This is a genomic window from Microbacterium sp. MEC084 (genome assembly GCF_004514465.2).
Lineage (GTDB): Bacteria > Actinomycetota > Actinomycetes > Actinomycetales > Microbacteriaceae > Microbacterium.
In genome coordinates this window covers 56,500-171,842 of the sequence record NZ_MYFP02000005.1, presented here as the reverse complement: position 1 = coordinate 171,842, position 115,343 = coordinate 56,500, and the positions used below count along the sequence as shown (strand labels likewise).

The 115,343-nt window shown below is 71.7% G+C and carries 94 protein-coding genes, 1 tRNA gene and 2 pseudogenes (2 of these 97 only partly in view); 71 read left to right on the top strand and 26 right to left on the bottom strand.

What is annotated here, in order from left to right:
• Positions 1–1,104: the 3' portion of an MFS transporter gene (locus B5M43_RS07455; protein WP_134746098.1), read on the top strand. Its footprint begins 207 nt before the window's first position; 1,104 of the gene's 1,311 nt are visible here — the last part of the coding sequence; the start codon falls outside the window, past its left edge; the stop codon is at positions 1,102–1,104.
• A 3-nt stretch (positions 1,105–1,107) separates the two neighbouring features.
• Here the strand turns inward: B5M43_RS07455 and B5M43_RS07450 are convergent, their stop codons facing one another.
• Positions 1,108–1,323, bottom strand: a complete 216-nt coding sequence (locus B5M43_RS07450; RefSeq protein ID WP_055991590.1) for a KTSC domain-containing protein — start codon at positions 1,321–1,323, stop codon at positions 1,108–1,110.
• 146 nt (positions 1,324–1,469) lie between these two features.
• Here B5M43_RS07450 and B5M43_RS07445 point away from each other — a divergent pair, with 146 nt between their 5' ends.
• From B5M43_RS07445 to mmsB, 13 genes are all read left to right on the top strand, one after another.
• On the top strand, positions 1,470–2,063 hold the full coding sequence (locus B5M43_RS07445; RefSeq protein ID WP_055991594.1) for a YdeI family protein: 594 nt from the start codon (positions 1,470–1,472) through the stop codon (positions 2,061–2,063).
• 77 nt (positions 2,064–2,140) lie between these two features.
• Positions 2,141–3,181, top strand: coding sequence for a LacI family DNA-binding transcriptional regulator (locus tag B5M43_RS07440; RefSeq protein WP_055991597.1), 1,041 nt, complete (start codon positions 2,141–2,143; stop codon positions 3,179–3,181).
• 142 nt (positions 3,182–3,323) lie between these two features.
• Entirely contained in the window at positions 3,324–4,955 is a 1,632-nt protein-coding gene (locus B5M43_RS07435; protein WP_055991600.1) for an FGGY-family carbohydrate kinase, read from the top strand.
• A 33-nt stretch (positions 4,956–4,988) separates the two neighbouring features.
• Positions 4,989–5,684, top strand: a complete 696-nt coding sequence (locus tag B5M43_RS07430) for an L-ribulose-5-phosphate 4-epimerase (protein WP_055991603.1) — start codon at positions 4,989–4,991, stop codon at positions 5,682–5,684.
• A 32-nt stretch (positions 5,685–5,716) separates the two neighbouring features.
• Entirely contained in the window at positions 5,717–7,228 is a 1,512-nt protein-coding gene (araA, locus tag B5M43_RS07425) for an L-arabinose isomerase (protein ID WP_134746099.1), read from the top strand.
• Positions 7,229–7,346: 118 nt separating this feature from the next.
• Positions 7,347–8,354: a LacI family DNA-binding transcriptional regulator gene (locus B5M43_RS07420; RefSeq protein ID WP_134746100.1), complete on the top strand. Its 1,008-nt coding sequence runs from the start codon at positions 7,347–7,349 to the stop codon at positions 8,352–8,354.
• Positions 8,355–8,460: 106 nt separating this feature from the next.
• Positions 8,461–9,360 (top strand): carbohydrate ABC transporter permease, encoded by a 900-nt coding sequence (locus tag B5M43_RS07415; protein WP_055991982.1) that lies wholly within the window; start codon positions 8,461–8,463, stop codon positions 9,358–9,360.
• Positions 9,357–10,244, top strand: a complete 888-nt coding sequence (locus B5M43_RS07410) for a carbohydrate ABC transporter permease (RefSeq protein ID WP_134746101.1) — start codon at positions 9,357–9,359, stop codon at positions 10,242–10,244. Before B5M43_RS07415 ends, B5M43_RS07410 begins: the two co-directional genes overlap by 4 nt.
• Positions 10,245–10,296: 52 nt before the next feature.
• Positions 10,297–11,619 carry an ABC transporter substrate-binding protein gene (locus tag B5M43_RS07405; protein ID WP_134746102.1) on the top strand — a complete coding sequence of 441 codons (1,323 nt, stop codon included), beginning with the start codon at positions 10,297–10,299 and terminating at the stop codon, positions 11,617–11,619.
• A gap of 114 nt (positions 11,620–11,733) precedes the next feature.
• On the top strand, positions 11,734–13,245 hold the full coding sequence (locus B5M43_RS07400; RefSeq protein ID WP_055991618.1) for an alpha-N-arabinofuranosidase: 1,512 nt from the start codon (positions 11,734–11,736) through the stop codon (positions 13,243–13,245).
• Positions 13,246–13,373: 128 nt separating this feature from the next.
• Positions 13,374–14,534: a multiple monosaccharide ABC transporter substrate-binding protein gene (gene chvE, locus B5M43_RS07395; protein WP_055991621.1), complete on the top strand. Its 1,161-nt coding sequence runs from the start codon at positions 13,374–13,376 to the stop codon at positions 14,532–14,534.
• An 86-nt stretch (positions 14,535–14,620) separates the two neighbouring features.
• Positions 14,621–16,171 (top strand): multiple monosaccharide ABC transporter ATP-binding protein, encoded by a 1,551-nt coding sequence (gene mmsA / locus B5M43_RS07390; protein WP_055991985.1) that lies wholly within the window; start codon positions 14,621–14,623, stop codon positions 16,169–16,171.
• Entirely contained in the window at positions 16,168–17,352 is a 1,185-nt protein-coding gene (mmsB, locus tag B5M43_RS07385; RefSeq protein WP_055991624.1) for a multiple monosaccharide ABC transporter permease, read from the top strand. The genes mmsA and mmsB overlap by 4 nt, the downstream gene beginning before the upstream one ends.
• 61 nt (positions 17,353–17,413) lie before the next feature.
• On the opposite strand, the pseudogene B5M43_RS07380 reads toward mmsB, so the two are convergent.
• Positions 17,414–19,043 (bottom strand): annotated as a pseudogene (locus B5M43_RS07380) (ABC-F family ATP-binding cassette domain-containing protein).
• Between the two features lie 357 nt (positions 19,044–19,400).
• Between B5M43_RS07380 and B5M43_RS07375 the strand changes: the two are divergent.
• Positions 19,401–20,741, top strand: a complete 1,341-nt coding sequence (locus B5M43_RS07375) for an MFS transporter (RefSeq protein ID WP_055991627.1) — start codon at positions 19,401–19,403, stop codon at positions 20,739–20,741.
• Positions 20,742–20,805: 64 nt separating this feature from the next.
• Positions 20,806–20,878: transfer RNA gene (locus B5M43_RS07370), tRNA-Met, on the top strand.
• Between the two features lie 47 nt (positions 20,879–20,925).
• Here B5M43_RS07370 and B5M43_RS07365 read toward each other — a convergent pair.
• Genes B5M43_RS07365 through B5M43_RS07350 form a run of 4 tightly spaced genes read right to left on the bottom strand, consistent with a single transcriptional unit; the run spans position 20,926 to position 24,438 of the window.
• Complete coding sequence (locus B5M43_RS07365) at positions 20,926–22,044, bottom strand: NAD(P)-binding domain-containing protein (protein ID WP_134745673.1); 1,119 nt, start codon at positions 22,042–22,044, stop codon at positions 20,926–20,928.
• Between the two features lie 54 nt (positions 22,045–22,098).
• Positions 22,099–22,959 (bottom strand): DUF72 domain-containing protein, encoded by an 861-nt coding sequence (locus tag B5M43_RS07360; RefSeq protein ID WP_134745648.1) that lies wholly within the window; start codon positions 22,957–22,959, stop codon positions 22,099–22,101.
• A complete protein-coding gene (locus B5M43_RS07355; RefSeq protein ID WP_134745649.1) occupies positions 22,956–24,098 on the bottom strand; it encodes a Vms1/Ankzf1 family peptidyl-tRNA hydrolase in 1,143 nt (380 codons plus the stop codon). The genes B5M43_RS07360 and B5M43_RS07355 overlap by 4 nt, the downstream gene beginning before the upstream one ends.
• Positions 24,091–24,438 carry a hypothetical protein gene (locus tag B5M43_RS07350; protein WP_205829482.1) on the bottom strand — a complete coding sequence of 116 codons (348 nt, stop codon included), beginning with the start codon at positions 24,436–24,438 and terminating at the stop codon, positions 24,091–24,093. The genes B5M43_RS07355 and B5M43_RS07350 overlap by 8 nt, the downstream gene beginning before the upstream one ends.
• 157 nt (positions 24,439–24,595) lie before the next feature.
• On the opposite strand from B5M43_RS07350, the gene pepN reads away from it, so the two are divergent.
• Entirely contained in the window at positions 24,596–27,097 is a 2,502-nt protein-coding gene (gene pepN / locus B5M43_RS07345) for an aminopeptidase N (RefSeq protein ID WP_134745650.1), read from the top strand.
• A 212-nt stretch (positions 27,098–27,309) separates the two neighbouring features.
• Positions 27,310–33,111: a pullulanase-type alpha-1,6-glucosidase gene (gene pulA / locus B5M43_RS07340; RefSeq protein ID WP_134745651.1), complete on the top strand. Its 5,802-nt coding sequence runs from the start codon at positions 27,310–27,312 to the stop codon at positions 33,109–33,111.
• A gap of 28 nt (positions 33,112–33,139) precedes the next feature.
• Here pulA and B5M43_RS07335 read toward each other — a convergent pair whose 3' ends face one another.
• The 5 genes from B5M43_RS07335 to B5M43_RS07315 all read right to left on the bottom strand — a co-directional run bounded on the left by B5M43_RS07335 (position 33,140) and on the right by B5M43_RS07315 (position 37,579).
• Positions 33,140–33,445, bottom strand: coding sequence for a protealysin inhibitor emfourin (locus tag B5M43_RS07335; RefSeq protein ID WP_055991640.1), 306 nt, complete (start codon positions 33,443–33,445; stop codon positions 33,140–33,142).
• 10 nt (positions 33,446–33,455) lie between these two features.
• Positions 33,456–34,646, bottom strand: coding sequence for a M4 family metallopeptidase (locus B5M43_RS07330; RefSeq protein ID WP_082543116.1), 1,191 nt, complete (start codon positions 34,644–34,646; stop codon positions 33,456–33,458).
• The gene (locus tag B5M43_RS07325; RefSeq protein WP_134745652.1) at positions 34,643–35,104 is read right to left on the bottom strand and encodes a low temperature requirement protein A; all 462 of its coding nucleotides are present in this window, start codon (positions 35,102–35,104) and stop codon (positions 34,643–34,645) included. The genes B5M43_RS07330 and B5M43_RS07325 overlap by 4 nt, the downstream gene beginning before the upstream one ends.
• 79 nt (positions 35,105–35,183) lie before the next feature.
• On the bottom strand, positions 35,184–36,485 hold the full coding sequence (locus tag B5M43_RS07320) for a nitrate/nitrite transporter (RefSeq protein WP_134745653.1): 1,302 nt from the start codon (positions 36,483–36,485) through the stop codon (positions 35,184–35,186).
• Positions 36,482–37,579 (bottom strand): LOG family protein, encoded by a 1,098-nt coding sequence (locus tag B5M43_RS07315; RefSeq protein ID WP_134745654.1) that lies wholly within the window; start codon positions 37,577–37,579, stop codon positions 36,482–36,484. Before B5M43_RS07315 ends, B5M43_RS07320 begins: the two co-directional genes overlap by 4 nt.
• 78 nt (positions 37,580–37,657) lie before the next feature.
• Between B5M43_RS07315 and B5M43_RS07310 the strand changes: the two genes are divergently transcribed.
• From B5M43_RS07310 to ftsX, 4 genes are all read left to right on the top strand, one after another.
• A complete protein-coding gene (locus B5M43_RS07310) occupies positions 37,658–39,778 on the top strand; it encodes a RecQ family ATP-dependent DNA helicase (RefSeq protein WP_134745655.1) in 2,121 nt (706 codons plus the stop codon).
• 47 nt (positions 39,779–39,825) lie between these two features.
• Positions 39,826–41,232 carry a sugar porter family MFS transporter gene (locus tag B5M43_RS07305; RefSeq protein WP_055991653.1) on the top strand — a complete coding sequence of 469 codons (1,407 nt, stop codon included), beginning with the start codon at positions 39,826–39,828 and terminating at the stop codon, positions 41,230–41,232.
• An 82-nt stretch (positions 41,233–41,314) separates the two neighbouring features.
• On the top strand, positions 41,315–42,412 hold the full coding sequence (gene ftsE / locus B5M43_RS07300) for a cell division ATP-binding protein FtsE (protein WP_055991655.1): 1,098 nt from the start codon (positions 41,315–41,317) through the stop codon (positions 42,410–42,412).
• On the top strand, positions 42,409–43,320 hold the full coding sequence (gene ftsX / locus B5M43_RS07295; protein ID WP_055991658.1) for a permease-like cell division protein FtsX: 912 nt from the start codon (positions 42,409–42,411) through the stop codon (positions 43,318–43,320). Before ftsE ends, ftsX begins: the two co-directional genes overlap by 4 nt.
• Here ftsX and B5M43_RS07290 read toward each other — a convergent pair.
• Complete coding sequence (locus B5M43_RS07290; RefSeq protein ID WP_134745656.1) at positions 43,317–44,195, bottom strand: PhzF family phenazine biosynthesis protein; 879 nt, start codon at positions 44,193–44,195, stop codon at positions 43,317–43,319. The genes ftsX and B5M43_RS07290 overlap by 4 nt on opposite strands.
• A 93-nt stretch (positions 44,196–44,288) precedes the next feature.
• On the opposite strand from B5M43_RS07290, the gene smpB reads away from it, so the two are divergent.
• The 5 genes from smpB to B5M43_RS07265 all read left to right on the top strand — a co-directional run bounded on the left by smpB (position 44,289) and on the right by B5M43_RS07265 (position 47,275).
• On the top strand, positions 44,289–44,765 hold the full coding sequence (smpB, locus tag B5M43_RS07285) for an SsrA-binding protein SmpB (protein WP_055991664.1): 477 nt from the start codon (positions 44,289–44,291) through the stop codon (positions 44,763–44,765).
• Positions 44,766–44,831: 66 nt separating this feature from the next.
• On the top strand, positions 44,832–45,311 hold the full coding sequence (locus B5M43_RS07280; RefSeq protein ID WP_134745657.1) for a prepilin peptidase: 480 nt from the start codon (positions 44,832–44,834) through the stop codon (positions 45,309–45,311).
• A 54-nt stretch (positions 45,312–45,365) separates the two neighbouring features.
• Positions 45,366–46,400, top strand: coding sequence for a YihY/virulence factor BrkB family protein (locus B5M43_RS07275; protein ID WP_134745658.1), 1,035 nt, complete (start codon positions 45,366–45,368; stop codon positions 46,398–46,400).
• Positions 46,401–46,409: 9 nt separating this feature from the next.
• Entirely contained in the window at positions 46,410–46,640 is a 231-nt protein-coding gene (locus tag B5M43_RS07270; protein WP_134745659.1) for a response regulator, read from the top strand.
• Positions 46,637–47,275, top strand: coding sequence for a CYTH domain-containing protein (locus B5M43_RS07265; RefSeq protein ID WP_134745660.1), 639 nt, complete (start codon positions 46,637–46,639; stop codon positions 47,273–47,275). The genes B5M43_RS07270 and B5M43_RS07265 overlap by 4 nt, the downstream gene beginning before the upstream one ends.
• Before the next feature lie 145 nt (positions 47,276–47,420).
• Here the strand turns inward: B5M43_RS07265 and lpdA are convergent, their stop codons facing one another.
• Together lpdA and B5M43_RS07255 are read right to left on the bottom strand one after the other, a co-directional pair.
• Complete coding sequence (gene lpdA, locus B5M43_RS07260) at positions 47,421–48,818, bottom strand: dihydrolipoyl dehydrogenase (protein WP_134745661.1); 1,398 nt, start codon at positions 48,816–48,818, stop codon at positions 47,421–47,423.
• Between the two features lie 9 nt (positions 48,819–48,827).
• Entirely contained in the window at positions 48,828–49,520 is a 693-nt protein-coding gene (locus B5M43_RS07255) for a copper resistance protein CopC (RefSeq protein ID WP_134745662.1), read from the bottom strand.
• Positions 49,521–49,674: 154 nt separating this feature from the next.
• Between B5M43_RS07255 and B5M43_RS07250 the strand changes: the two genes are divergently transcribed.
• From B5M43_RS07250 to B5M43_RS07240, 3 genes are all read left to right on the top strand, one after another.
• Positions 49,675–50,157 (top strand): FHA domain-containing protein, encoded by a 483-nt coding sequence (locus B5M43_RS07250; protein ID WP_055991994.1) that lies wholly within the window; start codon positions 49,675–49,677, stop codon positions 50,155–50,157.
• Positions 50,157–50,858, top strand: a complete 702-nt coding sequence (locus B5M43_RS07245) for a MerR family transcriptional regulator (RefSeq protein WP_055991685.1) — start codon at positions 50,157–50,159, stop codon at positions 50,856–50,858. Before B5M43_RS07250 ends, B5M43_RS07245 begins: the two co-directional genes overlap by 1 nt.
• A 139-nt stretch (positions 50,859–50,997) precedes the next feature.
• On the top strand, positions 50,998–51,537 hold the full coding sequence (locus tag B5M43_RS07240; protein WP_055991689.1) for a MerR family transcriptional regulator: 540 nt from the start codon (positions 50,998–51,000) through the stop codon (positions 51,535–51,537).
• A 436-nt stretch (positions 51,538–51,973) separates the two neighbouring features.
• Here B5M43_RS07240 and B5M43_RS07235 read toward each other — a convergent pair whose 3' ends face one another.
• Positions 51,974–52,783, bottom strand: coding sequence for a ParA family protein (locus B5M43_RS07235; protein WP_055991692.1), 810 nt, complete (start codon positions 52,781–52,783; stop codon positions 51,974–51,976).
• Positions 52,784–52,932: 149 nt separating this feature from the next.
• Here B5M43_RS07235 and B5M43_RS07230 point away from each other — a divergent pair, with 149 nt between their 5' ends.
• The 3 genes from B5M43_RS07230 to B5M43_RS07220 all read left to right on the top strand — a co-directional run bounded on the left by B5M43_RS07230 (position 52,933) and on the right by B5M43_RS07220 (position 58,996).
• Complete coding sequence (locus B5M43_RS07230; RefSeq protein WP_134745663.1) at positions 52,933–56,340, top strand: pyruvate carboxylase; 3,408 nt, start codon at positions 52,933–52,935, stop codon at positions 56,338–56,340.
• Positions 56,341–56,429: 89 nt separating this feature from the next.
• Positions 56,430–58,508, top strand: a complete 2,079-nt coding sequence (locus tag B5M43_RS07225; RefSeq protein WP_230667765.1) for an AAA family ATPase — start codon at positions 56,430–56,432, stop codon at positions 58,506–58,508.
• On the top strand, positions 58,505–58,996 hold the full coding sequence (locus tag B5M43_RS07220) for a peptide deformylase (RefSeq protein ID WP_134745664.1): 492 nt from the start codon (positions 58,505–58,507) through the stop codon (positions 58,994–58,996). The genes B5M43_RS07225 and B5M43_RS07220 overlap by 4 nt, the downstream gene beginning before the upstream one ends.
• Before the next feature lie 232 nt (positions 58,997–59,228).
• Here B5M43_RS07220 and B5M43_RS07215 read toward each other — a convergent pair whose 3' ends face one another.
• Complete coding sequence (locus B5M43_RS07215) at positions 59,229–61,055, bottom strand: long-chain fatty acid--CoA ligase (RefSeq protein WP_055991700.1); 1,827 nt, start codon at positions 61,053–61,055, stop codon at positions 59,229–59,231.
• Between the two features lie 164 nt (positions 61,056–61,219).
• On the opposite strand from B5M43_RS07215, the gene B5M43_RS07210 reads away from it, so the two are divergent.
• Both B5M43_RS07210 and B5M43_RS07205 read left to right on the top strand, forming a co-directional pair.
• On the top strand, positions 61,220–61,975 hold the full coding sequence (locus B5M43_RS07210) for a 1-acyl-sn-glycerol-3-phosphate acyltransferase (protein WP_055992000.1): 756 nt from the start codon (positions 61,220–61,222) through the stop codon (positions 61,973–61,975).
• A 43-nt stretch (positions 61,976–62,018) separates the two neighbouring features.
• The gene (locus B5M43_RS07205; protein ID WP_055991703.1) at positions 62,019–63,353 is read left to right on the top strand and encodes a class II 3-deoxy-7-phosphoheptulonate synthase; all 1,335 of its coding nucleotides are present in this window, start codon (positions 62,019–62,021) and stop codon (positions 63,351–63,353) included.
• A gap of 61 nt (positions 63,354–63,414) precedes the next feature.
• Here the strand turns inward: B5M43_RS07205 and pknB are convergent, their stop codons facing one another.
• Both pknB and B5M43_RS07195 read right to left on the bottom strand, forming a co-directional pair.
• Positions 63,415–65,394 carry a Stk1 family PASTA domain-containing Ser/Thr kinase gene (gene pknB, locus B5M43_RS07200; protein WP_134745665.1) on the bottom strand — a complete coding sequence of 660 codons (1,980 nt, stop codon included), beginning with the start codon at positions 65,392–65,394 and terminating at the stop codon, positions 63,415–63,417.
• Positions 65,395–65,464: 70 nt separating this feature from the next.
• Positions 65,465–66,997, bottom strand: a complete 1,533-nt coding sequence (locus B5M43_RS07195) for a LysM peptidoglycan-binding domain-containing protein (protein WP_134745666.1) — start codon at positions 66,995–66,997, stop codon at positions 65,465–65,467.
• Between the two features lie 250 nt (positions 66,998–67,247).
• On the opposite strand from B5M43_RS07195, the gene B5M43_RS07190 reads away from it, so the two are divergent.
• The gene (locus tag B5M43_RS07190; RefSeq protein WP_055992003.1) at positions 67,248–67,559 is read left to right on the top strand and encodes an Rv2175c family DNA-binding protein; all 312 of its coding nucleotides are present in this window, start codon (positions 67,248–67,250) and stop codon (positions 67,557–67,559) included.
• 14 nt (positions 67,560–67,573) lie between these two features.
• Here B5M43_RS07190 and B5M43_RS07185 read toward each other — a convergent pair whose 3' ends face one another.
• Positions 67,574–68,671, bottom strand: a complete 1,098-nt coding sequence (locus tag B5M43_RS07185; RefSeq protein WP_055991713.1) for a polyprenyl synthetase family protein — start codon at positions 68,669–68,671, stop codon at positions 67,574–67,576.
• Between the two features lie 68 nt (positions 68,672–68,739).
• Between B5M43_RS07185 and B5M43_RS07180 the strand changes: the two genes are divergently transcribed.
• From B5M43_RS07180 to B5M43_RS07055, 26 genes and pseudogenes are all read left to right on the top strand, one after another.
• Positions 68,740–69,129, top strand: a complete 390-nt coding sequence (locus B5M43_RS07180; protein WP_055991716.1) for a DUF3040 domain-containing protein — start codon at positions 68,740–68,742, stop codon at positions 69,127–69,129.
• Between the two features lie 629 nt (positions 69,130–69,758).
• Positions 69,759–70,190, top strand: a complete 432-nt coding sequence (gene mraZ, locus B5M43_RS07175; RefSeq protein ID WP_055991719.1) for a division/cell wall cluster transcriptional repressor MraZ — start codon at positions 69,759–69,761, stop codon at positions 70,188–70,190.
• 119 nt (positions 70,191–70,309) lie between these two features.
• Positions 70,310–71,263 (top strand): 16S rRNA (cytosine(1402)-N(4))-methyltransferase RsmH, encoded by a 954-nt coding sequence (gene rsmH, locus B5M43_RS07170; protein ID WP_055991722.1) that lies wholly within the window; start codon positions 70,310–70,312, stop codon positions 71,261–71,263.
• Entirely contained in the window at positions 71,260–71,901 is a 642-nt protein-coding gene (locus tag B5M43_RS07165) for a hypothetical protein (RefSeq protein WP_134745667.1), read from the top strand. The genes rsmH and B5M43_RS07165 overlap by 4 nt, the downstream gene beginning before the upstream one ends.
• 47 nt (positions 71,902–71,948) lie before the next feature.
• The gene (locus B5M43_RS07160) at positions 71,949–73,742 is read left to right on the top strand and encodes a penicillin-binding protein 2 (protein ID WP_134745668.1); all 1,794 of its coding nucleotides are present in this window, start codon (positions 71,949–71,951) and stop codon (positions 73,740–73,742) included.
• 52 nt (positions 73,743–73,794) lie between these two features.
• Positions 73,795–75,207, top strand: coding sequence for a UDP-N-acetylmuramoyl-tripeptide--D-alanyl-D-alanine ligase (murF, locus tag B5M43_RS07155; RefSeq protein ID WP_134745669.1), 1,413 nt, complete (start codon positions 73,795–73,797; stop codon positions 75,205–75,207).
• Entirely contained in the window at positions 75,204–76,316 is a 1,113-nt protein-coding gene (mraY, locus tag B5M43_RS07150; protein ID WP_134745670.1) for a phospho-N-acetylmuramoyl-pentapeptide-transferase, read from the top strand. The genes murF and mraY overlap by 4 nt, the downstream gene beginning before the upstream one ends.
• Positions 76,313–77,860 (top strand): UDP-N-acetylmuramoyl-L-alanine--D-glutamate ligase, encoded by a 1,548-nt coding sequence (gene murD, locus B5M43_RS07145; protein ID WP_134745671.1) that lies wholly within the window; start codon positions 76,313–76,315, stop codon positions 77,858–77,860. Before mraY ends, murD begins: the two co-directional genes overlap by 4 nt.
• Positions 77,820–79,130: a putative lipid II flippase FtsW gene (gene ftsW, locus B5M43_RS07140; RefSeq protein WP_082543118.1), complete on the top strand. Its 1,311-nt coding sequence runs from the start codon at positions 77,820–77,822 to the stop codon at positions 79,128–79,130. Before murD ends, ftsW begins: the two co-directional genes overlap by 41 nt.
• Positions 79,127–80,194, top strand: coding sequence for a glycosyltransferase (locus B5M43_RS07135; protein ID WP_055991740.1), 1,068 nt, complete (start codon positions 79,127–79,129; stop codon positions 80,192–80,194). The genes ftsW and B5M43_RS07135 overlap by 4 nt, the downstream gene beginning before the upstream one ends.
• A 228-nt stretch (positions 80,195–80,422) precedes the next feature.
• On the top strand, positions 80,423–81,832 hold the full coding sequence (murC, locus tag B5M43_RS07130) for a UDP-N-acetylmuramate--L-alanine ligase (RefSeq protein ID WP_134745672.1): 1,410 nt from the start codon (positions 80,423–80,425) through the stop codon (positions 81,830–81,832).
• Positions 81,829–82,797 carry an FtsQ-type POTRA domain-containing protein gene (locus B5M43_RS07125; RefSeq protein WP_230667763.1) on the top strand — a complete coding sequence of 323 codons (969 nt, stop codon included), beginning with the start codon at positions 81,829–81,831 and terminating at the stop codon, positions 82,795–82,797. The genes murC and B5M43_RS07125 overlap by 4 nt, the downstream gene beginning before the upstream one ends.
• A 198-nt stretch (positions 82,798–82,995) precedes the next feature.
• Positions 82,996–84,171, top strand: a complete 1,176-nt coding sequence (gene ftsZ, locus B5M43_RS07120; RefSeq protein WP_134747178.1) for a cell division protein FtsZ — start codon at positions 82,996–82,998, stop codon at positions 84,169–84,171.
• 3 nt (positions 84,172–84,174) lie between these two features.
• Positions 84,175–84,861, top strand: coding sequence for a YggS family pyridoxal phosphate-dependent enzyme (locus tag B5M43_RS07115; protein ID WP_134747180.1), 687 nt, complete (start codon positions 84,175–84,177; stop codon positions 84,859–84,861).
• A 34-nt stretch (positions 84,862–84,895) separates the two neighbouring features.
• Positions 84,896–85,360 carry a cell division protein SepF gene (locus B5M43_RS07110; protein WP_055991756.1) on the top strand — a complete coding sequence of 155 codons (465 nt, stop codon included), beginning with the start codon at positions 84,896–84,898 and terminating at the stop codon, positions 85,358–85,360.
• Positions 85,361–85,402: 42 nt separating this feature from the next.
• Positions 85,403–85,705: a YggT family protein gene (locus B5M43_RS07105; protein WP_055992005.1), complete on the top strand. Its 303-nt coding sequence runs from the start codon at positions 85,403–85,405 to the stop codon at positions 85,703–85,705.
• Between the two features lie 112 nt (positions 85,706–85,817).
• The gene (locus B5M43_RS07100; protein WP_134747182.1) at positions 85,818–86,444 is read left to right on the top strand and encodes a DivIVA domain-containing protein; all 627 of its coding nucleotides are present in this window, start codon (positions 85,818–85,820) and stop codon (positions 86,442–86,444) included.
• 7 nt (positions 86,445–86,451) lie between these two features.
• Positions 86,452–87,033, top strand: a complete 582-nt coding sequence (locus B5M43_RS07095) for a signal peptidase II (protein WP_055991762.1) — start codon at positions 86,452–86,454, stop codon at positions 87,031–87,033.
• Complete coding sequence (locus B5M43_RS07090; RefSeq protein WP_055991765.1) at positions 87,033–87,953, top strand: RluA family pseudouridine synthase; 921 nt, start codon at positions 87,033–87,035, stop codon at positions 87,951–87,953. Before B5M43_RS07095 ends, B5M43_RS07090 begins: the two co-directional genes overlap by 1 nt.
• Positions 87,954–87,991: 38 nt before the next feature.
• Positions 87,992–88,565: pseudogene (locus tag B5M43_RS07085) on the top strand (GNAT family N-acetyltransferase).
• Positions 88,566–88,651: 86 nt separating this feature from the next.
• On the top strand, positions 88,652–89,314 hold the full coding sequence (locus B5M43_RS07080; RefSeq protein WP_134747184.1) for a cyclodeaminase/cyclohydrolase family protein: 663 nt from the start codon (positions 88,652–88,654) through the stop codon (positions 89,312–89,314).
• Between the two features lie 89 nt (positions 89,315–89,403).
• The gene (gene dnaE, locus B5M43_RS07075; protein ID WP_134746287.1) at positions 89,404–92,916 is read left to right on the top strand and encodes a DNA polymerase III subunit alpha; all 3,513 of its coding nucleotides are present in this window, start codon (positions 89,404–89,406) and stop codon (positions 92,914–92,916) included.
• A gap of 153 nt (positions 92,917–93,069) precedes the next feature.
• On the top strand, positions 93,070–94,473 hold the full coding sequence (locus B5M43_RS07070) for a hypothetical protein (protein WP_230667761.1): 1,404 nt from the start codon (positions 93,070–93,072) through the stop codon (positions 94,471–94,473).
• Positions 94,474–94,517: 44 nt separating this feature from the next.
• The gene (gene hisD, locus B5M43_RS07065) at positions 94,518–95,831 is read left to right on the top strand and encodes a histidinol dehydrogenase (RefSeq protein WP_055991776.1); all 1,314 of its coding nucleotides are present in this window, start codon (positions 94,518–94,520) and stop codon (positions 95,829–95,831) included.
• Between the two features lie 46 nt (positions 95,832–95,877).
• Positions 95,878–96,375 (top strand): transcriptional regulator NrdR, encoded by a 498-nt coding sequence (gene nrdR / locus B5M43_RS07060; RefSeq protein ID WP_134746288.1) that lies wholly within the window; start codon positions 95,878–95,880, stop codon positions 96,373–96,375.
• 28 nt (positions 96,376–96,403) lie between these two features.
• Entirely contained in the window at positions 96,404–97,432 is a 1,029-nt protein-coding gene (locus B5M43_RS07055; protein WP_134746289.1) for a quinone-dependent dihydroorotate dehydrogenase, read from the top strand.
• Between the two features lie 60 nt (positions 97,433–97,492).
• Here the strand turns inward: B5M43_RS07055 and B5M43_RS07050 are convergent, their stop codons facing one another.
• Positions 97,493–98,086 (bottom strand): DUF3043 domain-containing protein, encoded by a 594-nt coding sequence (locus B5M43_RS07050; protein ID WP_082543119.1) that lies wholly within the window; start codon positions 98,084–98,086, stop codon positions 97,493–97,495.
• 50 nt (positions 98,087–98,136) lie between these two features.
• Here B5M43_RS07050 and B5M43_RS07045 point away from each other — a divergent pair, with 50 nt between their 5' ends.
• The 6 genes from B5M43_RS07045 to B5M43_RS07020 all read left to right on the top strand — a co-directional run bounded on the left by B5M43_RS07045 (position 98,137) and on the right by B5M43_RS07020 (position 104,394).
• The gene (locus B5M43_RS07045; protein WP_134746290.1) at positions 98,137–99,546 is read left to right on the top strand and encodes a dipeptidase; all 1,410 of its coding nucleotides are present in this window, start codon (positions 98,137–98,139) and stop codon (positions 99,544–99,546) included.
• Between the two features lie 78 nt (positions 99,547–99,624).
• The gene (erpA, locus tag B5M43_RS07040; RefSeq protein ID WP_055991789.1) at positions 99,625–99,993 is read left to right on the top strand and encodes an iron-sulfur cluster insertion protein ErpA; all 369 of its coding nucleotides are present in this window, start codon (positions 99,625–99,627) and stop codon (positions 99,991–99,993) included.
• Positions 99,994–100,154: 161 nt separating this feature from the next.
• Positions 100,155–101,066 (top strand): cytochrome c oxidase subunit II, encoded by a 912-nt coding sequence (coxB, locus tag B5M43_RS07035; RefSeq protein WP_055991792.1) that lies wholly within the window; start codon positions 100,155–100,157, stop codon positions 101,064–101,066.
• A 2-nt stretch (positions 101,067–101,068) separates the two neighbouring features.
• Complete coding sequence (gene ctaD / locus B5M43_RS07030) at positions 101,069–102,814, top strand: cytochrome c oxidase subunit I (protein ID WP_055991795.1); 1,746 nt, start codon at positions 101,069–101,071, stop codon at positions 102,812–102,814.
• Positions 102,814–103,251 carry a cytochrome c oxidase subunit 4 gene (locus tag B5M43_RS07025; RefSeq protein ID WP_134746291.1) on the top strand — a complete coding sequence of 146 codons (438 nt, stop codon included), beginning with the start codon at positions 102,814–102,816 and terminating at the stop codon, positions 103,249–103,251. Before ctaD ends, B5M43_RS07025 begins: the two co-directional genes overlap by 1 nt.
• Before the next feature lie 348 nt (positions 103,252–103,599).
• Complete coding sequence (locus B5M43_RS07020; protein ID WP_134746292.1) at positions 103,600–104,394, top strand: hypothetical protein; 795 nt, start codon at positions 103,600–103,602, stop codon at positions 104,392–104,394.
• A gap of 142 nt (positions 104,395–104,536) precedes the next feature.
• Here B5M43_RS07020 and B5M43_RS07015 read toward each other — a convergent pair whose 3' ends face one another.
• From B5M43_RS07015 to B5M43_RS07000, 4 genes are read right to left on the bottom strand one after another with little or no spacing between them, the layout of a single operon-like run.
• Positions 104,537–106,213, bottom strand: coding sequence for a ubiquinol-cytochrome c reductase cytochrome b subunit (locus B5M43_RS07015; RefSeq protein ID WP_134746293.1), 1,677 nt, complete (start codon positions 106,211–106,213; stop codon positions 104,537–104,539).
• Positions 106,213–107,286 (bottom strand): ubiquinol-cytochrome c reductase iron-sulfur subunit, encoded by a 1,074-nt coding sequence (locus tag B5M43_RS07010; protein WP_134746300.1) that lies wholly within the window; start codon positions 107,284–107,286, stop codon positions 106,213–106,215. The genes B5M43_RS07015 and B5M43_RS07010 overlap by 1 nt, the downstream gene beginning before the upstream one ends.
• 35 nt (positions 107,287–107,321) lie before the next feature.
• Positions 107,322–108,125, bottom strand: a complete 804-nt coding sequence (locus tag B5M43_RS07005; RefSeq protein WP_055991805.1) for a c-type cytochrome — start codon at positions 108,123–108,125, stop codon at positions 107,322–107,324.
• Positions 108,126–108,146: 21 nt separating this feature from the next.
• Entirely contained in the window at positions 108,147–108,824 is a 678-nt protein-coding gene (locus B5M43_RS07000; protein WP_082543121.1) for a heme-copper oxidase subunit III, read from the bottom strand.
• A gap of 83 nt (positions 108,825–108,907) precedes the next feature.
• Here B5M43_RS07000 and trpD point away from each other — a divergent pair, with 83 nt between their 5' ends.
• The 3 genes from trpD to B5M43_RS06985 are packed head-to-tail and all read left to right on the top strand — an operon-like array spanning position 108,908 to position 112,243.
• Positions 108,908–109,978, top strand: coding sequence for an anthranilate phosphoribosyltransferase (trpD, locus tag B5M43_RS06995; RefSeq protein WP_134746294.1), 1,071 nt, complete (start codon positions 108,908–108,910; stop codon positions 109,976–109,978).
• Between the two features lie 28 nt (positions 109,979–110,006).
• Positions 110,007–110,999 carry a PHP domain-containing protein gene (locus tag B5M43_RS06990; protein WP_134746295.1) on the top strand — a complete coding sequence of 331 codons (993 nt, stop codon included), beginning with the start codon at positions 110,007–110,009 and terminating at the stop codon, positions 110,997–110,999.
• Positions 110,996–112,243: a CynX/NimT family MFS transporter gene (locus B5M43_RS06985; protein WP_055991815.1), complete on the top strand. Its 1,248-nt coding sequence runs from the start codon at positions 110,996–110,998 to the stop codon at positions 112,241–112,243. Before B5M43_RS06990 ends, B5M43_RS06985 begins: the two co-directional genes overlap by 4 nt.
• A 21-nt stretch (positions 112,244–112,264) precedes the next feature.
• On the opposite strand, the gene B5M43_RS06980 is transcribed toward B5M43_RS06985, so the two are convergent.
• On the bottom strand, positions 112,265–113,182 hold the full coding sequence (locus B5M43_RS06980; protein ID WP_134746297.1) for a 5'-3' exonuclease H3TH domain-containing protein: 918 nt from the start codon (positions 113,180–113,182) through the stop codon (positions 112,265–112,267).
• 36 nt (positions 113,183–113,218) lie between these two features.
• A protein-coding gene (locus B5M43_RS06975; protein ID WP_134746298.1) for an error-prone DNA polymerase crosses the window boundary here: on the bottom strand, positions 113,219–115,343 show its 3' portion. 1,292 nt of this gene lie beyond the right edge of the window; only the last 2,125 of its 3,417 coding nucleotides appear in the window; its start codon lies off the right edge, out of view; it ends in the stop codon at positions 113,219–113,221.

Sequence of the window (115,343 nt, the reverse complement as noted above, 5' to 3'; positions counted from 1 at the left end):
GCGCCCTTCGCCGCGGCGCTCATGGACCGGTTCGGTCTGAAGCGCGTCACGATCGCGGCGCTCGCGCTCGTGGCCTCCGGCGCCGTGCTCGGCACGCTCGCGACGGCGCCGTTCGTGCTGTGGCTGACGTGGGGCGGGCTGATCGGGATCGGCACGGGATCCATGGCGATGGTCTTCGCCGCCACCGTGACGCAGCGCTGGTTCATCCGGCATCGCGGAGTGGTCTCCGGCGTGCTGAGCGCGGGAAGCGCGACGGGCCAGCTCGTGTTCCTGCCGCCCACCGCGTGGCTGGCGACGGAGGTCGGATGGCGCGAGGCGAGCCTGGTGGTCGCGGGCGGCGCGCTGATCGTCGTGCCGCTCGTCGCGTGGTTCCTGCATGACTCGCCGCACCGCATCGGGCTGCTGCCGTACGGCGCGGATCCCGCGGATCCCCCCGCGCCGCCGTACCGGTCCCTCGTCAACCCGGCCGTGCTCGCGCTGCGCGCGCTGCGCGACGCCGCGCGGCAGCGGACCTTCTGGGCGCTCGCGATCGGCTTCGCGGTGTGCGGCGCCTCGACCAACGGCCTGATCGGCGCGCACTTCATCCCCGCCGCGCACGACCACGGCATGACCCAGCCGGTCGCGGCGGGACTGCTCGCGACCGTCGGCATCTTCGACATCGTCGGCACGGTGTTCTCCGGCTGGCTCACGGACCGGGTGAACCCGCGCATCCTGCTGGGGGTGTACTACGCCGGTCGCGGCATCAGCCTGCTGTTCCTGCCGTTCCTGCTCTCGAGCGAGGTCCACCCACCCATGTGGTTCTTCATCGTGTTCTACGGACTGGACTGGGTCGCCACCGTGCCGCCGACCATCGCCCTGTGCCGCGAGGTGTTCGGCGACCGCGGGCCGCTCGTGTTCGGCTGGGTGTTCGCGAGCCACCAGCTCGGCGCCGGCATCGCGACGATCCTCGCCGGCATCGTCCGCGACGCCACGGGCCAGTACACGATCGCCTGGTTCGCCGCGGCAGGGCTTTGCATCGTGGCGGCGCTGGTGTCGCTGCGCATCCGGCGGGTGCCGGTCGCGCCGCCCGAGCCGGACCCGCTCGTCGAGGAGCGGGTCGGCTGAGCCTCACCAGCCGATGTGCTGGGACGGGTACACGTCTCGGATGCGCTCGCTGAAGAACCGGCCCGCGCTCGCGGCGTTGCGCAGGCCGCGGTACACGGACGGCGGCACGGCGAAGTACCGGTAGACGTCGCCGGTCGTGAACTCGATCTCGAGCACCGCCGTCCCCGGGTCGTACCCCGCAGCGGCGATCACGCTGGAATCGAGCGACACGCGCCTCATCCCGTTCCCCCGTCCGCACCCTGCTTCGACGGTAGACGCCCGCGACGCCTCGGCGACCCGGGATTGACGGCCGGCGAAGCGTGCGGTACACCGGCACCCGCGCTCCGGGAGCGGGGATGTCGGCGCCCGCCGCCTACCATGGCGCCATGACAGCCGAGGAGCGCCAAAGCGGCGCGGAGCTCGTCGTGGCGGATGCCGCGGCCTGGCGTGCCTGGCTCGACCGGCACGAGGACACGACCGACGGCGTCTGGCTGATCCTCGCGAAGAAGGGCACCACGTCGCCCACCTCGCTGACCTACGCCCAGGCGCTCGAGGAGGCGCTGTGCAGCGGCTGGATCGACGGGCGCCGCCAGAGCGTCGACCGCGCGGTCTTCCGGCAGCACTTCACGCCCCGGCGCCGCGCGTCGATCTGGTCGCAGCGCAACGTGGGCATCGTGTCGGAGCTGATCGCGCAGGGCCGGATGCGCCCGCGCGGGCAGGCGGAGATCGACCGGGCGAAGGCCGACGGACGGTGGGAGCGGGCGTACGCGGGACCCGCGACGGTGCAGGTCCCCGAGGATCTCGCGGCGGCGCTGACGGCGTCCGCCGGCGCGGCGGAGTCCTTCGCGCGGCTCAACGGGCAGAACCGCTACGCCGTCCTGCACCGGGTGCTGACGGCGCCCAGCGCCACCAGCCGCGCCGACCGGATCGCCAAGCTGGTCGCCATGCTCGAGAGGGGCGAGACGCCGTACCCGCAGTGAGCCCCGTCCCGGGCTCGGCCCGCGCCGCCGCTACGCTGGGTGCCCACACACCGTCGCGCATACGTGAGGAGGGACGCATGCCCGCATCCCGGCCGCCGTCCATGGCGGACGTCGCCGCGCGCGCCGGCGTCTCGCACCAGACGGTCTCCCGGGTGCTGAACGGGCACGCCTACGTCCGCCCCGAGACGCGCGACCGAGTGCTCGCGGCGATCGAGGACCTCGGGTACCGGCCGAACCAGGCGGCGCGCGCCCTCGTGACCGCGCGCACCGCGACGGTGGGCATCCTGACCGCGGCCACCACGCACTTCGGCCCGGCCAGCACCGTGCTCGCCATCGAGGCCGCCGCGCGGTCGGAGGGCTACTTCGTGTCGGTGGCGGCGCTCGCCGGAGACGACTCCGCCTCGGCGCGCGAGGTGCTCGACCAGCTCATGAACCAGGGCGTCGACGGCGTGGTCGTGGTCGCCCCGCTGGAGGACGTCGCCCGCCTGATCGACGACCTGGCCCCGGCCGTTCCCGTCGTCGTCGTCGCGGCGCGCCCCGACATCCCGGCCGAGACCAGCGTCCGCTACGTGTGCGTCGACCAGCACCGGGGCTCCTCGCTGGCGACCCGCCACCTGATCGAGCTGGGGCACAGCAGGATCGTGCACGTCGCGGGCCCGGACGGCTGGTACGACGCGGCGCGCCGCGTCACCGGCTACACCGAGGCGATGGCCGAGGCGGGGCATCCCGCGCGCACGGTGGCGGCCGAGGGATGGTCGGCCGACCGCGGATACGAGATCGGCCGCGCGCTCGCCGCCGAGATCGGCGGCGCCGACGGGCCGACGGCGATCGTCGCCGCCAACGACTACCTCTCGCTGGGGCTGCTGAAGGCGTTCTGGGAGAGCGGAGTGCGCGTTCCCCAGGACGTCGCGGTCGTAGGCTTCGACGACATCGACGGCAGCGGGTTCCTCGTCCCGGCGCTCACGACCGTGCGGCAGCCCTTCGCCGAGCTGGGGGAGGCCGCGCTCCGGGCCCTCCTCGACCACTGGTCCGCCGGCGCGGCCGCGTCGACCGGCGGCATGGTGGCGGTCATCCCGCCCGTGCTCGTCGTGCGCGACAGCACGGCTCCGCCCGCCTGAGCCCGCGGCTCCTTCACCCGCGGCGCGGGCCTGACGCGTGTTGCGCATATGTGAGCGCTAACATATGCTGACGTCCGGGCCGAACCGGCCCGACCTGGACGGATGACCCGGGCGAGGACGCCCGGCGGAACGGAGCAGTGCGATGTCGCATCCCGAGACGGCGGCCCCCGCGGCCGAGGCCCGAGCGGCGATCCTCGACGGCCGCACCGCGCTGGGGATCGAGCTGGGATCGACCCGGATCAAGGCCTGCCTCATCGGGACGGACGGCGGCGTGCTCGCCGTCGGCGGGCACGAGTGGGAGAACGAGCTCGTCGACGGGCTGTGGACCTACTCGCTCGACGCCGTGCGCGACGGGCTCCGCGCCGCGTATGCGGAGCTGGCGTCCGACGCCGAGCGCCGCCACGGCGCCCGCCCCGAGACGATCGGCGCGATCGGGGTGTCGGCCATGATGCACGGCTACCTGGCGTTCGATGCCGCGGGGGAGCTGCTCGTGCCGTTCCGCACGTGGCGCAACGTCAACACCGAGCGCGCCGCCGCGGAGCTGTCCGAGGCGCTGGCCTGCAACATCCCGCTGCGCTGGTCGGTCGCGCACCTGCACCAGGCGGTCCTGGACGACGAGGAGCACGTCGCGCGCATCGCGCACCTGAACACGCTGGCCGGCCACGTGCACGAGCTGCTCACCGGCGAGCGCGTGCTCGGCGTCGGCGACGCCTCGGGCATGTTCCCGATCGACCCCGCGACCGGCGACTACGACGAGGCCCTCATCCGGATCGCGGACGAGCGCCTCGCCGCGGCGGGCGCCCCGCACCTGCGGCTGCGGGAGCTGCTGCCGACGGTGCTGCCGGCGGGCGCGCCGGCCGGCGCGCTGACCGACCAGGGCGCCGCGCTGCTCGACCCGACCGGCTCGCTGCGCGCGGGCGCGCCGCTGTGCCCGCCCGAGGGCGACGCCGGCACGGGCATGGTGGCGACGAACGCCGTCACGCCGCGCACCGGCAACGTGAGCGCGGGCACGAGCATCTTCGCCATGGTCGTGCTCGAGCGAGCCCTGTCGCGCCCGTACCCCGAGATCGACGTCGTAACGACGCCCGCCGGCGACCCCGTGGCGATGGTGCACTGCAACAACGGCGCCAGCGAGCTCGGCGCCTGGGCCGGCGTGTTCGGCGAGTTCGCGGCCGCGATCGGATCCCCGGCGACGGGCGACGACGTGTTCGCCGCGCTGCTGCGGGGAGCGCTCGAGGCGGGCGCCGACGACGGGCTCCTGGCCTACAACCACCTGGCCGGCGAGCCGATCGCCGAGCTGCTCGAGGGGCGCCCGCTCTTCGTCCGCACGCCGGGCTCGCGCCTGACGCTCGGCGGGTTCTTCCGCGCCCAGCTGCGGGGCGTGTTCGCCACCCTGAGCCTCGGCATGCGCACCCTCGCCGACGAGGGCGTGGCGATCGACGCGATGTGCGCCCACGGCGGGGTCTTCCGCACCGCCGGGGTCGCGCAGCGGCTGCTGGCGGCCGCGGTCGAGGCGCCCGTGGTCGTCGGAGAGACCGCGGGAGAGGGCGGCGCGTGGGGCATGGCGGTCCTGGCCGCCTACGCCCGTGCCGTCGCCGACGGCGCGGCCGCGGGCCGCACCCTGGCCGCGTGGCTCGCCGACGCCGTGTTCGCGGGGGCGGCGACATCCGTGGCGGAGCCCACGGCCGAAGAGATCGCCGACCACCGCGCGTACCTCGATCGCTGGGCCGCCGGACTGGCCGCCGAGCGCGCCGCCGTCGCCGCCATCCGCTGACCGTTCCCGTTCCGATCCCACCTGGAGCCTCCGATGACCGCATCAGTCCCCGCCGCCATGCGCGCGGCCGTCGACGACGCCAAGGCCCGTGTCGCCGCCCTCCACGCCGAGCTGCCCCGCTGGGAGCTCGTGGTCTGGACCGCCGGCAACGTCTCGGAGCGCGTCCCCGGCGTGGACGGGCATCCCGATCTGCTCGTGATCAAACCCTCGGGGGTCTCGTACGACGAGCTCGACGCCGATGCGATCGTGGTCTGCGACCTCGACGGCGAACTCGTGGAGGGCACGCGGAACCCGTCGTCCGACACCGCCGCCCACGCGTACGTCTACCGGCACATGCCGCACGTCGGGGGAGTGGTCCACACGCACTCGACCTATGCCGCCGCATGGGCCGCGCGGGGCGAGGAGATCCCCTGCGTGCTGACCATGATGGCCGACGAGTTCGGCGGGCCGATCCCGGTCGGTCCGTTCGCGATCATCGGCGACGACTCGATCGGACGCGGCATCGTCGAGACGCTGCGCGACCACCGCAGCCCGGCCGTGCTGATGCAGAACCACGGCCCGTTCACGATCGGCCGCGACGCGAAGTCGGCCGTCAAGGCCGCGGTCCTCCTCGAGGAGGTCGCCCGCACCGTGCACATCTCGCGCCAGCTGGGCGAGCCGCTGGCCATCCCGCAGCAGGCGATCGACAGCCTCTACGACCGCTACCAGAACGTCTACGGCCAGCGCTGACGCGGCCGCCGAGCAACTCAGGAAGGACATCCATGAGCAAGCCCTATGCCGACCGCGAGGTCTGGTTCCTCACCGGCAGCCAGGACCTCTACGGCGAGGAGACGCTGCGTCAGGTGGCGGAGCAGTCGCAGGAGGTGGCGCGGGCGCTGGACGCGTCGGCCGACGTGCCCGCCACGATCGTGTGGAAGCCGGTCCTGAAGGACGCCGCCTCCATCCGCCGCGCGATGCTCGACGCGAACGCCGACGACCGCGTGCTGGGCGTGATCACGTGGATGCACACGTTCAGCCCCGCCAAGATGTGGATCGCCGGCCTGGATGCGCTCCGCAAGCCGCTGCTGCACCTCCACACGCAGGCGAACGTCGAGCTGCCGTGGGACAGCATCGACTTCGACTTCATGAACCTCAACCAGGCCGCGCACGGCGACCGCGAGTACGCGTACCTCGCCACCCGCCTGGGCGTCGCCCGTACGACCGTCGTGGGTCACGTGTCGAACCCCGCCGTCACCCGTCGCGTGGGCACCTGGGTGCGCGGCGCCGCCGGATGGGCCGCGACCCACGAGCTGCGCCTCGCCCGCTTCGGCGACAACATGCGCAACGTCGCCGTGACCGAGGGAGACAAGACCGAGGCGGAGCTCCGCTTCGGCGTCTCGGTGAACACATGGGGCGTGAACGACCTGGTCGCGGCGGTCGAGCGCGTGGCCGATGCGGACGTCGACCGGCTGGTGGCCGAGTACGAGGACCTCTACGACGTGGTCCCCGAGCTGCGCCGCGGCGGCGAGCGCCACGAGTCGCTGCGGTACGCCGCGAGCCAGGAGCTCGCGCTCGAGGAGTTCCTCGGCGGGATCGGCGCCAAGGCGTTCACCACCAACTTCGAGGACCTCGGGGCGCTGCGCCAGCTGCCCGGCATCGCGGTGCAGCGGCTGATGTCGAAGGGCTACGGCTTCGGCGCCGAGGGCGACTGGAAGACCGCCGTGCTCGTGCGGGCCGCGAAGGTCATGGGCGAGGGCCTGCCCGGCGGCGCGTCGCTCATGGAGGACTACACGTACGATCTCACGCCCGGCGCGGAGCTCATCCTGGGCGCGCACATGCTCGAGATCTGCCCGTCCCTCACCACGGCGAAGCCGAGGGTCGAGATCCACCCGCTCGGCATCGGCGGCAAGGAGGACCCGGTCCGCATGGTGTTCGACGCCGATGCGACCGAGGGTGCGGTCGTCGTGTCGCTGGCCGACATGCGCGACCGCTTCCGCCTCACCGCGAACGTGGTCGACGTCGTGGCGCCTCCCGCGCCGCTGCCGCACCTGCCCGTGGCGCGGGCCGTTTGGCGCCCGCGCCCGTCGTTCGACGTCTCGGCCGAGGCCTGGCTCACGGCCGGCGGCGCGCACCACACGGTGCTGTCGACCGCCGCGGGCGTCGAGGCGTTCGAGGTGTTCGCGGACATCGCCCGCTGCGAGCTCCTCGTGATCGACGAGTCCACGACGCGCCGCGGCTTCGCCGACCAGGTGCGCTGGAACGCCGCGTACCACCGCCTGGCCCAGGGGATCTGACGCCCTCGGCGACGGCTCGGGGTCTTCCGCACACGGATGCGCCCCGAGCCGGCGGATCCGCTGCGCCTGCATAGAATGCCGATGTCGGGCGAGAGGCCGCGGCGGAAGGCGAGGACGCATGTCGGTGACGATGCGCGACGTCGCCGACCGCGCCGGCGTCTCGGTCAAGACGGTGTCGAACGTCGTGAACGGGTTCGTCCACGTGCGGCCCGGGACACGGGCGCGCGTCGAGTCGGCGATCTCGGACCTGGGGTATCGGGTCAACGTCTCCGGGCGCAACCTGCGGCGCGGGCGCACTGGGATGATCGGGCTGGCGATCCCCGAGCTGCGCAATCCGTACTTCGCCGAGCTCGCCGACTCGTTCATGCGAGCGGCGGAGGCGCGTGATCTCGTGCTGCTGATCGAGCACACCGGGCCGATGGGAGAGCACGAGCTGGACGTGCTGCGCAGCGAGCGCCGCCAGCTCACCGACGGCCTGCTGTTCTCGCCCATGACCATGGATCCGGCCGACCTGTCGCCGTTCGAGGACCTCGACTACCCGCTGGTCATGCTGGGGGAGCGGGTGTTCGGTGCGCCCGTCGACCACGTCACGATGAACAACCGGGAGGCGGCGCGCGCCGCCACCCTGCACCTGGCGGAGCGCGGCTGCCGCCGCATCGCCGTGATCGGCGCGCACGTCGGCGAGCAGATGGGATCGGCGATCCTGCGCTTCGAGGGCTACCTGGCGGGTCTGGCCGAGGCGGGGCTCGAACACGACCGCCGCCTGGTCGGCGAGGCCGGCAGGTGGCGTCGTTCGACGGGGGCGGCCGCCATGGCGCGGATCCTCGACTCGGGAGCGCCCGTCGACGGCGTGTTCGCGATGAACGACGCGCTCGCGCTCGGGGCGCTCCACGAGCTGCACGAGCGCGGCATCGCGGTGCCGCGCGACGTCGCGGTCGTCGGATTCGACGACATCGAGGAGGGCAGCTACTCGGCCCCGACCCTGAGCTCGATCGCGCCGGGCCGGGAGCAGATCGCGCGCGTCGCCGTGGACCTGCTCATCGAGCGCATGGCGGGGGAGTCCCGCCCGCCGCGCCTCGTGGTCGCCGACTTCCAGCTCGTGCCCCGCGACTCGACCGCGCGCTGACCGCGTCCCCTTCGACGGGATGTCGGAACCCCTCTTGCGTCACCGATTTACATCGATGTAAAAAGAACCAGGTGACATGGTCGTCACCCTCACCGAGGAAGGCGCGATGAAGCGACTGCTGTACTCGAAGAAGGCCGCACCGTACCTGTTCGTGCTGCCGTTCGTGATCACGCTGCTGGTCTTCTGGGCCGTGCCGATCGTCCGCTCGTTCATGATGAGCTTCCAGGAGCTCCTGTACGGGCAGGCGACGTTCATCGGCTTCCGCAACTACGAGCGGATGGTCGGCGACCGCGTGTTCTGGCAGGCGGTGGGCAACAGCTTCCGCTACATGGTGCTCACCCTCGTGCTGCTGATCCCGATCCCGATGGTGCTCGCGGCGATCCTCAACTCCAAGATCGGCAGCCCGCGGATCAAGAACCTCTTCAAGGCGTCGCTGTTCGTCCCGGCCCTCACGTCCATCGTCGTCGCGGGCCTCGTCTTCCGCCTCATGTTCTCCGAGAGCGACTCGGCCATGGTGAACCAGGTGCTCGACTTCATCGGGTTCGGGCCCGTGCGGTGGCTGCGCGAGGACATCCCCGGCCTGATCGTCCTGCTCGTGCTGGCGCTGTGGCGGTGGACCGGCGTCAACACGATGTACTTCCTCGCGGGGATGCAGTCCATCCCGCGCGAGTACTACGAGGCGGCGGCCCTGGACGGCGCCGGGCGGATCAAGCAGTTCCTCCACATCACGGTGCCGAACCTGCGCCCGACCATCGTGTACGTCATCACGATCAGCATCTACGGCGGCCTCGCGATGTTCACCGAGAGCTTCATGCTCTACGCCGGCAACCAGTCTCCGAACAATCAGGGCCTGACCATCGTCGGATACCTGTACCGGCAGGGGATCCAGCAGAACGACATGGGCTTCGCCTCCGCCGTGGGCGTGGTCCTGCTCCTGGTGGTCCTCGTCATCAACGTCACCCAGCTCACGCTGACGGGCACGTTCCGGAAGGAGGCGACGCGATGACCGAGACGCGCGCGAACATCACCGTGATCGAGGGCGTGCGGCCGCAGCTGCCGTGGCCTCAGCGGTTCGCGGGCCTGATCCAGTCCGCGTTCCTGATCGTCATCGCGGTCATCGCCCTGATCCCGATCATCGCGATCCTCCTGGGCACGTTCCAGGACGGCGGATCCCTCATCCGCAGCGGCATCAGCTTCGCGATCGACTTCGGGTCCTTCGACCTGGACAGCTACCGCGTGCTGTTCACGGATTCCGGCGACTACTTCCTGTGGTTCTGGAACAGCCTGTGGCTCACCGCCGTGCAGGTCGTGCTGACCCTCCTGGTCAGCTCCTTCGTCTCCTACGGCCTCGCGATGTACGAGTTCCGCGGCAAGCAGGTCGTGTTCGTCGCCGTCCTGATCGTGATGACGGTCCCGTTCGAGATGCTGATGCTCCCGCTCTACATGCAGGTCAACGACTTCGACCTCGCCGACACGTTCACGGTGATCTGGCTGCCGTTCCTCGCCCACGCCATGACGATCTTCTTCTTCCGGCAGTACTTCCTCGGCGTGCCGTACGAGCTCGTCGAGGCGGGACGCGTCGACGGCGTGAGCGAGTTCGGCATCTTCTTCCGCCTGGTGCTCCCCATCGCGAAGCCGGCCATCGCCGCCATGGCGATCCTCAACGGGATGATGTGCTGGAACAACTTCCTCTGGCCGCTGCTGGTGCTGCGCAGCTCCGAGAAGTTCGTCCTGCCGATCGGCCTGAACGCGCTGCTGACGCCCCACGGCAACAACTACGACCTGCTCATCGTCGGCGCGTTCTTCTCGCTCGTCCCCATCCTCCTGCTCTTCCTCGCGTTCCAGCGCTACTTCATCGAAGGCATGACCGCCGGCGCGGTCAAGGGCTGACGACGCAAGACCCCACCCCCCCCGCACACAGCAACGATCGAAGGAGATCACCATGAACGCACGAAGGATCATCCCGATGGGGGCGGTTCTCGCCCTCACGGCCGGCGCCCTGGCCGGCTGCAGCGGCGGCGGCCAGGCGCCCACCGTGAATGAGGACGGCTCCACCGTCGTCGACATGTGGGTGTTCGCCGAGGTCCACGCCGCCTTCTACGAGGCGATGGCCGAGGCCTGGAACGAGGAGAACCCCGACAGCGCGATCGATATCCAGATCACGGTGTACCCGTACGAGGAGATGCACAACAAGCTGCAGCTGGCGCTCAACGCCGGCGAGGGCCTCCCGGACGTCGTCGACATCGAGGTCAACAAGTTCGCGAACTTCGTGCGGGGCGAGAACCCGCCGCTGGTCGACCTCACGGAGGTCGCCGAGCCCTACGTGGACGACATCGTCCAGGCGCGCCTCGACCTCTACTCGAAGGACGGCTCGATCTACGCGTTCCCCACACACGTCGGGGCGTTCGTCGCGTTCTACAACACCGAGCTCCTCGAGGGCGCCGGCATCGACTACACCACGATCCAGACCTGGGACGACTTCAGCGCCGCGGGCCAGCAGTACAACGAGGCCACGGGCAAGGCGTTCGGCATCGCCGAGACCGGCGTGACGTTCGTCGAGCCGCTCATCACCGCGCAGCTGGGCGGCGAGTGGATGGACGCCGACGGCAACCCGCAGGTGGACAGCCCGGAGGCGGTCGAGACCATCTCGATGCTGCAGGAGATGCAGGAGGCCGGCGCGATCTCGACGATCCCCGGCGGCAGCCCGGACGACGAGCAGGCCTACGGCGCCATCAACAGCGGCGACTTCGCCGCGGTCGTGTACCCGGCGTGGTACACCTCGCGGTTCGTGGACTACATGCCCGACCTCGCCGGCAAGATCGCCATCGCGCCGGCTCCCGTCCCCGACGGCGCCGCGGTCAAGACGATCGGCGGCGGCGGCACCGGCACCGCGGTCATCGGCTCGTCGCCCGTCGCGGAGTTCGCGGCCGACTGGCTGGCGTTCGCGAAGCTCTCGCCTGAGGCCAACGTGGCCGTGTGGGAGGAGCTCGGCTTCGACCCCGTGAACATGTCGGTCTGGGAGGACGAGGCCGTCACCCACAACCCCGACAACAAGTTCAACCAGTACTTCCAGACGAACCTGTTCGACGTCCTGAACCAGGTGAAGGACGGCATCGGCCACTGGGAGTCCTTCTCGTCGCCGAACTGGCCCTCGGTCGACAACCTGTTCCGCACCGTGACGCTGAACGAGGCGTTCGAGAACAAGGTGCCGGCTCAGCAGGTCCTCGAGCAGGCGCAGACCGACCTCGAGAACGAACTCGGCTGATCCCGCCGGCCGGCGGCGCGTGCCTCCGCGCCGCCGGCCGGTCATCCCGACCACCTCACCGGCCGTCCGCGGCCGTCCCCTGCCGTGCATCCACCACCGAAAGGAAATCCCTCCATGCTGACCGCCTCCGTCACGGTCGACCCGGCCTTCACCGTCGGCCCCGTGCGTCCGCGCACCTTCGGCTCGTTCGTCGAGCACCTCGGGCGCTGCGTGTACACGGGCATCCACGAGCCCGGCCACCCCACGGCCGACGCCGACGGCTTCCGGGGCGACGTGCTCGAGCTCACCCGCGAGCTCGGGGTCACGACGGTGCGCTATCCGGGAGGCAACTTCGTCTCCGGGTACCGCTGGGAGGACGGCATCGGCCCGGTCGCCGACCGACCGCGGCGGCTCGAGCTCGCCTGGCACTCCACCGAGCCGAACCTCGTGGGCGTCGACGAGTTCGTGCGCTGGTGCCGGGCCGCGGGGGTCGAGCCCATGATGGCGGTCAACCTCGGCACGCGCGGCGTGCAGGAGGCGCTCGATCTGCTCGAGTACTGCAACGGCACGGGCGACACGGCCCTGGCGAACCTGCGTCGCGCCAACGGCTCCGAGGAGCCGCACGACATCCGGATGTGGTGCCTCGGCAACGAGATGGACGGCCCGTGGCAGATCGGCCACAAGACGGCCGCCGAGTACGGCCGGCTGGCGGCCGAGACGGCCCGCGCCATGCGGATGATCGACCCCGATCTCGTGCTCGTCGCGTGCGGATCGTCCGGATCGGGCATGCCCACCTTCGGCGAGTGGGAGCGCGTCGTGCTGACGGAGTCGTACGACCACGTCGACATGGTCTCGGCGCACGCCTACTACTACGAGGAGGACGGCGATCTCGCGTCGTTCCTGGCCTCCGCGGTGGACATGGATCACTTCATCGAGTCGGTGGTCGCGACCTCCGACGCCGTCCGCGCGGCAGGCAAGCACCGCAAGCGGATCGCGATCTCGTTCGACGAGTGGAACGTGTGGTACCAGAAGCGGGCCGAGTCCCACGTGCCCGAGGGCGACGACTGGCCCGTCGCGCCCGTGCTGCTCGAGGACAGGTACAACGTGGCGGACGCCGTCGTGGTGGGCGGGCTGCTGATCTCGCTGCTTCGCCACAGCGACCGGGTGCACGCCGCGTCGCTCGCGCAGCTGGTGAACGTCATCGCGCCGATCATGACCGAGCCGGGCGGGCGCAGCTGGCGGCAGACCATCTTCCACCCGTTCGCCCTCACGGCCCGGCACGCCGCGGGCGACGTGCTGCGGCTCGCGGTCGACACGCCCACGCACGAGACGGCGAAGTTCGGCGAGGTCGCGGCGCTCGACGCGGTCGCGACCCACGACCCGGCGACCGGCGACGTCGTGGTCTTCGCGGTCAACCGCTCGGTCGCGGACGAGCTCGAGCTCGCCGTGGACGTGCGGGGGCTCGGAGATCTGCGCATCGTCGAGGCGGTCACGCTGTCGAATCCGGATCACACCTGGCAGGCCACGGCCGACGATGCGGACTCGGTGGTGCCGGTTCCGAACGCGGGAGCGACCGCGGACGGCGCCCGCGTGAAGGCGGTGCTGCCGGCCGTGTCCTGGACGATGCTGCGACTCGCCACCAGCTGACGGTCGGGGGCGCCGCCGCGCCCGGGGGATAAAGTGCCTCGTGTGAACGTGCACACAGCCATGTGTGAGCGCTAACATGGTCCCACGCCGGGACGTCCCGGATCTCGAAGAAGAGAAGAGGCACAGCAATGAAGCGGACTGCGAAGCGGTTCACCCTCGCGACGGCGGCCACGGCCGGACTGGCCCTGGCGCTCGCCGGATGCGCCGGAGGCGGAGCGGGCGCGCCCGCGGGCGGCGGCGACACCGAGGCGCCCGAGGACATCACGGTCGGCGTCGCGATGCCGACCGAGACGTCGGAGCGCTGGATCGCCGACGGCGACGCCGTCAAGGCGGGCCTGGAGGAGGCCGGTTACACGGTCGATCTGCAGTACGCGGCCGACGACATCCCGACCCAGCAGCAGCAGATCGACCAGATGATCACGAAGGGCGCCGACATCCTGATCGTCGCCTCGATCGACGGCACCGCGCTGGCCAACCAGCTGCAGGCCGCCGCCGACCAGGGCGTGCCGATCATCGCCTACGACCGTCTGATCAACGGCACCGAGAACGTCGACTTCTACGTCACGTTCGACAACTACAACGTGGGCGTGCAGCAGGCGACGTCGCTGCTCACCGGCCTGGGCATCCTCGACGAGAGCGGCGCCGAGACGGGTGAGACGGGGCCGTTCAACATCGAGCTCTTCGCGGGTTCGCTGGACGACAACAACGCGCACTTCTTCTGGCAGGGCGCCATGGACACGCTCCAGCCCTACCTCGACAACGGCACGCTCGTCGTCCCCTCCGGCCAGACGGACATCGAGCAGGCCGCGACGCTGCGCTGGCTGCAGGAGACCGCGCAGAAGCGCATGGAGGACCTTCTCACGTCGACGTACGACGGCGGCGCGAAGGAGCTGCACGGCGTGCTGTCGCCCTACGACGGCCTCTCGCGCGGCATCATCACGGCCCTGCAGAACGCCGGGTACGGCCCGGACCAGGCCTCGGGCCTGCCGATCGTCACGGGCCAGGACGCCGAGATCGCCTCGGTGAAGCTGATCGCGGACGGCGTGCAGTACTCGACCATCTTCAAGGACACGCGCAAGCTCGCCGAGCAGGCGGTCGAGGCCGCCAAGGCGTACGCCGCGGGCGAGGAGCCGGAGGCCAACGACACCGAGACCTACGACAACCAGGTCAAGGTCGTGCCGTCGTACCTGCTCGAGTCGGACATCGTGGTGGCCGAGAACATCGAGTCGCTGCTCGTGGACTCGGGCTACTGGACCGCCGAGGAGATCGAGAAGGGCCAGTCGGACTGAGTCCGTCCCACCTCCCGACGATGCCCGCCGGACCCCGCTTCGGCGGGCATCGTCATCCCGGATCCGACGAGACGAAGGACACCACGATGTCGGACGCCATCCTCGAGATGCGCAACATCACCAAGAACTTCCCCGGCGTGAAGGTGCTCAAGAACGTCAACCTGAGCGTGCGCCGCGGGGAGATCCACGCCATCTGCGGCGAGAACGGCGCGGGCAAGTCGACCCTCATGAAGGTCCTCTCCGGCGTGTACCCGCACGGCACGTACGACGGCCAGATCCTGCTGGACGGCGAGGAGGTGCGGTTCTCCTCGATCAAGGACTCCGAGGAGCACGGCGTCGTCATCATCCACCAGGAGCTCGCGCTCGTCCCGTTCCTGTCGGCGGCCGAGAACATCTTCCTCGGCAACGAGCGCGTGCGCGGCGGGCTGGTCGACTGGAACCAGACCAACGCCGAGGCCGCCGAGCTCATGGAGCGCGTCGGCCTGCACGAGAACCCGGTCACGCACGTCGGCCAGCTCGGCGTGGGCAAGCAGCAGCTCATCGAGATCGCCAAGGCGATGACGAAGGACGTGCGCCTGCTGATCCTGGACGAGCCGACGGCCGCGCTGAACGACACGGACTCCGAGCACCTGCTCGGCCTGCTGCGTCAGCTGCGCGACCAGGGCATCACGTGCATCATCATCAGCCACAAGCTCGGCGAGATCGAGGCCATCGCGGACTCGACCACGATCATCCGCGACGGCGAGACCGTCGAGACGATCGACATGCACGGTCCCGACGCCACACAGGAGCGGATCATCCGCGGCATGGTCGGCCGCGACCTGGAGCACCGCTTCCCGGAGCGCACGCCGCACATCGGGGAGGAGGTCTTCCGCGTCGAGGACTGGACCGTGCATCACCCCACGCAGCCCGGCCGGGTCGTCGTGGAGGGCGCCTCGTTCGACGTGCGGGCCGGCGAGATCGTCGGCATCGCGGGCCTGATGGGCGCAGGGCGCACCGAGCTGGCGATGAGCCTGTTCGGGCGCTCTTACGGCCGCGACATCTCGGGCCGGGTGTACCTGCACGGCCGCGAGATCCAGACCCGCACCGTCGGGGAGGCCATCGACAACGGCATCGCCTACGTGTCGGAGGACCGCAAGCACTACGGCCTCAACCTGATCAGCGACATCCGCACGAACATCTCGGCGGCGTCGCTCGAGAAGGTCTCCTCGAACGGCTGGATCAACGAGAACGAGGAGATCCAGGTCGCGCAGGAGTTCCGCCAGAGCATGAACATCAAGGCGCCCACCGTGATGGCCACGGTCGGCACCCTGTCCGGCGGCAACCAGCAGAAGGTCGTGCTGTCGAAGTGGCTCCAGAGCGCTCCCGAGGTCCTGATCCTCGACGAGCCCACGCGCGGCATCGATGTCGGCGCGAAGTACGAGATCTACACGATCATCAACCGCCTCGCCGAGGCCGGGAAGGCGGTCGTGATGATCTCGTCCGAGCTGCCCGAGCTGCTCGGCATGTGCGACCGCATCTACACCCTCGCCTACGGGCGGATCACGGGACAGCTCCCGGTCGCCGAGGCCACCCAGGAGAGCCTGATGGCCCTCATGACCATCGAGAAGAACACGCCGAAGGAGGAGGCGCGATGAGCAGCGCCCTCACGGATCTCAAGGATCTGTTCACCCGCAACCTGCGCACGTCCGGCATCTACATCGCGTTCGTCATCATCGTCGCGTTCTTCGCGATCGTCACCGACGGCGTGCTGCTGAGCCCCAACAACCTCACCAATCTGGTGCTGCAGTACTCGCACATCCTGATCCTCGCCCTGGGCATGATCATGGTGATCATCGCGGGCCACATCGACCTGTCGGTCGGATCGGTGGTGGCCCTCGCGGGCGCCGTCTCGGCCGTGCTCGTGATCAAGCAGGGCGCGCCCTGGTGGGTGGGCATCGTCGCGGCGATCGCGGTCGGCCTGGTGGTCGGCGCGTGGCACGGCTTCTGGGTGGCGATCGTCGGCATCCCGGCCTTCATCGTGACGCTCGCCGGCATGCTGCTGTTCCGCGGCGTGACCTACCTGGTGCTCGAGAACATCTCGCTCTCGCCCTTCCCGCGCGAGTACACGACCATCGCGACGGGCTTCCTGAACGGCCTGATCGGCGGCGACGGCTACGACGCGTTCACGGTCCTGATCGGCGCGGTCGCGGTGGCCGGCTTCGCGTGGTCGCAGTGGCGCACGCGCCGGGGCCGCATCAAGTACAAGCAGACCGTCGAGGCGATGTATCTGTTCGTGCTGAAGATCGTGCTTGTGGCGGCCGTCGTGATGGCCTTCGCGTGGCAGATCGCCCACAGCCGCGGTCTGCCGATCGTGCTGATCATCCTCGCGGTGCTGATCATGGTGTACCAGCTGATCACCACGCGCAGCGTGTTCGGGCGCCACGTGTACGCGATCGGCGGCAACCTGTCGGCCGCGCAGCTGTCGGGCGTGAACGTCAAGAAGGTCAACTTCTGGATCTTCGTGAACATGGGCCTGCTGTCGGGCATCGCCGGCGCGATCTTCTCGGCGCGCTCGAACGGCGCCCAGCCGGGGGCGGGCAACATGTTCGAGCTCGACGTGATCGCGGCGTGCTTCATCGGCGGCGCCTCGACCACGGGCGGTGTCGGCCGCGTCACGGGCGCGATGGTCGGCGGCCTCGTGATGGCCGTCATGTCGAACGGCATGCAGCTGCTCGGCATCGACCAGGCGACGCAGCAGATCGTGAAGGGCATCGTCCTGCTGATCGCCGTCGCGTTCGACATCTACAACAAGCGCCGCGCGGGCGCCGCGCGCTGAGGGATCCCGCTCCCGCAGGCTCGGGCCGCCTCCCCYCCGGAGGCGGCCCGAGCCGTTGGCGTCAGTCGTCGAGCGCGGGGCGCTCGGCCAGGCGGCCGCCCGGCTCGAGCGCCACGACCGCGTCGATGCCGACGCGGCGCAGGAACGCATGGTCGTGACTGACGATCAGTACGGCGCCGCGGTAGGCCTCCAGCGCCTCGGCGAGCTGCTCGACGCTGGAGATGTCGAGATTGTTGGTGGGCTCGTCGAGGATGAGCAGCTGCGCCGGGGGATCCGCGAGCAGCAGCCGCCCGAGCGCCACTCGGAACCGCTCGCCCCCGGACAGCGTGCGGACCGGGCGATCGAGCGCGCTGCCGCGCAGCAGCAGTCTCGCCAGCTGGTTGCGCAGCTCGCCAGGGGCAGTGCCGGGTGCCGTGTCCCGCACGTTGTCGACGGCGGACCGGGAGTCGTCGAGGTCGTCCAGCCGCTGGCGCAGGTACCCGACCCGTGACGTGAGCAGCGTGCCGCGCAGGGCGCCCCGGGGCGCGGTGCCGGATACAAGCTGGTCCAGCAGCGTCGTCTTGCCCGCGCCGTTGGGGCCGACGAGCGCGACGCGCTCGGGGCCCTGGATCACCACCGTGCGGGTGCCGTCCGTGAGCTCCGCGAGCCGGCGGCCGCGGGGCACATCCGGGTCGGGGAGGCTGAGATGGATGTGCTCCTCGTCGCGCACCAGCGCGTCGGCGGCGTCCATCGCCTCCTGAGCGGCCTCGACCCGGCTGTCGAGCGTGCCGCGCAGCGATCCCGCGGTCGCCTGCGCCTTGCGGGCGAGGGAATTCGCAAGGATCCTCGGCATGTTCTCGGAGGCCTTCTTCCCGGCCCGCGCCCGGGCCGCGATCTTCGCCTCCGCCTCTGCGCGCTGCCGCTTCTCGACCTTCAGCGCCTGCTTGGCGGTGCGCGCGGCCTGCGCAGCCGCGGCCTGATCCTGCTCGACGGACTCGCGGAACGCGCTGTAGGGGCCGCCGAACACCTCCAGGCGCGCGCCTCGGCCCCGGGCCTCCTGTCCCAGGCCGGTGGCGCGCAGCTCGGCGGTGTGCTCCATCCGCTCGAGCAGCTCGAGGTCGTGGCTCACGACGACGAGCGTCCCGGGCCAGGCGTCGACCAGCTCGCCGAGCAGCGCGCGCGTCGGCCGGTCGAGGTTGTTGGTCGGCTCGTCGAGCAGCGTGATGGGCGTGCGCCTCAGGCGCAGCCCGGTGAGCGCTCAGCATCGCCTCGCCGCCCGACAGGCGGGCGACCGGGCGGCCGAGGTCGGCGGCCGAGAAGCCGATCTCGTGCAGGGCCTCGTCCGCGCGGGACTCGACGTCCCAGTCGTCGCCGACGGCGTCGAAGTGGCGCTCGTCGACGTCGCCCGACTCGATCGCGCGGAGTCCCGCGATCACGGGGGCGATGCCGAGCAGGTCGGCGACCGTGGCGTCGTGGTCGAGGGTGAGCGTCTGCGGCAGGTAGCCGACGTCGCCGGCGGTCTCGATCCGGCCGCGGGTCGGGGCGAGCAGGCCGGCGATGAGCCGGAACAGTGTCGACTTGCCGACGCCATTGCGCCCGACCAGACCGGTGCGGCCCGTGGGCAGCGTGCCGTTCAGGCCGTCGAGGGCGGGCGAGCCGTCGGGCCACTCGAACGCGAGGTCGCGGAGGGTGACGGAGGTGGGGGCTGGCATGAGTGTGGGACCTTTCGGCGGTGCGGATGCGCACGGGCCGGTCGAGGTCGACGCGCGTCCGCGGGCGCCGGAGGGCGTGCGGACGGGGATCCGATCGGGTGAGGAATCGCTGCGCGTCACCGTCGGCCGGAACGGCGCGAGAACGGTGGGGCGCGAACGCGGGGCCCTGAGCCATCTGTGCGATGGGGGCGGCGTTCGGCTAGATCCTGTCGACCTCGATCTCCATGCGCTCACCGTAGCATCCGCGCACGTGCGGCGTCCCGGAGGATGCTGACACGGAGGCGCTCGCACGGTCGGTGTGGGAGTCTCGGATCAGCGGTCGACGACGGCGTCTCGCTCAGCACGAAGTGGCACCTGATGGGCATCGCGGGGGAACAGCCGGCCTCCGATTCGCTCAACACCCGTGACCTGCGCCGCGTGCTCGGCTCGTCGTTCATCGGCAGCGTGATCGAGTACTACGACTTCATCCTGTACGCGACCGCGGTCGCCCTGATCTTCGACAAGGTGTTCTTCGGCGACCAGCCCGACGGGATCGGCCTGCTGGCCTCGTTCGCGACGCTCGCGGTGGGCTACCTCGCGCGGCCCCTCGGCGGCATCCTGTTCGGCCACTTCGGCGACATCCTCGGCCGCAAGCAGATGCTCGTGCTGTCCATGCTGATGATGGGCGTCGCGACCGTCGCGATCGGCCTGCTGCCCACGCCCGCGATGATCGGCGTCGCGGCCCCGATCATCCTGGTGCTGCTGCGCATCGTGCAGGGCATCTCGGTCGGCGGCGAGTGGGGTGGCGCGACGCTCATGGCTCTCGAGCACGCGCCCGAGCGCAAGCGCGGCTTCGCGGCCGCGTTCGCCAACGCCGGCGGTCCCGCGGGCGGGCTGCTGGCGACCTTCGTGGTGTCCGGGGTCTCGGCGCTCACAGGTGACCAGTTCCTGGTGTGGGGCTGGCGCATCCCCTTCCTCTTCTCGGCTCTGCTGATCGTCGTCGGTCTCGTCATCCGGCTGAAGGTGGCCGAGTCGCCCGTGTTCGAGCGGCTGGAGGCGGAGGCGGCGGAGCGCACGCAGCGTCGCCGCATCCCGCTGACGCGCGTGCTCACCGGGCACCCGCGCGTCGTGATCCTGACCCTCGTCGCCTCGCTCGGGTTCTACGCGTGCCAGGGCATCCTGACGTCGTGGGGTGCGTCCGAGGCGACCGGCGCGGGCGTCGCGCGCGAGGCCGTGCTCAACATCAAGGGCCTCGCGGCGGTCGTCACGATCGTCGTGTCGTTCGCCGCGGCACGCCTCTCCGACCGGATCGGGCGGCGCACGGTGCTGACGATCGGCGGCGTGCTGGGGGTGCTGTGGGCCTTCCCGGCGCTCGTGCTGCTGCACGACGGCACGGCATGGGGCTTCGCGATCGCGGTGGTGGTCGGCAACGGTCTGATCCAGGGCATCCTCGCCGGCCCGATCGGCGCGTACATCTCGGAGCAGTTCCCGCCGGACGTGCGCTACACGGGCGCCTCGCTCGCGTACCAGGGTGCGTCGACGCTCGGCGCCGGCTTCACACCCATGATCGCGACCGCCCTCATGGTCGTCGGCGGCATCGGGGCGGTCGCCGGGTTCTGGATCGTCGTCCTGGTGCTCGGACTGATCGCCGTGCGGCTCTCGCGTGAGGGCGCCGTGCTGACGCCGCGGGCCGGAAAGCGCCGAGCGGCGCGCGCCTGAGCGATTCCGCAACATCTCGTCACGGGGCTGGGTGATGCGGCATCCGGACGTACCGTGGGGTCATCGCGGCGATCCGGGTGGTCCCGGGCCCCGGCTCATACCCGGCGGCGTTGCGGGTTCGACTCCCGTCGCCGCGTCTGATCGGGCGGCGCATCGCCCTTCTGACGTGCCGTCCTTCCGGCCGTCAGACCGCCACGTCCTCCTCGGCCCAGCCCTCGTCGAGGTAGCGCACGAGGCCCGCGACGGCTTCGCGGCCGGCCCGGTTGGCGCCCACGGTCGACTGAGACGGACCGAAGCCGATCAGGTGGACGCGCGGCTCGCCGCGCACCTGCGTGCCGCGCATCGTGATGCCGCCCAGCTCGTTGCGCAGGTACAGCGGGTCGAGGTGGCGCAGGTCGGCCTTGAAACCCGTGGCCCACAGGATCGCGTCGAGCGGCGTGAACGAGCCGTCGGCCTCCCGCACGCCCTCGGGCTCGAGCCGCGTGAACATCGGGCGGCGCACGAGGGCGCCGCGCGCCTGGGCCGCGCGCGCGTACCGCGACCAGCCGAGCCCGGTGTAGCCGACGACGCTCCCGGTGGGCCGGCCCGCCTCCACATCGGCGATGACCTTGTCGATCGTGCTCCGACCCGTGGTCTCGGGGTCGAACTCGCCCTCGATGAAGACCGGCTCGCGGCGCGTGTACCAGAAGGTGTCGGCCACGCGCGAGATCTCCTCGAGCTGCTGGATGGCCGAGATCCCGCCGCCCACGATCGCGACCCGCTTTCCCGCGAAGTGCTCCAGCGCGCCGTAGTCACGCGTGTGGAGCTGTCGGCCGCGGAACGTCTCCTTGCCGGGGTAGGAGGGCAGCACAGGGTTGTTCCACGTGCCGGTCGCGTTGACGAGCGCGCGGGCGGTCCACGTGCCGTGGTCGGTGCGCACGATCAGGTCGCCGGTCTCGTCGTCGTCCGCGTAGTCCACGCTGTCGACCCGCACGGGGCGGAGGATCGGGAACGCGTAGCGGTCCTCGAACTCCGCGAAGTAGCGCGGCACGGCCGTGCGGCTGGGCTCGTCGGCGTCCATGGCCGGCTGCGGCAGACCCGGCAGGTCGAAGATCCGGTTCAGGTTGCCGACGTGCAGCGACTCCCAGCGGTGCTGCCAGGCCCCGCCGGGCGCTGGGTTCGCGTCCAGCACGACGTATGTGCGCTCGCCGCCCGGGTGCTCGAGCGCGCTCTGGAAGCCCTGGCGGCGCAGGTGGTACGCGGCCGACAGCCCCGCCTGGCCCGCGCCGATCACGACGACGGTCGCCCGGCGGTCGGCGGGCATGCGGAGGGCGTCGTTCACATCCCCATTCAACCGAATGGAGTGGGGGGCATTCCCTCAGCCCGTGGGGACCGCTGCGAGCCGGGCCTCGAGCGCGACCGCGTCGTGGGGAGCGAACCCGCGGCCGTCGTTGTCGAAGTACACGTAGACGTCGCGCGGGGCGCCGTCGGGGCATCCGGAGCCGTCCGCCCACGCGCGCACCCTGGCGGCCCACTCGTCGAGCTCCTCCGCGGTGTACCCGCTCATGTAGAGCTCCTGCGAGCCGTGCAGCCGGACGTACACGTGATCGGACGTGACGGCGTCGAACATCGGGAACTCCTGCGCGCTGTCGGCGACGACCAGGGCGACGTCGCGCTCTCGCAGCATGTCCGCGAAGGCCGGATCGGCGAAGCTGTCCGAGCGCGGCTCGATCGCGTGCCGCAGCGGGCGGTCCTCGTCGATCTCCAGCCACGTGCGCCCCGTGAGCCGGCTGTCGTGCCCGCGCGCGATCTCGAGCGCGGCGGCTGTCGTGCGCGGCAGCGAGGCCAGGAACGCGTCGAGCGTGTCGGGTTCGAACGGATGGCGCGCCGGCAGCTGCCAGAGGATGGGCCCCAGCTTCGGTCCGAGCGCGAGCGGCCCCGAAGCGAAGAAGTTCGACAGGGCGGTGCCGGCGCTGCGCAGGCGGAGCATGTGCGTGATGTAGCGCGGTCCCTTGACCGCGAACACGAAACCGCCCGGCACGCTGTCGCGCCACCGGACGTAGCTCTCGGGGCGCTGCAGCGAGTAGAAGGAGCCGTTGATCTCGGCGCTCGACATGCGCTCGCCGATGTACTCGAGCTCGCGCCGCTGCACCAGGCCGCGCGGGTAGAAGTCTCCGCGCCAGCTGGGGTAGCGCCAGCCGGAGACCCCCACCCGCACGAGACCCGGTGCGGTGGTCATCCGCCGTCCGCCCACCTCAGCGACGCGAGCGGCTCGGCCGGCGGGCGCCCGTCCCGGGGCTCGCCATCGGGCAGGTCGTCCTCGATCACGAGCACGCGCGCGCCGCTCAGCACGGCCGCGCGGGCCAGCGCCTCGGCGGCCTGCACGGGGCCGAGCGAGCCGGCCGCGAGCTCGTCGCCGCGCTGTCGCGCGATCCACGGCTGCGTGTCGAGTGCGACCAGGGTCTCGTCGGAGTCGGCGAGACGCGCATCCAGCAGCAGCGTGTCCACGCGCGCCTGCTGCAGCGCCGCGACGACGTCGCCGAAGCCGCGCGCTCCCGACGCGCCGTGACCGGCGGCCGCGCGGTCGCGGGCCTCGGCGATCTCGGCGTCGATGCCCGCCTGCACGGCGCGCGAGACGGCGTCGTCGAGCGCGCCGTCGTCGGAGCCCTCCGCCTTGGTGTGCGCGTCGACCTCGAGGACGAGCCCCCGCGACGCGAGCGCGAGGCGCTCGAGCAGCAGCTGTCGCGCTCGCACGTCGCCTGCGACGACCACGAACCGCGGCCGCCGCTCGCGCACCAGCCGGTCGACCGCCTCGGCCACCTCGGCCTGGTTGTGCTCCCAGATGTCCTCGGAGTGGTTCTGGTATCTGCGGTGCGACCATCCGCCGGCCTGCACCTTGTTGAGGCTGTCGGTGCGGCCCTCGATCTCGGTCGTCTCGGTGTCGCGCGCGCCGCGCTGCGCCTGGCACAGGCTGAGCCGGGCGCCCTCGCGCGCGGTCTCGACGACCAGATACGGGACGACGCCCGCGCGATGCCGCAGGAGCGGCAGGATGCGGGGGAGCGGCCCGTGCTCCAGCACCTCGCCCCCGCGCCGGGCGCCGACGAAGGACTCGTCCAGGACCGCGCGGCCGCCGCGGACGAGCAGCACGCGCGTGGACGGGCTCGGCAGGCCGTCGCCCTCGTCGAGCGCCTCTGCGACGGCGCGGACGTCGTCGCCCGGCGCTCCGAGGTCGCCCAGCGTTTCGGTCACCGCGCGGCGCCGAGCCAGCTCCTCGGCCTGGGGACGCCCGCCGCGGCCGTCGACGACCACGGTCGTCCACGGCCCGGGCTCGGCGAGCAGGTCGGCCAGATCGGCGGTCTTCACGCCGGTGTCACTCATCCGCGCCGCCCTCCTCGACCCCGCGGTCGTCGAGAAGATCCTCGGGCGCGTCCTCCTCCGAGGCGCCGCGCCGCGGCGGCTCGACGTCGTCGGCGACCGGTGCGTCCCCCACCGGCGCCTGCTCGAGCGCGCCGTCCTCGGTCTCCGCGCCGGGCGCGGTCTCGTGCCGGAACGCCCGATCGACGTCCGGCGCATCCGTGTCATCGGGCAGCGGCTCGGTCTCGCGGAACGGCTCGGCGTGCGGGGCGCCGTGTCCCTGCACCATGCCGCGCGATTCCTGCGCCAGCTGCTCGTCCGTTCGGGGACCGTGCGTGGTGTTGCCTCGCTCGGAATCGGTCATGATCGTGCTCCCTTCCGGATCGGTGTGCTCCCGACCGTAGGTCGCCGGCGCATCCTGCCGAACGGGGTTGACGATGCCCCACTGCGGCGGTACGGCCGGCGATCCGCGGCCGTGCCGGTGAACCGGACACTCGTCCCCGACGTGGAACGATGGACGGATGACCTCCGCCAACGCCGCCGCCAACCTCTCCCGCGACGAGACGGCCGCGCGCTCCGCGTCGATCTCGCTCCGCGACGTGCGCGTCGAGCTCGACCTGACGGGTGCGCCCGACGCCGGGCGCACGGGATTCCCGACCGTCGTGACGCTGGAGTTCGACGCGACCGTGGAGGCGACCTGGGTCGACTTCATCGGCGAGTCGGTCGAGCGGGTGGTCGTGAACGGCGTCGACCGGGACGTCGCGTGGGACGGCGCACGCATCCTGCTCGCGGGGCTCGAGGGTGAGAACGTCGTGCGCATCGAGGCCGTCGGCGCCTACAGCCGCTCGGGCGAGGGCCTGCACCGGTTCCGGGACCCGGTGGACGGCGAGACCTACCTGTACACGCAGTACGAGCCCGCCGACGCGCGCCGCGTCATGCCGTGCTTCGAGCAGCCCGACATGAAGGCGCGCTTCACGTTCGTCGTGTCGGCGCCCGCCGGCTGGCACGTGCTCTCGAACCAGGCCGCCGTCCGCACCGAGGTGCACGGCGACGCCCAGACGGTCGAGTTCGCGCCGACCCTGCCGCTGTCGAGCTACATCACGGCGGTCGCGGCAGGGCCGTACCACGGCGCGAGCGGGGAATGGGAGCGCGACGGGCTCACCGTCCCGCTGGGCGCCTACTGCCGCGCGTCGCTCGCGCGGCACTTCGATGCCGACGAGATCCTCGAGATCACGCGTCAGGGCCTCGACTTCTTCCACGAGGCGTTCGGCTTCCCCTACCCGTGGTCGACGTACGACCAGGTGTTCGTGCCCGAGTACAACCTCGGCGCCATGGAGAATCCGGGCCTCGTGACCTTCACGGAGGCGTACGTCTTCCGGGGCGCGTCGACCGACGCGCAGCACGAGGCGCGCGCCAACACGATCCTGCACGAGATGGCCCACATGTGGTTCGGCGATCTCGTGACCATGCGCTGGTGGGATGACCTGTGGCTCAAGGAGTCATTCGCCGACTACATGGGATCGCACGCCTCGGCGGCCGCGACCCGGTTCGCGGACGCGTGGGTGTCGTTCGCGGCGCGCCGCAAGGCGTGGGCCTATCAGCAGGACCAGCTGCCCACCACCCACCCGATCGTCGCCGACATCCCCGATCTCGAGGCGGCCAAGCTCAACTTCGACGGCATCACCTACGCGAAGGGCGCGTCGGTGCTCAAGCAGCTCGTCGCGTACGTGGGCGAGGACGCGTTCTTCGAGGGCGCCCGCCGCTACTTCCGGGCCCACGCATACGGCAACACCACGCTCGACGACCTGCTCGCCGACCTGGAGGCGGCGTCGGGCCGCGACCTGCGCGCCTGGTCGGCCGCCTGGCTCGAGACCACCGGCATGTCGACCCTGACGTACGACCGCGAGGCCGGCGAGCTGATCCAGACGGATCCGCGCCCGCACCGGCTCGCGATCGGCTGCTACGCGCTCCGCGACGGGCGGCTCGAGCGGACCGCCCTGGTGGAGGCCGACCTCCGCGACGAGCGGACGCGCGTCGAGCTGCCCGACGCCGACCTCGTGCTCATCAACGACGGGGACCTGACCTACGCCAAGGCGCGGCTCGACGCGCGCTCCCTGGACGCTGTGGAAGAGGCGCTGTCCACGCTGGAGGACGCGCTCGCCCGGGGCCTGGCCTGGTCGGCGCTGTGGAACGCGACCCGCGACGGCGAGCTGCCCGCGCGCCGCTATCTCGAGATCGTCCGTCGCCACGCGCCCGCCGAGGCGCACGTGGGCCTGCTCGGCGGCGTCACCGGCAACGCGGCGTTCGCGATCGGCCACTACGTGCCGATCGAGGCCCGCGCCGAGGAGCGCCGCGCGTGGCTCGACCTGACGTGGGCGCAGACCCACGCGGCCGCACCGGGAGGCGACGCGCAGCTCGCGTGGGCGCGCGCCCTCTCGGGCGCCGCGGCGTTCGACGACGCCCGCGCGGGCGAGCTGCGCGCCATGCTCGACGGCGCGGCGCCCGTGCCGGATGGGCTGCCGCTCGACGCCGACCTGCGCTGGTCGTGGCTGACCGCGCTCGCCGCCACGGGTCACGCGGGCGAGGCCGACGCGGACGCCGAGCTCGCGCGCGACGACACCGCCACCGGACGCACCGCCCGCATCCGGGTGCTCGCGGCGCGCCGCGACGCCGACGTGCGCGCGGCCGCGTGGCACGCGGCGTGGGACGACCGCTCCCTCACGAACGACCACCTCGACGCCACGATCGCCGGGGCGCGGACGGGGGAGAGCCGCTCGATGCTCGCGCGGTTCGACGACGAGTACTTCGCCCGGATCCGCGACACGTGGTCCGAGCGCTCGATCGAGATCGCACGGCGGCTCGTCACGGGGCTGTTCCCGGCATCCGACTCGCTCGAGCCCGTCGACGCGTGGCTCGCGGCGAACGCCGACGCGCCCGGCGCGCTGCGGCGGCTCGTGATCGAGCAGCGCGACCACCTCGCCCGCGATCTGCGCGTGCGGGAAGCCTCCCTCCGCGGTCGCTGAGCGGAGACGAAACGGCAGACGCCGCCCTGGACACCGATGATGTAAGCGCTTGCACTTCCGTCGCTCACCGATGCTCCCGCTGTGCGGGCCATCGCTGTAACGCGCGATCAGTCCGGATGTAACGCGTGCAAGCGCTTGCAGATCCAGCGTGCGCGTTGCTACGGTCGCGGGGACGCCCCGCGTCGCCGTTCCCGTGCATCGATGGAGATGACTTGTCGAAGACGACCCGCGCGCACCGCCGCGCCCTCGCCCTGCTGACCATCCCGGCCCTCGCGCTGTCGGGCGCCGCGGTCACGTCGCTCCCGGCCGCGGCCGCCGAGCGATCCGTCGCGCTCGTGGGCAGCCTGCAGTCCGAGCTCGGCTGCACCGAGGACTGGCAGCCCGCCTGCGCCGACACCGAGCTGCTGCCCACGGGGACCGAGGGGGTGTACGCCGCCGAGTTCGCCGTGCCGGCCGGATCGTACGAGTACAAGGTCGCCCTGAACGACACGTGGGACGAGTCCTACGGACTCGACGGCGGCGGCGACAACATCCCGCTCACCGTGGCGGGCCCGGCGAGCCTGCGGTTCGTGTTCGACGACAACCGCAAGCGGGTGGGCGTCGAGGTGACGGGCCTTCCCGGCGAGTACACGGACGCCGACGCCGCGCTCGCGGCCGCCCCCGTGCGCCAGCCGGGCGGAGACGAGCGCTTCTACTTCGTCATGACCGACCGGTTCGCGAACGGCGACACCGCGAACGACACGGGCGGGATCGAGGGCGACCGCTACGCGCACGGCTTCGACCCGACCGACAAGGGCTTCTACCAGGGCGGCGACATCGCGGGCCTGCGGTCCAAGCTCGACTACATCGAGGGCCTCGGCACGACCGCGATCTGGCTCACGCCGAGCTTCGCCAACCGTCCCGTGCAGGGGGCCGGCGCGAACGCGAGCGCCGGCTACCACGGCTACTGGATCACCGACTTCACGCGGATCGACCCGCACCTCGGCACGAACGAGGAGCTCGCGGCGCTGATCGCCGACGCCCACGCGCGCGGCCTCAAGGTGTACTTCGACATCATCACCAACCACACCGCCGACGTGATCGACTACGCCGAGGCGCAGTACTCGTACGTCGACCAGGCGACGAGCCCGTACACCGACGCGGACGGCAACGTGTTCGACCCCGCCGACTACGCGGGCGGCGACACGTTCCCCGCGATGGACGCGGCCACCTCCTTCCCGTACACGCCGGTCGTGACGGACGCCGAGGCCAAGACCCCGGCGTGGCTCAACGACCCGACGCTGTACCACAACCGCGGCAACTCGACCTGGAGCGGCGAGTCCGTCACCTACGGCGACTTCGACGGCCTCGACGACCTGATGACTGAGCACCCCACTGTCGTGAACGGCTTCGTCGACGTCTACCAGGACTGGATCGACCTCGGCATCGACGGCTTCCGGATCGACACCGTCAAGCACGTGAACTTCGAGTTCTGGGAGCGCTGGACCACCGAGGTCCTGGACTACGCGCATGCGCAGGGCAAGAGCGACTTCTTCATGTTCGGCGAGGTGTACGACGCCGACCCGGTCAAGCTGTCGCCCTACGTGCGCGACACCGACATGAACTCGGTCCTGGACTTCGCGTTCCAGTCGTCGGCCGTCGGATTCGCCGGCGGCAACTCCGCCAAGGGGCTGCAGGGTCTCTTCGCCGGGGATGACCGCTACACGACGCCGGACTCGTCGGCCCACGCGCTGCCGACGTTCCTGGGCAACCACGACATGGGCCGCGTCGGCCACTTCCTGCTGAACACGGGCGAAGCGCTCGAGCGCGACGAGCTCGCTCACGAGCTGATGTTCCTCACGCGTGGTCAGCCCGTCGTCTACTACGGCGACGAGCAGGGCTTCGCGGGCCTGGGCGGTGACAAGTCCGCCCGCCAGACGCTGTTCGCGAGCCAGGTCGCCGAGTACGCGGACCAGCCCCTCGTCACGGGCGAGAACGCCGGGTCGGTCGACCGCTACGACACCGCCGCACCGCTCTACGGTCACATCTCGGCGCTCGCGGCGCTGCGCGACGAGCACCCGGCGCTCGCCACCGGCGCGCAGATCGAGCGTCACGCCGACAGCGGCGCGGGCGTCTACGCGTTCTCGCGCGTGGACCGCGACGAGAAGGTCGAGTACCTGGTGGCGGTGAACAACGCCGAGGAGGCGCGCGAGGTCACGCTGACGACGCTCACGGCCGACGCCGCATACGCCCCGGTGTACGGCGCGGAGGCGGGCATCGCGAGCGACGCCGCGGCATCCGCGACCGTCACGGTGCCGGCCCTGAGCGCGGTCGTGTACCGCGCCGACCGCGCCGTCACGGCCGACGCTGCGGCCCCCGCGGTCGCCGTCGCGGTGCCCGCGGCCGGTGCCGGCCTCGAGGGCCAGGCCGCGGTGTCGGCGGACGTCGAGGGCGACCGCTGGATCGAGACGAGCTTCGCGTGGCGGGTCGCGGGGGAGAGCGAGTGGCGCGCGCTCGGCACCGCCGAGGACACCACGCCGCGCGTGTTCCACGACGTCGCCGGCCTGGCCCGCGGCACCCTGGTCGAGTACCGCGCCGTCGTGACCGACGCCGCGGGGAACCGCTCGGCCGCGTCGACGTACGCGTCGGTCGGCAACGCGGTCACGCTGGCCGAGACCGAGGAGCCCGAGAACCCGATCGAGATGGTGACGGTCCCCGGCAGCCACAACTCCGAGCTCGGCTGCGCCGGCGACTGGGACCCGGCGTGCGAGGCGGCGAAGCTCTCGCTGCGCGCCGACGGCGTGTACGAGGCGACCTTCGACCTGCCCGCGGGCGACTACGAGTACAAGATCGCGATCGACGGCAGCTGGGCCGTGAACTACGGCGTCGGCGGCGTGCGCGACGGGGCGAACTACGCGTTCACGCACGGCGGCGGCCCGATCACCTTCGTGTTCGACCCGCGCTCGAACGCCGCGCAGTCCACGGCCGAGGGCCCCATGGTCACCGTGCCGGGAAGCTTCCAGAGCGAGATCGGCTGCGCGGGCGACTGGGCGCCGGACTGCCTGGCCTCGCTGCTGCTCGACGGCGACCGCGACGGCGTGTACGAGCTCACCACGGATGCGATCCCCGCGGGCTCGTACGAGGCCAAGGTCGCGCACGGTCGCAGCTGGGCCGAGAACTACGGCGCTGACGGCGCGCGCGACGGCGCGAACATCGCATTCAGCGTGGACGACGGCACCCCGGTCGCCTTCCGCTACACGATCGCCGACCACCGGCTCGAGATCACGGCCGCGGCCCCGCCGCTGGCCGGCACAGGCGAGGAGCGCGCGCACTGGATCGACGCGGAGACCATCGCATGGCCGGCCGACCTCGGCTCGGCCGACGGGGCGTCGTACGCGCTGCACGCGTCCGACGAGGCGGGCCTCGAGGTCGTCGACGGGCAGGTCGCGGGCGGCGAGGGCATCGCGCTCGCGGTGGTCGACGGCGGCCTCACCGAGGCGCAGCGCGAGCGCTTCCCGGCGCTCGCCGACCACCTCGCCCTGCGGGTCGAGGGGCAGGACGCCGCGGCGCTCGTGCGAGGGCAGCTCGCGGTCTCGCAGACCGCGCCCGACGGCACGCTCACGGCGTTCACGGGCGTCCAGATCCCGGGCGTGCTCGACGACCTCTATGCGGAGGCGCTCGAGGACGTGGACCTCGGCGTGACGTTCCGCGGCAAGACCCCCACGTTCCGGCTGTGGGCGCCCACGGCGCAGACCGCGACCCTGCTCACGTGGGAGGCGGGCGCCGACGGCGACCCGGTGCGACACGAGGCGGACTTCGACGCGGCCTCGGGCGCCTGGGAGGTGCGCGGCACGCGCGCCCTCAAGGGCGACGAGTACGCGTGGGAGGTGCGCGTCTACGCGCCGACCACCGGCGCGATCGAGACCAACGTGGTGACCGACCCCTACTCGGTCGCCCTCACGGAGAACTCGGAGCGCTCGGTCGCGATCGACCTGCGGGACGGCGAGTGGCGCCCGCGCGCGTGGCGCGACGCCCCGGATCCGGATGTCGAGCAGGACGTGGACCGCGCGATCTACGAGCTGCACATCCGCGACTTCTCGATCACCGACGAGACGGTTCCCGAGGAGTTGCGCGGCACCTACGGGGCGTTCACGCGCGACAGCGACGGCACGGATCAGCTGCGCCAGCTCGCGGACGCCGGCATCACGACCGTGCACCTGCTGCCCTCGTTCGACATCGCGACGATCCAGGAGGATCGCGACGCGCAGGCGACGCCCGACTGCGACCTCGCGGCGCTGCCGCCGGCATCCGACCAGCAGCAGGCCTGCGTCGGCGCGGTCGCGGGTCAGGACGGCTTCAACTGGGGCTACGACCCGTACCACTTCACGGTGCCCGAGGGCTCGTACGCGGTCGACCCCGACGGCGGCGCGCGCGTCGCCGAGTTCCGCTCCATGGTGGGCGCGCTGCACGGTATGGGCCTCGAGGTCGTGCTGGACCAGGTGTTCAACCACACGGCGCAGTCCGGTCAGGGGGAGCGGTCGGTGCTCGACAGGGTCGTGCCGGGCTACTACCACCGCCTCAACGCGGCCGGCGCGGTCGAGAAGTCGACGTGCTGCGAGAACGTCGCCACCGAGCACGCGGCCGCCCAGAAGCTCATGGTCGACTCGGTCGTCACGTGGGCGCGCGACTACAAGGTCGACGGGTTCCGCTTCGACCTGATGGGACACCACTCGACCGCGAACATGGCGGCCGTGCGCGAGGCGCTCGACGCCCTGACCCTCGAGGACGACGGCGTCGACGGGACGACCGTGTACCTGTACGGAGAGGGCTGGGACTTCGGGGAGGTCGCGGGCGACCGGCTGTTCGAGCAGGCCAAGCAGGGCAACCTCGGCGGCACGGGCATCGGCACGTTCAACGACCGGCTGCGCGACGCGGTCCACGGCGGCAGCCCCGTCGACTCCTCGTCGACCTTCCGGCAGGGCTTCGGCACGGGCCTGGGGGTCGACCCGAACGGCGATGCGATCAACGGCTCGACCGAGCAGGCGCTCGCCGACCTCGGGCACGAGACCGACCTGGTCAAGCTGGGCCTCGCGGGCAACCTGCGCGACTACGAGCTGCGCGCGTCGAACGGCGAGGTGCTGCGCGGCGATCAGCTCGACTACCGCGGGTCGCCCGCAGGCTACGCCGACGAGCCGGCCGAGGTCGTCAACTACGTCGACGCGCACGACAACGAGACGCTGTACGACCTGTCGGTGCTCAAGCTGCCGCGCGACACGGCCATGTCCGACCGCATCCGGATGAACACGCTGTCGCTCGCGACCGCGACGCTGTCGCAGTCCGTGTCGTTCTGGCACGCGGGCACCGAGCTGCTGCGCTCGAAGTCGCTCGACCGCAACAGCTACGACTCGGGCGACTGGTTCAACCGCATCGACTGGTCGGGGCAGGAGTCCACGTTCGGATCGGGCCTGCCGCCCAAGGCCGACAACGGCGGCAAGTGGGGCATCATGGCGCCGCTCCTGGGCGACCCCGCGCTCAAGCCGACCGCGGACGACATCGCGACGGCCGAGGCCGCGGCCCTTGACCTGCTGCGGGTGCGCTCGTCGGTCGACCTGCTCACGCTGGGATCGGCGGACCTCATCCACGAGAAGGTGTCGTTCCCGCAGACGGATGCCGCGGGCTCGATCGTCATGCTCGTCGACGACACGGTCGGCGCCGACGTCGACGCGGCCCTGGAGGGCGCCCTGGTGGTCTTCAACGCCTCGCCCGAGCCGCTGACCCAGGTCGTCGACGGCCTGGAGGGCCGTGGCTTCACCCTCGCGGACGCCCTCGCGGACGGCTCCGACCCGATCGTCAAGGGCACCACGTGGGATGCCGCCACGGCGACCGTCACGGTCCCGCCGCGCACGGTCGCCGTGCTGGTCGAGCGCGGCTGGTCTGATGACACGTGTTCTCACCGGCGGCACGTCATCCGGGTGCCTGTGATGTCTCAGGACATCACACGTCATCCGGGCGCCCGGATCGCGTGTCCCCGGTGAGAACACGTGCTGTGAGGAGGAGGGGGGGTCAGCCCGCGCCGTCGGGCGCCGCCGGTGGCGGCGGGGCGGCCGGGCGGCCGCGCTCGCGCACGCGCTCGACGAGGATGCGCCAGGGGCCGCGCAGCTGGCGCTCCGCGAGCACGACCTCGTGCTTCTCGCAGCGGATCCGGTAGATGTAGCGGTCGGGCTCGGGCGGGGCGGGCGGCACGTCGTCCCACGGCATCGACTCCACGAGCTCGCGCCACGCGGCGCGGTCGGGCTGCGCCTCGACGTGCACCTCCCACGTCGCGCGGATGCCGGCGAACCCGCCGGTCCTCGAGACGGTCACCCTCATGCGGGCAAGGCTAGTCCCGCGACATCGCCTGCCGCAGGCGTCCGGGCGCGACGCCGACCGCGTCCCACGCGGCGGCCACGGCGTCGGCCTCCGCCGATCCTTCGCCGTAGAGCTCGCGGCCGACCGCGATCGTCGTGGCGGCGAACTGCGCGAACGTGGCGGTCGCGGTGAGCCGGTCGCCCGTGAGCGCCTCGTACCAGATGCGGCCGGCCCGCTCCCACGCGTGGCCGCCCAGCGTCTCGGCGAGCACCACGAAGGCCCGGTTCGGGATGCCCGAGTTGATGTGCACGCCGCCGTTGTCGTCGGTCGTCTCGACGAAGTCGCGCATGTGCGCCGGCTGCGGGTCCTTGCCGAGCACCGGGTCGTCGTACGCCGTGCCGGGCGCGCGCATCGAGCGGATCGCCACGCCGCGCACCCGCTCCGTGAAGATGCCCGCGCCCACCAGCCAGGTCGCCTGATCGGCCGTGTGGCTCTGCAGTCGCTGCTCGACCAGCGCGCCGAACACGTCGGACACGTGCTCGTTGAGCGCGCCCGACTGCCCCTGGTACACGAGGTTGGCGGTGCGCTCGGTGACCCCGTGCGCGAGCTCGTGGCCGATGATGCTGAGCGAGCCGGTGAAGCCGCGGAAGATCTCCCCGTCCCCGTCGCCGAAGACCATGCGGGCGCCGTCCCAGAACGCGTTGTCGTAGCGGTCGCCGAAGTGCACGGTCGCGTCGAGCCGCATCCCGGCCCCGTCGATGGAGTCGCGCCCGAAGGCCTCCCAGAACAGCGCGTAGGTGTCGCCGAGCCCGTCGTAGGCCTGGGCCACCGCGAGGTCGCCCGTGTCGGGTTCGCCCTCGGCGCGCACCTGCTCGCCCGGCAGGTCCTCGGTGCCCTTGGCGTCGAAGATCAGCCGATCGGGCTGCCCCGGGGGCGTCGAGCCGGTGACCGGCTGCTGCAGCCCCGGCCGCGTCGACGGCCGGACCAGGCCCGGCAGTCCCGGCTCGCCGTTGCGGCGCTCGGCCCGGAACGGTCCGTCGATCCCGAGCGTGCGGCGGGCGGCCTCGGGGGCGTGCTCGAGCTCGACGCCCTCGCCGTCATCCAACCGGGCGATCCGCCGCAGCAGGAACGGCGGCACGATGCCGCGATGGACCGGCCCGTGCGCGACGGGCGGGCGGGCGCCGGCCGGGGCCTGGGGGTTCTCGGGTGCCGGGGGAGTCATACCCCGATGCTGTCAGCACCCGCGGACATCCGCACGGCCCGCGCGGGCGCGCCGCGGATCAGCCGCGCGCGCCGAGCTCCTCGAGCGCCGCGGCCTGATGGCGGTGCCCGAAGCCCGTACCGCTCCGCGATGTGGTGCGGGTGCCAGGGCGTGCCACGGCCGCGCTCGGCGAGCACCGGCACGAGCATCTCCAGCGCCGCGAACACCGCGAACAGGGCGAGCGCGACGGGCAGCGGCGGGTCGAACGCCGACGCGAGCCACGTGTAGTTGATCCACGCCCACGTCACCGCGAACACCGCCAGGACGAATCCGACGGCGGCGGCGGCGATGTGCCCGAGCTCCAGGAGATGGGCGGCCTGCGTTCCCGCCTGGCTGAACGCCACGACGAACGTCAGGTCGTACAGCAGCTCGAGCGGTGTGGCCGAGCGGTGCGTCTCGCGGGGGTCGCGGCCCACCATGCGGCGGCGCCGGTGGTGGAGCGGACCGGGCGCGTGAGGCGACGTCGTGCCCACATCGTGCCACGGCCGCGGGCGGGCATCACCGGTCGAGCAGGTAGGCGCGGGTGCGGGCGCGCTCGCGGAGGATCATGGCGATCCCGAGCAGCCAGAGCGGGATCTGCGTCGCGAACGCCCAGCGGAACGCGTCGGCCGAGTAGAGCTCGGGCGAGCCGGCGCCCTGCACGTCCATCGCGATGCCGATGAACAGGATGGCCAGGAGCCCCGCCAGGAAGCCGCCGACGTTCGTGACGCCGGTCGCCGTGCTCAGCCGGTGCGCCGGATTGTGTGCGCGGGCGAAGTCGAACGCGACCATGGACGCCGGTCCGCCCGCCGCGAGCGCGACCACGAGCACGACGAGGAGCCACACGGGCGCGGGCGAGGGCCACAGCAGGACGACGCTCCACACCAGCAGCTGCACCCACACGGCCGGGAGCACCAGGAGCCGGGAGCGCCGGTGCGGGTGCCGCGCCGAGAGCGCCCCGACCACGGGACCGAGCACGATGCCCGCGACGACGTAGATGCTGGTCACGGTCGCGGCCTGCGCGGTGCTGAGGCCCTCGCCCGCCGTGAGGAAGGGCACGCCCCACAGCATCACGAACGCCGACCCGGCGAACGGCGTGGTGAAGTGCGTCCAGAAGGCGAGCCGCGTGCCGGGGTGGGACCACGCCGCCCGGATGCCCTGCCGCGTGTCGATCGACGACGTCACGACCGTGATCGCGCCGGTGTCGGTGTCGACCGAGAGGTCGGCGGGCAGCTGCGGCGGATGGTTCCGGACGATGAGCGCGATCAGCACCGCGAACACGAGCGCGGAGCCCGCGAGCGCCCCGAACGCGACCTGCCAGCTCGTCGCGTGCAGCAGCAGGGGGAGCGGCACGAGGGCCACGACCTGGCCGAGCTGGCCCAGGATGCCCGTGAGCTGCATCATGAGCGAGCCGCGCTGGGCCGGGAACCACGTGGCGATCAGGCGCAGCACGCCCGGGAAGATGGCGGCGTCGCCGGCGCCGAGCAGCATGCGCGCCGCGATGGCCACGCCCACGTCCGGGGACAGGGCCATGACGACCTGGCCGGCCGCCATGAGCACCATCCCGAGCGCCATGATGGGGCGCGCGCCCCACCGGTCGAGCCACACGCCCACCGGCAGCTGCATGAACCCGTAGACGGCGAGCTGGAGCACCGCGAACATCGACAGGGTCGAGGCGTCGGCCTCGAACCGGTGCGCGGCGTCGACGCCGACGCCCGACAGCGAGGTGCGGTTGGTGATGGCGAGCACGTACCCGAGCACGCCGATGCCCCACATCAGCCACATGCGCCAGGACGGCGCGGGCGCGTACGCGGTGCTCATGCGCCGCGCGTCACGATCTCGGCGGCCTCGTCGACCGTCTCGACCAGGTGGACGTGCGGCTCCATGGGCCGCCCCTTCGCGAGCGCCCGCAGCAGCGCCCACGCCGGCAGGGTCTCGGTCCAGTGCTCCCGGCCCACGAGCACCATGGGCGCGATCGCGTCCTCGCTCGCGTAGTAGTTCTCGCACGCGTCCTGGAAGATCTCCTGCACCGTGCCGCCCGCGCCCGGCAGGAACACGATCCCGCTCGCGCACACCTGCAGCAGGATCGCCTCGCGCTGCGCGTTGCGGAAGTACTTCGCGATCGCGGTCGCGAACAGGTTGGGAGGCTCGTGCCCGTAGTGCCAGGTCGGCACGCCCAGCGTGTCCGTCGCCGGCACGTCCGCCGCCTGCGTCAGCACCACGCGCGCCGCCGCGAGCCACGCGTCGACCGACGGGTGGTAGGAGGGTGCGGTCGCGAGCGTGACGAGCGCCTCGTCGAGGACCGTCTCGTCGGCGGCGCTCAGGCGCGCGCCGAGATTGGCCGCCTCCATCGCCCCCGGCCCGCCGCCGGTCGCGACCGTGAAGCCGGCCCGGCCGAGCAGGCGACCGAGGCGCGCCGCGCCCGCGTAGTCGCGCTCGCCGCGGCGCATGGCGTGCCCGCCCATGACGCCGACGAGGCGCCGTCCGGCGACCCATCCGGCCAGGGCGCGGTCGATTCCGTCGTCGTGGAGCACGCGCCCGAGCAGCGCGTCGGGCGCATCGTGCCCCTGCGACCACGCGTACGCGCGCCCGTCGAGGCTGCCGCGATAGTCCGGGGTGTCGTAGAGCTCGTCGGCCGTGTACAGCGTCGCGCGGTGCGGATCGGCCGGCGCGGCGCTCACGTCCGGCAGGATGAGCGCGCCGCGTGCGGCGTGCAGCAGCTCGTCGCCGGGGGCGAACGTGCAGCCCGCGAACGTCGTGCGGGACGTGTCCCGGTCCGCGAGCTCCCGCGAGCGGTCCCGCAGATCCAGCCCGATCAGGCGCCAGCCCGTGAGGTGCCGCGCGCCTTCCGCCAGACGCCGGTCGAGCTCCGCCAGCGACTCGACCGTGACGATCCGTCCCGCGCGGTGCTTCATCCTGCCTCCTCGGATCCAGTCTGCCCCACGGTGCGCGGGCGGTCGTCCGATGTCGGCGGGGCCTGCGAGGCTGGACGCATGTTCCACGATCCCTCGCCCGCCGACGTGCCCTCCGATGCGCTCCGGGATGAGGCGCTCGCCGCGCTGCGCCGCCTCGTGGGGCGGGACGAGGCGGTGTTCCACGAGGGGCAGTACGAGGCGATCGAGGCGCTGGTCGGGCGCCGGCGCCGCGCGCTCGTGGTGCAGCGCACCGGATGGGGCAAGTCCGCCGTGTACTTCGTGGCCACGCGGCTGCTGCGGGATCGCGGGGCCGGGCCGACCGTGCTCGTGTCGCCCCTGATCGCCCTCATGCGGGATCAGATCGAGGCGGCCGCGCGGGCAGGCGTGCGCGCGGTCGCGATCAACTCGACGAACGCGCACGAGTGGGCCGAGGTGCTCGCGCGGCTGGACGCCGACGAGGTCGACGTGCTGCTGGTGTCGCCCGAGCGCCTGAACAACCCGTCGTTCCGCGACGAGCAGCTGCCCGCGCTGGTGCGCCGCATCGGCATGCTCGTGGTCGACGAGGCGCACTGCATCAGCGACTGGGGCCACGACTTCCGGCCCGACTACCGCCGGCTCCGCGATCTCATCGCGCAGATGCCCGCGGGCGTGCCCGTGCTGGCGACGACCGCGACCGCGAACAGCCGCGTCGTCGCGGACGTCGTCGAGCAGCTCGGATCGCAGGACGTGACCACGATCCGCGGTCCGCTGGCGCGGTCGTCGCTGCGCCTGGGCGTGCTGCGCCTGCCCGACGCCACAGCCCGGCTCGCATGGCTGCTGAGCCACCTCGACGAGCTCCCCGGCTCCGGGATCATCTACACGCTCACGGTGGCCGCCGCGGTCGACACCGCGCGGCTGCTGCGCGAGCACGGGCACGCGGTGCGGGCCTACACGGGCCAGACCGACGCCGACGAGCGCGCGGAGTCCGAGGCCATGCTCAAGCGCAACGAGGTCAAGGCGCTCGTGGCGACGAGCGCGCTCGGGATGGGCTTCGACAAGCCCGACCTCGGCTTCGTGCTGCACCTCGGGGCGCCGTCGTCGCCCGTGGCGTACTACCAGCAGGTCGGCCGCGCGGGCCGCGCGACGGACTCGGCCGACGTCGTGCTGCTGCCGGGCCCCGAGGACCGGGACATCTGGCACTACTTCGCGACCGCCTCCATGCCGGATCAGGAGCGCGCCGAGCGCGTGCTCGCCGCGCTCGGCGCGGCGGCCGCTCCGCTGTCGACGCCCGCGCTGGAGGCGATCGTGGACATCCGGCGCACCCCGCTCGAGCTGCTGCTCAAGGTGCTCGATGTCGACGGCGCGGTCCGGCGGGAGCGCGGCGGGTGGGTGGCGACCGGGGCGCCGTGGGACTACGACGCCGAGCGGTATCAGCGGATCGCCGCCGCGCGCCGCGCCGAGCAGGACGACATGCTCGCGTACGAGAGCACGACGGGGTGCCGCATGGAGTTCCTGCAGCGCCGCCTCGACGACGACACGGCGGTCCCGTGCGGACGATGCGACAACTGCGCGGGTCCGTGGCTCTCCAGCCGCATCGAGCGCGACGTGACGGCGCAGGCCGCCTCCGCGCTCGACCGCGTCGGGGTGCCGATCGAGGTGCGCCGGCAGTGGCCGTCCGGCCTCGACCGCCTCGGGGTGCCGCTGACCGGGCGGATCGCCCCGGGCGAGCAGGCGCTCGAGGGACGCGCGCTCGCGCGCCTCACCGACCTCGGCTGGGGCGGCGCCCTGCGGGAGCTGTTCGCGGCCGGCGCCCCCGACCAGGACGTACCGCCCCGGCTCCTCGACGCGTGCGTGCGGGTGCTGGCGGAGTGGGGCTGGGAGCGGCGCCCCGCGGCGGTCGTCTCCGTGCCGTCGCGCACGCGACCGCGGCTGGTGACGTCGCTCGCGCACGGGCTCGCGCAGATCGGCCGGCTGCCGTACCTCGGCGACCTGGCCGCCGATCCGGCGGCGCCGGCCGGCCGACCCGACGGCAACAGCGCCTTCCGGGTGGCCGACGTGCACGGGCGGTTCGACGCCTCCGGGCTCGCGCTGCCCGACGGCCCCGTCCTGCTGGTGGACGACCTGGCCGACAGCCGCTGGACGCTCACCCTGGCGGCGCGCGAGCTGCGCCGCGCCGGAGCGGAGTCGGTGCTGCCCTTCGCGCTCGCGCTGCGCGCCTGAGAGGCTCCCGGGCCGGCGGGCCGTGACCGGCACGTACGCTCGAATGCATGACCGTGACGGCATATAGACGCGTGAACGCCCGTGTGACCGGCATCGCCCTCGCGGCGGCGCTCGGCGGATTCCTCTTCGGCTTCGACACGGCCGTGATCAACGGCGCGGTCGACGCGCTGGCCGGGGAGTTCGCCCTGGACGCCGCCCTCAAGGGCTTCGCGGTGTCGAGCGCGCTGCTCGGATGCGCGGTCGGCGCGTGGTTCGCCGGGTCGATGGCCAACCGCTGGGGTCGCGTGCCCGTCATGCTCGCCGCCGCGGTCCTGTTCCTGGTCTCGGCGGTCGGGTCCGGCCTCGCGACCGGCGTGGCCGACCTCATCCTGTGGCGGGTGATCGGCGGCCTCGGCGTGGGAGCCGCCTCCGTGATCGCGCCGGCATACATCGCCGAGGTGTCACCGGCGCACATCCGGGGCCGGCTTGGATCGCTGCAGCAGCTCGCGATCGTGAGCGGCATCTTCGTGGCGCTGCTGTCCAACGCCGTGCTCGCCGCCGTGTCGGGCGGCGCGGCCGAGGTGCTCTGGATGGGCCTGCCCGCGTGGCGCTGGATGTTCATGGTCGAGGCGGTGCCGGCCGTGGTCTACGGCCTCATGTCGCTGCGCCTGCCGGAGTCGCCCCGGTATCTCGTGCTCCGCGGCGACAACGACCGCGCGTCGCAGGTCCTGCTGGACTTCACGGGCGAGCCGGACGTCAACCTCAAGATCCAGCAGATCCGCGCTTCGCTGGACACGGAGCGGCGCGAGTCGCTGCGCGACCTCGTGGGCCCCGTGCTCGGGCTCAAGCCGATCGTGTGGGTGGGCGTCCTGCTGTCGGTCTTCCAGCAGTTCGTGGGCATCAACGTGATCTTCTACTACTCGACGACGCTGTGGCGCTCGGTCGGGTTCGACGAGTCGAGCGCCCTCGCGACCTCGGTGATCACCTCGGTCACGAACATCGCGGTCACGATCGTCGCGGTGCTGCTGGTGGACCGCGTGGGGCGCCGTCGTCTGCTGCTGGCGGGGTCCGCGCTGATGGCCGTGTCGCTCGGGGCGATGGCGGCGGCGTTCTCGTTCGCGCGCCTGGTCACGGTCGACGGCGTCACGACGGCGCAGCTCGACGCGCCGTGGTCGATCATCGCGCTGATCGCAGCCAACGCGTTCGTGGTCGGCTTCGGCGCGACGTGGGGCCCGATCGTGTGGGTGCTCCTCGGTGAGATGTTCCCGAACCGGCTTCGCGCCAGCGCGCTTGCCGTGGCCGCGGCCGCCCAGTGGGTCGCGAACTTCGCGATCTCGACGACCTTCCCCGTGCTCAGCGAGATGGGGCTGTCGCTCGCCTACGGGTTCTACGCGGTGTGCGCCGCCGCGTCGTACTTCTTCGTGCGCGCCAAGGTGCCCGAGACCAAGGGCATGGAGCTGGAGGACATGCGCTGACCCGGCGCCGCCCCCGCCGACCCGGCCCGGCGGGGGTGTCGCTCGGGGCCGCTCGCGGACCGGCGCTTAGGCTCGGTACGCCATGATCCGGTTCGAACACGTCACCAAGCGATACCGGGGGACCGCCAGGCCGGCCCTCGACGATGTCGACTTCGAGGTCCAGCGCGGGGAGTTCGTCTTCCTGGTGGGCGCCTCGGGATCCGGCAAATCCTCCTGCCTGCGGCTCATCCTGCGTGAGGACCTCCCGAGCGAGGGCCGCGTGGTGGTGCTGGGGCGGGACACCAAGACCCTGTCCAACCGGCGCACGCCGTACTTCCGGCGCCACATCGGCTCGGTGTTCCAGGACTTCCGGCTGCTGCCGTCCAAGACCGTCTTCCAGAACGTGGCGTTCACGCTCCAGGTGATCGGATCGTCGCGCGCGTTCATCAAGCAGGCGGTGCCGGAGGCTCTCGAGCTGGTCGGCCTCGCCGACAAGGCGAAGCGCTTCCCGCACGAGCTCTCGGGTGGCGAGCAGCAGCGCGTCGCGATCGCGCGCGCCCTGGTGAACCGCCCGCAGGTCCTGCTCGCCGACGAGCCCACGGGAAACCTCGACCCAGGGACGTCGGTCGACATCATGATGCTGCTCGAGCGGATCAATGCGTCGGGCACGACCATCCTGTGCGCCACGCACGAGGCCACCTTCGTCGACCAGATGCAGCGCCGCGTGATCGAGCTGAAGGACGGCGCCCTGGTCCGCGACGAGCGTCACGGCGGCTACGGCGACCGGTCCGGCATCAAGAAGCTCGAGCCTCAGGTCGAGCGCGGCGCGGCCGCGGTCGCGGCGCTGACCGCGGTGCTCGAGCTCCAGCGCGAGGTCGCGGGCGACCCGACGGGCGCCGTCCCGGTCGCGCCGGCGGAGCCCGAGGCGCCCATGACCGATGCCGTCGCCGAGGCGCGCGAGGAGATGTTCGCCGACCTGCTCACGGAGGAGCCGCCCGCGGACGAGGCCCCGGCCGCGCCGCCGGTCGCCGCACCCGCCGAGGCGGCAGAGGAGCCGGCCGAGACGCCGCAGGAGCCGGAGGCGCCGGCGCCGCGCACGGGCATCGTCCCGATCCCGGACATCGACGTGGAGGAGCTCGGCATGGCCGACCGCCTCGGCCTGCGGCCGAGCGACGACGACGAGGTGGGACCGACGACATGAGGCTGGGACTGATCCTCTCCGAGGTGCTCACCGGCCTGCGGCGCAACGCGTCGATGGTCGTGTCGGTCGTCCTCGTGACCTTCGTGTCGCTCACGTTCGTGGGCGCGGCGATCCTGATGCAGGCGCAGATCGGCACGATGCGCGACTACTTCCAGGATCGGGCGCAGGTCGACGTGTACATGTGCTCGGCGATCTCGACCACCGAGACCTGCACCGGCGGCGTCGCGAGCGAGGAGCAGATCGCGGCCGTCCAGGCCGAGCTGGAGGGACAGACGCTGTCGCCGCTCATCCAGGAGTTCACGTACCAGAACCCCGAGGAGGCGTACCAGTCCCTGCTCGAGAACCTGGGCGAGGACTACGCCAACCTGCTGACGCCCGAGCAGACCAGCGCCGTGTTCCACATCAACCTGCTGGATCCGACGCGCTCCGATGTCATCGTCGAGGCGTTCACGGGCGTGGAGGGCGTCGAGCAGATCTCGGATCAGCTCGAGTACCTCGAGCCGCTCTTCGCCGCCCTCACCATCGCCACCTACATCGCGGTCGGCATCGCGGCCCTGATGCTGATCTCGGCCGTGCTGCTGATCGCCACGACAATCCGTCTGTCGGCCTACGCCCGCCGCCGCGAGGTGGGCATCATGCGCCTCGTCGGGGCCTCCAACCGGTTCATCCAGACGCCGTTCGTGCTCGAGGGCGTCGTCGCCGCGCTGATCGGCTCGCTGCTCGCGAGCGGCGCCGTGCTGGCGGGAGTGAAGTTCGGCGTCGAGGGATACCTGACCTCGCGCATGGGCACGATCCCGTGGGTCGGCATGGGCGACGCGATGCTGGTGGTGCCGGTGGTCATCCTGATCGGCGTGGTGCTGGCCGCCCTCTCGGCGGGCTTCGCGATCCGCCGCTGGCTGCGCGCCTAGGAGCCGACGGAGATCGGCGCGGCCGATCCTCGGACGGTGATCCCGCCCGAAGTCGGGATGTCGACCGTCAGCACACTCGGCCGTCCGACGTGGGCGCCCTGGTCGATCGTGACTGTGGCGGGCGGCTCCACGCCGCCGATCGCGCGCAGGTAGGCGCCGGTCGAGGCCGCCGCGGATCCGGTGGCTGGGTCCTCCCGGATGTCGCCGACCGGGAAGAGGTTCCGCGCGGTCAGGCGCTCCGCGCTCTGGCGCCACAGCACGGTGACGGTCCCGGCCCAGCCCTCGCGGTCCATGAGACTCCGGACCGCCGCAGGATCGAACCGGAACCCGTCGAATCGGGCGCGGTCGGCGAGCACGAGGACCGGATGCCGGTTGCCCGCGAACGCGACGCGCGGCGGCAGCGCCGGGTCGAGGTCGCGGGTCTCGAGCCCCAGCAGACCGAGCAGCTCGGCGAGCACATCCGGCTCGAGCGGCTCGACCGTCGGCTCGACGCTCGTGAAGGCCGCTTCGACAGCGCCGGCGGTCGCGCTCGTCGCGATCTCCACCGGCCCGACCGGCGTGTCGAACAGCAGCGGCCCTTCGCCCCACCGGCCCGCGAGCGACACCGCGGTCGCGATCGTCGCATGGCCGCAGAACGGCACCTCGGCGCCGGGGGAGAAGTACCGGATCCGCGCGCGGCGCCCCGCGGCGTCGGCGTGCGTCACGAACGCGGTCTCGGAGTATCCCACCTCCGCCGCGATGCGCAGCATCCCGGCGTCGTCCAGGCCCGCCGCGTCCAGCACGACGCCCGCCGGGTTGCCGCCGCCCTCGACCGCCGCGAACGCGGCCCAGCGCTGGACATCGACATCCGCGTCGTGGTGCTCGAAGCCGGTCACGCCCCGAGCGTACGACGCCCCGGTCCAGGCGGGGGATAGGATGTAAGGCTGTGCCCGGATCGGCCGGGCAGGCGGCACCGGGGAGGTGAGCACATGGCGAAGGAACAGGGCGAGAAGATCGTCGCGACCAACCGTCGCGCGCGCCACGAGTACACGATCGAGAAGACGTACGAGGCGGGACTCGTGCTCACCGGCACCGAGGTGAAGTCGCTCCGCCAGGGGCGCGCGAACCTCAGCGACGGCTACGCATACATCAACGGCGGCGAGGCCTTCCTCGATGCGGTGCACATCCCCGAGTACTCGCAAGGCAGCTGGACGAACCACTCGTCCAAGCGCATCCGCAAGCTGCTGCTGAACAAGGACGAGATCATCAAGCTCAGCCACGCCGTGTCGGCGGGCGGGTACACGCTTGTGCCCTTGAAGCTCTACTTCCTGAACGGCCGCGCGAAGGTCGAGATCGGCGTCGCGAAGGGCAAGAAGGAGTACGACAAGCGCCAGACGCTGCGCGAGCGCCAGGACAAGCGCGAGGCGGAGCGCGCGATGCGCACCCGCAACCGCATGGGCGAGTAGCGGTTATCCACAGGGCGCGCCCGTCGCGCCCGCGCGGTCCCTAGCCTCGTCTCAAGGAGGGACCGGATGGCCGCAGCCGATGCATCGCAGGCGCTGACCGCCTCCGCGCACGTCGCGTTCCTGGCCGTGAGCCTGATGCTCATCCGGATCGACGTGTTCGAGCATCGGCTGCCGGATGTCATCGTGCTTCCCACGACCGCGGGACTGGCCGCGCTGCTGGCGCTCGCTGCAGCGCTCGACGGCGACCTCGCGCCCGCGGGGCGCGCGGCGGCGGGCGGCCTGGTGCTGCTCGGGCTGTACGTCGCGCTGCGGGCCGCGGCGCCGGGCGGGCTCGGCGGCGGCGACGTCAAGCTCGCCGCGGCCGTGGGCGTGTTCCTCGGCTGGCACGGCTGGCTGCCGCTCGCGGTCGGCGCAGCGGCGGGATTCGTGCTCGGCGCGGTCGCCGCGCTGGCCGTCCTCGCCACCGGGCGCGCGAGCCGCGATACGCACATCGCGTTCGGGCCGTGGATGCTGATCGGGGCATGGACCGGCCCGCTGGTCGCCTGACGCGGCGGTGTCAACCGCCTGCGGGGCGCCCGGGGCGTCGGTAGGGTCGACGGCATGGCGGGGATCATGGAACGGCTGAAGCTGCTGATCGCATGGGCGCTCGCCCGCAAGCCGGTCCGGGCGTTCCTGCTCTATTCCGAGGGGAAGGGCGCGCTGCTCGCGGCGGCGGTCACATACCGCGCGCTGTTCTCGATCTTCGCGGGGGCCCTGCTGGGCTTCTCGATCGCGGCCATCTGGCTCGCGGGTCGCCCCGACCTGTGGCAGGCGCTGATCTCCGCCGTCGACAACGTCATCCCGGGCCTGATCGGCGAGGAGGGGCTGATCGACCCCGACGACCTTCTCGAGCCCGCGAGCTTCACCCTGACGGGCATCATCGCGCTGGTCGGCCTCCTCGTGGCCGCGATCGGCGCCGTCGGCGCGCTGCGCGAGGCGATCCGGATGCTGGCCGGGACCAGCCGCAGCGAGGTTCCCGGCGTCATCCTGATGCTGCGGGACCTGCTGTTCGCGGTCGTGTTCGGCGCGCTGCTGGTGGCTGCGGCACTCACGACGTTCCTCGGCTCCGCTTTCGTGTCGCTCGTGCTCGACTGGCTGGGCCTCGGGCAGTCCGGGCTCGCCGAAGGGATGACCCGCGCGGTCGCGGCGCTGGTGACGCTCGCGCTGGACACGGTGCTCGTCGCGCTGATGTTCTGGATGCTCTCGGGCGTGCGGGCGTCGCCGCGCGCCGTGTGGAGCGGCGCCCTGATCGGCGGTGCGGGCCTGCTGGTTCTCCAGCAGCTGTCCGGCCTCTTCGTCGGCGGCGCGACGTCCAATCCGCTGCTCGGAGCGTTCGCGTCGCTCATCGCGCTGCTGCTGTGGGTCAACCTGTCCGCGCAGGTGCTGCTGATCGCGTCGGCGTACATCCTTGTCGGCGTCGATGAGCAGCGCGACCGCGTGGGGGAGCGGTTCGCCGCGACCACGTTCGCGCAGCGGCGGGTGCGGCGCGCCGAGCGCTCGGTGCAGGCCGCGGTCGGCGAGCTGGAGGCGGCGCGCGCGGCGGAGCGCACGGAGCACGAGCAGGATCTCCGACGTCTGCGGGAGCACCGGGACTAGGGTGAGGGCATGGCCATCGCACGACTGCACGGCGGACCCCTCGACGGTCAGGTCCTGCCCCTCGAATCGCCCGAGCTCGACCAGCTGATCCTGCCGTACTCGGAGGGGCAGGTGGTCTACAAGCGCGCCGGCGAGCCGGCGCACACGGGAGACGGCGACGGCCCCACCGAGATCCCGTTCCGCTTCGGCGAGGAGGAGCAGGAGATCACCCCCGGCGACGACCACCACCCGGGCGCGTGAGCGTCGACCGCTCCGAGGAGTCCGGGCCGTCGCGCTCGGTCGAGGTCGAGCGCAAGTTCGACGTCGACGCCGGCACGCCCGTGCCGGACTGGACCGCGGTGCCCGGCGTCGCGTCCGTGACCGAGGGCGAGCCGCGCCACCTCGACGCCCTCTACCTCGACACCGACGACCTCGCCCTCGCGTGTGCCGGCGTCGCGCTGCGTCGCCGGACGGGCGGCCCCGACGAGGGGTGGCACCTGAAGGGACCCCTCGTGGACGGCGGGCGCACGGAGCTGCAGTGGCCCCTCGGCGATGGCGACACGCTGCCCGCAGCGGTCGCGACCGAGGTGGCCGAGTACACCCCCTCGCCGCTGTATCCGCTCGCGCGCATCGTGAACGACCGCACCGCGTACCAGCTCCTGGACGCGGACGGCGGCGTGCTGGCGGAGTTCGTGGACGACGCGGTGCGCACGATCGACCTGCGCACGGGCGAGAACCGCGCCTGGCACGAGTGGGAGGTCGAGCTCGGCCCCGCCGCGCCCGCCGAGCGGGCCGCGCGCGAGGCGTTCTTCGCGGCCGTGACCGAGGTCGCCTTCGCCGCGGGGGCGCGCACGGCCACCTCGGCGTCCAAGCTCGCCCGCGCCCTCGGCCACTGACGCAGCGCCCGCACCACACGAAGACGGCCCCCGGATGATCCGGGGGCCGTCGGTCGTGAACGGGCTGGTGAGGTTTCGGCTCGCTTCGCTCGCTCAACCTGACTCGCCGCGCATCAACGCGCTTCGCGCATTGATCCGCGTCGACTCACATGTTGATGAAGTGACCCAGGAGGCCGTGGAAGCCCTCCTGCAGCGTCTCCGACAGGGTCGGGTGCGTGTGGACGTTGCGGGCCGCCTCCAGCGCCGTGAGGTCCCACTTCTGCGCGAGCGTGAGCTCGGGCAGCAGCTCCGACACATCCGGGCCGATGAGGTGGGCGCCGATGAGCTCGAGGTGCTCGGCGTCGGCGATCAGCTTCACGAAGCCGACCGGCTCGCCCAGGCCGTTGGCCTTGCCGTTGGCGCTGAACGGGAACTTGGCGACCTTGATCTCGCGACCCTCGGCGCGCGCCTGCTCCTCGGTGAGGCCGAAGCTCGCGACCTGCGGCGAGCAGAACGTCGCGCGCGGCATCATCCGGTAGTCGCCCAGCGGCATGGTCTCGGCCTTGCCGATCGTCTCGGCGGCGACCACGGCCTGCGCCTCGGCCACGTGGGCGAGCTGCAGCTTGGCGGTGACGTCGCCGATCGCGTAGATGCCCTCGACGTTGGTGCGCATGAAGTCGTCGATCTCGATCGCGCCGCGATCGGTGAGCTTCACACCCGTGTTCTCGAGGCCGAAGCCCTCGATGTTCGGCGCGAAGCCGACCGACATGAGGACCTTGCCCGCGGTGATCTCGCCGGGCTGGCCGTCGCGGGTCTCGTACGTGACGTGCACCGACGAGCCGTTGTCGGTGACGGTCTTGACCGCGGTCGACGTGAGGATGTCGATGCCGTACTTCTTGTACTGCTTCTGGATCTCCTTCGAGACCTCGGCGTCCTCGTTGGGGAGGGCGCGGTCGAGGAACTCGATGATGGTGACCTTGACGCCGTAGTTCGACAGCACGTAGGCGAACTCCATGCCGATGGCGCCGGCGCCGACGATGACGATCGACTCGGGCAGCTCGCGCGTGAGGATCTGCTCCTCGTAGGTCACGACGTTGTCGCTCAGCTGCACGCCCGGCAGCAGGCGCACCTTCGAGCCGGTCGCGATGATCACGTTGTCGAACGTGATCTCCTCGGTCGTCCCGTCCGACTTGGCGACCGAGATGGCCTTCGGGCCCGTGAACGTGCCGCGGCCCTCGTACTCGGTGACCTTGTTCTTCTTCATCAGGAAGTGGATGCCCTTGACGTGCGTCTCCGCCACCTTGCGGCTGCGGTCGAACGCCGCGCCGAAGTCGAAGTGCACGTCACCCGAGATGCCGAACAGGTCGGCCTTGTGGGTGAAGGTGTGGGCGATCTCCGCGTTCTTCAGCAGCGCCTTCGACGGGATGCACCCGACGTTGAGGCAGACGCCGCCCCAGTACTTCTCTTCGATGATCGCGACATTGAGTCCGAGCTGCGCGCTGCGCACGGCCGCGACGTAACCGCCGGGACCCGCGCCGAGGATGACGACGTCGTAATGAGCCATGGCTTCAGCCTATCGCCCGGAGGGGGTGCCCGAGCCGCCGTCGCCGGCCCCCGGACCGCCGGGATCGCGCCGCGTGCGGGAGAAGAGCAGAGCGATCAGCGCGCCGCCGATCGCGGCCGCGCTCGCGCCGAGCAGGATCCACGGCAGGACGTCGCCGAAGCCGCGGTCCTCGTCGGCGGGGACGGGCGTCTCCTCCTGCTCGAGGTCGGTCGGAGCGGGGGTCGTGACGGGCTTCTTGGAGGGCTGGGCCGTCTCGCCCTCGCCGTCCGCCGGCGGCACGGCGGCCGGGTCGCTCGGCTCGGTCGCCGATGCGCTCTCGACCGTGAACGTGAAGGTGCCGTCCGGTACGTGTCCGTCGACGCCTGCTGCTCGCCAGTTCACCGTGTACAGGCCGGGCTCGGCGGGCTCGGACACCTCCTGCCGGATGATCGCCCCCTCGACCACCGCGTCACCTTCGGAGAGGATCGTGCCGGAAGGAGCGACGACATCGATCTGGGCCGTGCCCTCCTGCATGGCCTCCGAGAACTCGAGGCTCACCACGTCGGGCAGCTCCGCGATCGTCGACCCATCGGCAGGATTCGTGGCGATGAGCCCACCGTGCGCGGCCGCGGGGGACGCGAAGGAGAGGGAGCTGAGAAGAGCGACCGCGATCGCAGTCGCGGTGCAGGAGAGACGACGGACGTGATGCGATGCGGAGGGCATGCCGTCACGGTACCCGCGTCATCCTGAGCGCCGGCTCGCGAGAGACATCCGGGAGACTTGGGAGATCTGGTCATTCGAACGGGCCCTGTCGATCCGTTAGGCTGATCCGAAAGGAGGGGATGACGTGTCATTCAACGAGGACGCCGGCTCGCCGATCCATCGCGACAGCGACAGCTCGCGGTACGGCTACGACGGCTCGGGCGACTCCACGCAGACGTTCGGGCACGACTCCGACCTGTCCTTCGTGCCTTTCCACGGGGAGCTGAACGCCACGGAGCGCGACGCGATCGCGGCGCTGCCCTCGGGCTCGGCCCTGCTGCTGGTGCGCTCGGGCCCCACGGCGGGCGCGCGCTACCTGCTCGACACGGACGTCACGACGGCGGGCCGCCACCCCGAGGCCGACATCTTCCTCGACGACGTCACGGTGTCGCGCCGTCACGCCGAGATCACGCGCCACCGCACGTCGTTCGAGATCGTCGACCAGCGTTCGCTGAACGGCACCTACGTCAACGGCGAGCGCGTCGACCGTGCGGAGCTGCGCAACGGCGCCGAGGTGCGCATCGGCAAGTTCCGCCTCAACTTCTTCGCCTCGCCCCTGGACCTCGTCGGCGAGGACGGAACGGGGCAGGGCGCCTGATGGCGGCTGCCGCCGCCCGCGAGCCGGCTTCCGCACGGAAGGCGCCCGCGGGCCTTCTGAGCATCGGCCAGGTGCTGGCCAAGCTGACGCCCGAGTTCCCCGCCCTCACCTCCAGCAAGCTGCGCTTCCTCGAGGTGCAGGGCATTGTCACGCCGCAGCGCACCGCCTCGGGCTACCGCAAGTTCTCGCCCGCGGACCTCGACCGGCTGCGGCTCGCGCTCACCCTGCAGCGCGACCACTACCTGCCGCTGATGGTGATCCGCGAGTACCTGGACGACGTGGACGCGGGACGCTCGCCGGCCACGCCGCAGGTGCCGCCGCCGTCGATCCACCCCGCGGTGCGCCGGCACACCCGCCAGGAGCTGCTCTCGGCGGCCGGGGCGTCGCCGCAGCTGCTCAACGACGCGGTCAGCACCGGGCTGCTGAAGGCCGCCGACAGCTACGACGACCAGGCGCTCGCGCTGCTGCGCGCGCTGGTGGCGCTCGACCGCCACGGCATCGAGCCGCGGCACGTGCGCGGCATGCGCCAGAGCGCGGAGCGCGAGGTGGCGCTGGTCGAGTCGGCCCTGTCGGCGCTGCTGCGGCGCACCGACGCGGCCTCGCGCGCCAAGGCCAGCGAGCTCGCGCCGGAGCTCGCCGCGCGCCTCGACGAGGTGCGCTCGCTGCTCGTCAAGGGCGCGCTGGCCCGCCTGCTGGGCTAGCGGCGAGCGGTTGAAGCTCAGGTTGAAGGTCACCCTTGTGTAACGGCCGCGCGACACGCCCCCGGCATCGCACGGATGTCATTGCCGGTGCCCCGGGCCTCCCATACCGTGGAACTGTCATCGAAACGAGGAGGACCTGATGAGCGCTGACGATCACCCGGATCGCGGCATGACCGATCTCCTCTTCACGGACGGCCTTCCCGACCTCGACCCCGAGCAGGGCTACCGCGGCGCGGTCGCCGCCCGCGCCGCCGGCATCACCTACCGCCAGCTCGACTACTGGGCGCGCACGGAGCTCGTCGAGCCCACGGTGCGCAACGCCACCGGCTCGGGCTCGCAGCGCCTCTACGGCTTCCGCGACATCCTGGTCCTCAAGCTCGTCAAGCGCCTGCTCGACACGGGCATCTCCCTCCAGCAGATCCGCACCGCGGTCGAGCAGCTCCGCGCCGCCGGCATCCGCGACCTCGCGGGAACCACGCTGATGAGCGACGGCGCCTCGGTCTACCTGTGCACGTCGAACGACGAGGTCATCGACCTCGTCAGCCGCGGCCAGGGCGTGTTCGGCATCGCGGTCGGCAAGGTGCTGCATGAGGTCGAGGCCACGCTCGTCGACTTCGAGGCCACGACCCCCGACCCGGTCGACGAGCTCGCCGCGCGCCGCGCGAAGCGAACGGCTTGATTTCCAGGAGCGTCCCGTACGCTCGCGCCGACGCTCCGCGCCGGACACTCGCGAGCGAGAACGTCGCTGACGCTCCGTTCGGCAGCGCTTCGCGCTGCGATTGGCCGCTCCGCGGCACGCTCGCTTCGCTCGCACGCCTTTAGATGTCCGGGGTTGCTGTCGGTCGTTGAGCGGAGCGAAGCGAGTCGAGGTCGGCGCCACCCCTGTGGTCGTTGAGCGACGAGCGCTAGCGAGGAGTCGAAACGGGTCGAAGCGACCCGGCCGGCCGGGTTGGTTCGGCCACGTTCTGACTCCGGCTCGTTCCTCGCCTCGGCTCGACGACCACGCGATCAGCGAGCATCGTGCGAGCGAAGCGAGCGTGGAGCGGAGCGACGTCCATCCCTCGAGGAGCGGCATCCGCGAAGCGGGGGCCCGACGAGTGGGAGCTTCCTCTGGTTTAAGAAGCGCTGTCCTGGGGGTCCTCGATGCGGCCCGCGCGCATGATGCGGTCGAGGAGCGCGTCGAAGTCGGCGGCCAGCTCTTGGGCGGACTCGCCGGGCCACACGTGCAGGGGCTTCGCGGCGCCCTGCGCCTGCTGCAGCGACGTGCGTTCCGGCAGCTGCGGCTCGAGCACGAGCGGGCCGAACATGTCGCGCAGCTCCTTGATGCGGAACTGGTGCTCGACCGACTGCGGGCGGACCCGGTTCACGACGATGCCGAGCGGCTGCAGGCGGGGGGAGAGGCCGCGGCGGATCTCCTCGATCGCGCGCAGGGCGCGGTCCGCGGCGGCGACCGAGAACAGGCCGGGCTCCGTGACGACCATGACGCGGTCGCTGGCCGCCCACGCCGTGCGCGTGAGCGCGTTGAGCGACGGCGGGCAGTCGATCAGGACGAGGTCGTACTCCGACTCGATCGAGGCGAGGGCCTCCTCGAGCTTCCAGACGTCCGCCACCGTGGGGTGCGGGCCGTCGAAGTTGATGGCCGACGGGCTGCCGAGCATGACGTCGATCGTGCCGTCGTGCACGCGCGTCCAGCCGCTCGACGTGATCGCCTGACGGACGATCTTCTCCTTCGGGCTGGTGAGCACGTCCGAGACGTTCAGGCGTCCCGCGATCTGCACATCCAGGCCGGTCGAGACGTCCGCCTGGGGGTCGAGATCGACCACCAGCGTGCGCAGCGAGCGTGCGAAGGCGGCGGACGCGAGACCGAGAGTCACGGTCGTCTTGCCCACGCCTCCCTTGAGGGAACTGACGCTGAGTACGTGCACAATCCCCAACGTTACAACGCCCTATGCTGAGAACCACGTCTGCGACCCAGGGTCGCGGACCGCGCGGGGACGGCGGACGGCCCTCCCCATCAGATGACTCTTGTCCGCCCCGGCGCATCCCCACCCGCCGGGACAGCAGAAGGGCCCGCATGTTCAGCAAGATCCTCGTGGCGAACCGTGGTGAGATCGCGATCCGGGCTTTCCGGGCCGCCTATGAGCTGGGAGCGCGGACCGTCGCGGTCTACCCGTACGAAGACCGCAACTCCCTGCACCGCCTGAAGGCCGACGAGGCGTACCGGATCGGCGAGGAGGGCCACCCGGTCCGCGCCTACCTGGATGTCGACGAGATCGTGCGCGTCGCCGTCGAGTCGGGTGCCGACGCCATCTACCCCGGATACGGCTTCCTCTCGGAGAACCCCGACCTCGCCGCCAAGGCCGCCGCGGCCGGCATCACGTTCATCGGCCCGTCCTCGACGGTGCTCGAGATGGCCGGCAACAAGGTCACGGCCAAGGAGCACGCCATCAAGGCCGGCGTTCCCGTGCTGCGCTCCACCGAGGCGTCGGACGACGTCGACACGCTCGTGGCGCAGTCGGACGAGATCGGCTTCCCGCTGTTCGCGAAGGCGGTCGCCGGCGGCGGCGGCCGCGGCATGCGCCGCGTCGAGACCAAGGCCGAGCTGGCGCCCGCGCTGGCCGAGGCCATGCGCGAGGCGAACAGCGCGTTCGGCGACCCGCGGATGTTCCTGGAGCAGGCCGTCGTGCGCCCGCGCCACATCGAGGTGCAGATCCTCGCCGACAAGTCGGGCGCCACGGTGCACCTGTTCGAGCGCGACTGCTCGCTGCAGCGCCGCCACCAGAAGGTCATCGAGATCGCCCCGGCGCCGAACCTGGACGACTCCATCCGCGCCGACCTGCACCGCTACGCCGTGGCCTTCGCGAAGTCGATCGGCTACGAGAACGCCGGCACCGTCGAGTTCCTCCTCGAGACCGCGGGCGAGCGCGCCGGCGAGGTCGTCTTCATCGAGATGAACCCGCGCATCCAGGTCGAGCACACCGTGACCGAGGAGGTCACGGACGTCGACCTCGTGCAGTCGCAGATGCGGATCGCCGCGGGCGAGACGCTCGCCGACCTCGGGCTCGAGCAGGAGTCGATCCACCTGCGCGGCGCGGCCCTGCAGTGCCGCATCACGACCGAGGACCCGGCGCAGGGCTTCCGCCCCGACACGGGCAAGATCACGACCTACCGCTCGCCGGGCGGCGCGGGCATCCGCCTCGACGGCGGCACCACGGCCGCCGGCGCGCAGGTGAGCCCGCACTTCGACTCGATGCTCGCCAAGCTCACGTGCCGCGGCCGCGACTTCGGCGCTGCCGTCGCACGCGCCCGTCGCGCCCTGGCCGAGTTCCGCATCCGCGGCGTCGCGACCAACATCCCGTTCCTGCAGGCCGTCCTCGACGACCCGCAGTTCGTGAAGGGCGACGTCTCGACGTCGTTCATCGACGAGCGTCCCGAGCTGCTCGCGGGCCGCGTGTCGAAGGACCGCGGATCGAAGGTCCTGAACTGGCTCGTCGACGTCACCGTCAACAAGCCCAACGGCGAGAACCCGCTCGGCATCGCGCCCGCGGTCAAGCTGCCCGCGATCGACCTGGCGACCCCGGCGCCCGCCGGATCGCGCCAGCGCCTGCAGGAGCTCGGCCCCGAGGGCTTCACCCGCGCGCTGCGCGAGCAGACCGCCCTGGCCGTCACCGAGACGACGTTCCGCGACGCGCACCAGTCGCTCCTCGCGACCCGCGTGCGCACCAGGGACCTCGTGGCGGTCGCGCCCCACGTCGCCCGCCTCACGCCGCAGCTGCTGTCGGTCGAGGCCTGGGGTGGCGCCACGTACGACGTCGCGCTGCGCTTCCTCGCCGAGGACCCGTGGGAGCGCCTCGACAAGCTGCGCGAGGCCCTGCCGAACGTCGCGATCCAGATGCTCCTGCGCGGCCGCAACACGGTCGGCTACACGCCGTACCCGACGGAGGTGACGGACGCGTTCGTGCGCGAGGCGGCGGCGAGCGGCATCGACATCTTCCGCATCTTCGACGCGCTCAACGACGTCTCGCAGATGCGCCCGGCGATCGACGCGGTGCGCGCGACCGGCACCTCGGTCGCGGAGGTCGCGGTCTGCTACACCGGCGACCTGCTGAACCCCGGCGAGACCCTGTACACGCTCGACTACTACCTGCGCCTCGCGGAGCAGATCGTCGACGCCGGCGCGCACATCCTGGCCATCAAGGACATGGCGGGCCTGCTGCGCCCGGCCGCGGCCGCCAAGCTCGTCTCGGCGTTCCGCGAGCGCTTCGACCTGCCCGTCCACGTGCACACGCACGACACCCCGGGCGGCCAGCTCGCCACCCTGCTCGCGGCCAGCGCCGCGGGCGCCGACGCGGTCGACGCGGCGGCCGCCCCCATGGCCGGCACCACGAGCCAGCCGTCGCTATCGGCGCTGGTCGCCGCGCTCGCGCACACCGAGCGCGACACGGGCATCGACCTGCAGGCGGTCTCCGATCTCGAGCCGTACTGGGAGGCCGTGCGCCACCTGTACAAGCCGTTCGAGTCGGGGCTGGCCGGCCCCACGGGCCGCGTGTACAAGCACGAGATCCCCGGCGGCCAGTTGTCGAACCTGCGCCAGCAGGCGATCGCGCTGGGCCTCGCCGACGACTTCGAGCTGATCGAGGACATGTACGCGGCCGCCAACGACATCCTCGGGCGCGTGCCCAAGGTCACGCCCTCGTCGAAGGTCGTGGGTGACCTCGCGCTGCACCTCGCCGCCGTCAAGGCCGACCCCGCCGACTTCGAGCAGAACCCGCACAAGTACGACGTGCCGGACTCCGTCGTGGCGTTCATGGCGGGCGAGCTGGGCGACCTGCCCGGCGGATGGCCCGAGCCCTTCCGCTCGAAGGTGCTCGCGGGCCGCGACATCAAGCCCACCATCACGCCCCTCGAGCCGTCGGACGCCGAGGCGCTGGAGGGCGAGTCGGCTCAGCGCCGCTCGACCCTGAACCGCCTGCTGTTCCCGCAGCCGACCAAGGCGTTCGAGACCGCGCGCGAGACGTACGGCGACCTGTCGGTGCTCGACACCGCGGACTACCTGTATGGGCTCGAGCAGGGCGGCGAGCACGTCGTGGAGATCGAGCGCGGCGTGCAGCTGTTCGTCGGCCTCGAGGCCATCGGCGCGCCGGACGACAAGGGCTTCCGCTCGGTCATGACGACGCTCAACGGCCAGCTGCGCCCGGTCTCCGCGCGCGACCGCAGCATCGAGGTCGAGACGCACGCCGCCGAGAAGGCCGACACGTCCAAGCCCGGCCAGGTCGCCGCGCCGTTCTCCGGCGTCGTCACCCTCAAGGTGTCGGTCGGCGACCGCGTCGAGCCCGGCCAGGCCGTCGCGTCGATCGAGGCGATGAAGATGGAGGCGGCGATCACCACCACGCACGGCGGAATCGTCGAGCGGCTCGCGGTCGGCCCCACCCAGCAGGTCGACGGCGGCGACCTTTTGGTCGTCATCGCCACCGGACAGTAATCTGGGGGGCGCCCGGCCTCGCCCGGGCGCCGGGGCGGGAGGGGCTCGCCCGTGTGGGGACAGCACCCCGTTGGAGTGAAGCCGCAGTGGTGAAGAAGATCACGACCGATCCCGATGACTTCGAGGCGGGCGGCGAGGACCACGGCGTCCTCGCCGCCGCCGGCCTCGACACCACGGCGATCGGCATCCTGAGCCCGCAGACGGCCCAGGTGCGCGTCGTGCTGCCGCAGGTGCTCGAGGAGCCCGACGACGAGGTCGTCGACGACGAGATCGAGCCCGGCGATCTGCGCAGCGGGGGCATCGTGATCGAGCTGCCCGCCGACGAGGTCGACGAGATCGAGGCCGCTGCCGAGGCCGCGGAGACCGCGGGGGACGAGACGACCCTCACGGGCGAGATCATCGAGGAGCCCGGCGACGCCGAGGAGCACGACGCCGCGGAGGACCTCGGTCCGGACGTCGAGCACGAGGTGATCGACGTGGTCGTCGTGTCGGATGCCGCGGATGCCGCAGATGAGCCCGAGGACGGCGTCGATCGGACCGAGGACGCCGAGCCCGGCGCGTCCGGATCCGAGCAGTCCGAGTCGGAGGAGTCCGAGTCCGAGGAGTCCGACGCCGAGGAGCTCGAGGCCGAGGCCTCGGGCTTCGACGAGCCGGAGTCCGAAGAGCCCGAGAACGGGGCCCAGGACGAGCTCGAGGAGAGCGAGCCCGAAGACGCCGAGGGGATCGAGGCGGCCGCAGACGCCGACGAGATCCCGGAGGAGCCGGACGCCGTCGCGGCCCAGGTCGACGCCTGGCGTGCCGCCGCGGCCGCGCTCGCGGCCGAGCACGCCGCCGCGCACGCGGTGCCCGATCCCGCCGAGGCCGAGGGCTCCGACGACGACGAATCCCCGGAAGAGGGAGAGGACGCGTTCGCGCACCTGTTCGACGACGAGGACGAGCCCGACGACGCGGACGAGGCGGAGGACTCGGACCACGCGGAGAACGCGCACGGCGCGGAGGACGCGGACGACGTGACCCCCGAGGCGCCGCTCGCCGAGGATCCCGCGCCGGCGACGCCCGCGCAGCGCCCCCAGACGTTCGCCCGGCTGTGGGCGGAGGAGACGGCCGCAGCGCGCGCCGCGTCCACGAGCCTCGAGCCGGCGCCCCTCACGAAGACGCAGACGACAGGAGCACTCGAGATGACCGCGCGACGCCTGGAGGATCTCGGCAGGAACGCGGATCGCGAGTCCAGCGATCTGCTCACGCCCGACCGCGTGCTCAACCCGCAGCGCGCGCCGAAGGCGGCGCCGGAGGGCGTGTGGAGCGAGCTCGTGTACGGCCTCACCGGCGGCCGCGTGAACCTCGGCGACAGCCGCAAGGCGCGTGCGCGCAAGGCGCTGGAGGCGCGTGTCGCGGCCCCGCTGGCCGGGGAGACGCGGTTCGTGCCGGTGCTCAGCCGCAAGGGCGGAGTCGGCAAGACCACCGTCACGACGCTGCTCGGGATGGCGCTCGCCGACGGCCGCGATGACCGCGTGATCGCGATCGACGCGAACCCCGACCGCGGCACGCTCGCCGACCGCATCGGCAAGCGCGTCGACAAGACCGTGCGCGACCTGGTCCACACGGCCGGCGACATCCGCGGCTTCAGCGACATGTCCCGGTTCGTCGCGCGCGACGAGACGCGCCTGGACGTGCTCGCGTCGGACACCGACCCGCGCATCTCGCAGGCCTTCGGCGAGGAGGACTACCGCACGGTCGCGGACGTGGCCGAGCACTTCTACTCGCTCGTGCTGACCGACACCGGGACCGGCATCATCCACTCGGTGATGAGCGCGACGCTGAAGCACGCCGACCAGCTGGTGATCGTGACCGGCCTGAGCCTCGACGAGGTGCGCCTGGCGTCCGAGACCCTGACGTGGCTCGAGTCGAACGGCTACGAGGACCTCGCGCGCAACAGCATCGTGGTGCTCAACCAGCAGTCCGCCGGCGCGCCGATGGTGCGCCTGAGCGAGCTCGAGGTGCACTTCGGCAGCCGGGTGCGCACGGTCGTCCACCTGCCCTACGACCCGGCCCTCGCCACGGGCAGCGCGATCGTGTACCGCGAGCTGCAGCCGCAGACCCGTCAGGCCGCGCGCGAGCTCGCCGCCCGCGTGATCGACGGCCTGCGCGCCGAGGGCCGCACGGCGTGACCGCGCGCGAGATCCGCCTGTACGGCGACCCCGTGCTGCGCACGCCGTGCGCCGAGATCGAGACGATCGACGAGGGCGTGCGCGCGCTCGTGCAGGACCTGCTGGACTCGGTGGCGCTGCCCGGCCGCGCCGGCGTCGCGGCACCCCAGATCGGCGTCGCCCTGCGCGCCTTCAGCTACAACATCGACGGCGACATCGGCTACATCCTGAACCCGCGCCTGGTCGAGGTCCGCGGCGAGCCGGAGCCCACGGGGGAGGGGTGCCTGTCGGTGCCCGGCCTGTGGCACGACGCGCTGCGCCATCCCTACGCGCGCGCCGAGGGCATCGACCTGGACGGCCGCCCCGTCGTGCTCGAGGGCGAGGGGCTGATGGCCCAGATGCTCCAGCACGAGACCGACCACCTCGACGGCGTCGTCTACCTGCAGCGCCTCACCAAGGAGGAGCGCGCCAAGGCCATGAGGGCCGTCCGCGAGTCCGGCTGGTTTTGATTTTCTCTGCTCGGTGATCCCCTGCTCAGTTCGGGAGGGGGATCACCTGTTCCCCTGTGCGAGCGAAGCGAGCGTGGAGCGAAGCGACTGCCGACCACCTCGAGAACGCGATCTTCCCGCCCGGGATGGAGCGCCAGCGACAGCCCGCGATCGAGAGTCCCGGCGCGCCAGCGCCGGGCGAGCGATCGCGCACGCACCATGCACTACCCCGCGAAGCGGGAAATAAAGAATCTCAGCCGAGCGAGACGTTGCTGGTCGAGGTCGGCGTGGAGTAGAGCTCATCGATCTCGCGCGCGAAGTCCTTGACGATCTCGGCGCGCTTGATCGACATCTTGGGCGTCAGGTGGCCGGTGGCCTCGGTCCACTCGGTCCCGAGGATGGCGAACTTGCGGATCGACTCCGCGCGCGACACCTTCGTGTTGGCCTCGTCGATCGCCCGCTGCACCTCGGCGCGGACGGTCGGGTTCTGCGCGGCCTGCTCCAGCGTCAGGTCGGAGCTCTCGCCGTGCGTGGCCAGCCAGGCCGGCAGCATCTCGGGGTCGAGCGTCACGAGCGCCGAGATGAAGGGCTTCTGGTCGCCGACCACGACCACCTGGGCGACGATCGGGTTCGCGCGGATGGGGTCCTCGAGCGCGGCGGGGGCGACGTTCTTGCCGCCGGCCGTGACGATGATCTCCTTCTTGCGGCCCGTGATCGTGAGGTACCCGTCGGCGTCGAACGACCCGATGTCGCCCGTGCGGAACCACTCGCCGTCGAACGCCTCGGCGGTGGCCTCGGGGTTCTTCCAGTACTCCTTGAACACGTTGACGCCCTTGACCTGGATCTCGCCGTCCTCGGCCGCGCGCACCGCCACGCCGGGAAGCGCGGGGCCGACCGTGCCGACCTTGCTGAGGCCCGGCAGGTTGACCGTCGCGGGAGCCGTGGTCTCGGTGAGGCCGTAGCCCTCCAAGATCGTGATCCCGAGGCTGTGGTAGAAGTGCCCCAGGCGCGGGCCCAGGGGAGCGGAGCCCGAGACGGCGTACGTGACCCGGCCGCCCATGAGCGCGCGCAGCTTGGAGTAGACCAGTTTGTCGAACAGCGCGAACTTGACCTTCAGGCCCAGGCCGATCCGCTCGCCGTCCTGCAGGCGACGCGAGTGCTCCACGGCGGTCGCGGCGGCCGCACGGAAGATCTTCCCCTTGCCGCCGGCCTCCGACTTCTGCTCGGCCGAGTTGTAGACCTTCTCGAACACGCGGGGGACCGCGAGCAGGAGCGTCGGCTGGAAGGATCCGAGCGTCTTGACGAGGTTCTTGGTGTTGGGCTCGTGTCCGGTCTTGACGCCGGCGTGGATGTAGAGGACCGACATGAACCGGGCGAACACGTGCGCGGTCGTGATGAACAGGACGGTGGAGGCGCCCGGCTGGTGGACGACCTCGCTCAGCGCCTCGGCCGCGTTGCGGGCCGTCTCGACGAAGTTGCTGTGCGTGAGCACGCACCCCTTCGGGCGGCCGGTCGAGCCGGACGTGTAGATCAGCGTCGCGATGTCGGAGCCCTTCGCCAGGCTGCGGCGGCGCTCGATCTCGGCGTCGGGCACGTCGGCGCCGCGTGCGCTCAGGTCGGCGATCATGCCCTCGTCCATGCGCCATACCGACCCGACGAGCGGCAGCTCCGCCTTGACCTGCTGGAACGTGTCGTGGTGCGCGGCCGTCTCGACGATGAGGCCCACCGCGCCCGAGTCGGACAGGATCCACTGCACCTGCGCGGGCGAGCTGGTCTCGTAGACCGGGACCATGACTGCGCCCGCGTAGAACAGCGCGAAGTCGACGAGCGTCCAGTCGTACGTGGTCTTGGCGAGGAAGCCGATCTTGTCTCCCGGCTGCACGCCGGCCGCGACGAAGCCCTTCGCGAGAGCGATGACCTGCCGCTCGAACTCGGCCGCGGTGACGTCGCGCCAGCCGTCGCCCTCGGGGATCCCGAAGATCACCTTGTCGGGCGTGGTGCGGGCTCGCTCGACGAGCAGGTCGGCGACGTTCGCCTCGGGGTCGGCGGGGACGATCGCGGGGGTCGAGAACTCGCTCACGGCAGCTCCTTCGGTACCGGATGGGCAGGCTGGCTCGAGTCTAGTCACGCGGGAGCATCGCGCCCATGCGCGACGCGATCCGAAGGGGCCGCGCGCCCGCCCGCTAGACTTCAGTGCGCGCCGCCGCGAGGGCGGCCGCGGCGGCTCGAAGGGATGTGCTCGCGGTGTTCTACTGGCTGATGAAGTACATCGTCGTCGGGCCGATCGTGAAGGCGATCTTCCGGCCGTGGATCGTCGGCGCCGAGCACATCCCGCCGACCGGCGCGGCGATCCTCGCCAGCAACCACCTGTCGGTGTCGGACTCGATCTTCCTGCCGCTCATGATCGAGCGGCCCATGACGTTCCTCGCGAAGGCCGAGTACTTCACGGGCCGCGGCCTCAAGGGCTGGGCGACGAAGTGGTTCATGAAGGGAACGGGCCAGATCCCGATCGACCGCTCGGGCGGATCCGCGTCGGAGGCCGCGCTCAACACGGCGCTGCAGGTGCTCGGCCGCGGTGACCTGCTCGGCATCTACCCGGAGGGCACCCGCAGCCCCGACGGCATCCTGTACCGCGGCCGGACGGGCATCGCCCGCATGGCCCTGGAGGCGAAGGTGCCGGTCATCCCCGTCGTCATGGTCGACACCGACACGATGATGCCGATCGGCACGACCATTCCGCGCGTCGTGCGGGTGGGCGTCGTGATCGGCGAGCCGCTCGACTTCAGCCGCTACGAGGGCATGGAGAACGACCGCTACATCCTCCGCTCGGTGACCGACGAGATCATGGTGGCGATCCAGCGGCTGGGGCAGCAGAGGTACCGCGACGTCTACGCGTCGTCGGTCAAGAACCAGCTCGCCGCGCAGGCCCGGTCGGCCGCGCCTGCAGACGAGGCGCTGGCCGAGGCGCCGACCGCCGGAGCCGCGTCGCCCGCCGACTGACACGCGGTGCTCGGAGGCCCCGAGACGCCGGTAGCATCGTGGGGTGCGAAACACCGACCCTCTGGACATCTGGCGATCCCTTCCGATCAAGCAGCAGCCGGAGTGGCCGGACTATTCGGAGGTCGAGCGCGTCTCGGCCGAGCTCGCCCAGCAGCCGCCGCTCGTCTTCGCGGGCGAGGTCGACAGCCTGAAGCACCGCCTCGGCGAGGCCGCGGCGGGCCGGTCGTTCCTGCTGCAGGGCGGCGACTGCGCCGAGACCTTCGCGGGCGCGACGGCCGACAAGATCCGCAACCGCGTCAAGACGCTGCTGCAGATGGCCGTGGTGCTGACGTACGGCGCATCCATGCCGGTCATCAAGATGGGCCGCATGGCGGGCCAGTTCGCCAAGCCGCGCTCGAGCGACCTCGAGACGCGCGGCGACGTGACCCTGCCGGCCTACCGCGGCGACATCGCGAACGGGTACGACTTCACGGCCGTCTCGCGCACACCTGACCCCCAGCGGCTGCTGAAGGCGTACCACACCTCGGCCTCGACGCTGAACCTCATCCGCGCGTTCACGCAGGGCGGCTTCGCCGACCTGCGCGAGGTGCACTCGTGGAACAAGGGCTTCGCCGAGAACCCGGCGAACCAGCGTTACGAGGGCCTGGCGCGCGAGATCGACCGCGCCGTCAAGTTCATGGAGGCCGCCGGGGCGGACTTCGACGAGCTGCGCCGCGTCGAGTTCTACACGGGCCACGAGGGCCTGCTGATGGACTACGAGCGCCCGCTGACGCGCATCGACTCGCGCACCGGCACGCCGTACAACACGTCGGCGCACTTCCTGTGGATCGGCGAGCGCACGCGCGACCTCGACGGCGCGCACGTCGACTACTTCTCGCGCATCCGCAACCCCATCGGAGTCAAGCTCGGCCCGACCACCACGCCGGAGACGGCGCTGGCGCTGATCGACAAGCTCGACCCCGAGCGCGAGCCGGGGCGCCTGACGTTCATCACGCGCATGGGCGCCGGGAAGATCCGCGACGCGCTGCCGCCGCTGCTCGAGGCCGTCAAGGACTCGGGCGCCCTGCCGCTGTGGGTCACCGACCCCATGCACGGCAACGGCATCACGACGCCGACCGGCTACAAGACGCGCCGCTTCGACGACGTCGTGGACGAGGTCCGCGGCTTCTTCGAGGCGCACCGCGCCGTCGGGACGTACCCGGGCGGCATCCACGTCGAGCTCACGGGCGACGACGTCACGGAGTGCCTGGGCGGATCCGAGCAGATCGACGAGGCCACGCTCGCGACGCGCTACGAGTCGCTGTGCGACCCGCGCCTGAACCACATGCAGTCGCTCGAGCTGGCCTTCCTCGTGGCGGAGGAGCTCGAGAAGCGCTGAGCGCGTACGCGGAACGCCCCGGATCTCCTCGCGAGATCCGGGGCGTTCGGCTTTCCGGTCGTCAGTCGCGCAGGTCGATCGAGATCTCGACGGTCGTGCCCGCGCGGTGCCAGCTGCCCGCCTCCACCGACTGGGACTTGACCTCGGTGTGTTCGTTCATCGCGATGTTCCAGGGGAAGACCACACCGGCGACTTCGAAGTTCGCGGAGAGCGCGTTCACGGCCTCGTCACGGGTCAGGCCCACGACGTTGGGCACCTCGAACAGCTGCGGCCCGAGCGAGTTGACGATCGTGATCGCATCCCCGGGGCGCCAGTTGCCCTCCTCCGCGCGCGGCTCGACGCGGATGACGGTGTCGGCGGCGACGGTCTCGCTGTACTCCTCGGCCACGGTCACGGTGAGCCCGGCGTCCTCGAGGGTCTTCTGCGCCTCGCCGATCGGGCGTCCGGTCACGTCGGGCAGCGGCCCGAGCGACACGACGAAGTCGGCGGCGTCGCCCTGGTGCGCCGCGCAGCCCTCGAAGCACGGCACGCGCTCCTCCGTGCCGGCCGGGATGATCTCCAGGCCGATGACCTGGTCGTCCGGGGCGTCGGAGTAGAGCTCGAGGTTCTCGGCGTCGTCGTACGAGATGTGCTGCTCGCCGAGCACCCGCTGCGCGTCGGCCAGCGACAGGCCCTCGAACGAGCCGAGCTCGACGGGCGCGGGGCCGGAGGAGGTCACGACCGTGATCGTCTCGCCCTTGTCCACCCGCTCGCCCGCACCGGGCTCGGTGTACATCGCCTCGCCGACCGGCACGTCGAGTGCGGGCTCGGCCCGCTCGACGCCCTCCAGCTCGAGCTCCTCGAGGGCGGCGACCGCCTCGGCGAACGAGAGACCGGCGACCGATGGCACCGCGACCTGGGAACCGGGGCCCGAGCCGAACCACCAGCCGGCGCCGCCCGCGGCGGCCGCGAGCAGCAGCACGAGCGCGACCAGCAGACCCCCGCGGCGGCGGCGCTTCTCCATGCGGTGGCGCAGGCGTGCGGCGTTGTCGCGGTCGTCGACCGCGCCCGTGCCGGGCAGCTCTCCCGTGACCTCGCCCGTGCCGGACAGGCCGCCGGGCAGAATCCGGGTGGCCCCGGAGGTCAGGCCCTCGGCGGGGAGCACACGCGTCTCGAACGCGGCGGGGGAGGAGCTGCGGGTCGTCAGCGGGGCGATGCCGAGCTCGCGCTCGATCTCGCGGAGCCGCTCGAGCATCTCCTGCGCGTCGGACGGGCGCTCATCCGGGTCCTTCTCGGTCGCCCACAGCACCAGCTCGTCGAGCTGCTCCGGCACGCCGGGGTTCTTGACGCTGGGGCGCGGAACGGAGTCGGTCGCGTGCTGGAAGGCGATCTGCATGGGCTGCTCGCCCTTGTACGGCTGCTCGCCCGCGAGCATCTCGTAGAGCAGGATGCCGAGCGCGTAGATGTCGCTGCGGGCGTCGGCCGTGCCGCGCGTGACGAGCTCCGGAGCCAGGTACGCGATCGTGCCGAGCAGCTGCTGGCCTGTCGCGGTGTTGGCGGACGTGGCGCGCGCGAGGCCGAAGTCGCCGATCTTGATGCGGCCGTCCTCGGCCAGCAGCACGTTCTCGGGCTTCACGTCGCGGTGGATCAGACCCGCGCGGTGCGCGGCCGCCAGGCCCGACAGCACGGCGTCCATGATCGTGATGGTCTGCGTCACGGTGAGCCGGCGCTGCTCCTTGAGCAGCTCGCGCAGCGTGATGCCCGGGAGGTACTCCATGACCAGGTAGGCGAGCTCGCCGTCCTGGCCCTGGTCGTACACGTTCACGACGTGCGGGTCCGACAGCCTCGCGGCCGAGCGCGCCTCCTGGATGAAGCGGCTCTGGAAGACGCTGTCGTCGCTCAGGTGCCCGTGCATCACCTTGAGCGCGACACGACGCTCGAGGCGCAGGTCGGTCGCGACGTACACGGTGGCCATCCCGCCGCGCGCGATGCGCGCCCGGACCCGGTACCGGCCGTCGACAAGTCGCCCGATGAGGGGATCGACCTGCTGACTCGTGCTCACGGTTGGATTCTACGTTCGAGGCCCGTGGGGAGCCGGGAACGGCGCACCCCACGGGCCTCTCGAGAGCGGATCAGCCGAGCTGGGCGAGCCAGCCGTACGCGGCGGTCTCCCACTGGCCGTAGCGGTTCGGGAACGCCGAGATCTGCACGGCCTGCGCCGCGTCCGTGAACTCCATGCTCTGCCAGCCGCGGATGTCGAGCAGACCGCGCGTGTTCCCCTTGTTCGGGTTGCTCGGGCCGCCGTAGAAGACGCGCGTCGAGCGCTCGCGGTCGAGGATCTGCGCGGGCGTGCCCCATCCGGCGCTCGGGCGCTGCTGGAACAGGCCCAGCGAGTCGCGGTCGCCGTAGTCGAGGTTGCGGATGTTCGACTCGACCATCGCGGTCGCCAGGGCGATCGCGATGCCGCGGTCCGGCACGCCGAGCTGACGGCCGACCGCGATGATGAGGCGGGCGTTCTCGGCCTGCTCGGCGTCGAGGACGGCCGAGCGCTGGATGCGCGGGTCCTCCTGCGCCGCCGCGGTCGCCGCGGCGGGCTTCGGCGTGGGCGCCGAGAGCTTGAGCTTCTGGCCGGGGTAGATGATCGCGCCCTCGGACAGGCCGTTGGCCTTGAGGATCGTCGCGACGCTCGCGCCGTGCTTGGCGGCGATCGCCCAGAGCGTGTCGCCGGCCTTGACCTCGTGCGTCTTGGCGCCCGCGGGCGCGGCGGCGGGGGCGGGGGAGGTCGCGGCCGCGGGGACGGCCGCGGGGGCCGCGGACGAGCCCGAGACCTTGAGCTTCTGGCCGGGGAAGATCGTCGCCGAGGAGCCCAGGCCGTTCAGCTTGATGAGGGCGGCGACCGTGGTGCCGTGGTTGTGGGCGATGCCCCACACCGTGTCGCCGGCCTTGACCGTGTAGGTGGCGCCCGAGGCGGCCACCGGCTTCGAGGTCGCCACCCCGCGCGAGGCGGAGGCGGGGGCGGCGGGCTTCGCCGCGGCGGGCGCGGAACCCGAGACCTTCAGCTTCTGGCCCGGGTAGATCACGGCCGACTCGCTCAGGCCGTTCGCCCGCAGGATCGCCGCGACCGTGGTCTTGTGGTTGTACGCGATGCCCCAGACGGTGTCGCCGGCCTTCACCGTGTACGTCGCGCCGGACGAGGCGGGGGCGGCGGCGGGCTTCGCCGCGGCGGGCTTGGCGGCCGGAGCGGCGGAGCCGCCCGGCGTGAGGCGCAGGACCTGGCCGGGGTAGATCGTGCTGGACCAGCTCAGGCCGTTCCAGGTGAGCACGTCGATCGTGCGGAGGCCGGCGCGGATGGCGATGCGCGTGACCGTGTCCCCGGGCTGCACGACGTGGGTGGCCGGGCGGGCCGCCGTGCGCACGGACGTCTCGATGCGGGGAGCCGGGGCCGCGGCGATCGCATTCGCGCCGGAGATCTGGCCGAAGGCGCCCGTCGGGGACTGGCCCTCGCGCACGCCGTCGCGCATCTTGATCTCGACCGCGGATGCGGGCGTCGCGCCCAGCGAGAGCGCGATGGAGCCCGCAATGGCCACCGGGACGGTGGTGAAGAGCGAGCGCATGGGCTGGCTGGCGCGAGCGTGGCTGGCGCGCGCGGGCAGACGACGGTGCACGATGGGTCCCCCTCGGATCGACTCCGAACACCGTGACACGGAAGTGATGGCGTGTCAACCTGTGATAACTGCCGTGGTCTGTGTTATGTGCGGGATTGGTGTGACTTATGTGACGGATGTGATCAGGGCGCGGGCGGCCGTGCGTGGGCGCGCGCGGGGGTGAGATAGTTGCTCCGTGACCGCGGACAACTCCTCCCTCGATCAGACCGGCCCCTCGCCCGAGCAGGACGGGCGGGTCGCCACCGAGTGGCTGACGCTCCCCGACGTCGCCGAGCTGCTCGGCGAGACCCCGGGGCGCGTGCGCCGCCTGCTCGACGAGAAGGCCATCGTCGGATCCCGTCGCGAGGGCCCGCTCAAGGTGCCGGCCGTGTTCTTCCTCGACGGCGCGCTCCTGTCGTCCCTGCGCGGCACGCTGATCGTGCTGCACGACGTGGGCTTCAGCGACGACGAGTCGATCGACTGGCTGCTGACCCCCGAGGACTCCATCGGCGTCGCGCCGATCGAGGCGCTGCGCGCCGGCCGCAAGGCCGAGGTGCGCCGCGTCGCCCAGACCCTGGCCTGAGCGAGCGCCGCGCGTCAGGCGCGGCGGTGCGTCGCCGCGCGGGCCAGTCGGCGGAGCTCACCGGCCGCCTCGGGATCCAGCGGCGCCGCCGCGAGGGCCGCGTCGGCCTCGGCGGCGAAGTCGACGATCAGCTGCTCGACCCGGTCCAGCGCGCCCGAGCTCTGGATCGCGCCGCGCAGGGCCGCGACGTCGTCGTCAGACAGCGCCGGGTCCCCCAGGAGCGCGTCGATCCGGGCCCGGTCCGCCGCCGAAGCGGCGGCGCGCGCGAAGGCGACGAGCGCCGTGCGCTTCCCCTCGCGGAGGTCGTCGCCGGCGGGCTTGCCGGTCTCGGCCGGCTCGCCGAAGACGCCCAGCACGTCGTCCCGCAGCTGGAACGCCATGCCCAGGGGATGGCCGAACGCGCGCAGCGCCTCGCGCTGCACGGCATCGGCACCCGCCAGGGCGGCGCCGATCACGAGCGGCTGCTGCACGCTGTAGCGCGCCGACTTGTAGGACGCCACGCGCAGCGCGCGCTCCGCGTGCGCGTCATCCGGGGCCGTGCTCCACGCGGACTCCTCCGCGATGTCGAGGAACTGCCCGACGGTGACATCCCGCCGCATGCGCGCGTACTCGCCGCGCGCCACTGCCGCCGCGGCCGGATCCGACAGCCGCGCGAGAGACTCCTCGAGCAGGTCGTCGCTCCACGCGACCAGCAGGTCCCCCAGCAGCACCGAACCCGCGCGACCGTACGCGGCCGCGTCGCCGCTCCAGCCCGCGTCGCGATGACCCGACTCCAGCGCGCGGTGCGCCGACGGGCGGCCTCGGCGGGTGTCGGAGTTGTCGATCAGGTCGTCGTGCACGAGTGCGGCCGCCTGGAACACCTCGAGCGCCGCGCACACGCCCACGACGGCGTCGCCGTCGACGCCGGACCCCGCGTCCGAACCCGCCACGCCGCGCCAGCCCCACCAGCAGAACCGCCCGCGAAGGCGCTTCCCGCCGTCCAGCGCGGCGATCGCGTGCTCGGTGAAATCGACCGCTTCCGGGCCCAGTTCGCGGGCCTCGTCGCGGCGTCCGGACGCGAAGCTATCGAGCCGCTGGGAGATCGCTTCGACAAGGGGGAGAGGGGCGGCCACGGGTCTAGCCTAGTTCTCCGCCCGGCGACTAGAATGATGGTCAGCCACACCCACCCGAGGGGGACCCGATGCCACTCTCCGAGCAGGAGCAGCGTCTGCTGGATGAGATGGAGCGCCATCTCATGCAGAACGATGCAGATGTCGTCAGCGCGCCCGTGGGCGCGCCGGTCCTGAGCTACCGCAACCTGGTCGTCGGCGCGATCCTCGTGCTCGTCGGCCTCGGCGCGATCGTCGCCGGTATCGCCCTGTGGGGCACGAGCCTCGCCGCGGGACTCGTGCTCGGAGTCGCGGGATTCGCCGCCATGCTCGGCGGCGTGATCTTCGGCGTCACCCCGGTCCGCGGCAGCACCCCGACCACGCGCGCCGGCCGCACCACCGCCGCGCGCGGCAACCGCGGCGGATCGTTCATGGACCGCATGAACGAGCGGTGGGACCGCCGTCACAACGGCGACGGCTGACCCTCCCTCTCGCTCCACCTGAGCGCCGACCTCCGGGTCGGCGCTTTCTTTTTGAGAAGCGGTCGCACGCGTGCGGGCGCCCCTTCGGGGGCCCTTCGCGAGCGAGAACGTCGCTGACGCTCCGTTCGGCAGCGCTTCGCGCTGCGGGGGCCGCATCCGCGGCACGCTCGCTTCGCTCGCACGACGGTAGATCTCGGACTTCAGGTTCGGTCGTTGTTGAGGCGCGCCGGCGCCGCAGTCGAAACGGGCATTCCCCCCCCGGTCGTTGAGCGGAGGCGCGCCGGCGCCGGAGACGAGACGGGCATCCCCCCGGTCGTTGAGCGGAGGCGCGCCGGCGCCGGAGACGAAACGGGCATCCCCTCGGTCGTTGAGCGGAGGCGCGCCAGCGCCGGAGTCGAAACGGGCTGAGCGAGCGAAGCGAGTCGAAGCCGGCATCCGCCCACGCTGGTCGAGCGACTGGACCCGCCGAAATCCCTCCACCGCGCTCCACCGGCGCTCCACTGCGGAATTCCAAGGAAGCCGCGGCGGCGCGCCGGGAAGAATATCGCCGTCCTCTCTAGACAGTGGGGGGAAGTGGAGTAAAGTGGGGGCATCCTCGGGACCGGCCGGACGAAGGGGGGTGAAGGCCGATGCTGTTGGGTACCCACACCCCCAAGCTCGACGACAAAGGCCGCGTCATCCTCCCCGCGAAGTTCCGCGAGGAGCTGGCCGGAGGCGTCGTCGTGACGCGCGGACAGGAACGCTGCCTGTACGTGTTCAGCACGGCCGAGTTCGAGCAGGTCCACGAGCGCGTGCGTCAGGCCCCCCTGAGCAACAAGCAGGCGCGCGACTTCCTGCGCATGTTCCTGTCCGGAGCGAGCGCCGAGACCCCCGACGGCCAGAACCGGATCACGATCCCGCAGCACCTGCGCACGTACGCCGGGCTCGAGAAGGAGCTCGTCGTGACGGGCGTCGGCGCGCACGCGGAGATCTGGGACGCGGCCGCGTGGAACGCGTACCTCGAGAGCAACGAAGAGAGCTATTCGGAGATGGAGCAGGAGGTGATCCCGGGACTGTTCTGAGACGCACCCCCGGTTGTGACTCCCACCCGCAGCCCTGACGCACTTCCCCGGCGCCAGGTCGAGCGGATGGGGATCAGAGCCGGGGGAGCCCCTCGGATCGACACCAGCCCCGACGCATCATGAACCTCCGCGACATCCACATCCCCGTCATGCTCGAGCGCTGCGTCGAGCTGCTCGGCCCCGCGCTCCAGCGCGACGGCGCGGTCTACGTCGACGGCACGCTCGGCATGGGCGGGCACTCCGAGGCGTTCCTGGAGCGCTTCCCGCACATCCGGCAGGTCGGCCTCGACCGCGACCCGGCCGCGCTGCGCATCGCGGGCGAGCGGCTCGCGCCCTTCGCCGACCGGATCACGCTCGTCCACACCGTCTACGACGGCATCGCCGATGCTCTCGCGTCGGCCGGGTACGACCACGCCGACGGCATCCTGTACGACCTGGGCGTGTCCTCCCTGCAGCTGGACGAGGCGGACCGCGGCTTCGCGTACGCGCAGGACGCCCCGCTCGACATGCGGATGGACCCGACCCAGGGCATCACCGCCGCCGATGTGCTCGCGACGTACGGCGAGGGCGACCTGCGGCGGATCTTCGAGCGCTACGGCGAGGAGAAGCTCGCCGGGCGCTACGCGCGCGCGATCATCTCCGCGCGGCAGGAGGCGCCCATCGTGCGCTCGGGCCGGCTGGTGGACATCCTGCAGGCCGCCACTCCGGCGGCTCTGAAGAACGCCGGGCACCCGGCCAAGCGCGTGTTCCAGGCGCTGCGCATCGAGGTGAACGGCGAGCTCGCCGCGCTCGAGCGCGCCATCCCGGCGGCGCTGCGGACGCTGTCGGTCGGCGGGCGTCTCGTGGTGCTGTCGTACCAGTCGCTCGAGGACCGCTTCGTGAAGCGGCTGTTCGCGGAGGCGACCGCGTCGACCGCGCCGAAGGGCCTGCCCATGGAGCTGCCGGAGCACGCGCCGCAGTTCCGGCTGATCGTCAAGGGCGCCGAGCTCGCCGGCGACGAGGAGGCGGCCCGCAACCCCCGCGCCAAGCCCGTGCGGCTGCGCGCCATCGAACGAGTGAGGGAGGCGGCATGAGCGCCGCGAACACGGCCGCCGTGCTGCGCGCGGCGGCACCGCAGCCCCGTCCGGCCCCCGAGCGCGCGCCCGGCCGCCGGCTCCACGCCGTTCCGGCGCCCGCGCCGCGCCGCCGCCCCAAGCTGGGGTACGCGGTCGTCGCGTTCGGCGGCGCCGTGGCGATCGCGGTCGCCCAGATGGGACTGTCCGTGCTCACGACCCAGTCGACGTACGAGCTCGCGGCGCTGAACCAGGAGCGCCGCACGGCGACGCTGCAGGCCCAGGAGCTGCGCGACGAGGTCGCGGGCCTGAGCTCGCCGCAGCACCTCGCGTCCAAGGCCGCGTCGCTCGGCATGGTGATCGACGCCTCGCCCAGCTACCTGCGGCTGAGCGACGGCGCGATCGTGGGCGAGGGCGAGGCCGCGGGCACCGTCTCGACCGTGGATGCCGGCAAGCGCGCCGCGGTCGGCAACGCCCTGCTCGAGCGCAAGCCGGTCGCGACGCCCGTCGCCGGGGGTTCGGCGGAGGCCGGGAAGAAGGCGGCGGCCGCCGACCAGGGCGCTCAGAAGGCCGAGACCGAGAAGGCCGCAGCCGAGAAGGCCGCAGCGGAGCTTCCGCCTCCCCTCACGGAGGGTCTCCCGAGCCCGACCACCCGCTGACCATACGATCCACCCAGACCCACCGCGCCGCACAGCAGGGGAGCCCGATGAATCCGATCGCCAAGCGCTCGGCCCGCCGTCGCACGATGGTCGCCGCGGCTCTGGTCCTGATCGTGCTGGCGGGCTTCGTCGTGCGGCTGATCGACATCCAGGTCGTGCACGCCGACGACCACATCGCGGACTCGCAGCGCACCGGCAACATGACCGGCAGCGAGAAGCTGTGGGGCACCCGCGGCACGATCGTCGACGCGGACGGCGTCGTGCTGGCCAGCAGCACCATGCGGTACGACCTCGCGATCGACCCCGCCCTCGTGGGCGACATCGAGCGCACGCGCGAGGACGGCACGGAGTACACGCAGACGTGGGACGAGCAGGCGGACCTCATCGCGCAGGTCTCCGGCACGTCGGCCGACGAGATCAAGCGGATCGTCGCCGACACGCTCGAGGCAGATCCGGACGCACGCTGGGCGCAGCTCGCGAAGAACCTGTCGACCGCGCAGTACCAGGCGCTCCGCGAGCTCGAGCTGCCGTACCTGGTGTACGACCCCAAGCCGTCGCGGACCTACCCCAACGGCGCGGTGGCGGGGAACCTCATCGGCTTCGAGTCCAACGACGGCGACCCGCTCGCCGGCATCGAGCTCGCGCAGGACTCGTGCCTCGAGGCCAAGGACGGCGAGGTCACGTTCGCGAAGGGCGGGGCCGACGGCATCCGCATCCCGGGCTCCGAGCAGGTGACGCCCGCGGTCGACGGCGGGCAGGTGCAGCTCACGCTCGACTCGGATCTGCAGTGGTACATGGAGCAGATGATCGCCGAGGAGACGCAGAACCAGCGCGCCGTCGCGGGCACCGTGACGGTCGTCGACGTGCAGACCGGCCAGATCCGCGCGGCCGCGCAGTACCCCTCCATGGACCCCAACGATGTGCTGGCGTCCGACCCCACGTACCGCGGCTCACTGATCTTCGGCACCGTCTTCGAGCCGGGATCGACCTTCAAGCCGATCACTGCCGCGATGCTGCTCGAGGAGGGCGTCGCGACGCCCCTGAGCACCACCACGGCCGCCGGCTGGGAGCAGTTCCCCAACGGCGCGCGCGTCGGGGACTCGTTCCAGCACCCGACCTACACCTACACGCTCGCCGGCGCGCTGATCGACTCGTCGAACGTCGCCCTGTCGAAGTTCGGCGAGCTGCTTCCCGACGAGAAGCGCTACGAGTGGCTCAAGCGGTTCGGCATCGGCGGGGGCGCCGTCGTGGGCTTCCCCGGCGAGGAGAACGGCTGGATCCGCCCGGCGTCCGAGTGGGACAACCAGACGCACTACGCCACGACGTTCGGACAGGCCTTCACGGCGACCATCCCGCAGGTCGTCAGCGCGTACCAGACCATCGCGAACGGCGGCGTCCGCGTGCCGCTCAGCCTCATCGAGTCGTGCACCTCGCCCGACGGCGAGTTGACCACGATGGACCCCGGCGAGCCGGAGCGCATCCTGAGCGAGGACACGGCCGAGGACGTGCGCCTGATGCTCGAGAACGTCGGCTTCCAGGGCCCCGTGGCCGAGCAGATCAAGGTGCCGGGCTACAGCATCGCCGCCAAGACCGGAACGGCCCAGAAGACCGACGGCAACGGGCGCTACAAGTCGGGCATCTACTTCACGAGCATCGTGGGCTTCGCGCCCGCCGAAGACCCCCAGTACGTGGTCATGATTACGCTCGACGAACCGAAGCGGGTAACCTCTTCTGCGGCCACGGCGCCCGCCCTGCAGAAGGCCATGGAGTACGTCCTGAAGGACCAGCGCGTCCTGCCGGGGGCCTCCGAGCCCGAGACCAAGCTCCCCAAGTTCAAGTGATGCGCGCCCCGCTCCCCGCAGGGCATGAGCGCCTCACGGAGGTAGTGACCGCATGATCGCCCTGTCCCTGTCGGAGATCGCCGCCGCGGTCGACGGAGAGCTGCGCCTGCACGGCGCCGACACCGCCGAGACGGTCGTCTCCGGCGCGGTCGACACCGACTCGCGCGCCATGGCGCCCGGGGGCGTCTTCGTCGCCAAGCCCGGCGAGACGACCGACGGCCACCTGTTCGTCGGCGCGGCCATCGAGAAGGGCGCCGTGCTGGCGCTCGTGGAGCGCGTCGTCGACGAGCCCGTGACCCAGATCGTCGTGCCCGACGTCGTCGCGGCCATCGCCGCGCTCGCGCGCGAGGTCGTCGGGCGCGTGCGCGCCCGCGGGGACCTGCGGATCGTCGGCATCACCGGATCCAACGGCAAGACGACCACCAAGAACATGCTCGCGACCGTGCTGCGCCCCGAGGGCGAGACCGTCGCGCCGGTCGGGTCGTACAACAACGCGGTGGGCGCGCCGCTCACGATGCTCCGCGTCACCGAGGACACCCGGTACCTGGTGTGCGAGTTCGGCGCGGACGACAAGGGCCAGATCGCGCGGCTCGCGGGCCTCGTCACGCCCGACGTGGGCGTCGTGCTCATGGTCGGCATGGCGCATGCCGGCGGCTTCGGCGGCATCGAGGCGACCGTGCGCGCGAAGTCCGAGCTCGTCTCGGCCGTCCGCGACGGCGGCACCGCCGTCCTGAACGCCGACGACCCCCGCGTGGCCGGCATGTCCTCCATCGCCGAGGAGCGCGGGCTCGGGATCCGGTGGTTCGGCGAGGCCGAGACCGCCGACGTGCGCGCGTCCGACCTGAAGGTGACGGCCGACGGCACGCACGCGACGATCACGGTCGACGGCCGCTCGTTCCCGCTCCACCTCCGCGTGCTCGGCGCGCACCACGTCAAGAACGCGCTGGCGGCCATCACGGCGGCCGTCGCGATGGGCGTGGCGCCCGAGGCGGCCGTCGAGCGGATCGGCACGGTCGAGCTCGCGGAGCGCTGGCGCATGCAGGTCATGGGCGGCGACCGTGTGCGCATCATCAACGACGCCTACAACGCCAGCCCGGACTCCATGGCGGCCGCCCTGCGCACGCTCGCGCAGATCACCGGCCCGGACGAGCGGATGGTCGCCGTCCTGGGCGCCATGAGCGAACTCGGCGAGTACGCCCACGAGGAGCACGCCAAGATCGGCCTGCTCGCCGTGCGGCTGCGCATCCCGCGCATCGTCGTGGTCGGGCAGGAGGCGCGCAGCCTCTACCTCGCGGCCGTCGCCGAGGGCTCGTGGAGCGATGAGGCCGTGTTCTTCGAGGACGCGGACGCCGCGTACGAGTACCTCCGCGGAGAGCTGCGCGACGGCGACCGCGTGCTCGTGAAGTCCTCCAACTCCGCGGGGCTCCGGCTCCTCGGCGATCGTCTGGGAGAATCGTTCTCGTGAGATCACTCCTGACGGCGGCGGCGATCTCCCTGGCGTTCTCGCTCTTCCTCACCCCGGTCTTCCTGCGGCTGTTCCGCCAGTGGGGCTGGGCCCAGCCGATCCGCGTCGCGAGCGCGAAGATGCTCGCCCCCGACCACGAGGTCAAGCGCGGCACGCCCACCATGGGCGGCACGATCTTCATCGTCGGCACCGTGCTCGGCTATCTGATCGGATGCTTCGCGGGCGGCAACCCGCCGACGCCCTCCGGCTCGCTCGTGATCTGGCTCATGGTGTCGTTCGGCGCCGTCGGGTTCATCGACGACTACCTGAAGGTCAAGCAGAACCACTACGACGGGCTCAGCGGCTGGCGCAAGATCGCCGGCCAGGTCTTCGCGATCGTCCCGTTCGCGATCGCCGCGCTCAACTTCCCGAACTCGTTCGGCCAGACGCCCGGCTCCGGGTTCATCTCGTTCTTCCGCGACATCCCCGTCCTGTCGTTCATGGCGCTCGGACCCATCCTGGGCTGGCTGCTGTACCTGGCGTGGCTGTCGCTGCTCGGCACGGGCTTCTCCAACAGCGTCAACCTGACCGACGGCCTGGACGGCCTCGCGGCGGGCGCCGGCGTCTTCGTGGTCGGCGCGTACAGCCTCATCGCCTTCTGGCAGTTCAACCAGGCCTGCACGCGCCTGATCCTCGAGCCGGACCTGATGCCCGCCTGCTACAGCACGCGCGATCCGCTGGACCTCGCGATCGTGTCCGCCGCGCTCGTGGGCGGGCTGGTCGGCTTCCTGTGGTGGAACGCGCCCAAGGCGCAGGTGTTCATGGGCGACGTGGGCTCGATGGCGATCGGCGGTGTCGTGACCGCGATGGCGGTCCTGACCCGCACCGAGCTGCTGGGGCTGCTGATCGCCGGCCTGTTCGTCATCTCGTCGGGCTCGGTCATCCTGCAGCGCCTGTACTTCAAGGCCACGCGCGGCAAGCGCTTGTTCCTGATGAGCCCGATCCACCACCACTTCGAGATGCGCGGCTGGCCTGAGGTCACGATCGTCGCCCGGTTCTGGATCATCGCGGGCCTGCTCGCCGTGAGCGGCATCGGCCTGTTCTACGTCGAATGGCTCTCTCGCACATGACCTCTTCGGATCGCCTCGCGTCGCTCACCAGCTGGAACGCGGACTGGAAGGGCCTGCGCGTCGCCGTGCTGGGCCTCGCGTCGACGGGCTTCTCGGTCGCGGACACGCTCGCCGAGCTCGGCGCGGACGTGCTCGTCGTGACGGAGACCGCCGCGGAGGAGTACGCGCGACTGGTGCCCGTCGTCGGCGCACGGCTGTGGCAGGGGGACCTGTCCGAGGTGCCTGCGGAGCTGGTCGACTTCGCCCCCGAGGTCGTCGTCGCCTCGCCCGGCTTCCCGCCGTCGCACCCGGTCGTGGCGTGGGCGCGCGAGACCGGGGTGCCGCTCTGGGGCGACATCGAGCTCGCGTGGCGCGTGCGCGACAAGGTCGTGCGCGCCGACGGCACGCCCGCCGACTGGGTGTTCATCACCGGAACGAACGGCAAGACCACCACGACGCGTCTGACCGCCACGATGCTGGTCGAGGGCGGGCTGCGCGCCGCGCCCTGCGGCAACATCGGCGTCCCGATCCTCGACGCCGTGCGCGACCCGGCCGGTTTCGACGTGCTCGTCGTCGAGCTCTCCAGCCACCAGCTCTGGTACCTCGGGCTGAACGACGACGCCGGTTCGCCGTCGCCGCACGCGGCCGTGTGCCTGAACCTGGCCGACGACCACCTGCTCTGGCACGGCTCGTTCGACGCCTACCGCGACGCCAAGGCCGTCGTCTACCGGCACGCGCAGATCGCGGCCGTGTACAACAAGGCCGACGACGCCACGCTGCGGATGGTGGAGGACGCCGACGTCGTCGAGGGCGCTCGAGCGATCGGCTTCGACCTCGGCGTGCCCGGCCCGAGCGAGCTCGGCGTGATCGAGGGCATCCTGGTCGACCGCGCGTTCCTCGAGGAGCGGCGCACGTCGGCCCTCGAGCTCACCACGGTCGAGGCGCTCGCCGAGCGGGGCCTGTCGGCGCCGCACATCGTGGCGAACATCCTGGCCGCGTCGGCGCTCGCGCGCTCGCTCGACGTCGAGCCCGCGGCCATCCGGTCGGCGCTCGAGGGCTTCCGCCTGGATCCGCACCGCATCGAGGTGGTCGGACGCGACGGCGGCGTGACCTGGGTCGACGACTCCAAGGCCACCAACCCGCACGCGGCCGCCTCGTCGCTCGCCGCGTATCCCGGCGCCGTGTGGATCGTCGGCGGGCAGCTCAAGGGCGTCGACATCGGCGAGCTCGTGGCCCAGCGGGGAGCCGGAGCCCGGGCCGCGATCGTGATCGGCGTCGAGCGCTCGGAGGTGCTCGCGGCGTTCGCGCGACACGCGCCCGCGGTGCCCGTGTTCGAGGTCGACCACACCGAGACTGAGAACGTCATGGCGCGGGCCGTCGAGCTGGCGGCGCGGGTGGCGGGCGAGGGCGACGTGGTGCTGCTGGCACCGGCCGCCGCGTCGTTCGACCAGTTCACCGGCTACGACGACCGCGGGGCCCGTTTCGCGGCCGCGGTGAGGGATTGGATCGAAGGGGGAGCGCAGCGTGAGCAGCACGACGACGACGCGACCCCCGGCGACGCCTGACCCCGACCGCTCGGGCGCGCTGACCGCGCGCGTCACGCTGGGCCGCGTCTTCGCGCCGGTGCCGCTGGAGTTCCTGCTGGTGGTGTCGACCGCGCTGCTGCTGACCGGCTTCGGAGTCGTGATGGTCACGTCGGCCACGACGGCAACGTCCCTGAGTGCGGGCCAGAGCCCCTACAACGACGGCCTGCAGCAGGGGGCATTCGCGATGCTCGGGATCGCGGCGATGTTCGTGGTCAGCCGGCTGCCCGTGCTGTTCTTCCGCCGGATCGCGTGGATCGCGCTCGGCGTGGCGATCGCGGTGCAGCTGCTGGTCTTCACGCCGCTCGGCGTCGAGGTCTACGGCAACCGCAACTGGCTCGACATCGCGGGGTTCTCGGTCCAGCCGTCCGAGCTCCTCAAGCTCGCGCTGGCGCTGTGGGCCGCCATGATCCTCTACCGCAAGCGGACGCTGCTCACGAAGTGGCAGCACGTCTTCATCCCGCTCGTGCCGGTCGCACTGCTGGCGATCGGGACGGTGCTCGCGGGGCGCGACCTCGGCACGTCGATGGTGCTCGTCCTGATCGTGCTGGCGTGCCTGTTCTTCTCCGGCGTGCGGCTGCGCATCTTCGCGCTCCCCGTGCTGCTCGGCGTGGTCGCGGTGACGGCGCTCGCCGTGACGAGCCCCAACCGCATGGCCCGGATCATGAGCTTCCTCGACCCGAACTGCGACTACCTCGACGACTGCTACCAGCCGCTGCACGGCATCTGGGGCCTCGCGAGCGGCGGCGTCTTCGGCGTCGGCCTCGGCAACTCGGTCGAGAAGTACAGCTGGCTGCCGGCGATCGGCGACGACTACATCTTCGCGATCGTGGGCGAGGAGCTCGGCCTGATCGGCTGCGTGGTGGTGCTGGCCCTGTTCGCGACCTTCGCGGTCGGCGCCTTCCGGATCATCCGCAACAGCGACGACCCGTTCGTCAAGATCGCGGCGGGCGGCATCACGGTGTGGATCCTGGGGCAGGCGCTCATCAACATCGGCGTCGTGCTGCGCGTGTTCCCGGTGCTCGGCGTCCCGCTGCCGTTCATGTCGGCGGGCGGCAGCTCGCTCGTCGCGGTGCTCGCGGCGTGCGGCGTGCTCCTCGCGTTCGCGCGCACCCTTCCGGCGCCGCACGTCGCCGCGCCGGGCGGCGCCGCGCGCGCCGCGGCGCGGGGCGCGGGCACGGGCCGGGGAGCGGGCTCCGAGCGGGTGGCCGGAACGGGGCGCTCCGCGCGGCCTGCGAGACTGAAGAGGTGACGACCTACCTGCTCGCCGGCGGCGGCACCGCCGGCCACGTGAACCCCCTGCTCGCCGTCGCGGACGGTCTGCGCCGCCGCGATCCCGAGGCGGAGGTGCTCGTGCTCGGCACGCGCGAGGGGCTCGAGGCGCGCCTGGTGCCCGAGCGCGGATACGAGCTGCTGATCGTCGAGAAGGTGCCGTTCCCGCGCCGCCCGAACTCGGACGCGGCGGCCTTCCCGGTGCGCTTCCAGCGGGCCGTCGGTCGGGTGCGCGGGTACATCCGGGATCGGGGCGTCGACGTGGTTGTCGGCTTCGGAGGCTACGCGGCGGCACCCGCCTACGTCGCCGCGCGCCGCGAGCGCGTGCCCTTCGTGGTGCATGAGGCGAACGCCCGCCCCGGCCTGGCCAACGTGCTCGGCGCGCGCCGCGCCGCCGGCGTGGGCGTGGCGTTCGCCGGCACGCCCCTGCGCCGCGCCGAGGTCGTCGGGATGCCGCTGCGCCCGGAGATCGTCGGGCTCGACCGCGCGGCGCTCCGCGCGGAGGCCGCGGAGCACTTCGGGCTCGACCCCGACAAGAAGACCCTCCTGGCGTTCGGCGGCTCACTCGGGGCGCTGCGGATCAACACGGCCCTCGCCGAGTCGTGGCGCGACATCCTCAACACCGGATGGCAGCTGCTGCACATCACGGGGGAGCGGTCGGACCTGCCCGACCCGCAGGCCGAGGGCTACGCGCTGCGCCGCTACGTGGACCGGATGGACCTGGCGTTCGCCCTGGCGGACCTCGTTGTGTCGCGCTCCGGCGCGTCGACCGTGAGCGAGATCGCCGCGCTCGGCATCCCCGCGGTGTACGTGCCGTACGCGGTCGGCAACGGCGAGCAGCGGCTCAACGCGAGCGCGTCGCTCGCGGCCGGGGCCGCCATCCTGATCGAGGACGCCCAGTTCACCGCCGACCGGGTGCGCTCCGAGATCGTGCCGCTCCTCGGCGACGAGGAGCGGCTGGCCGCCATGGCCGCCGCGGCCGAGACCGCCGGCACGCGTCACGGCACCGAGAACGTCATCGCGATGATCGACAGAGTTCTTTAGCGTCGCACGCGTCGGGCCCTGGCGGGCCACTCCGCGGGCGACACCGCTTCCGCTTCGCTCCAGCGGTCCGGCGCTTCGCGCCTGGTGGCCCCATCCGGGGCACGCTCGCTTCGCTCGCACATCGGTTGATCCGATCCCGCGCCCAGGCTGCAAGCTGCACCCTTGGAGAGACGGAGCGCCGCGCGCCGGGACCGGGGCAGGGCCGCGCCGACTTAGACTCGAGGGGCCATGATCAGACCCGACCTCAGCACCCCGATCCCCGAGCACATCGGCGCCGCCCACTTCATCGGGATCGGCGGTTCCGGCATGTCGGGCCTGGCCCGCATGTTCCTCGCGCGCGGCGTGAAGGTCTCCGGCTCCGACCGCTCCGACAGCCAGAACCTGCGCGACCTCGAGGCGCTGGGCGCCACCGTGCACGTCGGCCACGACGCGGCGAACCTCGGCGACGCCGACACGGTGATCTTCACGGGCGCGATCTGGCCCGAGAACCCCGAGTACCTGCTCGCCAAGGAGCGCGGGCTGCCGATCATCCACCGCTCGCAGGCCCTGCACTGGCTGATCGGCGGGCGCCGCCTGGTCGCCGTCGCGGGCGCTCACGGCAAGACCACGTCGACCGGCATGATCGTGACGGGCCTGCGCGGCCTCGGCGCCGATCCGAGCTTCGTCAACGGCGGCGTGATCGCGGGGCTCGGCGTCTCGAGCGACTCCGGATCGGATGAGCTGTTCGTGATCGAGGCCGACGAGTCCGACGGCTCGTTCCTGCTGTACGACACGTCGATCGTGCTGATCACGAACGTCGACGCCGACCACCTCGACCACTACGGCTCGCACGACGCGTTCGATGCGGCGTTCGTGCGCTTCGCCGACGCGGCGCGCGAGGCCGTCGTGATCTCGTCGGACGACGCGGGCGCCCAGCGCGTGCGCTCGGGGCTGAGCCACCGCAACGTCATCACGTTCGGGCAGGCCCAGGACGCCGACGTCCGGATCACCGACATCGTCACCGAGGGGCCCGTCGCGTTCACCCTCACGCACGGCGGACGCAGCGCCACGGGGCGCCTCGCGGTGCCCGGCGCACACAACGCGATCAACGCCGCCGGAGCCGTCGCCGTGCTGATCGCGCTCGGCCACGAGCTCGACGCCGCCCTCGAGGCGGTCACCGCCGGGTTCGCCGGCACGGTCCGCCGCTTCGAGCTGCACGGAGCCGAGCGCGGCGTGCGCGTCTACGACGACTACGCGCACCACCCGACCGAGGTCGCCGCCGCCCTGAGCGCCGCGCGGACCGTGGTCGGCGACGGGCGCATCATCGCGGTGCACCAGCCGCACACCTACTCGCGCACCCAGCTCATGGCGGGTGAGTTCGCGCATGTGCTCGAGGAGCTGGCCGACCACACGGTCGTGCTCGACGTGTACGGCGCGCGCGAGGATCCCATCCCGGGCGTCACGGGCGAGCTCGTCAGCTCGAAGTTCGAGGACCCCGAGCGCGTGCACTTCGTCGCCGACTGGCAGGAGGCGGCCGACTACACCGCCTCCGTCGCGCGCGAGGGCGACTACGTCATCACGCTCGGCTGCGGCAACGTCTACCAGATCATCCCGCAGGTGCTGGAGTCGCTGCGCGGAAGCGAGAACGCGGGAGCATGAGGCGCCCCGGCCCGCTGCCCCCGCCCGAGCGGCGGGACGCGCGGGATCCGCACGCCGATCCCGAGGGCCTCGTCGCCCTCGACGACGAGCCGCGTCGTCGCGCGCCCGTGCTGCCGTTCCGCCGGCGCCGGGCCGAGGAGGGCGACGCGCCGCCGCCGCAGGATGTGCCGAACGAGCCGGACGCCCCCGAGCCGCGGGCCGAGGAGGCCGGGGCGCAGCCGACCGGATGGCGCGACGTCTGGCGCGCGACCCGCGCGCGCCGCCGTGCGCTGCGCTCCGAGATCCGGCGCTTCACGGCGCGCTCGCGCCGCCGCCGGATGATCTGGATCGCGTCGCTGTCGGCGCTGCTGCTGCTCGTGATCGGGAGCGTCGGCGCCGCCTACAGCCCACTGTTCGCGGTGCAGCGGATCACGATCGAGGGTGCCGTCGCGATCGACCAGGCCGCTCTGCAGGAGGCGCTGGCCGATCAGGTCGGCCGGCCGCTCCCGCTCGTGGACCACGCCGAGGTCAAGGCGGCGCTCGTGACGTTCCCTCTGATCGAGACCTACACGCTCGAGGCCCGACCGCCGCACGATCTGATCGTGCGGATCCGGGAGCGCACGCCGATCGGCGTCGTGCGCTCGGACGCCGGCTTCACGACCGTCGACGCGGCCGGGGTGGTGCTCGCCTCGGGCGGCGCGCGGCCCGAGGATCAGCCGCTGATCGACGCCCGCGGCGGGCTCGCGTCGCCCGCCTTCGAGGCGATCGGCCAGGTGCTGCGCACCCTGCCGGATGACGTGCACGGGCTCGTCGCGGAGGCGCGCGCGACGACGCCGGACGACGTCACGCTCATCCTGCACGACGGCACCGAGGTGCTGTGGGGGAGCGCGGACGACTCCGTCAAGAAGGCCATCGCGCTGCTCGCCGCGCCCGACGGCTACTCCTACTACGACGTCTCGTCGCCCGGCTCGATCAGCGTCGGCTGACCTCTCGCGAACCGCGCAGACGGCTCGTCACGCCATTTCGCGACACGACTCGCGACACGCCCACGGCCAATCCGGATTCGAGCGCGCGGCGCGCATACCTTCATGGAAGGAATTGCATACCGGGCAATACTTTAACTCTCATGTAGAGGGTGAAGGTTCCGGGATGAGACCAGGGTTCGACAGCAATCGGAGGCCGGCATGAGCCAGAACCAGAACTACCTCGCCGTGATCAAGGTCGTCGGCGTCGGCGGCGGTGGCGTCAACGCCGTAAACCGCATGATCGAGCTCGGTCTCCGTGGAGTCGAGTTCATCGCCGTCAACACCGACGCGCAGGCGCTGCTGATGAGCGACGCTGACGTCAAGCTCGACGTGGGCCGCGAGCTCACGCGCGGCCTCGGTGCCGGCGCTGACCCCGAGGTGGGTCGCCGCGCGGCCGAGGACCACGCCGAGGAGATCGAGCAGGCGCTCGCGGGCGCCGACATGGTCTTCGTCACGGCGGGCGAGGGCGGCGGCACCGGCACCGGCGGCGCGCCGGTGGTCGCGCGCATCGCGAAGTCGATCGGCGCCCTGACCATCGGCGTCGTGACCAAGCCCTTCTCGTTCGAGGGCCGCCGCCGCCAGAGCCAGGCGGAGGCGGGCGTCGCCACGCTGAAGGAAGAGGTCGACACGCTCATCGTCGTGCCGAACGACCGCCTGCTCGAGATCAGCGACCGCGGCATCTCGATGGTCGAGGCGTTCGCGACCGCCGACCAGGTTCTCCTCGCCGGTGTGCAGGGCATCACCGACCTGATCACCACGCCGGGCCTCATCAACCTCGACTTCGCCGACGTCAAGTCCGTCATGCAGGGCGCCGGCTCGGCGCTCATGGGCATCGGCTCGGCGCGCGGCGCCGACCGGGCCATCAAGGCGGCCGAGCTCGCGGTCGAATCGCCGCTGCTCGAGGCCTCGATCGAGGGCGCGCACGGCGTGCTCCTGTCGATCCAGGGCGGCTCGAACCTCGGCATCTTCGAGATCAACGACGCGGCTCAGCTGGTCAAGGAGGCCGCGCACCCCGAGGCCAACATCATCTTCGGCACCGTGATCGACGACACGCTCGGCGACGAGGTGCGCGTCACGGTGATCGCGGCGGGCTTCGACGGCGGCGAGCCGCAGGCGCGCATCGAGGTGCCGTCGATGGCGGGGCGCGCCCCCATGCCGACCCTGCCGGGCGCCACGTTCGGCTCGTCGGCGCCCGCGCCGGCTCCGGTCGAGAAGAAGGAGGAGCCCGCTCGCGAGACCGTCTCGGTCGCCGCCGCGGCTCCCGTGCTGCCCGACGCGGGCTTCGACTCGGCGTTCGGCGACGACGACCTCGACATCCCGGACTTCCTGAAGTAACTCATGACCGACCTCGCGTCGCGCCTCGCCGATGTGGATCTCCGCATCGGCGAGGCCGCGCGCGCGGCGGGCCGCGACCCGGGCGAGCTGACCCGGATCGTGGTGACGAAGTTCCATCCGGCGTCGCTGGTGCGCGAGCTCCACGCCCTCGGCGCGCGGGACGTCGGCGAGAACCGGCAGCAGGAGCTCAGCTCCAAGTCCGCGGAGACGGCGGACCTCGCCGGGCTGACCTGGCACTTCATCGGCCAGGCGCAGACCAACAAGGCGCGGCAGATCCGCCGCGCCGCCCGCGTCGTGCACTCCGTGGATCGCGAGCGCCTCGTCACGGCGCTCGATGCGGCGGCCGAGCCGGGGGAGGGTGCGCTCGACGTGCTCGTCCAGATCAACCTCACGGACGATCCGGGGCGCGGCGGCGTCGCGCCCGACGACCTCGAGGCGCTCGCCGAGCGGGTCGCCGCCGCCGAGACGCTGCGACTGCGGGGCGTCATGGCCGTGGCTCCGCTGGACGAAGCCCCCGCGGCCGCCTTCGAGCGCCTCGCGGGATACGCCGAGCGCGTGCGCGCGGTGGTACCCGAGGCCACCTGGATCTCGGCGGGCATGACCGCCGACTTCGCCGAGGCGATCGCCTGCGGCGCGACACACCTGCGGATCGGGTCCGCAATCACCGGCCCTCGCCCCGCCCGGGCGTAGCCTCGAAAAAGCAGAGCAGACTACGGAGGACGCCATGGCGAACCCGCTCAAGAAGACGATGGTCTACCTCGGACTTGCCGACGAGGAAGGATACGAGGACGTTGCCGAGCAGCCCCAGCGCACGCACGAGCAGCCGCAGCACGACGAGGCCAAGCCGGCCCCTGTCACGCCGCTGCGCCGCCCCGCTGTCGTCCGTCAGCCCGCGGCGGCTGCCGTGAACGAGATCGTGACGGTGCACCCCAAGCAGTACCGCGACGCGCAGATGATCGCCGAGCACTTCCGCGACGGCATCCCGGTCATCATCAACCTCTCGCAGATGAGCGACGCCGACGCGCGCCGACTCATCGACTTCGCGAGCGGCCTGTCGCTCGGCCTGTACGGCCGCATCGAGCGCGTCACCAGCAAGGTCTTCCTGCTCTCGCCCGAGAACATCGCGGTCTCGGGCGACGGCGGCATCGCGCACGCTGACCCCGAGTCCGCGCCCTTCGCGCAGGCCTGATCCGCGGCCCCGCCGCGTCTGCTCGTCGTCTCGTCTGCGATGGTGACCGTCATCGGGCTGATCGCCTCGATCGTCAACTTCCTGCTGCTCATCTACATCCTCGTGCTGTTCGCGAGGCTGATCTTCGAGTACATCCCGATGTTCAATCGCGAGTGGCGCCCCAAGGGGGCGCTGCTCGTGGTCGCCGAGGTGGTGTACACCCTCACGGATCCGCCCATCCGCTTCTTCCGGCGGTTCATCCCGCCCCTGCGGATCGGCGGCATCGCGATCGACTTCGCGTTCGCGCTGACCATGCTGCTCTGCTTCGTGCTGCTGTCGGTCACGCGGTCGCTCACCATGCTCTGAGCCGCGCACGATCGTCCCTCGGCGGCATCCGGTGCGGCGGCTATGCTTGCTCACGGAGAAGTGCCCGGGCTCGGCCCACGGCCACAGACACCCCACGGAAGAGGAGCCACCCATGGCATTGACGCCGGATGACGTCGTCACCAAGCAGTTCCAGCACGTCCGGTTCAAGGAGGGCTTCGACCCGGACGAGGTCGACGACTTCCTGGACGAGATCGTCGTCGAGTGGCGCAAGACGATCGAGGAGAACAACGAGCTGAAGGCCAAGCTCGCCAAGTACGAGTCGGGTGAGCTCGCTCCCTCCGCCGCTCCGGTCGCCGCCGCCGCTCCCGTCGAGGAGCAGCCGGCCGAGGAGCCCGCCGCCGAGGAGCCGGCCGCCGAGGCCGCTCCCTCCGCCGAGCCCGTGTCGACCACGGCGTCGAGCGCCGCGAGCATCATCGAGCGCGCGCAGCGCCTCCACGACGAGCACGTCGCGGAGGGCAAGCAGACCGCCGAGCAGCTCATCGCCGACGCCAAGGCGGAGGCCGAGCGCCTCGTCAGCGAGGCCGAGAGCCGCCAGCGCGAGCTCAACGAGAAGTACGAGAAGGACCGCACGACCCTCGAGGGCCGCATCAGCGAGCTGCGTCAGTTCGAGCGCGACTACCGCCAGCAGCTGCGCAGCTACTTCGAGGCGAAGCTGAAGGACCTCGACGCCTCGGGCTCGGCCTCGGGCGAGACGCCGGTCTCGGCGATCGGCCTCTGAGCCGGTCTTGACGGACCGCGCACCCCTGCGTACGGCGGCGGCCAGCATCACGATCGCGATCCTCGCGGTCCTGGTGCTGGCCGCCGACCAGTTCGCCAAGCATCTCGCCCTGACGTCGCTCGAGTGGCAGACGCCCGTGCCCGTCCTGGGCGAGGTGCTCCAGTGGTACCTCGTGCTCAATCCCGGAGCCGCCTTCTCCATCGGCGAGGGCGTCACGTGGATCTTCACGATCGCGCTCGCGGTCGTCGCGTGCGGCATCGTGTGGCTCGCGTTCACGCGCGTGCACTCGCGCGTCTGGGCCGTCGTCCTGGGCCTGCTGCTCGGCGGCGTGCTCGGCAACCTCACCGACCGCCTGTTCCGCGATCCCGGGTTCGCCGTGGGTCACGTGGTCGACTTCATCTCGACGCCGTGGATGATGCCCGCGATCTACAACGTGGCCGACGTGTTCATCGTGGGCAGCATGATCGCGGTGGCCGCGCTCACCCTGTTCGGCGTCGGGCTCGACGGTCGCCGCGCACCCAAGGCCGACGCCGCGGCGGCCGATCCGTCGCCCGGCGCCGCGGCCGCCGACGCGCCCCGGGAGGACTGATGGAGTCGCGTCGCCTTCCCGTCCCCGACGGGCTCGACGGCTCGCGCGTCGACGCGGCCCTGGCCAAGATGCTCGGCTTCTCGCGCACGTTCGCGGCCGAGGTGGCCGAGGCCGGCGGCGTGCAGCTGGACGGCGTCGCGGTCGGCAAGTCCGACCGCGTGCACGGCGGGGCCTGGCTCGACGTCGAGTGGCGCCCCAAGGAGGAGCCCCGCGTCGTGCCCGTGGCGGTGCCGGACCTCGGCATCGCGTACCAGGACGACCACATGGTCGTGGTCGACAAGCCGGCCGGCGTCGCCGCCCACCCCTCGATCGGGTGGGAGGGGCCGACCGTGCTCGGGGCCCTCGCTGCGGCAGGCGTGCGCGTCGCGACGAGCGGCGCGTCCGAGCGGCAGGGCGTGGTGCACCGCCTCGACGTCGGCACGAGCGGCCTCATGGTCGTGGCCAAGACCGAGCACGCCTACACCGTGCTGAAGCGCGCGTTCAAGGAGCGCACGGTCGACAAGATCTACCACGCGGTGGTGCAGGGGCATCCGGATCCGCTGGTCGGCACGATCGACGCGCCCATCGGGAGGCACCCCAGCCACTCGTGGAAGTTCGCCGTCACGCCCGACGGCAAGGACTCGATCACGCACTACGAGACGATCGAGGCGTTCCCCGGCGCGTCGCTGCTCGAGATCCACCTCGAGACCGGGCGCACGCACCAGATCCGCGTGCACATGGCCGCCCACCGCCACCCGTGCGTCGGCGATCCGCTCTACGGCGCCGACCCGACGCTGTCGGCGCGCCTCGGCCTGACGCGCCAGTGGCTGCACGCGCACGAGCTGTCGTTCGCGCATCCGGCCACGGGCGACTGGGTGACGTTCACGTCGGACTATCCCGCCGACCTGGCGCACGCGCTGGCGGTGCTGCGCGGGGAGTAGGTCTCGCGGATGTCGGAGGCCGGTGCCACGCTGGCCGCATGGCGATCGAGGTGCGTCCGGCGACCGCTTCGAGGGCGTGCGCGCGCTCGTGGGGCCCAAGAACCCCGATGCGAACGTGTGCTGGTGCCTGAGCCATCGGATCCCGTCGAAGCTCAACTCGTCGCTGCGCGGGCCCGAGCGGGCCGAGTACGTGCGCCGGATGTGCGAGTCCGACCTGCCGCCGGGCGTGCTCGCGTACGACGACGGCGAACCGGTCGGATGGGCGGGCGTCGCGCCGCGCTCCGAGACCCAGTTCGCGCGCAGCACCAAGATCCCGCACGCGACGACCTGCCGGTGTGGAGCGTGTGGTGCCTGCGGGTGCGGCCCGGGCACAGGGGCAGGGGCGTCCTGCCGCGGCTGCTCCACGGCGCGGTCGAGTTCGCGCGAGAGCGCGGCGCGCCCGCCGTCGAGGGATATCCGGTGGACAACCGGGGCGAGAAGGTCGACCAGACGATGGCGTTCGTCGGCTTCCGCTCACTGTTCGAGCGCGAGGGGTTCACGAAGGTCGCGGACACCGACTCGGTCTCGGGCGGCTTTCCGCGGGTGCTGATGCGCCTCGACCTCCGGGGCTGAGGCCCGAGGATCCGTGCTCCTTAGCGGCCTCAGCATCGTTCGGCAAGCCCGTGGCGAGGATCCGGCCGGGCGAGGACGATGGCGTGATGACGATGGATCTCCGTGCGAAGCCCGGCACCGCGACGGATCGGACGTACGCCCCGAGCGGCCGGCGTCCGGCGCGCGAGACCACGATCGGCGAGTGGATCGACCGGCTGTCGCAGCGCGGCGGGGACCCCGGGGGAGGCGCCGCCGCGGGCGTGATGCTGGCGTCGGCCGCCGCGCTCGTCGCGATGGTGGCCTCGTACGCGGAGGAGTCCGGCGTGGAGCGGCGGGCCCGCGCGCTCGCGCAGGCCGCGCTGGACCGCGCGGACGCCGACGCGGCGGCCTCGGCGGCGTTCGGAGCGGCGCTCCGGGCGGGCGACGACCGGGCACGGGACGAGGCGGCGCTGGCCGCCGCGCGCTCGTCCGCGGCCCTGGCCGCGCTCGCGCGCGACGCGATCGGCGACCTGGAGCGCATCGCCCGCCGCGTCGAGCCGACCCTGCTCGCCGACGTCGTGTCGGCCGCCGCGGCCCTGCGCGCGGCACTGTCCTGCGCGCGGGCGAACCTCCGCAGCGACCTCGGCGCGCTGTCGCGCCACGGCGGGTCCGGCGCGCTGCGGCGGACGCACCCGGATCTCTGGACGGCCGCGAGCGCGTGCGACGACGTGATCGCCCGCCTCGACGACCTCACCCGCCGCATCGACACGCGCGCCTCCGGCGCGGACTGAGGGGTCGTCGGCCGGGTCCGCCCCGCCCGGCGTCCTGACACCCGGGGCGGCCGGGCGGACGTGTCGGGGGTCCGACCTAGACTCGATCCATGGCCTCCGACTCCTTCGTCCACCTGCATGTGCACAGCGAGTACTCGATGCTGGACGGGGCAGCCAAGATCGGGGCGATGACCCAGGCCGCGGCCGAGTACGGCATGCCGGCGATCGCGGTCACGGACCACGGCAACACGTTCGCGGCGTTCGAGTTCTACAAGGCCGCGCAGGCCTCCGGCGTCAAGCCGATCATCGGTCTCGAGGCCTATGTCACGCCCGGCACGCATCGCAGCGACAAGTCGCGCGTCGCGTGGGGGTCGCCGGACCAGAAGAGCGACGACGTGTCCGGTGGCGGCGCGTACACCCACATGACGATGTGGAGCCAGACCACGGAGGGCATGCACAACCTCTTCCGGCTGAGCTCCCTGTCGAGCATGGAGGGCTACTACTTCAAGCCGCGCATGGACCGCGAGCTGCTGCAGACGTACAGCAAGGGCCTCATCGCGACCACGGGATGCCCGTCGGGCGAGATCCAGACCAGGCTGCGCCTCGGGCAGTACGAGGCCGCGCGCGCGGCCGCCGCGGAGTTCCAGGACATCTTCGGCAAGGAGAACTACTTCGCCGAGATCATGGACCACGGCCTCTCGATCGAGCGCCGCGTCATGACCGATCTGCTGCGGATCTCGAAGGACCTCGGGATCCCGCTGGTCGCCACGAATGACTCGCACTACACGCACCAGCACGAGGCCGACGCGCACGCGGCCCTCCTGTGCGTGCAGTCCGGATCGACGCTGGACGACCCGAACCGGTTCAAGTTCGACGGCGACGGGTACTACGTCAAGACCGCGCAGGAGATGCGCCACCTGTTCCGCGACCACCCGGAGGCGTGCGACAACACGCTGCTGATCGCCGAGCGCTGCGAGGTCGAGTTCAACACCTCGGCCAACTACATGCCCCGTTTCCCGGTGCCCGACGGCGAGACCGAGGACAGCTGGCTCATCAAGGAGGTCGAGAAGGGCCTCCACTACCGGTACCCGGACGGCATCCCCGACAAGGTCCGCAAGCAGGCCGAGTACGAGACCGGGATCATCCTGCAGATGGGCTTCCCGGGCTACTTCCTGGTCGTCGCCGACTTCATCAACTGGGCCAAGGACAACGGGATCCGCGTGGGCCCCGGCCGCGGCTCGGGAGCCGGCTCGATGGTCGCGTACGCCATGCGCATCACCGACCTCGACCCGCTCGAGCACGGCCTCATCTTCGAGCGCTTCCTGAACCCCGACCGCGTCTCGATGCCCGACTTCGACGTCGACTTCGACGACCGTCGCCGTGGCGAGGTCATCGAGTACGTCACGCAGAAGTACGGCTCGGAGCGCGTCGCGCAGATCGTCACGTACGGCACCATCAAGTCGAAGCAGGCGCTCAAGGACGCGGGCCGCGTGCTGGGCTTCCCGTTCAGCATGGGCGAGAAGCTCACGAAGGCCATGCCGCCCGCGGTCATGGGCAAGGACATGCCGCTCGACGGCATGTTCGACCCCGAGCACCCGCGGTACAAGGAGGCCGGCGAGTTCCGCTCGCTGATCGACACCGACCCCGAGGCCAAGACCGTCTACGACCGCGCGGTGGGCCTCGAGGGCCTGAAGCGCCAGTGGGGCGTGCACGCGGCCGGCGTCATCATGTCGAGCGAGCCGCTGCTCGACATCATCCCGATCATGCGCCGCGAGCAGGACGGCCAGATCGTCACGCAGTTCGACTATCCGGCGTGCGAGTCCCTGGGCCTCATCAAGATGGACTTCCTGGGCCTGCGCAACCTCACGATCATCTCGGACGCGCTGGACAACATCCGGATGAACCGGGGCGAGGAGCTCGACCTCGAGCACCTCCAGCTCGACGACCGCGCGGCGTACGACCTGCTGTCCCGCGGCGACACGCTGGGCGTGTTCCAGCTCGACGGCGGGCCCATGCGGTCGCTGCTGCGACTGATGAAGCCCGACAACTTCGAGGACATCTCGGCCGTCATCGCGCTGTACCGCCCGGGTCCCATGGGCGCGAACTCGCACACCAACTACGCGCTGCGCAAGAACGGGCTGCAGCCCATCACCCCGATCCATCCGGAGCTCGAGGAGCCGCTGCGCGACATCCTCGACACGACCTACGGCCTGATCATCTATCAGGAGCAGGTCATGGCGATCGCGCAGAAGGTGGCCGGCTTCAGTCTCGGCCAGGCCGACATCCTGCGCCGCGCGATGGGCAAGAAGAAGAAGTCCGAGCTCGACAAGCAGTACGAGGGCTTCGAGGCCGGCATGAAGGAGCGCGGCTTCGGCGACGGCGCCATCAAGGCGCTGTGGGACATCCTGCTGCCCTTCTCGGACTACGCGTTCAACAAGGCCCACTCGGCCGCCTACGGCCTCGTGTCGTACTGGACCGCGTACCTGAAGGCGCACTATCCGGCCGAGTACATGGCCGCGCTGCTGACCAGCGTCGGCGACGCGAAGGACAAGCTGGCGCTGTACCTCAACGAGTGCCGCCGGATGGGCATCCGGGTGCTCCCGCCGGACGTCTCGGAGTCGATCGGCTTCTTCGCTGCCGTCGGCGAAGACATCCGCTTCGGCCTCGGCGCGATCCGCAACGTCGGCTCGAACGTCGTCGACGGCATCATCGCCGCGCGCGAGGACGGGCCGTACACGTCGTTCCACGACTTCCTCGCCCGTGTGCCGCTCCACGTGGCCAACAAGCGCACGGTCGAGTCGCTGATCAAGGCCGGCGCGTTCGATTCCATGGGGGCGACGCGACGCGCTCTCGTGGAGATCCACGAGAGCGCGGTCGAGGTCGCCGTGACCGACAAGCGCAACGCCGCCGGCGGCGCGATCGGCTTCGACTTCGACAGCCTGTGGGACGAGCCCCAGTCGGTGCAGAAGGTGCCGGACCGCCCCGAGTGGACCAAGAAGGACAAGCTCGGCTTCGAGCGCGAGATGCTCGGGCTGTACGTGTCGGATCATCCGCTGGCGGGCCTGGAGGTGCCGCTCGCGAAGCACCGCACGATCACGATCAGCGCGCTGCTGGCGTCGGAGGATCTGCAGGACGGCGACCAGGTCACGGTGGCGGGGCTGGTGACGAGCGCCCAGCACCGCGTGGCCAAGTCGAGCGGAAACCCCTACGGCATGATCACGGTCGAGGACTTCGAGGGCGAGGTCACGGTCATGTTCATGGGCAAGACCTACACCGAGTTCCAGCCGATCCTGCAGCAGGACGCCATCCTGGTCGTGCGCGGCCGCGTCTCGCGCCGCGACGACGGGATGAACCTCCACGCCCAGTCGGCGTTCACCCCGGATGTCGGCTCGTTCGACGAGGCGGGCCCGCTCACCCTGGTGCTGCCGGAGCAGCGCGCCACCGAGCAGGTGGTGCAGGACCTCGCTGACGTGCTGCGACGCCACGCGGGCGACACCGAGGTGCGCCTCCGGATGCACCGCGGCCGCACCGCGAAGGTGTTCGAGGTGCCGATGCCGGTCCGGATCACCGCCGACCTGTTCGGCGACCTCAAGTCGCTGCTCGGGCCCCAGTGCCTGGGGTGACCGGCCGGCGATGACGCGCCCGGCGTGACGGCCGCGGGGGGAGAGGTGCCCCGCGAGAGGCCACAGGTCCCGCCGGTAGGATCGACCGCAACCGCGCCCGGGTGACCGGGTGGATCGAGGGCCGTGACGACGACGGCACCGGAGAGGATCAGCGTGACCGACCAGAACCCCGGTTCTCCCGCCCCCGAGCAGCCCGACGGCCAGGCCGCCGCGGCACCGCAGGCGGCGCAGCCGCCGTCCGGAGCCCCGGAGCCGGCCGCGCCGCAGCCGGAGCCGGCGGCGGCCGAGCCGGCCGCGCCGCAGGACCCCGACGCGCTGCCGGGCGTCGGTCCGTTCACGCGCCGTGAGGCGATCCTGGTCGGCCTGTCGGGCCTCATCCTGCTGCTCTCCTTCTTCTCGATCTACGACTTCGGCTACATGCCCATCTGGGGCGCCTCACTCGACTGGGTGCTCGCCGTGGGCCTCCCGGTGGCCGCGGGCGTGCTCCTGGTGCTGCGTCGCACCCAGCCCGGCCGGATCGCGCGCGTCGGCTCCCTGTCCGTGGACCAGTTCGCGTCGGTGTCCTTCTCCGTCGCCGCCGTGATGTGGCTCAGCACCCTCGGGTACGGCCTCGCGGTGGACGGCCCCGGAGTGATCACCACGTGGGTCGTGTGGCTGCAGCTGCTAGCGACGCTCGGCGGCGTGTTCCTCACGGTGGTCGCGCCGCACGTCGCGCCGTTCAAGGAGGACTTCGAGCGCCGTGCCGAGACGCCGGCGCATCCGACCGCCCGCGACCCCCGCGGCGTGATCGTGCGACCCAAGCCCCAGCCGGTCGCCCCGCAGCAGTGGGCGCAGCCCGCGCCGCCGTACGGCGCGCCCCAGCAGGGCCAGCCGTACGGTGCGCCCGGCTACGGACAGCCGGCCTACGGTGCGCCGCAGCCCGGTCAGCCCCCGTATGCCCCGCAGCCGTACGGCCAGGCTCCGTACGGTCAGCCCTACGGCCAGCAGCCCTACGGTCAGCCCAGCCAGCCGTACGGGCAGCCGGCCTACGCTCCGTCGGCGGGCCGGTTCCCGGTCGGCGCGCCCGCGTACGGCCAGCAGTATCCGCTGCAGGCGCCCGCCCCGGCCGCCGCGGCAGACGCCGACGCGACGCACCAGCGTCCCGCCTCGCCGGAGCCCGCCGAGGCGCCTCAGGCTCAGCCGGAGCCGGTGGGCGCGCCCGCGACGGATGACGACGCGACGTCGGTGCTTCCTGCCCAGGACGAGCCCACCGGCCCGACCGAGGCCTACCCGGCCGCCGAGCCCGCCCCCGAGCCGGAGTCCGCGCCCGAGCCGGCGCCCGCCCCCGAGCCGGAGCCCGAGCCCGCGGCGGCGCAGCAGGCGCCCGTGCAGCAGGCGTTCTGGGCGCTCGTGCCGGAGGAGCGCGACGTCGTGGACGCCTACGGTGCTCCGCTGTTCCGCATCGGGCCCACCGCATGGGCGCTCGTGGTCGAGGACCGCGGCGACACGTACGTCGTGCGCCACGACGACGGCCGGATCGGCTACCTGCACGACACCTCGGGCATCACGCGCGGCTGACGACGGCGGATCCCCCCCCTCTCGGCGGCTGACAGAATAGGGGGATGCGCACCATCGATCTCCGCGGCCGCACGCTGACCACCGCGGAACTGCTCGCGATCGTCCCTCGGGCCGCAGAGGCCAGGGCGACCGCGCTGCATGTCGCGGCCGAGATCGTCGAGGACGTCCGCGTGCGCGGCGAGGTCGCGCTGCGCGAGCAGGCCGAGCGGTTCGACGGCGTGACCGGGCACTCGGTGCGCGTTCCCGCACAGCACATCGCGGAGGCCGTCGACGCCCTCGACCCGCAGGTGCGCGCCGCGCTCGAGGAGGCCATCCGGCGTGTCCGCGAGGCGTCGGCCGCTCAGGTCCCCGCACCGCGCACGACCGATCTCGGCGCCGGCGCGCGCGTCACGCAGCGCTGGCAGCCGGTCTCGCGCGTCGGCGTCTACGTGCCGGGCGGCAAGGCCGTGTACCCGTCGAGCGTCGTCATGAACGTCGTGCCCGCGCAGGTCGCCGGCGTGCAGAGCGTCGCGCTCGCCTCGCCCGCGCAGCGCGACCAGGACGGCCGCGTGCACCCCACGATCCTCGCCGCCGCCGGCCTGCTCGGCGTCGACGAGGTCTACGCGATGGGCGGCGCGGGCGCGATCGGAGCGCTCGCCCACGGCGTGGACGCCATCGGGCTGGAGCCCGTCGACGTCGTCACCGGCCCCGGCAACAACTTCGTCGCGGCCGCGAAGCGCGCGGTCGCCGGCGTGGTGGGGACGGACTCGGAGGCGGGCGCCACGGAGATCCTGATCGTCGCGGACGACACGGCCGACGCGCGCCTGATCGCCTACGACCTCGTGAGCCAGGCCGAGCACGACGAGCAGGCGTCGGCCGTGCTCGTCACGCCGTCCGCCGCGCTGGCGGAGGCCGTCGCCGCCGAGGTCGAGAGCGTCGCGGCCGCCACGCGCCACAGCGAGCGCGTGGCGACGGCACTGGCGGGGGAGCAGTCCGCCATCGTGCTCGTCGATGACGCCGCCGCGGCCGAGGCGTTCAGCAACGCCTACGCGCCCGAGCACCTCGAGCTGCACATCGCGGATGCGGCGGGCGCCGCGCCGCGCTATACCAGCGCGGGGGCCGTGTTCGTCGGGTCGTACACGCCCGTGAGCCTCGGGGACTACCTCGCCGGATCGAACCACGTGCTGCCCACGGGCGGCCAGGCGCGCTACGCGGCGGGTCTGGGATCGCACACGTTCCTGCGTCCGCAGCAGGTGATCGAGTACGACCGCGACGCGCTGGCCGACGTCCGCGACGCGATCCTGGCGCTCGCCGAGGCCGAGGCGCTGCCCGCGCACGGCGAGGCGGTCGCGGCGCGCTTCGGCGACGTGCGCGGCTGAGCCGGGCTCCGGAACTCCCAGGCGTCACGGCGTAGGCTTTCGGGTCATGCACTGCCCCTTCTGCCGTCACGGCGACTCCCGAGTGATCGACTCCCGCACGAGCGACGACGGGCTGTCCATCCGGCGGCGCCGGCAGTGCCCCAAGTGCGGCGGCCGCTTCTCGACGATCGAGACCGCGAGCCTCAACGTCATCAAGCGCTCCGGCGCGGTCGAGCCGTTCAGCCGCGACAAGGTGATCTCGGGCGTGCGCAAGGCGTGCCAGGGGCGTCCGGTGACGGACGCGGACCTCGCGATCCTCGCCCAGCGGGTCGAGGAGGCCGTGCGCCAGACCGGCCTCAGCCAGATCGACGCGAACGAGATCGGGCTGGCCATCCTGGGTCCGCTGCGCGAGCTCGACGAGGTCGCGTACCTGCGCTTCGCGAGCGTCTACCAGGCGTTCGAGTCGCTCGAGGACTTCGAGGCGTCGATCGCGGAGCTCCGCGCCGACCACGCGCGCGCCTCCCGCGCCGACGCCCCGGCGGACGTCGACGACGAGTCCGAGTGAGGCACCGGCTCGCGATAGCCTGACAGGGATGTATCCCCTCGTCTTCCGCCATGTCCTCGCGCGCCTCGACCCCGAGTTCGCGCACCACCTCGGCATGGCCGTGATCCGCGTGGCGGGCACCTGGCCGGTCCGGCCGCTGGTCCACCGCTTCACGCGTCCGGCGCCCGAGCTCGCCGTCGAGGCGCTCGGCCAGGTCTTCCCGTCGCCGTTCGGCGTCGCGGCCGGCTTCGACAAGAACGCGGTCGGCGTCCGCGGGCTCGAGGCGCTCGGCTTCGGGCACGTCGAGATCGGCACGGTCACGGCCGTCCCGCAGGACGGCAACCCCAAGCCGCGCCTGTTCCGCCTGATCCAGGACCGCGCGGTCGTCAACCGCATGGGCTTCAACAACCGCGGCGCCGAGGCCGCCGCCCGGCGGCTCGCGCGGCTGCGCCGCACCGGTGCGGTCGTGGGGGCGAACATCGGCAAGAGCCGCGTGGTCGACGTCGCCGACGCGACGGCCGACTACGTCAAGAGCGCCCGGATGCTCGCCCCGCTCGCCGACTACCTCGCGGTCAACGTGTCGTCGCCGAACACCCCGGGACTGCGCGGCCTGCAGGCGGTCGAGACCCTCGCCCCGCTGCTGCGCGCGGTGCGCGAGGCGGCGGGCGCCACGCCGCTGCTGGTGAAGATCGCGCCGGATCTGCCGGACGACGAGATCCAGGCGATCGCGCGCCTCGCCGTCGACGAGGGCCTCGCCGGCATCATCGCCACCAACACCACGATCTCCCGCGAGGGCCTCGCCACCGACGCCGCGACGGTCGAGGCGGCCGGAGCGGGCGGCCTGTCGGGCGCGCCCCTCAAGGCCCGTTCGCTCGAGGTTCTGCGCACGGTGCGTGCCGCCGTGCCCGACGACTTCTGCGTCGTCTCCGTGGGCGGGGTCGAGACCGCCGAGGAGGTCCAGGAGCGCCTGGACGCCGGCGCGACCCTCGTGCAGGGCTACACGGCGTTCCTCTACCGCGGCCCGCTGTGGGCCTGCGAGATCAACGCGGGCCTGTCCGCGATCCGCGCGGCACGCTGACCGACCGAGAACGACGCCCCCGGCCGTGACGGCCGGGGGCGTCGTCGTGTCGCGTGGGGATCAGACGGGGAACTCGCCGCGCTTGACCTGCGGCTTCGGCAGACGCATGAAGCGCATCTGGACCGAGCGCATGGCCGAGTACCAGCCGAGGCCCTTCTCGAGCTTCTCCTTGCCGAACTTCGCGGCCGCCTTCTTCTTGACCGTGGCGGACAGGATGATCATGTCGCCGATCACGAAGAAGATGAAGATCCACAGCGCCACGAAGGACCAGTACTGGAAGAAGTCGAGCGGGATGAACGTCGCGATGATCACGACGATCATGGCGGGCATCAGCAGCTCGCCCAGGTGCCAGCCGGCGTCGGTGTAGTCGCGGGCGAAGCGCTTCTGCGGGCCCTTGTCGCGCAGCGGGAGGTAGCGCTCCTCGCCGTTCGCCATGCCGATCCGCGCCCGGTCCTGGCGCTCGCGCAGCTCGGCGCGGGCGCGGGCCTTGGCCTCCTTGGTGTTCGCGACGAGCGGGCGCTTGCGGGCGGCCTCGCGCTCGGCGCGCGTGGGGGTGGGGCGGCCCTTGCCGGCCGCGGCGTCGTCGCCGACCGGCTGGCCGTTCAGGGTCGTGCCGTTCGAAGCGCCGTCGTTCACGGCGGGGGTCTTGCTCACGGGTGTGCACCTCGGATCGGTGGAGAGGGGATCGACCTAAGATTACCCGCATGACTTCGGAGCCTTCTGTGGAAGCTGGAACGATCGACGCAGCGCTGCTCGAGACCGCAGAGGGAGGGATCTCCGCCGCTCTGGGCGATCTGGGCCGGCTGGTGCGCATCCCGGGCATCGCGTGGCCTGCGTTCGATCAGGAGCAGCTGCAGCGCAGCGCCGCGACCATCGCCGAGCTCGCGCGCGACACCGGGGTCTTCGACGAGGTGCGCGTGCTCACCGCCGAGATCCCCGGCATGTCCGAGCACGGTCAGCCCGCGGTGCTCGCCACCCGGGCCGCGCGGAACGGCCGCCCCACGGTCATGCTCTACGCGCACCACGACGTGCAGCCGCCGGGCGACGAGGCCCTGTGGGAGACGCCGCCGTTCGAGCCGACGGTCCGCGACGGCCGCCTGTACGGCCGCGGAGCCGCCGACGACAAGGCCGGCGTGATGGCGCACATCGCCTCGCTGCGCGCGCTGCGCGAGGTGGTGGGCGACGACCTCGATCTCGGCATCGTGCTGTTCATCGAGGGCGAGGAGGAGTACGGCTCCCGCTCGTTCGCGCGGTTCCTGTCGGACAACGCCGACGCGATGCGCAGCGATGTGATCGTGGTCGCGGACTCGGGTAACTGGGATTCCGAGACGCCCGCCGTCACGGTCTCCCTGCGTGGCAACGCGAAGTTCCACCTCACCGTGCGCACGCTCGAGCACGCCTCGCACTCCGGCATGTTCGGGGGAGCGGTGCCCGACGCGATGCTCGCGACCATCAAGCTGCTGTCGACCCTGTGGGACGACCGCGGGTCGGTCGCGGTCGAGGGGCTCCGCGCGCGGGACGCCGAGACGCCCGACTACAGCGAGGAGACGCTGCGCGACGAGGCCGGACTGCCCGACGGCGTGCAGCCGATCGGCGACGGCACCATCCTGTCGCGCATCTGGAACAAGCCGTCGATCACCGTCACGGGCATCGACTTCACGAGCGTCGCCGCCGCGTCGAACACGCTCTCGCCCGAGGTCACCGTCGTGGTCAGCGCCCGCGTGGCGCCGGGCCAGGACGCCCGCGAGGCCTACGCGGCGATCGAGGCGCACCTGCGCGCGCACGCGCCGTTCGGCGCGGAGCTGACGTTCAGCGACGTCGACCTCGGCGACGGGTTCCTCGTCGACACGACCGGATGGGCGGTGGCCGAGGCGCGCGACGCGATGCGCGACGGCTACGGCAAGGACCCCGTAGACCTCGGCGTCGGCGGCTCCATCCCGTTCATCGCCGACCTGGTGCGCGAGTTCCCGGGCGCGCAGATCCTCGTCACCGGCGTGGAGGACCCGCACTCGCGCGCGCACAGCCCCAACGAGTCGCTGCACCTGCAGACGTTCCGCAACGCCGTGCGGGCCGAGACGCTGCTCCTGGGGCGGATGAACTCCCGCTCCCTGTGAGCCCCGGATCCGCACGCCGCGCGCGGCGGTAGAATCGAACGAGTCGCCGCGCATGCGGCCCACCCCGTAAGGAGCGTCATGACCGACACGACCCTCGCCGGCACCCCCGCCGACACGCGCGCGCACGGCGTGAGCCTCACGGACGCCGCCGCCGCCAAGGTGAAGAGCCTCCTCGAGCAGGAGGGCCGCGACGACCTGCGTCTGCGCGTGGCCGTCCAGCCCGGCGGCTGCTCGGGCCTGATCTACCAGCTCTACTTCGACGAGCGCTACCTCGAGGGCGACGAGACCGTCGACTTCGACGGCGTCGAGGTCATCGTCGACAACATGTCCGTCCCGTACCTGGACGGCGCGACGATCGACTTCAAGGACACCATCTCGGAGCAGGGGTTCACGATCGACAACCCCAACGCCTCGGGCAGCTGCGCCTGCGGCGACAGCTTCCACTGATCCGCCTCGTCCGAAGAGCCTCGCACCCCGTCGGTGCGGGGCTCTTCGGCGTGTCCGGACGGGCCCGGATGGACACGCCCCAGGCTGGGCGGTTGTCCTGAACCGGGTGAGAGGTTGCCCTAGACTGACAGGAGCCCCATCCACGTTCGAAAGGTGAATTCGTGCCATCGAAACGCCGTCTCCGCTGGGCCGCGATTCCCGTCGCAGCTGCCGCAGCCGTGGCCCTTGCCGGATGCACTCCCACGGAGCTGCACGGATACCTCCCCGGTTTCCAGGAGGACGGCACGGCGACGACCAACCAGGCCGAGCGCGTCGCCACGCTGTGGACCAGCTCGTGGATCGTGCTGCTGGCCGTGGGCGTGATCACGTGGGGCCTCATGCTCTGGGCGATGGTCGTGTACCGCCGCCGCAAGGGCCAGACCGGCCTTCCGGTCCAGCTGCGCTACAACATGCCGATCGAGATCTTCTTCACGACGGTGCCGCTCATCCTGGTGCTGGGCCTGTTCGCCTTCACGGCGCGCGACCAGTCGGCGATCGAGACGCAGTGGACCGAGGACGAGGTCGACGTCGAGATCACCGCGATCGCCAAGCAGTGGGCGTGGGACTTCCAGTACGACGGCGAGGCCGAGGACAACTCGGACGCCGTCTGGACCATGGGCATCCAGGCGCAGCCGGACGCCGAGGGGAACATCGACCAGTCGCAGCTGCCGACGCTGGTGCTGCCGGTCGACCAGAAGGTGACCATCCACCTTGAGTCGCGCGACGTGATCCACTCGTTCTGGATCATCGACTTCCTCTACAAGAAGGACATGTACATCGGCCGCGACAACTCGTGGTCGTTCATCCCGACGCGTGAGGGCACGTACGCCGGCAAGTGCGCCGAGCTGTGCGGCGAGTACCACTCGATGATGCTCTTCAACGTCGAGGTCGTGAGCCAGGCCGAGTACGAGGACTACCTCGCCGAGCTCGAGGCCCAGGGCAACACCGGCGACATCAACGACGCGTACGACCGTCTGGGGAACTTCCCCGGCACGACCGGCAACGCCGAAGCCACCGAGGAAGAGGGGCACTGATCATGGCGACGACCCTGCAGGAGCACCGCACCACGCTCCCGCCCCGCCAGGCAGCCCTGCTCAGCGCATCGCGCACGGAGCAGAAGGGCAACATCGTGGTCAAGTGGATGACCTCCACCGACCACAAGACCATCGGCTACATGTACCTGATCGCCTCGGTCATGTTCTTCGCGATCGGCGGCGTCATGGCGCTGATCATCCGCGCCGAGCTGTTCGCTCCCGGCATGCAGATCCTGCCCACCAAGGAGCAGTACAACCAGCTGTTCACGATGCACGGCACGATCATGCTGCTGATGTTCGCGACGCCGCTGTTCGCGGGCTTCGCGAACGCGATCCTGCCGCTGCAGCTGGGCGCGCCGGATGTGGCCTTCCCGCGTCTGAACGCATTCGCCTTCTGGCTGTTTTTGTTCGGCTCGACCATCGCGGTCGCCGGCTTCCTGACCCCGTCGGGTGCGGCGTCGTTCGGCTGGTTCGCGTATCAGCCGCTCGCCAACGCGACGTTCTCGCCGGGCGTCGGCGGAAACCTCTGGATGCTGGGCCTCGGCCTCTCGGGCTTCGGCACCATCCTCGGCGCGGTGAACTTCATCACCACGATCATCACGATGCGCGCCCCCGGCCTGACCATGTGGCGCATGCCGATCTTCACCTGGAACACGCTCATCACGAGCCTCCTCGTGCTGATCGCCTTCCCGGTGCTCGCCGCCGCGATCTTCGCCGCCGGTGCCGACCGCGTGCTCGGCGCGCACATCTACGACCCCGCCAACGGCGGCGTCCTGCTGTGGCAGCACCTGTTCTGGTTCTTCGGCCACCCCGAGGTGTACATCATCGCGCTGCCGTTCTTCGGCATCGTGTCGGAGATCTTCCCGGTCTTCAGCCGCAAGCCGATCTTCGGCTACAAGACGCTCGTGTACGCGACCATCGCGATCGCCGCCCTGTCGGTGGCCGTGTGGGCCCACCACATGTACGTCACGGGCGCCGTGCTGCTGCCGTTCTTCGCCCTGATGACGATGCTCATCGCGGTTCCCACCGGCGTGAAGATCTTCAACTGGATCGGCACCATGTGGCGCGGCTCGATCACGTACGAGACCCCGATGGTGTTCGCCCTCGGCTTCCTCGTGTCGTTCGTGTTCGGCGGTCTGACGGGCGTCATCCTGTCGTCGCCCCCGCTCGACTTCCACCTGTCGGACTCGTACTTCGTCGTCGCGCACTTCCACTACGTGGTGTTCGGAACGGTCGTGTTCGCCATGTTCGCCGGCTTCTACTTCTGGTGGCCGAAGTGGACGGGCCGCATGCTCAACGAGCGCCTCGGCTACGTGCACTTCTGGATGCTGTTCATCGGCTTCCACATGACCTTCCTCATCCAGCACTGGCTGGGCGTGGACGGCATGGTGCGCCGCTACGCCGACTACTCGGCGGCGGACGGCTGGACGTGGGAGAACCAGCTCTCGACGGTGGGCGCCATCATCCTCGGCGCCTCGCTGCTGCCCTTCTTCCTGAACGTGTGGGTGACCGCGCGCACCGCGCCGAAGATCACGGTCAACGACCCGTGGGGCTACGGCGGCTCGCTCGAGTGGGCGACGTCGTGCCCGCCGCCGCGCCACAACTTCACGTCGATCCCGCGCATCCGCAGCGAGCGTCCGGCGTTCGACCTGAACCACCCCGAGGCCGGCATCCCCGTCGGCATCGGTCCGGCCAAGGACGCCCCTGACGCGCCGGTGATCGACGCGGCGGACGGAAAGGTCAAGTAATGCGGTCCAACATCGGCCTCTGGTGGCTGCTCGCCGGCTTCTTCGTCCTCATGGCGGTCGTCTACACCGCGTGGAGCATCATCGCCCAGCCCGACCTGCCCTGGTACCAGGCGGTCGAGTGGGCGGGCTCGACGGCCCTCGCGTTCGGCATCTTCATGTCGGCGATGGTGGCGTTCTACATCCAGCTGGTGCACAAGGGCCAGCACGGCGTGGCGCTCCCCGAGGACCGTGACGACGCGGACATCGACGACGGCGACGCCGAGCTCGGCGAGTTCAGCCCGTGGTCCTGGTGGCCGCTCGTGCTCGCGGGCTCCGCGGCGATCGCGATCATCTCGCTCGCGGTGGCGCAGTTCCTGCTGCCGCTGGCCCTCGGCCTCTTCGCGGTCGCGATCGTCGGCTGGGTGTACGAGTACTACCGCGGCTACTTCGCCCGCTGATCCAGCTCTGAGGCGGCCCCGGCGGACTTCGGTCCGACCGGGGCCGTTTCGCGTTGGGCCGGGGCGTGGGGCCGCCGGCGGTGCCGAAAACCGGACGGACGGTGTGTCTGAGGCGAGCGTAAACCCATCCATCCCACTCGCCACATCGGTCCGGTTTTCGGAACCGGCTGGCCCGCGGAGGCTCGTCCACAGCGAACGGGAGCCGCTGGCCGCCCCCATCTGGGTGGATCGGGCCGCCGGAGACCCGGTGCGGGGGCCCACGCTGGCCGGATGGGAGACGTGCATGTCCGGGACGATGAGGGTGGGGATCATCGCGTGTGGCGGACGCGGGATCTGCGCGCATCGGGGATGTCGACGCGGGAGATCAGGTCCGCGGTCGACGGGGGCCTGATCCAGAAGGCCTGCCAGGGTGCTTATCTGGCGCGCGGTGCGCCGGATGAGCACGTGCGAGCGGTCGCGCGCGGGGGACGCCTGACCTGCGTCTCGCTGCTGCGGCTGAAGGGCGTCTTCGTCGCCCGTGCGGGCGGACTGCACACCCATCTCGCGCGGACCGCGACGCAGCCCGCCGTCGATCCGGAGGACGCCGTGCATCGCCAGCGGCTGCTTCGGCCGGTCCACCCGCGGGCGAGCGAGGTCAGCATCCTCGATGCGCTGCACCACGCGATGCTGTGCCAGGACCTGCCCGATGCGGTCGCCTCGCTGGATTCGGCGCTGCAGGGGCGCCTCGTGAGCCACACGGACGTCGACGAGTTGTTCCGCGTGCTGCCGGCCCGACTCAAGCGTGCACGGCGCCTGGTCGACGCGAGGGCGGAGGCGGGGCCGGAGACACTCGTGCGGCTGATGGCAGTGGCACTCGGGTTCTGCGTCGAGTCGCAGGTCCTCATCCCCGGGGTAGGGCGGGTGGATCTGCTGCTCGACGGCTGGATCATCGTGGAGTGCGACAGCAAGGCGTTCCATGAGGACTGGGAGGCGCAGCGCCGCGACCACCGCCGGGACCAGGTCGCGGCCGCGCGGGGTTACGTGCGCTACCGACCGATCGCGGAGGACATCCTGTTCCATCCCGAGACGGTCGAAGATGCGCTGCGCGGCCTGCGCGAGCTTACGCCGCGCGTGCCGAAGACCGGACGGATGGTGCGCGCGTGACGGATGCGATCACTCCGGTCACGCACGTCCCATCGATCCGGTTTTCGGAACGGCAGAGGAGCGGCAACGGCCGCCGGCGGCCCGGCGCCGACACGACGAAGCCCCCGGTCCAGGAGGACCGGGGGCTTCGGTGGAGCGGGGCTCAGTGCTGGTCGTGACCGGCCTCGAGCTCGCGCGGGCTGGGGCCGTACTCGTGCAGCGCGTGTTTCTGGTGCGCGACCGCGGCATCCAGCTCGCTCTGCGTGAGCGGGGCGAGACGGTCCTCGAAGAACCAGCGCGACAGACCGGCGCGCAGCTTCTCGCTGAACGGGATCCGGCCCTGGTCGTTCGGGCGCAGCACGAGGGGAGCGTACGTCTCGACGTCCACGAGCTTCCAGCGCTCGTACTCGTCGACCGGGCGGTGCACCTCGCGGTACTCGCCGCCGGGCATCCGGACGATGCGGCCCGACTCGTAGCCGTGCAGCGCGATCTCGCGGTCCTTCTTCTGCAGCGCCAGGCAGACGCGCTTGGTGATGAAGTACACGACGATCGGGGCCAGGATCAGCGAGATCTGCAGGAAGCGGATCACGCCCTCCATGGTGAGCCAGAAGTGCGTCGCGATGATGTCCGACGACGCGGCGGCCCAGAGGATCGCGTAGAAGACCACGCCGGCGGCGCCGATCGCGGTGCGCGTCGCGGCGTTGCGCGGACGCTGCGCGATGTGGTGCTCGCGCTTGTCGCCCGTGATCCACGCCTCGAGGAAGGGGTAGATCGCGACGAGCACGATGAAGATGCCGAGCACGGCGACGGGGGCCAGGATGCCGAACGAGAGCGTGAAGTTCCCGATGACGACGTCCCAGTTCGACGGGGCGAGACGCAGGGCGCCGTCCGCGAAGCCGATGTACCAGTCGGGCTGCGTGCCGGCCGACACGGGGGACGGGTCGTACGGGCCGTAGTTCCAGATGGGGTTGATCTGCACCAGCGACGCGATCAGCACGATGGCGCCGAAGACGATGAAGAAGAACCCGCCCATCTTGGCCATGTAGACCGGCATCATCGGGTAGCCGACGACGTTGCCGTTCGTGCGACCCGGGGCCGCGAACTGCGTGTGCTTGTTCACGATCATGAGCAGCAGGTGGAGCGCGACGAGCGCGATCACCAGCAGCGGCAGGATCAGGATGTGCAGCGTGTAGAGGCGGCCGACGATGTCGGTGCCGGGGAACTCGCCGCCGAACAGCAGGAACGACGTCCAGGTGCCGATGATCGGCAGACCCTTGATCATGCCGTCGATGATGCGGAGACCGTTGCCCGAGAGCAGGTCGTCGGGGAGCGAGTAGCCGGTGAAGCCCTCGGCCATCACCAGGATGAACAGCACGAAGCCGATCACCCAGTTCAGCTCGCGCGGCTTGCGGAACGCGCCCGTGAAGAACACGCGCAGCATGTGCACGCCGATGCCGGCCACGAAGACCAGCGCGGCCCAGTGGTGGATCTGGCGGACCAGCAGGCCGCCGCGCAGGTCGAACGAGATCCGCAGGGTCGACTCGAGCGCCGACGACATCGCGATGCCGCGCATGGGCTCGTACGCGCCGGTGTAGTGCGTCTCGACCATGGAGGCCTGGAAGAAGAACGTCAGGAACGTGCCCGACAGCAGCACGACGACGAACGACCACAGCGCGATCTCGCCGAGCATGAACGACCAGTGGTCGGGGAAGACCTTGCGGCCGAGGGCCTTGACGAGGCCCGACATGCTGGTGCGCTCGTCGATGTAGTTCGCGGCCGCGCCGACGAACTTGCCGCCGAGCGGCGCCTGGGGCTTCTCAGGTGCGGTGGTGGTGCTCATCAGTGACGCTCCCAGAAGCTCGGGCCGACGGGCTCGGTGAAGTCGCTCTGCGCGATGAGGTAGCCCTCATCGTCGACGGCGATGGGCAGCTGCGGCAGCGGGCGCGCGGCCGGGCCGAAGATGACCTTGGCGTGCTCGGTGACGTCGAACTGCGACTGGTGGCAGGGGCACAGCAGGTGGTGGGTCTGCTGTTCGTACAGCGCCACGGGGCAGCCGACGTGGGTGCAGACCTTCGAGTAGGCCACGATGCCGTCGTACGACCAGGACTTGCGGTCCTCGTCCTCCTTGAGCTGCTCGGGGAGTAGACGCATGAGCAGGACGATGGCCTTCGCCTTCTCCTCGAGGTAGCCGTCGTGGTGGCTGAGGCTCGCGAGCGACTCGGGGATGACGTGGAACGCCGAGCCGAGCGTGACCGACGACGCCTTGATCGGGGTGCCCTCGGGGTCGAGCGCCAGGCGCTCGCCCTCCTTCCACATGGTGTGGTTGAGCAGCGCGACCGGGTCGCCCGCGGTGGGGTTTTCGGCCGTCGAGTGCGGGGCCAGGCCGCGGAACAGCGCGAGACCCGGGAGGATCGAGGCGGCGACGGCGGCGATCAGCGAGTTGCGGATCATCTTGCGACGACCGAAGCCCGACTCCTCGTTGGCGATCGCGAACGCCTCGACGGCCGCGGCGCGGGTGGCCTCGCTGCCGCGGGTCGAGTGGCGCTCCTCGACGTATTCCTTGTCGCTCATGAGCGCCTTGGACCAGTGGATGGCGCCCACGCCGATCGCGAGCAGCGCGAATGCGATGCCCAGGCCGATCCAGAGGTTGTTGTTGCGGATCGAGAGCATCGACCCGTCCTCGATCGGGAACAGCATGTAGGCGGCGACCGCCCAGATGCTGGCCGCGACCGACACGTAGAACAGCGTGTAGACCGTGCGGTCAGCCGCGCGCTCCGCCTTCGGGTCCTTGTCGGTCATGCGCGCACGGTGCGGCGGCAGGCCGGGGTTCTGCACGGGGTCGGCAATCGAAACGGCGAGGCCGGGGGAGGGCCGGTAGACCTCCACCGCCTGCGGTTCGCTGTCGTGCGCCATGGTGCTCCTCGTCACGTCTTCTTCGTTCGCCATGCTCAGTTGGACTTCGCGGTGATCCACACGGTGATCGCGATGAGCCCACCGATGCCGAAGATCCACACGAACAGACCCTCGGACACGGGGCCGAGCGAGCCGATCGTGAAGCCGCCGGGAGCGGGCTGCTCCTGCTGGTAGAGGAGCGCGGAGATGATGTCGCGCTTGTCCTCCGGCGTGAGGTTCATGTCGTTGAACACGGGCATGTTCTGGGGGCCGGTCACCATCGCGGCGTAGATGTGCTGCGCGCTGGTGTCCATGATGTCCGGGGCGTACTTGCCCTCCGTCAGCGCACCGCCGGCGGCGGCCACGTTGTGGCACATCGCGCAGTTGATGCGGAACAGCTCGGCGCCGCGCGCGACGTCGCCCTCGCCGTCGAGGTAGTGCTCGTCCGGGAAGTCGGGGCCCGGGGCGACCGACTGCACGAACTCGGCCATCGCGAGGATCTGCTCCTCGGTGAACTGGGCCTCCTTCTGCGGGGCCTGGACGTCCTGGCGCTGCATCGGCATGCGGCCGGTGGACACCTGGAACTCGACGGCGAGCGCGCCGACGCCGTACAGCGACGGGCCGTTGTCGGTGCCCTGCAGGTCGAGGCCGTGGCAGGTGGCGCAGTTGGCCTGGAACAGCTTCTCGCCGTCCTCGACCGTGAGCGTCGTGCTGGCGGCGGTGGTCTCGGTCGATGCGGCGACCGCGGCGGACGCGCCGGCGTAGGCGCCTCCCGTGATGAGCAGGCCGATGCCGATGAGGGCGGCGGCGGCCAGCGGGCTGCGACGGCCGTTCGAGCGGCGCTTCTTCTCTCGTGCCATAAGTCTGATGTAGCTCCGCTCTTACTTGAGGAAGTAGATGACCAGGAAGAGCGCGATCCACACGACGTCGACGAAGTGCCAGTAGTAGGACACGACGATCGCGGTGACGGCCTCCTTGTGACGGGGGCGCTTGACCGCGTAGAAGCGGCCGATGGTGAGCAGGAACGCGACGAGGCCGCCGGTCACGTGCAGGGCGTGGAAGCCCGTCGTGAGGTAGAAGGCCGACGCGTAGGAGTCGGCGCTGATCGGCATGCCCTCGAGCACGAGCGTGGCGTACTCCCACACCTGGCCCGAGACGAAGACCGCGCCCAGCGCGAACGACACCCAGAACCACGGGACGACGCCCCAGCCCACGAGCCGCTGCAGGAGCGGGTTCTTGAACGTCAGGCCCTCGGCCGAGAACACGCCGAGCTGGCAGGTCACACTGGAGAGCACCAGGATGATCGTGTTCACGAGCGCGAACGGCACGTTGAGAAGCTCGGTGCGCTCAGCCCACAGCTCCGGCGAGGTGCTGCGGAGGGTGAAGTAGATCGCAAAGAGGCCGGCGAAGAACATGACTTCGCTGCCGAGCCAGACAATCGTGCCGACGGCGACGGGATCGGGTCGCTTCACGGTTCTCGGTGCCGGGGCATACGTCGCTGAGGTCGTCACGGAACCATTATTGCCGATCCTCCGGCCTGGTTTGGGCAACTTCGACATCGCGTCGAAGTATGTGGGACCCGAATGCCGTCTGGGAGTCCGGCGCGGGATCCCTGTCTATACGCCCTGGCTAGGATCGGAGCATGGCGGAACCCACCTGGCCCGACGTCCTGACCACCGTGCTCTCGCGCACCGACCTCAGCGTGTCGGAGGCCACTTGGGCCATGCGGCAGGTGATGCAGGGCGCGGCGACCCCCGCCCAGCTCGCCGGATTCCTGCTCGCGCTGCGGGCGAAGGGCGAGACGGTCGAGGAGATCATCGGCTTCCGCGACGCGATCCTCGAGGCCGCCGTCCCGCTGGATGTCGACCCCAACGTGCTCGACATCGTCGGCACGGGCGGCGACCGCTTCGGCACCGTCAACATCTCGTCGACGGCCTCGATCGTGATCGCTGCGACGGGCGTGCCCGTGGTCAAGCACGGGAACAAGGCTGCGAGCTCGAAGTCGGGCTCCTCGGATGTGCTCAGCGCGCTCGGCATCGACCTGCGCCTGCCCCCGGAGGCCGTGGCCGGGGTCCTCGACCGCGCCGGCATCACGTTCGCGTGGGCGGCGGCGTTCCACCCGGGCTTCCGCCACGCGGGTCAGGTGCGCGCGGAGCTCGGCGTGCCGACCGTGTTCAACTTCCTCGGCCCGCTCGTGAACCCCGCCCGCGCGGAGGCGAACGCCGTCGGCGTGGCCAACCTCGACGTGGTCCCGCTGATCACCGGCGTGTTCCGCACGCGCGGCGCCACCGCGCTCGTCTTCCGGGGCGAGGACGGCCTCGACGAGCTGACGACCACGGGGTACTCCCGCATCTGGGAGGTCTCGCGCGGCGACGTGCACGAGTTCGACATCCACCCGCGCGACGTGGGCCTGGCGACCGCGACCATCGACGACCTCCTCGGCGGCACCCCCGAGCACAACGCCGAGGTGCTGCGGCGCACGCTGGCGGGCGAGAAGGGCGCGGTGCGCGACATCGTGCTGCTCAACGCGGCGGCGGGCATCGTGGCGTTCCGGCTCTCCCAGGACCCCGCCCAGATGCAGCGGGGCATGGTCGAGCGTCTCGTCGAGGCGCTCGAGGAGGCGGCCGCGGCGATCGACGACGGTCGCGCCACGGCGAAGCTGGAGCAGTGGATCTCGGCCTCGCAGGAGCTGGGCGGGTCGGCGCCGGCGTGAGCCCGCCGCAGGCCGGGGGAGGCGACGGATGGATCCGATCGAGGCGCTGAACGAGATCGCGTACCTCCTGGAGCGCGAGCGCGCGTCGAAGTTCAAGGCGAAGGCGTTCCGTACGGCCGCCGCGGCGGTCGCCGGCCTGGACGAGGCGGCGCGCCGGGACCCCGAGCGGCTGCGCCGGACCAAGGGCATCGGCGCGTCGACCTTCGCGGTGATCGAGCAGGCGCTCGTCGGACGTGTGCCGGACTACCTGACCGACCTGCGCGAGCGGCTGGGGGACGTGAAGCCGTCCGAGCTGCGGGGTCTGCTCCGCGGCGACCTGCACTCGCACAGCGACTGGTCGGACGGCACGACGCCGATCGAGGACATGGTCGCCGCCGCGCGCGGGCTGGGGCATGAGTACCTCGCGCTCACCGACCACTCGCCGCGGCTCAAGGTCGCGCGCGGACTGTCGCCCGAGCGGCTGCGACGCCAGCTCGAGGTGGTCGCCGGGTTCCAGTACGACGACTTCACGCTGCTGAGCGGCATCGAGGTGGACATCCTGAGCGACGGCGCGCTGGACCAGGAGCCCGAGCTGCTCGACGAGCTGGACGTCGTCGTCGCGTCGGCGCATTCCGAGCTGCGCATGGAGTCCGCGGCCATGACCCGACGGCTGGTCGCGGCCGTGTCCAACCCGCGCGTCACGGTCCTCGGCCACGTCACCGGCCGGCTCGTGACCGGATCGCGCGGAACGCGCCCGCCGTCCACGTTCGATCCGCGAGCGGTGTTCGAGGCGTGCGCCGAGCACGGCGTGGCCGTCGAGATCAACTCGCGGCCCGAGCGGGAGGACCCGCCGGACGACCTGATCTCCCTCGCGCTCGAGATCGGCTGCCTGTTCTCGATCGACTCCGACGCGCACGCCCCGGGGCAGCTGTCGCTGCTCGACCACGGCGCGGAGCGCGCCGAGCGGCTCGGCGTGCCGGCGGAGCGCATCATCACGACCTGGCCGCTCGGCAGGCTGCGGGCCTGGGCCTGGGGCGCGTGAGCCGGGCGGGCGGGGCGCAGGCCGCGCGGCGGGCGTTCCCGTGGCTCGTGATCGCGGGGGTGCTCGTCGCCGCGTTCAGCCTGCGCGGGCCCATCCTGTCGGTCACGCCCGTGCTACGGGACATCGAGCACGACTACGCGCTCGATGCCGCGACGGCGTCTCTGCTGACCACGTTCCCGGTGCTGATGTTCGCCGCGCTGACGCCCGTCGCCGCGGTCGTGATCCGGCGCGCGGGAGCCGACCTGGCGCTGCTCGCCTGCCTGGCCGCGGTCGCGGTGGGCACGCTCATCCGGACCCTCCCCGGATTCGGATGGATGCTCGTCGGCATGGTCGTGATCGGTGCGGGGATCACGGTGGGCAACATCGTGATCCCGGTGATCATCCGCCGCGAGGTGCCGCCCGAGCGAGTCGCGACGGTGACCGCCGCCTACACGGCCGCGCTGAACGCGGGGTCGCTGCTGACGACGCTCACCACCGCGTCGATCGCGGAGCTCACCGGATGGCCGCTCGCGCTGCTGCTGTGGATCGTGCTGACCGCCCTGGGGCTCGTGCTGTGGGGCCTGCACCTGTGGCGCGACCGGATGCCGGGCGTGCCGTGGGACGAGCGCTCCGGAGGAGGAGGGACGCCGGCGGACGCGGTGTCGATGACCGGACCGGTCCCGGTGCCCGGGCGCGGCGACGTCCTGCGGAACCCGGTCGTCTGGCTGCTGGTCGCAGCTCTCGGCTGCCAGTCCTCCGCCTACTACGGCCTGTCGACCTGGCTGCCGGCGATGCTCTCCGACATGACGGGCACGGGAGCCGCCGTCGCGGGGGCGCTCGCGTCCCTGTTCCAGGGCGTCGCGATCGCGGGGGCGTTCGTCGTGCCGACGCTCGCGCGCTACCTGCCGCTCGCGGTGCCGGCCGCCCTCGTCGCGGCGTGCTGGGTCGCCATGGTGGGAGGGCTGCTGGTCGTCCCTGAGCTCTACCCGCTCTGGGTGTCCCTCGGCGGGGTCGCGCACGCGGGCGGCTTCGTGGTTGTGTTCACGGTGCTCGTCGGCATCGCCCGCAGCAGCCGCGAGGCGGCGGCGATGTCGGCGCTCGTGCAGGGGCTCGCGTACGTGGCAGGCGCGGCGGGCGGACCCCTCCTCGGCGGTGTGCACGACCTGACGAGCGGCTGGACGCTGCCGCTTCTTCTCACGCTGGCGCTCGTGAGCGGCTTCTCGGTCTGCATCCTGACCGCGGTCGCCCGCGTGCGGCGCTCCTGAGGCTCACCGGCCCCGCACTGGTCAGGCCAGGGCCGTGAGCACCCGGTCCATCGAGGAGCCGAGGTTCCAGCGGCCCGCGAACTCGCGCGCCCGCTGTGCCGCGGCCTCATCCGGCACGGGGAGGATCGCCGGCACGTCGCCGAGGTCGAGGTCGGTCGCGACCGCCACCACGCGAGGCGCGACGTCGAGGTAGTCGGCCGCGGCGGCGAACTTGGCGCGCATTCCGGCCGACATCCCCTCGCCCGCGGCGGCCGCGGCGCGGATGCCCGCGAGGTCGCCGTGGGCGGCCAGGAGGGTCGCGGCGGTCTTCTCGCCGACGCCCTTGACGCCGGGCAGGCCGTCCGACGCGTCGCCGCGCATGGTCGCGTAGTCCGCGTACTGGGCGGCGTGCACCCCGTACTTGGCGACCACGACCGCGTCGGTCACGATCTCGAGGTTGCTCATGCCGCGCGCCGTGTAGATCACGCGCACGTCGCGGGCGTCGTCGACCAGCTGGAACAGGTCGCGGTCGCCGGTCACGATGTCGACCGGCACCGCCGACCGCGTGGCGAGCGTGCCGATCACGTCGTCGGCCTCGTGCTGCGCGGCGCCGACGACCGTGATGCCGAGCGTCGCGAGCGCCTCGCGGATCACCGGGACCTGCACCTCGAGCGGATCCGGCACCTCCTCGACATCCGGACCGGACGCCACCACCTCGACCACGCGGTGAGCCTTGTACGACGGGATCAGGTCGACCCGCCACTGCGGGCGCCAGTCGTCGTCCCAGCATGCGACGAGGTGGGTGGGGCGGTAGGTCGTGACGAGCTTCGCGATCATGTCGAGCAGCCCGCGCACGGCGTTGACCGGCGTTCCGTCGGGCGAGCGCACGGTGTCGGGCACGCCGTAGAAGGCGCGGAAGTAGAGCGAGGCGGTGTCGAGCAGCATCAGGCGCGAGGTCACGGGTTCAGTGTTCCAGACGACGGCGACGCGGGCGGCTCAGTGGAAGTCCCGGGAGGCGTGGCGGACGCCGACGCGCAGATCCTCGAACGCGTCGGCGAGCAGGTTCGTGACGCCCTCGGGTGAGCGCTCCAGGATGCCGCGCGCGATGAGCGCCGGACTGTCGCGCACGATGCGGCGATAGCGGTTCCAGACTCCGACCGAGCAGATCACGTTGACCAGGCCGTGCTCGTCCTCGAGGTTGAGGAACGTCACGCCCGACGCGGTGGCCGGGCGCTGGCGGTGGGTGACCAGGCCAGCGACCTCGATGCGGCGGCCCGTCTCGTGCGTGCGCAGGCGGGCGGACGGCACCACGCCGCGCGCGTCCAGCGCCTCGCGGTAGTGGGCGAGCGGATGATCCGTCGTCGAGACGCCGGTCGCCCACAGGTCGGCCGCGAGCTGCTCGTAGCTGGTCGGATCGGCGAACAGCGGCGGCTGAACGGCCGTCACGGTGTGCGGCAGGTACTCGGGGCGATCCTGCGCGGCGGAGCCCGCGAGCCAGATCGCCTCGCGGCGCGACAGGCCCAGGCACTCGAACGCGCCGGCGGTGGCGAGGGCCTCGAGGTGGGTCTGCATGATGCCGGTGCGGCGCACCAGCTCGGGCAGCTCGCGGTACGGGCCGCCGCGCTCTCGCTCCGCGACGATCCGCTTCGCGGTGTCGAGCCCGATGCCGGTCACGCCCGCGAGCCCGAGCCGCACCGCGAACGCGCCGTCCCGGCGATGCGCGGCGGACTCGTCCGGCGCGTCCCGGTCGAAGGCGCCCGGCGCGGGATGCACGCGGGCCAGGCACGAGTCGAGACCAGTCGTCCCGCCGGATCCCTCGCGCAGCGGCTCGAGGACCTCGGTCGCCCCCGAGCGGTTCAGGTCGGGGCGGCGCACCTCGACGCCGTGACGCCTCGCGTCGGCCGTGAGCGACGCGGGGGAGTAGAAGCCCATGGGCTGCGCGCGCAGCAGACCGGCGAGGAACGCGGCCGGGTAGTGCAGCTTGATCCACGACGACGCGTAGACCAGCAGGGCGAACGACAGCGAGTGCGACTCGGCGAAACCGAAGTTCGCGAACGCCTGGATGCGCGCGTAGATGCCGTCGGCCAACTCCCCGGTGATCCCGTTCGACGCCATCCCGGCGTACAGCTTGTCGCGCAGCTTCTCGATCTTCTCCTTGCCGCGCTTGGATCCCATCGCCCGCCGCAGCAGGTCCGCGTCCTCGCCCGAGCACTCGCCGACGGCCATCGCCATCTGCATGAGCTGCTCCTGGAACACCGGGATGCCCAGCGTGCGCTTCAGCACCGGCTCGAGCTTCGGATGGTCGTACGTCACCTTCTCGACGCCCATCTTGCGGCGCACGAACGGATGCACGGCGCCGCCCTGGATGGGGCCGGGGCGGATGAGCGCGATCTGGATCACCAGGTCGTAGAAGCGGCGCGGCTGCAGGCGCGGCAGCAGCCCCATCTGCGCGCGCGACTCGACCTGGAACACCCCGATGGAGTCGGCCCGGCACAGCATGTCGTAGACCGCGGCCTCCTCCTTCGGCAGCGTCGCGAGCGTCCACTCCTCGCCCGTGGACTCGCGGATCAGGTCGAAGCAGTGCTGCAGCGCGGCGAGCATGCCCAGGCCCAGCAGGTCGAACTTGACCAGGCCCATCCAAGCGGCGTCGTCCTTGTCCCACTGGATCACGGTGCGCCCGGGCATGCGGGCGTGCTCGATCGGCACGACCTCGCCCACGGGGCGCTCGGTGAGCACCATGCCGCCCGAGTGGATGCCCAGGTGGCGCGGCGCCTTCAGCAGCTCGGTCGCGTACTCGATCACCTGATCCGGGATGTCGTGATCGGGCCCGGTCTCGACCCCCGCGCCCCAGCCCTCGACCTGCTTCGACCAGGCGTCCTGCTGGCCGGGCGAGAAGCCCAGGGCGCGGGCCATGTCGCGCACGGCGTTCTTGGGGCGGTACTGGATGACGTTCGCCACCTGGGCCGCGCGCTCTCGGCCGTAGCGCTCGTAGACCCACTGGATGATCTCCTCGCGGCGATCGGAGTCGAAGTCGACGTCGATGTCGGGCTCCTCGTCGCGCAGGGTGGACAGGAAGCGCTCGAACGGCAGGTCGTAGGCGATCGCGTCGACCGCCGTGATC

Excerpts from the sequence above, each read along its gene's own strand:
- murF (WP_134745669.1), top strand. The coding sequence starts at position 73,795 with ATGATCGCCCTGTCCCTGTCGGAGATCGCCGCCGCGGTCGACGGAGAG.
- pepN (WP_134745650.1), top strand. The coding sequence starts at position 24,596 with ATGACCTCCGCCAACGCCGCCGCCAACCTCTCCCGCGACGAGACGGCC.
- B5M43_RS07305 (WP_055991653.1), top strand. The coding sequence starts at position 39,826 with ATGACCGTGACGGCATATAGACGCGTGAACGCCCGTGTGACCGGCATC.
- B5M43_RS07440 (WP_055991597.1), top strand. The coding sequence starts at position 2,141 with ATGCCCGCATCCCGGCCGCCGTCCATGGCGGACGTCGCCGCGCGCGCC.
- nrdR (WP_134746288.1), top strand. The coding sequence starts at position 95,878 with ATGCACTGCCCCTTCTGCCGTCACGGCGACTCCCGAGTGATCGACTCC.
- B5M43_RS07315 (WP_134745654.1), bottom strand. The coding sequence starts at position 37,579 with ATGAAGCACCGCGCGGGACGGATCGTCACGGTCGAGTCGCTGGCGGAG.
- B5M43_RS07160 (WP_134745668.1), top strand. The coding sequence starts at position 71,949 with ATGAATCCGATCGCCAAGCGCTCGGCCCGCCGTCGCACGATGGTCGCC.
- B5M43_RS07230 (WP_134745663.1), top strand. The coding sequence starts at position 52,933 with ATGTTCAGCAAGATCCTCGTGGCGAACCGTGGTGAGATCGCGATCCGG.
- B5M43_RS07090 (WP_055991765.1), top strand. The coding sequence starts at position 87,033 with ATGGAGTCGCGTCGCCTTCCCGTCCCCGACGGGCTCGACGGCTCGCGC.
- B5M43_RS07280 (WP_134745657.1), top strand. The coding sequence starts at position 44,832 with ATGGCCGCAGCCGATGCATCGCAGGCGCTGACCGCCTCCGCGCACGTC.
- B5M43_RS07245 (WP_055991685.1), top strand. The coding sequence starts at position 50,157 with ATGGCGGCTGCCGCCGCCCGCGAGCCGGCTTCCGCACGGAAGGCGCCC.
- rsmH (WP_055991722.1), top strand. The coding sequence starts at position 70,310 with ATGAACCTCCGCGACATCCACATCCCCGTCATGCTCGAGCGCTGCGTC.
- B5M43_RS07375 (WP_055991627.1), top strand. The coding sequence starts at position 19,401 with ATGGGCATCGCGGGGGAACAGCCGGCCTCCGATTCGCTCAACACCCGT.
- B5M43_RS07100 (WP_134747182.1), top strand. The coding sequence starts at position 85,818 with ATGGCATTGACGCCGGATGACGTCGTCACCAAGCAGTTCCAGCACGTC.
- B5M43_RS07330 (WP_082543116.1), bottom strand. The coding sequence starts at position 34,646 with ATGACTCCCCCGGCACCCGAGAACCCCCAGGCCCCGGCCGGCGCCCGC.
- mraZ (WP_055991719.1), top strand. The coding sequence starts at position 69,759 with ATGCTGTTGGGTACCCACACCCCCAAGCTCGACGACAAAGGCCGCGTC.
- B5M43_RS07125 (WP_230667763.1), top strand. The coding sequence starts at position 81,829 with ATGAGGCGCCCCGGCCCGCTGCCCCCGCCCGAGCGGCGGGACGCGCGG.
- smpB (WP_055991664.1), top strand. The coding sequence starts at position 44,289 with ATGGCGAAGGAACAGGGCGAGAAGATCGTCGCGACCAACCGTCGCGCG.
- B5M43_RS07410 (WP_134746101.1), top strand. The coding sequence starts at position 9,357 with ATGACCGAGACGCGCGCGAACATCACCGTGATCGAGGGCGTGCGGCCG.
- B5M43_RS07435 (WP_055991600.1), top strand. The coding sequence starts at position 3,324 with ATGTCGCATCCCGAGACGGCGGCCCCCGCGGCCGAGGCCCGAGCGGCG.
- B5M43_RS07020 (WP_134746292.1), top strand. The coding sequence starts at position 103,600 with ATGTCGACGCGGGAGATCAGGTCCGCGGTCGACGGGGGCCTGATCCAG.
- B5M43_RS07430 (WP_055991603.1), top strand. The coding sequence starts at position 4,989 with ATGACCGCATCAGTCCCCGCCGCCATGCGCGCGGCCGTCGACGACGCC.
- B5M43_RS07450 (WP_055991590.1), bottom strand. The coding sequence starts at position 1,323 with ATGAGGCGCGTGTCGCTCGATTCCAGCGTGATCGCCGCTGCGGGGTAC.
- B5M43_RS07320 (WP_134745653.1), bottom strand. The coding sequence starts at position 36,485 with ATGAGCACCGCGTACGCGCCCGCGCCGTCCTGGCGCATGTGGCTGATG.
- B5M43_RS07000 (WP_082543121.1), bottom strand. The coding sequence starts at position 108,824 with ATGTCGAAGTTGCCCAAACCAGGCCGGAGGATCGGCAATAATGGTTCC.
- chvE (WP_055991621.1), top strand. The coding sequence starts at position 13,374 with ATGAAGCGGACTGCGAAGCGGTTCACCCTCGCGACGGCGGCCACGGCC.
- B5M43_RS07055 (WP_134746289.1), top strand. The coding sequence starts at position 96,404 with ATGTATCCCCTCGTCTTCCGCCATGTCCTCGCGCGCCTCGACCCCGAG.
- B5M43_RS07255 (WP_134745662.1), bottom strand. The coding sequence starts at position 49,520 with ATGCCCTCCGCATCGCATCACGTCCGTCGTCTCTCCTGCACCGCGACT.
- B5M43_RS07445 (WP_055991594.1), top strand. The coding sequence starts at position 1,470 with ATGACAGCCGAGGAGCGCCAAAGCGGCGCGGAGCTCGTCGTGGCGGAT.
- B5M43_RS07415 (WP_055991982.1), top strand. The coding sequence starts at position 8,461 with ATGAAGCGACTGCTGTACTCGAAGAAGGCCGCACCGTACCTGTTCGTG.
- erpA (WP_055991789.1), top strand. The coding sequence starts at position 99,625 with ATGACCGACACGACCCTCGCCGGCACCCCCGCCGACACGCGCGCGCAC.
- B5M43_RS07080 (WP_134747184.1), top strand. The coding sequence starts at position 88,652 with ATGACGATGGATCTCCGTGCGAAGCCCGGCACCGCGACGGATCGGACG.
- B5M43_RS07005 (WP_055991805.1), bottom strand. The coding sequence starts at position 108,125 with ATGGCACGAGAGAAGAAGCGCCGCTCGAACGGCCGTCGCAGCCCGCTG.
- B5M43_RS07010 (WP_134746300.1), bottom strand. The coding sequence starts at position 107,286 with ATGGCGCACGACAGCGAACCGCAGGCGGTGGAGGTCTACCGGCCCTCC.
- B5M43_RS07355 (WP_134745649.1), bottom strand. The coding sequence starts at position 24,098 with ATGAGTGACACCGGCGTGAAGACCGCCGATCTGGCCGACCTGCTCGCC.
- ctaD (WP_055991795.1), top strand. The coding sequence starts at position 101,069 with ATGGCGACGACCCTGCAGGAGCACCGCACCACGCTCCCGCCCCGCCAG.
- B5M43_RS07400 (WP_055991618.1), top strand. The coding sequence starts at position 11,734 with ATGCTGACCGCCTCCGTCACGGTCGACCCGGCCTTCACCGTCGGCCCC.
- B5M43_RS07015 (WP_134746293.1), bottom strand. The coding sequence starts at position 106,213 with ATGAGCACCACCACCGCACCTGAGAAGCCCCAGGCGCCGCTCGGCGGC.
- mmsA (WP_055991985.1), top strand. The coding sequence starts at position 14,621 with ATGTCGGACGCCATCCTCGAGATGCGCAACATCACCAAGAACTTCCCC.
- ftsX (WP_055991658.1), top strand. The coding sequence starts at position 42,409 with ATGAGGCTGGGACTGATCCTCTCCGAGGTGCTCACCGGCCTGCGGCGC.
- B5M43_RS07240 (WP_055991689.1), top strand. The coding sequence starts at position 50,998 with ATGAGCGCTGACGATCACCCGGATCGCGGCATGACCGATCTCCTCTTC.
- ftsE (WP_055991655.1), top strand. The coding sequence starts at position 41,315 with ATGATCCGGTTCGAACACGTCACCAAGCGATACCGGGGGACCGCCAGG.
- B5M43_RS07025 (WP_134746291.1), top strand. The coding sequence starts at position 102,814 with ATGCGGTCCAACATCGGCCTCTGGTGGCTGCTCGCCGGCTTCTTCGTC.
- murD (WP_134745671.1), top strand. The coding sequence starts at position 76,313 with ATGACCTCTTCGGATCGCCTCGCGTCGCTCACCAGCTGGAACGCGGAC.
- B5M43_RS07275 (WP_134745658.1), top strand. The coding sequence starts at position 45,366 with ATGGCGGGGATCATGGAACGGCTGAAGCTGCTGATCGCATGGGCGCTC.
- B5M43_RS07325 (WP_134745652.1), bottom strand. The coding sequence starts at position 35,104 with ATGGTGGGCCGCGACCCCCGCGAGACGCACCGCTCGGCCACACCGCTC.
- B5M43_RS07365 (WP_134745673.1), bottom strand. The coding sequence starts at position 22,044 with ATGCCCGCCGACCGCCGGGCGACCGTCGTCGTGATCGGCGCGGGCCAG.
- B5M43_RS07180 (WP_055991716.1), top strand. The coding sequence starts at position 68,740 with ATGCCACTCTCCGAGCAGGAGCAGCGTCTGCTGGATGAGATGGAGCGC.
- lpdA (WP_134745661.1), bottom strand. The coding sequence starts at position 48,818 with ATGGCTCATTACGACGTCGTCATCCTCGGCGCGGGTCCCGGCGGTTAC.
- B5M43_RS07405 (WP_134746102.1), top strand. The coding sequence starts at position 10,297 with ATGAACGCACGAAGGATCATCCCGATGGGGGCGGTTCTCGCCCTCACG.
- dnaE (WP_134746287.1), top strand. The coding sequence starts at position 89,404 with ATGGCCTCCGACTCCTTCGTCCACCTGCATGTGCACAGCGAGTACTCG.
- B5M43_RS07270 (WP_134745659.1), top strand. The coding sequence starts at position 46,410 with ATGGCCATCGCACGACTGCACGGCGGACCCCTCGACGGTCAGGTCCTG.
- B5M43_RS06990 (WP_134746295.1), top strand. The coding sequence starts at position 110,007 with ATGGATCCGATCGAGGCGCTGAACGAGATCGCGTACCTCCTGGAGCGC.
- murC (WP_134745672.1), top strand. The coding sequence starts at position 80,423 with ATGATCAGACCCGACCTCAGCACCCCGATCCCCGAGCACATCGGCGCC.
- B5M43_RS07420 (WP_134746100.1), top strand. The coding sequence starts at position 7,347 with ATGTCGGTGACGATGCGCGACGTCGCCGACCGCGCCGGCGTCTCGGTC.
- hisD (WP_055991776.1), top strand. The coding sequence starts at position 94,518 with ATGCGCACCATCGATCTCCGCGGCCGCACGCTGACCACCGCGGAACTG.
- B5M43_RS07110 (WP_055991756.1), top strand. The coding sequence starts at position 84,896 with ATGGCGAACCCGCTCAAGAAGACGATGGTCTACCTCGGACTTGCCGAC.
- B5M43_RS07310 (WP_134745655.1), top strand. The coding sequence starts at position 37,658 with ATGTTCCACGATCCCTCGCCCGCCGACGTGCCCTCCGATGCGCTCCGG.
- ftsZ (WP_134747178.1), top strand. The coding sequence starts at position 82,996 with ATGAGCCAGAACCAGAACTACCTCGCCGTGATCAAGGTCGTCGGCGTC.
- trpD (WP_134746294.1), top strand. The coding sequence starts at position 108,908 with ATGGCGGAACCCACCTGGCCCGACGTCCTGACCACCGTGCTCTCGCGC.
- araA (WP_134746099.1), top strand. The coding sequence starts at position 5,717 with ATGAGCAAGCCCTATGCCGACCGCGAGGTCTGGTTCCTCACCGGCAGC.
- B5M43_RS07360 (WP_134745648.1), bottom strand. The coding sequence starts at position 22,959 with ATGACCACCGCACCGGGTCTCGTGCGGGTGGGGGTCTCCGGCTGGCGC.
- mmsB (WP_055991624.1), top strand. The coding sequence starts at position 16,168 with ATGAGCAGCGCCCTCACGGATCTCAAGGATCTGTTCACCCGCAACCTG.
- B5M43_RS07350 (WP_205829482.1), bottom strand. The coding sequence starts at position 24,438 with ATGACCGATTCCGAGCGAGGCAACACCACGCACGGTCCCCGAACGGAC.
- B5M43_RS07335 (WP_055991640.1), bottom strand. The coding sequence starts at position 33,445 with ATGAGGGTGACCGTCTCGAGGACCGGCGGGTTCGCCGGCATCCGCGCG.
- B5M43_RS07045 (WP_134746290.1), top strand. The coding sequence starts at position 98,137 with ATGACTTCGGAGCCTTCTGTGGAAGCTGGAACGATCGACGCAGCGCTG.
- B5M43_RS07115 (WP_134747180.1), top strand. The coding sequence starts at position 84,175 with ATGACCGACCTCGCGTCGCGCCTCGCCGATGTGGATCTCCGCATCGGC.
- B5M43_RS07165 (WP_134745667.1), top strand. The coding sequence starts at position 71,260 with ATGAGCGCCGCGAACACGGCCGCCGTGCTGCGCGCGGCGGCACCGCAG.